The sequence below is a fragment of the Tamaricihabitans halophyticus genome (assembly GCF_004340875.1).
In the GTDB taxonomy this organism is placed as follows: domain Bacteria; phylum Actinomycetota; class Actinomycetes; order Mycobacteriales; family Pseudonocardiaceae; genus Tamaricihabitans; species Tamaricihabitans halophyticus.
The window spans coordinates 113369-226748 of the sequence record NZ_SLXQ01000002.1; the positions used below are offsets into that span (position 1 = coordinate 113369).

Genomic DNA, 113380 nt, shown 5'->3' on the forward strand with positions numbered 1-113380 from the left:
TGAATACCGGGGCGTTGCTGAGCCAGGCACGGGAAGCGCTCGAGCGCTACCACGAGGTGTACGTGGATGACGACGGCGCGCTGACCTTCCAGCACGGTGAAGTGCCCTGCGCGGTACAGGCCATGCAGCTCGCCGAGGGGCTGGTCGTGCTGAGCCTCACCTGCGTGGTGGCCTGGGATCTGCCGGATGAGCCGGCGATGGCGGTGTCCGCGGCGGAGCGGGCTGGTCAGGGCATGTTCGGCACGCTTGGCGTCGTACACACCGAGCGCGGGATGGATGTGACCTTGCGTTATGCCTTCCCCGCCGAAGGGCTGGCCGCTGAGCCGCTCAGCACCTTGCTGATGTTGGTGGTGTCCACCGCTTCGCAACTAAGGGCGGAACTCGTCGGGGACTAAGAGCACGGATCAGTTCCGGCTCTGGCACACTTCGTGCAGTGACAATCGTTTCCAAGAACTCCGCCGAGTCGGCGGCGGACGAGCGCCCGCGTCGGCGAATCACCTCGCTCGAGGTGCTTTGCGTGCTGGTGCTGCTCGCCGTGCTGGGGCAGGACTGGCTGCAGCGGATCTTGGACGCCCCCGCGGTGCGGACCGGCGCAACCATCTTTGTCGCGGTCTGCGTGCAGGCGTTGCCGTTCCTGGTGCTCGGTGTGTTGATCAGCGGCGCGATCGCCGCCTTCGTACCGGCGCGGGTGCTGCGCAAGGTCCTCCCGCGCAACGAGGCACTCGCGGTGCCCACGGCCGGCGCGGCCGGGATCGCGCTCGCCGGTTGCGAATGTGCCTCGGTGCCGGTCGCCAGGCGACTGATCGGCCAGGGCGTACTGCCCTCGGTCGCGTTCACCTTCATGCTCGCCGCGCCCGCGGTGAACCCGGTCGTGCTGGTGGCTACCGCCGTCGCCTTCCCCGGTGAGCCCGGCATGGTGCTCGCCAGGTTCCTCGGCTCGATGGGCACTGCGGTGTTCATGGGCTGGCTGTGGGCGAAGCTCGGCAAGGCCGAATGGATCGCCGAGCGGGTGTTACGCAGGATGCCGGAACACCCGGGCAACCGGCGGTGGGTGACCTTCGCCGAGACAGCGCGGCACGACCTCGTCGAGGCCGGTGGCTACCTGGTGCTCGGTGGGTTGGTCTCGGCCGTGCTCACGGTGGCGGTGCCGCAGGATTGGCTGGCCACGCTCGGTGGGCAGGTGGTGCTCGGCGTGCTGGTAATGGCGGTGCTCGCGGTGGTGCTCTCGCTGTGCAGCGAGGCGGACGCGTTCGTCGCGGCCTCGCTGGCGCCGCTGCCGCTGCTGCCGAAGCTGGTGTTCATGGTCGTTGGCCCCGCCGTCGACCTGAAGCTGTTCGCCCTGCAGACCGGGACCTTCGGCAAGGCCTTCGCGCTGCGCTTCGCGCCCGCGACCTTCGTGGTGGCGATCGCCTGCGCGCTCGGCGCCGGGCTGCTGGTGCTCGGGGGTGTGCGATGAGAAGGGAAACGCAGAACATCCTGCTGGTGCTGACCGGCGGCGCGCTGCTGAAGATCGCGTTCGGGGACACCTATCTGCGCTACGTGAAGCCGTCCCAGCAGCCGCTGCTGATCATCGCTGGTGTGGTGATCCTGGCGCTTGCCGCGGTGGCGATCGTGCGGGACATCAAGGCGCGGCAACCAAAGACGAGTCAACCCAGGGCGCGGGCAGCCGGCCACGACCATGCCCGTAGCGCCTGGTTGCTGACACTGCCGGTGTTGGCGATCTTCGTGGTCGCGCCGCCGGCGCTCGGGGCCGATTCGGTGGATCGGGACTCCTCGCGCGCGACCGCGGGCGCCACGGATTCGGCGTTCCCGCCGCTGCCGCGCGGTGCGGTAGTGGATCTTTCCGTGACCGAGTTCGTCACCAGGGCGGGCTGGGATACAGCGAACTCGCTGGACGACCGGACCGTCGAGCTGACCGGGTTCGTGGTTCGGGATGGCGAGTCGCTGCGCTTGGCCAGGATGGTGGTCACCTGCTGTGCCGCCGACGCCGCGCCGCTTTCGGTCCGGCTGCACGATGCGCCGGCGACCGGGTTGCGCTCGGATGACTGGATCACGGTGACCGGCCAGCTGGTGCCGGGCACGGCGACCGAGGCGAGCGACTACCAGCCGGTGCTACGCGTGGATTCACTCCGCGAAGTCTCCGCCCCACGTAATCCCTACGAGTAACCCCAATAACCGCGCTAACCCTAAAGAACGCGGTCACGGAACGTGCCGTGGCTGCACTTAGTGACCGCAAGATCCCTAAAGAACGCGGTCACGGAGCGTGCTCGGCGAGTTCAGCGCCGAATGCAGTCCGCGCAGCTGCCGAAGATCTCCACGGTGTGGCTGACCTGCGAGAAGCCGTGCTCGCTCGCTACCCGATCGGTCCATTTCTCCACCGCGGGACCCTCGACTTCCACGGTGTGCCCGCAGTGCCGGCAGACCAGGTGGTGGTGATGATGCGCGGAGCAGCGTCGGTAAATCGCCTCACCGGTATCGGTGCGCAACACGTCGATCTCGCCGGCGTCGGAGAGCGACTGCAAGGTGCGGTACACCGTGGTCAGTCCGATCCCCTCACCACGTTTGCGCAGCTCATCGTGTAACTCCTGGGCGGATTTGAAATCGTCCAGTTGCTCGAGCAGGTTGGCCACTGCGGCGCGCTGTTTGGTCGAACGTCGACCGGGAACAGGGGGTGCTGCACGGTTCATCGTGGTCATTGTCGCTCCACACGTTCCGCGACGGGTTGGGGTGGGTGTTCTTCCTGCGCGTGCGCCACCGCATCCAGCACGATATGCGCGAGATGGTCGTCCACCAGCTGGTAGACGACCTCTCGTCCGCGCCGGTCGCCGTGCACGACGCCGGCCGCCTTCAGGATCCGCAGGTGCTGGCTGATCAGTGGCTGGGTCACCCCGAGCGCGTCAACCAGTTCGTGTACGCAGCGACCGGCGTCCCGTAGTTGCAGGACGATCGCGATCCGAACCGGGGCGGCGAGGGCGCGAAGCAGGTCACCGGCGGCCGTGAGCGTGCCTGCCTCCGGCACCGGGCCGGAAGCCGTGCCGTCATGCGACACGTGCTGCTCGGCATCGTGGTTTTCGACGATCTCCGAGCTCACCGACGACATCGCCATCTCCTCGAGTTAAGGGGTAACGATAGTCATTCTACGTTTTCCGCGGCCGGTGCGGCTGGATCGTGGACTAACTGAGTTGCGCGATCGCGATGCCGGCGAGGATGCCGACGACAAGCAGCCGGACCAGCCGGTCCGCGGTGCCGAGTACCCGCCAGGTCGCGCTGAGTAGTACGAGCAGCCCAGCGGCGAGCGCACCGAGTAGGAGCGCGCCGACCATCCCGCTGACCAGCACGCCGGTAATGAAAACGGCAAGCACGACGAGGAACACCAGCGGCGCGGGTACCTTGGACAGCGGTCCGTTGCCGGCGAGCAGCGGTGCGCGGGTGGGGCGAGGTGTGCGCACGGGCCCTCCGTCCGTCGGCGCGAAACGATTCTGGTGTCGCACCATATCTGGTTGGGAAGTGAGGCACGTCATGCTGTTGGTCTGCCGGTTCGCGGTGTCCGAGGCCGAAGTGGCCGAGTTCACCGAGCGCGTCGCCGGCGCGCTCGAACTACTCACCGCTCAGCCGGGGTGCGCCCGAGGTGTGCTCGGCCGGTCCATGGAGCAACCGGAGCGCTGGGTGCTCAGCGTGGAGTTCGACTCGGTGGTCGCCTACCGCAAGGCGCTCGGCCCGTTCGAGGTCCGCGAGCGGGTGGTGCCGTTGCTCGCCGAGGCGCTGCTGGACGAACCGGCGGACTACGAGGTGCTTGTGCATGCCGAGGGCGGCGCGTCCGGCCGTCAGGTGAGTGTGCTCGCCGCGGACGCGGGCACGGTGCGCATCGGCGAGGCGTCCGGACCGGCAAGTCCGCGTTCCGCGGGCTGACCGTGCTTCGCGACGAGTGGGTAATCCGTTCGTGGCGCCGCGAAGCGGCGGGATAGGCTGGTTGTTCACCAGGTAGTCGTTATCCACCTATGGAGCATGCGTGCCAGCCGATCGCATTGAGACCGTTGTCAGCTTGTGCAAACGTCGTGGTTTCGTCTTCCCCTGCGGGGAGATCTACGGCGGCACCCGGTCGGCGTGGGACTACGGGCCGCTCGGGGTGGAGCTGAAGGACAACATCAAGCGCCAGTGGTGGAAGTACATGGTGCAGGGCCGCGACGATGTGGTCGGCCTCGATTCCTCGGTGATCCTGCCGACGCAGACCTGGGTTGCTTCCGGCCACGTGGGCGCCTTCCACGACCCGCTGGTGGAATGCACCGAATGCCACCGTCGGTTCCGGGCGGACCAACTCGCGGAGGAGTACGCCGAGCGCACCGGCAAGGCGGTGGCCGAGGACGATCTGTCCGATGTGCCCTGTCCGAACTGTGGCGTGCGCGGGCAGTATACCGAGCCGCGCGAGTTCAACATGATGCTCAAAACGCATCTTGGTCCGGTGGAGTCCGAAGAGGGACTGCACTATCTGCGACCGGAGACCGCGCAGGGCATTTTCGTCAACTTCCTGAACGTGTTGACGACCTCGCGCAAGAAGCCGCCCTTCGGTATCGGCCAGATCGGCAAGTCGTTCCGCAACGAGATCACTCCGGGAAACTTCATCTTCCGCACCCGTGAGTTCGAGCAGATGGAGATGGAGTACTTCGTCGAGCCAGGCGAGGACGAGCAGTGGCACCAGTACTGGATTGACCAGCGCACCCAGTGGTACACCGAACTCGGGATCAACCCGGACAACCTTCGGCATTTCGAACACCCGAAGGAAAAGTTGTCGCACTACGCCAAGCGAACCGTTGACATCGAGTACCGCTTCCAGTTCTCCGCGGGGCAGGAATGGGGCGAGTTGGAAGGTATCGCCAACCGCACCGATTTCGACCTCACCACGCACTCCAACCATTCCGGTGTGGACCTGTCCTATTTCGACCAGACCACCGGTTCGCGATACCGGCCGTTCGTGATCGAACCGGCCGCGGGTGTCGGCCGTCCGCTGATGGCGTTCCTGCTCGATGCCTACACCGAGGACGAAGCCCCGAACGCCAAGGGCGGTGTGGACAAGCGCGTCGTGTTGAAGCTGGACCGCCGGTTGGCGCCGATCAAGGCGGCGGTGCTGCCGCTGTCCCGCAACGCCGAGCTCTCGCCGAAGGCGCGGGACGTGGCGGCGACTCTGCGGCAGAACTGGAACGTCGATTTCGATGACGCGGGGGCGATCGGTCGCCGGTACCGCCGGCACGACGAGATCGGCACGCCGTTCTGCATCACCGTGGACTTCGACTCGTTGAACGATCACGCCGTGACCGTCCGCGAGCGGGACACGATGGAGCAGGAGCGGGTGTCGATCGACAAACTGTCGGGTTACCTGGCCGCGCGCCTGATTGGCTGCTGACTGTCTCGGCTCCTGGGCGTGGCCGATGCCACGATTCCCCGGTGACGGTGCGAGGATGGACGAGTGGGTGAACGAGGGCCGGACGGCCCATCGATCGGTCGGTTCGTGCGCAGGTTTGCGCTCGGCGTCGTATTGATCGTGCTGCTCGTCGTTGGCGGCACGGGCTTTCGGGTATGGCAGGTCGCTCGCCAGGACGATCGCGGGCCGGCGGATATGGTCGTCGTGCTCGGCGCGGCGCAGTACGCGGGTAAACCGTCGCCGTTGCTCGAAGCACGATTGCAACACGCGAAGGATCTGCTGGACGCGGGCGTGGCCGAGCGGATCGTCACCTCCGGCGGGCGAGGCAACGGGGACACCTACACCGAGGCCGATGTGGGTGCCGGGTGGCTGATCGAAAACGGAGTGCCACAGAACCAGGTGGTCGCGGTCGGTGAGGGACGCGACACGCTCGGCACGTTGCGGGCGGTGTCCGCGGAAGCCGAAGGGCGCGGCTGGAACTCCGCGGTGATCGTCAGTGATCCGTGGCATACGCTGCGGGCGCGCACGATGGCCAACGACCTTGGTATCGACGCGGAGGCCTCGCCCACGCACAGCGGTCCGGTCGTGCAGACAAGGGAAACGCAGGTCTGGTACATCATCAGGGAGACCGGCGCGTTGCTGTACTACCGGCTGTCCAAGGAACCGGTGGAGAACTTCGCGGACAGCGGGCTCAGCTAGCCAGCCAGCCGCTCGCGGTGACTGTGTGTGATCGCGTTCTTCAACGTTAGCGAGGTGGCGTTGCGGCTGTGCGAGCCGCGGGCGTGGTGGGGCGTCGGTGTCTGGCACTAGGCTTGCCGCAGTGGACAGCGGGTACAGCGAATGGGACTCCGCGCGGCGGCACTCGGAGCCGGCCAAGCGCGGCGGGTTGACCGGCGCGACCGAATCCCGCAGCCCGTTCGCCCGCGACCGCGCCAGGGTGTTGCACTCCGCCGCGCTACGCAGGCTGGCCGGAAAAACGCAGGTGGTCGGGCCGGGGGAAGGCGCGGAGGTCAGCGGTGTGCCGCGCACCCGCCTCACCCATTCCCTCGAGGTCGCGCAGATCGGCCGGGGTATCGCCGCCGATCTGGGCTGCGACGAAGACATCGTGGACACCGCGGGCTTGGCGCACGACATCGGGCACCCGCCGTTCGGGCACAACGGGGAACGCGCGCTGGCCGAACTCACCGCGGAGATCGGTGGTTTCGAAGGCAACGCGCAGACGTTGCGCATCCTGACCAAGCTCGAGCCTAAGGTCGATGGCGGTAACCAGCACGGCTACGGGCTCAATCTCACCCGTGCGACCCTGGACGCCGCGACCAAGTACCCGTGGCCACGTCGAGCGGGAGACGCGAAGTTCGGCGTGTACCCGGACGATCTGGACGCCTTCGACTGGGTTCGCGACCGGGCGCCGGACACCCGGACCTGTCTGGAAGCGCAGATCATGGACTGGGCGGACGATGTCGCCTACTCGGTACACGATGTCGAGGACGGGGTACTCGCCGGGCGCATCGCGTTGAGCCTGTTCCGAGACAGCGCGGAACGCGCCTCGATCGCCGAACTGGCGGCCAAGCACTACTCGGCCGAGCCAGTGTCCACACTGGAAGCCGTCGCCGCCGAACTGCTCGACCTGCCCGCGCTCGGCGAGCTGGCCACGAGCGACTACGACGGCACCATCCGCGCGCAGGTCGCGCTGAAGCGGCTGACCAGCGAGCTGGTTGGCCGCTTCGCCACGGCCGCGGTCATCGATACCCGGCGCGAGTTCGGTGCCGGCCGGCTGCACAGGTATACCGCGCGACTACGGGTGCCACAGCGGGTGGCCGCGGAGGTCGCGTTGCTCAAGGCGCTGGCCACCCGTGAGGTGATGAGCGATGCGCGGCGCCTTCGGCAGCAGGCCGGCGAGCGGGAACTGCTCGCCGAGTTGGTCGCCGAGCTGCGGGAGCGCGCGCCGGAGTCGCTGGATCCGGCGCTGCGAGGCGCCTGGACCCTGGCGAACGACGACGCGGGACGGCTGCGCGTCGTGGTAGATCAGGTGGCCACCCTCACCGACGCGCAGGCGCGGGCGTGGCACCGCGCGTTGACGAGAAAGGGGCGTTAGTCGGATGTCCACCGCACGGCTGTCCTTCGCGCTCGACCTGCATCGCGAGCTCAGCGCCGACCCCGGGCACAACTCCTGCTACTCGCCGTACTCCGTGGCCAGTGCGCTCGGAATGGTCAGCCAAGCCGCCAGCGGCGACACCCGCGCCGAGCTGTTGGACCTGCTGCTCGGCGACCGCGAAGGCGAATTCGGCAAACGCGCCGAGCTCCTTGCCTCGGCCGCCATTCTGGACCCGCCGCGCGCCGGAGCACCCGAGGTGCCCACGTTGGCGGTGGCGAACGGCCTGTGGGCGGCCGAGGACCTGCCGATCAATCCGGATTTCCTGGTCGATCTCGCCGGTTGGCCCGGCGCGAAGCTGGCCACCGCGCCGTTTCGGGCCGATCCCGAGGCCGCTCGCGGGAGGATCAACGCGGATGTCGCGGAGACGACCCGGCAACTGATCCCGGAACTGATACCGGCTGGACAGCTCGGCCCAGCCACGGTGGCCGCACTGGTCAACGCGGTGTATCTGCGGGTTGCCTGGCGCGCTCGATTTGCCGCGCGGCAGACCGAGCCGGACACCTTCCACGCACCCGATCGCGATTATCCGGTGTCGATGATGCGGCAGACCGAACAGCTCGGTTACGCCGCGGGGGATGGCTGGCAGGTGGTCCGGCTACCAGCCGAAGGCGGGGTGGAGGCGGTCGTCCTGCTGCCCGACGGCGAACTTGGGGCCGCAGAGGCCGCATTGGACGGGCCACGGCTGGGTGCGCTACTCGACGCTCCGCGCCAGACGAGGGTGCGACTGTCGCTGCCGCGCTTCGAGGTACGCGCCGCTGCCGAGTTGAGCAGCGCGCTTGGCACGCTCGGGGTGCGCAGGCTGTTCGGTTCGGGCGCCGAACTCACCGGGCTGTCGTCGGACACCCGGCTGGCCGTCTCCGCCGCGCTGCACGAAGCTGTGCTGCGGGTCGACGAGGAAGGTTTGGAAGGTGCCGCGGCGACCGCCGTCCTGGTGCGGATGGTCGCGATGCCACGCGACGAACCAGTTGAGGTAACGGTCGATCGGCCGTTCCTGTTTCTGGTCCGGCACGCGGCAACCGGCGAGATCTACTTCTTCGCGCGGATCGCACACCCCTAACAGGCACGATCGCCGGGCGCGCCGGAGACCGCATCCAGCCACCGCAAGATCCCTAAAGAATGCGGTCAGGGGTGCAACGAAAGGCCCTTACACGCCTTGTCCACGCCGTTGCGTGGGCCATAGAGCGCAAGGCCGGTGAGGTCGAGCCCATCGGTCGGTACCGCCCTGACCGCCGCCCGGTTGTCCACGTCGTTGCTGGTGCGGAACAGGTCCGCGGTGTAGACGGCGCAGTCGAGTTCGCGGCGCGTGGCCCGTTCATGGACACCGCGTAGCTGGTCGATGGTGGCCACATACACCAGAACCGGTTGCGCGAACATCGGGAGATAGCGCTGGCCGCTGCCGTCCTGGTAGTCCTCGCCGACCGTGGCACGCCGGGCAGCGATACCACTTACCAGGAACGCGGTCATGTTCAGTCGCTGCCAGACGGCCGTATCGTCGCGCACCACGACAGCGATCTTGGTGGTACTACTGGTCATCGGCCCAGTATTCGACAGGTTGGCCCGGCCGGTCTTGAACGCTCGTGCGCCCGGCACAATGGCATGGTGACCGGTGCTGGGGACTGGGCCCGCTACTGGCGGGCGGATCGCGGTGTCGAGGTGATGCACGCCCACTTCCGGCGGCACGCCTACGACCGGCATACCCATCCGACCTACTCGTTCGGCCTCACCGAATCCGGTGTCCAGGCTTCCGCTGCCGGGGTGCGGCGCATACCAGCACGGCGGGCATGGTGCTGGCGCTGAACCCGGAGGAGCCACATGACGGGCACGCGGGAAGCGAGCTCGGGTTCACCTACCGGATCATCCATATCGACCCGGAGCTTGTCCGCGAACTGCTCACCGACCAGCAGGAAAGACCAGCTGGCCTGCCGTTGTTCCGCCAGCCGGTACTGCACGATCCAACGCTCGCGGCCGCACTGCGCGACCTCGATGACACGCTGCGCGGCGACAGCAGGCTGGCAAGTGACGAGTCGCTGGCTGTCACGGTACGGGCGTTGGCCGCGCGGCGCGGAGCCGGCGAGCTCGCCATCGGGCAATCGCGGCACTCCGCTATGGGGAACAGGGCTCTGGGGAACAGGGAGCTAAGGCACGTCGTAGAGCTGCTGCACTCGGACTACGCCAGGGCGATCGGGATGGCCGAACTCGCTGAGGTCGCCGGCTGCACGCGTTATGCGCTGCATCGGGCCTTCCTGGTCAACCTCGGCCTCGCACCGAGCGCGTACCAGCGTCAACTGCGGCTGCGTGCGGCGCGGCGGCTACTGGCGAGCGGCAGCGAGATCGCCGAAGCCGCCTCGGCCGTGGGGTTCGCCGATCAGGCACACCTGACCCGGTGGTTTCGCCGCTGCTACGGCATAACCCCAGCTGTCTACCAGCGGGCTCACGCGTGTGGCGCCCGGGTGAGCTTGTCCGGGTTGACCACGTCGTAGATCTCCGCGATCTTGCCGTCGCGCAGCGCGAATGTCTGTACGTGCCGATCGAGCGCGCGGTGCTGACCGTCGCCGGGATGTTCCGGCAGCAGCAGCCCGACCTCGCCGTTGACCAGCAACATTCGCGCCGCCTTGAGCGGTTCGCGGCCGTACATGTCGACAAGCCCGATGAAGAACCTGGCCAGCTTGTCCGCGCCGACCACCTGCCGGCGGGCGGTCCGTGCCTTGCCGTTCGAGTCGCCGGTGAGCACCGCGTCCGGATGCAGCAGTTCCACCACGGTGGCCAGATCACCCGCGGAGATGGCACCGAGCAGGCGTTCGAGTACGGCTTGCTGTTCGTGAATGGCAGCGCGGGGCGGCGGGTCCGCGTCGGCGACCACCTTGCGGGCCCTGGAGGCGTACTGGCGGGCGGCCGCCGCCGTGCAGCCGAGGGTGTCGGCGATCTCATCGAACGGGACGGCGAAGGCATCGTGCAGTACGAAGGCGACCCGCTGCGCTGGCGGCAACTGGTCGAGGACGACCATCGCGGCCATCCGCACCCCGTCATCCCGGACGACCTCGTCCAGTGGATCCGCGCTCGCCGGGCCGAACTGCGTCACCACCGGTTCGGGCAGCCAGGGGCCAAGGTAGCGCTCCCGTTTCGCGGTGGCCGAACGCAACCGGTCCAGGCACAGCCGGCCGATCACGGTGGTGCACCATGCCCGCAGATCGCGAATCTCCGCCTGGTTGGCCGGCGCCAGCGCGGCCAGCCGCAGCCAGGTGTCCTGCACCGCGTCCTCGGCGTCGGCGAGTGTCCCGGTCAACCGGTAGGCCACGCTGATCAGATGGGGGTGCAGGTCGCGGAACTGTTCGGCGAGCATGTCCTCGCTGACGGTCATACCCGCAGTTTGCCGCACCAGGATTCACCTCGGCCACTGTCCCGTGCTTCGGGATGCCACGCGCACATCTAGACTCGGATGCCGTGGCGGGACGTATCCGGGAAAGTGACATAGCGCAGGTGCGTGAACGCAACCGGATCGATGAGGTGATCGGGGAGTACGTCGCACTGCGCAGGGCTGGGGGCAACGCGCTCAAAGGACTGTGCCCGTTCCACGACGAGAAGACGCCATCGTTCAACGTGCGCCCGACACACGGCGCCTTCCACTGCTTCGGCTGCGGCGAGGGCGGCGACGTGATCGCCTTCGTGATGAAGCTCGACCACCTCACGTTCGTGGAAGCGGTAGAGCGGCTTGCCGATCGGATCGGGCTTGCGCTGACCTACACCGGTGGTGGTCCAGCGGTTCAGCGAGACAGGGGGACGCGCACTCGGCTGGTCGAGGCGCACCGTGCCGCGGCCGAGTTCTACGCGGAGCAGCTGCGGCGACCGGAGGCGAGCGCGGCCAGGGAGTTTCTCACCGAGCGCGGGTTCGACGCCAGCTCCGCGGAAACCTTTGGCTGTGGGTTCGCGCCAGCCGGTTGGGACACGCTGACCAAACACCTGCTCGGTCGGGGGTTCGAGCTCGCTGAGTTGTACAAGGCGCAGCTGTCCAGGGAAGGGCGTCAGGGGCCGATCGACCGGTTCCACCGCAGGCTGCTGTGGCCGATCAAGGACCTCAGCGGGGACGTGGTCGGCTTCGGCGCGCGGCGGATCTTCGACGACGATCCGATCCAGGCCAAGTACCTGAACACCAGCGAAAGCCCGATCTATCGCAAATCGCAGGTACTCTTCGGGCTCGATCTGGCCAAGCGGGAGATCGCGCGGCGGCATCAGGTCGTCGTGGTCGAGGGGTACACCGATGTGATGGCGATGCACCTCGCCGGAGTACCGACCGCGGTGGCGTCCTGTGGCACCGCCTTCGGTGCGGATCACATGTCGGTGCTGCGCAGGCTGTTGATGGACGACGATGCGCTACGCGGCGAGATCATCTACACCTTCGATGGCGACGAGGCTGGCCAGAAGGCGGCACTGAAGGCATTCGAGGGCGATCAGCAGTTCGCCGGGCAGACCTATATCGCGATTGCCGCGGAGGGGATGGACCCGTGTGAGCTCCGCCAGGACAAGGGCGATGTCGCGGTTCGCGATCTGATCGCGCGCCGGCAGCCGCTGTTCGAGTTCGCTATCCGCAGCTTGCTTGGCCAGTACGATCTGGACTCGGTGGACGGCCAGGTGGCCGCGCTGCAGCGCACCGTGCCCGTGGTCGCACGGATCAAGGATGTATCCAAACGGGACGGATATGCGGTGAAACTGGCCTTCTGGACCGGTTGGCAGGACGAAGCCATGGTCGTCCGGCGGGTCCGGGAGACCGCTGGCGCGCCGGATTCGGCCAAGGGCGGGCGTAAACCGGCGGAAAAGCCGGCTGCCACGCAATCGAGCGTCGAGGAGGTTCCGCGGCCGGACCCTGCGGATCCGCGACTTCGCCGGCAGCGCGAGGCGCTGAAGGCAGGGCTGCAATCGCCGGAGATCGCTGGACCGCTTTACGACTCGTTACCAGAGGATGCCTTTACGCATCCGGCTTATCTCGCGGTGCACCGCGCGGTACTTGCCGCGGGGGGAGCCGCTGCGGGGTTGTCCGGGCCAGGTCTGCTGGACGCCGCGACGCAGCACTGTCCAGAAGGGATGCTGCGTTCGCTGCTCAGTGAGCTGGCCGTGGAACCCATGCAGTCCAAGGCGGAGCAGGATGAGCGCTACGTGCACAGCGTGCTGACCGCCCTGCAGGAGAGTCTGGTCGGGCGGCAGATCGCCGAGGTGAAGTCGAAACTACAGCGACTGTCGCCATTACAGGACGCGGAGGAGTACCGCGCGCTGTTCGGCGATCTCGTGGCACTCGAGCAGTACCGGAAAGCGTTGCGGGACCAGGTGGTTGGTGATCTGTCGTGATCGGTCGGATGTGGCGCAAGCTCAGTGGTCAGGACGTGCCGGCTGGCTTTACCGGTGAGCTGGACGAGGCCGAGCACGTGGTCGCCAGCACGACGAGCGCGGAGGGCGCGGTGCTGGTAGCGACCTCAGCGGGGCTGTGGGTGCCACATGGCGAGGACAGTCGCCGGATTGGCTGGCATGTGATCAGCAAGGCCAGCTGGACCGGTGAGGAACTGGAGATCATCGAGGCAGAGCAGAGCGGCACGGCTGGTGCGGCGGTGCTGCTGGTGGACCGGCCAGCGCGGCGCTTCGGGCTGTCGAAGCCGGGCAAGCTGCCGCGGGTGGTACAGGCGAGGGTGACGGCGAGCGTGAAATCCAGCCATCGCCGTGAGCTTGGCGGTGGTGGCGCGGTATTCGTGCAGCGCAAGGTGCCGGGTAAAGCGGGGGTGGTGTTGCAGGTGCGCTGCGACCCCGGAACCGATGAGCGGGTGGTGGCGGAAGTCGCCGCGCAGGTGGCGCAGACACTGCCCAAGCCAGCGGATCCCGGCTGAACACTTCCAACAGTACGCTTGTACTGCTAGCGTGCGGGTATGTGGGATCCTGGCACTTATCTTGCCTATGCCGATCTGCGCGGGCGCCCGTTCTTCGATCTCACCGCGCGCATCGGGGCCGAGTCGCCGCGCCGCGTGGTTGACCTTGGTTGCGGTCCGGGCAATCTGACCCTGCGGTTAACCGAACGGTGGCCTGCCGCCAGGGTCGAGGCACTGGACGGTTCGGCGGAGATGGTCGCGGCAGCACAGGAGGCGGGGCTGACCGCGCGGGTGGCCGACGTGCGCGAATGGTCGCCCGAACCGGAGACCGATGTGGTGGTCTGCAATGCGGTGCTGCACTGGGTGCCGGAGCATGTGGAGTTGCTTGACCGGTGGGTGACCGAACTGCCGTCCGGGGCGTGGCTGGCGGTGCAGATGCCAGGCAACTTCCGCGCGCCGTCGCATCGGGCCGTTCGGGAGCTGCTGGCCAGCGCCGAATGGGCGGACCTGCTTGGTGGGGTGTCGTTGCCAGGGGAGGACGCGGTTCGCGAGCCGGTGGCGTACGCGGAGCAGCTTGCCGCGCGCGGGTGTTTCGTGGAGGCCTGGGAGACGACCTACGCGCAGCGCCTTTCGGGGCAGCGGCCGGTGCTCGACTGGGTCAGCGGTAGCACACTGCGGCCGGTCAGGGCCGCGCTTGCCGAGGCGGACTGGGCGCGGTTTCAGGAGCAGCTGGCGGCGCGGTTGGCAACCGCGTACCCGGTGAGTGCGGATGGCAGTACCTGGTTCCCGTTCCGCAGGGTGTTCGTGGTGGCGCGGACGCCGTGAGGTTCACTCGGCCGGTCCGCCGTGCCGGGCGTGGCCGTTGCGGTGGCCGAAGCCGAACTTCTCGGTGATCTTGGCTTGTGCGATCCCCGCCACGCCCTGCACGGCCGGATGGTCCGCGACCTTGCGATAGGTGCGGACCAGTTGGTCGTAGCGAGCGCGGCCGGCACGGCTACCGAGCACGTAGCCGACGGCAGCGCCGAGTAGGAACCCCTTCATCGCGTGCCGCCCTTCCGAGTCGTGGTGCGCCGATTACCGTTCACTGTTCATCCTGCCCCAAGCGGGGCGCTGATCACTCGACGTTAACCGATGGGGCACCCGGTCGGGCGTCATGGGCCATGCGTTACAGTGTGAACGCACCGCAAGGAAGCGATGCAGCGGTCCTCCATAGCTCAATTGGCAGAGCATTCGGCTGTTAACCGAAGGGTTGCTGGTTCGAGTCCAGCTGGAGGAGCATTATCCCAGGTCATAGGCCTGGGAGGGCGAAGATTGGGACCGTCAGAGGGTCAGAATGCAAGTAAATGGAAAGTTTATTCATTGGGCCCTCCTCAGCGACTCCAACGCGTTGGCCGATTCATGGTTGGCCAGTCGTGGCTGACGGTAGTGGCGTTCGGCCACCGCACGGGTGTTGCCCAGCTGGTCCGCGATCGCCGTAGTCGGCAGTCCGGCGGCGTCGATCGTGGTCCCCACGGTCTTGCGGAACACGTGCGAGGTGACCCATCCGTAGCCGATGGCGCCGTAGGCTTCCTTGATCGCGTGCATCACGTTGGATGGGTCCAGCCAGTCGTCCTTGTAACTCGGGAACAGGGGGCCAGTCCCGGCCGCCTGCACACGACGACGCCACATGGGCAGTGACCACTCGGGAACCTTGAGGAGTAATCCGGCGCCATTTCCTTTGCGTAGTGGTTTGCGCGCCAAGCCTTTACCAGTGATCCGCACGATGTGGTGTCGCACGTGGATGGTCGCCGCGTCGGCGTCGAAATCATTCCCGTCTAGCGCGAGGGTTTCACTGATCCTCGTGCCCGTGGCGCAAGTGAGGTCTCGGCGAAGCTGGCTGTTCGATATTCTCGACACATGTCCCCGGCCCAGTTCGTACGCCGAGTGCGGTTGCCTGCCGTGGCTAGCACTGGTGGGTATCCGTTCACCCTGCCGGCGGTGGCGTGGCTGGCTGCGGTGACCGATGCGGGGTTGGAGTTGCCGGCTGGTGTCACCTTCCTGGTTGGCGAGAATGGCACGGGCAAGTCCACCCTGGTCGAAGCCATCGCGGTGGCGGCGGGGTTCAACCCCGAGGGCGGCAGTCAGAACTTCCGGTTCGCTACCCGCGCCACTGAGTCCTCGCTGGGCGATTCGCTGGTGCTGAGCTGGGGCACACGTAAGCCGCGCACCGGGTTCTTCTTGCGTGCCGAGTCTTACTACAACGTCGCTTCGGAGATCGAACGCCTCGACCGTGAGCCCGGTCCACGACTTTTGCCGTCCTACGGCGGCGTTTCCCCGCACGAGCGCTCGCATGGAGAGTCGTTTGTGGACCTCGTGACGCACCGGTTCGGCCCGCGAGGCTTGTATCTGCTGGATGAGCCGGAGGCGGCGTTGTCGCCGCGCGGGTGTATGGCTGTGCTGTCCCGGCTGGCCGAGCTGGCTGGGCAGGGTTGCCAGATCGTGGTGGCCACGCACTCGCCGATCCTGCTCGCCTTGCCTGGTGCCACGATTTATGAGATCGCCGAGACCGGCGAGATCGAGCGCGTGGGTTTTGACGAGGCTCTGCCGGTGCGCATCACGCGCGATTTCCTGGCCGAGCCCCAGCGGTACTTGCGGCACCTACTCACCGAGTGAGCGCGTCGATGACCCGGTTAGCGTTGTGGTGCAACGGAATCGTGAGGTCGGGGTAGTCGCCGGAGTTGATGCGCAGCAGCATCCGTCCGGTGACATACAGCTGCGCGAGCAGCCCGTCGCGGGCGGTAAGCAGGTCGGCGAATTCGCGCAGGACATCCCCGGTCATCTCCGGCACCAGCAGCGAGTGCAGGTACAGGGTGGCGGCGTCGAAACCGGCCGGTGCCAGACCCCAGCCTTCCCAGTCCACCAGTGCGGCCTCGGGCGCCATCAGGTTCGCCCAGTGTAGGTCGGTGTGTGCCGCGACCCACGAGGTGACGGTGGGGTCGTCGACCCGATCGCCGAAGAACACGCGGATGCGATGGGCGAGATCTGCCTGAGTCAGGTGCACCCGCTCGGTGCTGGTCCGTGCCAGGGCCTCTAGTGAGGCGTGTAGCGCTGGCCACCAGGACTCTGGCAGCGGCAGCGGTTCGCGCAGCTCGGGAGTGGCCGAGCAGTGCCGGCCGGGGAGCAGTGTCATCAGCTCGGCCCGCAGTCGGTACTCGCCGTCGTCGAATTCCCAGCAGCGCAGCACGTCTGGCTTGACCACCCCCGTCACTGCGGCAGTGGCGTCGGTGTTGCCGGTCCAGAAGTCCCCGCCGGCGTACTGCTGGTGCTCGGAGACCACCCGCAGCCACCGGCGCCCCTCGGTGGTGGTGACGCGGGCGCTGATGGTGCGTTCCCGCCACCCGAACACCGGCTCGTCGGTGATCGTGGCGTTAGCTTCGGCGGCGGCCTTGGCCAGCGTCTCGACCAGCCACGTCTGGTGACCGTCCTCCGGGTGGAAGTCCAACTGCGCGGACATGCTGCTCACGCTACGCGCGTTCTCATCAGCTGCGGTACTTTGGCCAGCACGAGTTCGGGCGGCACGAGGTCGGGTTGCAGGTCGGGCTGCATCTGGGTGCGCAGGTCGGCTGACAGGCGGGGTTGCAGTCCGGGTAGCACGGGTCGGGGCTGCACTTAGACACTGCTGGCTGGGGTCTCGCGGCGAACGCCTCGGCCAACTCGGCACGCACCCGATCCGCGTACGGGCTGGCCAGGATGGTGGCGAGTTCAGCCTCCAGGACACTGCCGATCGGCAACCAGCGCGAGAACACACAGGGCCACACCGCCCCGTCCGGCGAGATCGCCGCCACCCCGTCGCCGCACTGGCCGCACAACTGCTCCACGCTGGCTTCCTCCGCGCGCACGCCGCGTCCGACCTGCCGTAGCCGGTCGTAGCCGATCGAGGGCACCCCGAGGTTGACCAGCTCATTCTGTGCCTGCTCGGTGCGCTGCGCGTCACTCAGGTCGATCACCCCGGCCCGGAGCGGAATACTCCTGCGAAGGGCTTCGGCTATGTTGGCCTTGGTGTCGGCATAGCTACCGCGGCGCTGCGTGATTGCCTCATGCTCGCTCGCGTCGTCGGAGTAGTAGCTGGTCGCCAGCGATACGCCCGGTCGGGAGAACACCTCCCACAACTCGGTCGTGACGTGCGCGAGGTGGGAGAACACCTCCACCGCCAACCCTCTACCTAATGCGTGATCGACCAGTGCTGCTAGCCCGGGATGCATCGTGGGTTCGCCACCAATGAACTGAACCATCTCCACGCCCAGCGCAGCGGCATCATCGATGACCCGCCGCCAGTCGCTGACGGTCATCGTCCCGTGCGAGCCGCCCGGAGAGCTGTCCGCGTAGCAGTGCACGCACCGATGCGAGCAGCGGCCAGTGATCTCCAACCATAGAAACGACATCTGGTCCACGAAAACCTCCCAGAAGATGCAGTGGTCAAATCGGTGCCACAGACGTGGTGAAGCACTTCTCGCACCGGGTCCGAGGCGCGGGTTTGGCCAGGATCGGCGGGACGCAGACCGCGCCGCAATCGGCGAGGCCGAGTCGGCCGCCTGAGTGGTGAATGCGGTGTTCGTTGCCGGTCGACACGCGGTGCAATGTGTGGTGGCCGAACCATCCCGGCCACCCCGGATCAGTCATGTCTCCGGCGAGTCGACGACCGCCCGCGCGAATGGCAGCCCATCCAGTTCACCAGCCCTGGCGAGCAAATCGACGCCGAGTTGACGCATGTGCTCACCGAGGTCCCGCAACTGTTCGGCCGGCAGCTCGTCGTTGTCCTGATGATGCTCGAACAGGTGCATCGTTGCTCGACCGAGCTGGGTGTTGAAACGCATGACCCTGCCCAGCAGTATCCGATCCTGCTCGATCATCGCCGCCCCCAACAGGTGACCGGCTCCGGGTCGATCGGCAGCTGCACCCTAGTGACCGGTGGCCACCCGTGGGCTTCATCCATGACGATGCGGCGCCGACGTTTCCGTTTCGATCGGGCCAAGCGTTGCCAACAGATCACGACCCCACCTCCCTGTGAGCGTTCAGTTGCTGCGCGTTCTAGGATGTGAACATCAGAACATCTACATCATCAGATGAGAAAGTTCATCTGATGAATATCACCTGATTGGGGCAGTCATGGCTCGTCCTTCGTTGCGGCGACGACGGCTCGCGGGCGCATTGCGCGGCCTGCGAGAAGCGGCAAAGTTGGACACTCGGCAGGCCGCGGAGCGGGCCGGCTGGTCGCAAGGGAAAGTGCACACCATCGAAACCATGAAGGTGGGCATCAACGGCGATGACACCCATGTTTTGTGCAAGGTCTACGGTGCCGATCAACCGACGATCGATGCTTTGGTTCGCCTCGCGCGCGAGGCTCGCCGCAAGGGTTGGTGGCATGTTTACGATGACGAAGTTCTTGATCAGTTCGCAGACTTCATCGAGCTGGAGGAAGATGCTCGGCGAGTGTGCGAGTTCGAGGCCGATGTGATCCCAGGTGCGCTACAAACCGAGGGATATGCATCTGCGGTTATCGGACGGGTATCGCCTGCGATCGACGGTGAAACCATCGCTCAACGCGTGGCTGTCAGAATGCAGCGACAGGAGCGAATACTCGCGAGCGATACGGAGCTACAGGTTGTGATCGACGAGGCCGCGATTCTGCGGCCTGTGGGCGGCCGGGTCGTGATGGCTGAGCAGCTGGACCACCTGATCTCGGTTGCGGCGCGTCCGCGAGTATCCGTGCAGGTACTCCCGCTCGACGTCAAGGGTCACGCGGCGATGGGGTTGCCGTTCACCTTAATTTCGCTTCGGGACGGCGCCGAGTATGTCTATCGGGACTCCGCCCGGGGAGGGTCGTACTCAGAGGAGCCGCAGGATATCGAGGCGTACCGGCGTTTGTGGGCTGGCGTGCAGGTCATGGCACTCGACCTCGACCGGAGCAGTACCATCTTGGAGAGAACAGCCGACCAACATCGGAGCGCTACCAATGATGACCACCCTTGACGCGGCGGTCTGGCGAAAGGCCAGCTACAGCAGCAACGCAGGCAACTGCGTGGAGATTGCTGTGGCAGATGATCACGTAGGCGTGCGGGACACCAAGAACCGAGTCGCCGGGCACCTCGTCCTCAACCGTGCATCTTTCGCGGCATTCCTGTCCGCGATGAAGTGACGTGACTATCGAGCGGCCCCGGGCATGGGCTCCCAGGGCCGCTCGCTCACTCAGCTTTCGCGGAACACTGGCCTTCGGTGTCCTTATCTAGGAACAGTTCGCCGTCCTTGATCCAGCAGCGATGCCAGAACACGCCGCCCGTGACTTGCAGGCGGACCGTGGTCCCCTTCGGGACGGTCACGGTTTCCTCCCAATATCCGCCTTCGTCGGCTTGGTGTACGCAGGGTTCGCCGGAGCCGCAGGTGTAAACAACGCGCATCCCGCCGCTTCCCGTACTGACGCCCAGTTCCAGATTAGTCTTCTCAATCTTTGGCCCCTCCGCTTCAGCACCTGTGCACGCTGCGGCGAAGAACAGTACGAGGAGAGGCAGGATCGCCTTCATGGCGTACCCCTAGTTGTCCGGGGCGCCGGTCTAGTCGGCGCGGTTGTCTCATGGGTCGATTTGATCTTCGCTTTCGTTACGGTCGGTCAGTTCCTCAAGGAGGATCTGGTCAAGTTGGTCATTGGCGTCTCGGAGGGCGACCACGACGGCAACGGCGATCGCAACACAGATGATGACGATCGTTTGGTCCACCGCTGGTTGCAGTGGATGCAAGCGGATTCCGGCTCTGCGTCCCTGTTCGCCTTGAGGAGGATGCAGTGCCGGCAGTCTGCCGGTCCGCATTCGGGGACGAGCCCGAGTGCGATCACCTCGTTCTCTCCGATCACCGCGGTTGCACAGTCGCGGCATCTCGGCGCGCCCCCGTCGCAGTGGGGTTCCCAGGCGTGTGTCGCGGCGGCCCCGGTGGCGATCTCGGCGAGTCGGGCACGCTCTCGGTCGAGATCGATGACTAGCTTGTCGCGGATTTCCTGAAGGTTGCGGATGGCGTTCACCACGCTGGACCTGGTTCTCGCCACCGCGCTGGGGTCGAGGTTCGCGACTTCTAGCTTCAAGGGTTCGGATGTGCGCGCGCAAATCGATCAAGGCATCTCGAACGTTGCTTAGAGTGTTCATAGGGTATCTGTCCTTTTTGGATGATCAAGTCAATTAAATGGCAACTAAATCAAGGGATATCCGGGGCCATTCGGGGACAGTCAGGGCGTTCCCGATCACGAACCGTGAAGCTCAAGGGTGCTCAGAGAAGGTCAAGGAAGATCGTCCAGTTAACCTTCGGATTGCTGGTTTGAGTCCAGGTATCTAGCACGCTGATCGTCAGGAACGCGGTTACGGGGCGGGCTTCTTCGGCGCAAGATCCCTTGAGAATGCGGTCAGTCGGCGAGTGCGGCGATCCCATCGAGCAGCCGTTGCAGGCCGAACTCGAAATGCTCATCGAGGTCGATGACGAATCCCGGCGATGCGGGGTCAAAATCCACCAGCCGGCCCAGTTCATCGGCCTCGACGCCGGTATCCGGAAACTGGGCCGCCAGCCATTCCCCGCCGGTCAACCCGGTCCGCTGATTCATCTCGGCCTGGACGTCAAGATTCGTGGCCGTCCCACGCACGTAATTGGCGACCAGAAAATGCACGTTCGCGGCCGTCTGTCGATCGGCGGTCAACCTGGCCAATCCGCGTAGCGTCCACACCCCGTAGCGTGCCAGGTTCGGCTGCAAGCTCGGATGGGTAAGCGAAACCACCGAGGGAAGCCACGGATGCCGGCGGCACAGGCGCCAGTGCAAGCGGGCGGCCGTCGTCAGCCAGCTGCGCCAGTCCGGCGGTGCCGACGCCGGATACTCGATCTCCCCGAAAGCCCGGTCCGCCATCAGATCGACCAGCTCGTCCTTACTTCGTACATACCGGTACAAGGACATCGTCGGCAGCCCAAGCGCATGGGCCACCCCGCGCATCGACACGTTCGCCAGCCCATCCCGGTCGGCTATCCGCATCGCCGCCTGGGCGATCCCAGCCGGATCAGGCTCGGCACCGTTACCGTGCTTGTCTCCAGCAGCCTCGGTGACCACCGCGCCAACTCGCGGTGTAGTCGTTACCAGACCATCCTGGCGCAGCGCCTCGAGCACCTTATGGGCGGTCGCCTTGGCGACTCCCCATTCCCGGGAGATTTGCCGGATGGACGGTGCCTTATCGCCGGGGCGCAGCTCGCCGGCCGCGATCCGAGCCCGGATCTCCTGTGTCACTCGAAGATACGGCGGGTCGGTGCCTTGGGTGTCGGGCACGAACTCCCTTTCGTCGTGACCTAGCCCAGGTCAGCTTCCGGCGCTGGTTGGCTGCAACGAGTAGCCAGCGACAACTGGGCTATCCTGACGTTTCACTCGCGCGACCATCCAAAGGCTGTTCTAGCCCAGATTATCAGCTATATGGGCGTTTATCCTAGCCATCTGGATATCTAGGTCAGATCTGTACGGTGTACGACACCAGTTGGTGGCAAAGGAGAGCCTGTCAATGACTGCCGATAACCCCTACCTACACGGCCACTTCGCGCCAGTACACGACGAAACCACGGCTTACGACCTGCCGGTGGTTGGCCGTATCCCGTCCGAACTCGACGGTCGCTATCTCCGCATTGGACCGAATCCACTTGGGATAGACGATCCGGCGACGCATATCTGGGCTGCCGCGGAGGGCATGGTGCACGGCGTTCGGATCAGAGACGGTAAGGCGGAGTGGTACCGCAACCGCTGGGTGCGCTCCTCGAGCGTGCTCGACGCGCTTGGTGAACCACGGCGGGCGAACTCCCTCGACCCCGCTCGGGACTTCGCGCCGAACGTGCATGTCATCGGACATGCCGGCAAAACGTTCGCGCTGGTTGAAGCAGGCGCCTGTCCCTACGAACTGGACCATGAGCTCGGCACGGTCGGCCCGAGTGATCTCGGCGCGACACCGGACGGGTTCGTGGCCAACGCGCACGCCAAACTCGACCACGCGACAGGAGAGCTGCATTCGCTCGCCTACATTCCCGGTTTGGCCTTCGCACAGCACATCGTCAGCGACGTGAACGGCGAGCTGTGCCATGTCACGACTATTCCCACCGCGGCGGACACCCCGTATATGCACGATTTCGCGCTGACCGAATCACATGTGATCGTCTACGATACCCCGCTCGTTTACCGTGCCGAGCTGCTCGCGCAGGGCATCACCCCGGGGGCGACGCTCGGCTGGAAAACCGAGCATCCCGGCAGGGTGGGTGTACTGAGTCGCTCGGGCGGCCCGGTTCGGTGGTTCGAAACTGCTCCCACGCATATCAGCCATACGCTCAACGCCTATGACGAAGGGAACCGGATCATCGTCGACGTGATCCGCTCGGATGAGCCCGTTGATCCGGTCGATCCGGGTGCGGTGTCACCGATACTCGATCGCTGGGAGATCGACCTCGCCGCCGGAAAGGTCACCAGCGCGCCGATCGACGAGCGGCCACAGGACTTCCCGCGACTGAACGAATCCTTCGTGGCGCGGCGACACCGGTACGGCTACTCGGCGGCGTCCGAGCTCTATGGACTGCCCTTCCCCGTTGGCGACGAAAGTCCGGCCGAAGCCAGCACCAATGCACTGGTCAAACACGACTTGGAGCAGGGAACCGTTGAGGTGCACCGGTTCCCGCGCGGCGTCGCGGTCGGTGAAGCCGCCTTCGCGGCCAATCCGTACGGTCACGCGGAAGACGATGGTTATCTGATGACCTACATCAACGATCCGGAACGCGGTGCATCGGATCTGCTCATCCTTGCCGCGCAGGACTTCTCCGGCACGCCGGTAGCTCGGATCCAACTCCCGGTACGGGTGCCGCTTGGCCTACACGGCAGCTGGATTCCAGACAGCTGAGGCCCTGACCGGCCTGACCCTGGGAGAAACCGTGCCGAGCGAGGCTGCGCTCAGTGGCCGGACGATCTCTGAAGATCGCTGTCAGGTGAACCGCGATAAGCACGCTAAGCTTAAAGAACGCGAACACGGGACGTCACCACCTTCGCCGCGCTCGGTGATCGCAAGACCCCGCAGGAATGCGGTCAGTCGGCAAGTGCGGCACTCCCACCGCTTTTGCGGCCAATGACCGGCCGGACGGTTACAGCCAGCCGCGCTCGCGCGCTATCCGCGCGGCCTCGGTTCGGTTGCGTGCCCCCAACTTCGCCAAGGCCGTCGACAGGTAGTTGCGCACCGTTCCTTCCGCCAGCCGTAGCTCGCGCGCGATGTCCGCATTGGACGCACCTTCGGCGACCTCGCGCAGCAGTTCCCGCTCCCGGTCGGTGAGCGGATCCCGCGCGCCCCAGGCGGCAACGGCCAACTCCGGCGCGATCACCCGTTCCCCCGCGTGCACCCGGCGAAGCGCGCGGGTCAACTCCTCGATCGGCGCGTCCTTGAGCACATAACCAGCGACACCAGCCTCGAGCGCGCGGCGCAGGTAACCGCCGCGCGCGAAGGTCGTCACGATCAGCACCCTGGTCGGGCTTTCCAGCCGGAGTAACTCATCGGCCACGTCCAGTCCGCTCATCCCGGGCATCTCGATATCACTGAGCAGCACGTCCGGCCGGTGTTCGACCACCGCGGCCAGTGCCGCCGTCCCATCCGCAACCGAGGCCAACACCGTGATATCCGGTTGCATGCCAAGCAGTTCGGCGAAGGCGCTGAGCACCATCCCCTGGTCCTCGGCGAGCACCACGCTGATCTCGCTCACCCCGTCGCCACCTCCAGTGGCACCATAATGGTGACCGTCGTCCCGCTCGCACCGGACAGGTGCACCAACCCGCCGAGCGCGGTGATCCGCTCACGCAACCCAGTCAGCCCGTTGCCCTCGCGCAACTGTCCGCCCCGACCGTCATCGGCGACGCTGAGCACCAACTCGCCATCCCGCGCCCCGAGATCCACCCGGCAGTGCGCGGCCCCCGCATGCCTGACGACGTTGGTCACCGTTTCCCGTACGGCAAGCGCCAACTCGTGCTCGGTGGACGGCACCAAACGCAGCTCGCTGTCCTGGTGCACGGCAAAGGCCACCCCGGCACTGTCCATTGTTTGCCGCGCCGAATCAAACTCGGCGTCCAGGCTGCTCTGCCGCCAGCCGGTCACCGTCGCGCGCACTTCACCAAGCGCTTCCCGCGCGGTTTGCTCGATCCGCCCAGCCGTCTCCCTGGCCCGTTCGGGGTCCTTGCCGACCAACTGCCGCACCAACTGCGCGTGCATGATCATCGCGGTCAGCGAGTGGCCGAGCAGATCGTGTAGTTCACGGGCGATCCGTTCGCGCTCGGCGACCGTCGCCAGATGCTCGATCCGGGCATTGCGCAGCCGCAGCTCGACGGTGGCCCGCGCCCGTTCGGCGTTCTCGATCTGGGTCAGCCCGATGATCCAGATGAACAGCAGCGGCGGCACGAAAGCCCACAGCCGGGCAGGAGTCGCGATGGTGGAAACCGACGCGAATCCGATCACCAGCACCGTCAGACCGACGAACCAGCGCAGCGCGTCCCGCCGCCGCTCGGAGATCCCAGCGACGGCAGCCGCATAGACGAACAACACCGAGGCGCCCGCGTTCAGCGGCACCGTGAGCACCCCGAGTACCACCGTCGGCACCGTCGACCACCAGCGCGCACGATCCGTTCGCACCCAGCCGATGACGTACAGCGGCAGATACAGCACGATGATGGCCGCGACGAGCACCCAGTCCCACGGCCCGGCGGCCGGATCGAACGCCGGCTGGAAGACCGGCATGCCGAGATAGATCAGATGTATCCACTGCACCCGCCGCCACCAGGTGGTCGGTCGTCCTTCAGCGCAACTTACCGGTTCGCGTGATGTCATGGTCGAGCATGACGATAGGACAGTGCCGCCGCCGCGGCCAGCGCGGCCGTACTGCCAAGCATCACCAGCGCATGTCCAAGCACCGGCCCGCCGTCCAGCTGGGCGATGGCCAGCTGGGAAAGGTGATACGTGGGCAGGAACTGGGCGATATGGCCGAAGAAGTCCGGCAGGATCTCCAGCGGCATCCATAGCCCGGATACCACGGCGCTGGGCATCAGCACCGCGTTGAGTATCGCGGCGGTCGCGTTGCTACCCGCCTGTAGCCCGATGGCGATCCCGAGCAGCGCGAACGGTGCCGCGCCGAGCAGTAGGACCACCGCGAGCCGCAGTAGCTGTCCCGCCGTCGCCTCCAGGCTGCCGGTCAGTCCTGCCGTCACGGCCATCGCCACCAGCATCGCGATCGCGTAGCAGAGCGCGGCCACCACTTTGCAGAGCAGCGTGATCAGCACCGGAACAGCGGATACGCGTTTGGCCCGCAACCAACCGATTTCCCGGTCCTGGGCGATCCCGATACCCGGGTTGAGCATGGTCGCCGCGAGCACCCCGAACGTGCCGAACGTCGCGACCATCCGGGTACCCGCGGGCATCGTGCCGTCCGTGAGATCACCGAAGATCGACACGAACAGCGCGAAGAAACCGACCGGCATCAGGATCGAAAAGAACAACGCGGTGGGCTCGCGTACGATCCCGCGCAGTTCATCGGCGATTTCCGCGCGGAGCACCCGTCCCAGCGAAACCCGCTGTAGCACTGCCGTACTCATGCCCGCACCTCCGCGTTCGGCCGTGCGCTCCCGCCGGTGAAGGCGAGCACCGCTTCGGCTAGTCCAGTCCCTTCCACCCGCAGCCCGCTCAGCGCGGGGTCCTCGGCGAGCAGTACCCGAAGCAGCTCCTCGGGTTCCCTGGTTGCCAGCCGCACCAGAGCGTCCTCACGGCGTACCGAAAGGACTCCGGGCAGCTCCGCGAGCCGGCGTTCCGGCACCGCGGTCCTGGCGAGCACCGTCCGGTCCGGAAACCGTGCGACGAGCTCGGTCGGGCTGCCGCTGGTGACAACCCGCCCGTGATTGAGCACTACCACGCGATCGGCAACCGCCGCCGTCTCCTCGATCAAGTGCGTGGTGACCAGTACGCCGACGCCGGCCGCCCGGCGCCTCGCGATGATCTCCCAGAACTTGCGCCTAGCCGGCATATCCAGGCCGACGGTCGGCTCGTCCAAGATCAGCAGGCGCGGTTCGGCGACCAGCGCCATGGCCAGCTGCACCCGCTGTTGCTGACCACCGGAGAGCTTGCGCGCACGCCGGTCAGCCAGCTTGGTGAGGTCCAACTCGGCCATGATCGGCGCGGCGCTCGAACGCGGTTTGCCGCCGCGCACCGCGGCACCGGTGATCAGTTCGCGCACGGTCAGCACCTTGGGAAAGCCGAGGGTCTGCTGCACGACGCCAAGCTGGCGCCGGGTACTCGCCCAGCGCGGATCCGCGCCGCCAACAAGCACGGTGCCCCGCTGCCGGACCAGCATGCCGACCGCAAGGTTCACCAGCGTCGTCTTGCCGGCCCCGTTCGGTCCAAGTAGCGCTACGCATTCGCCGGCAGCCACGTCCAGGGCAAGGTCGTCCAGCGCGACCGTGTCCCCGAACCGGTGCTCGACCCCCGCAACTTCCAGCACTTTCGTCATGACCATTCCTCCCGTGTGGTAACCACTGACGATCGCTGGTGAGCTGGTTCGCGGGTAGTGCGCTGGCGTCACCAACCGTGCATGACGAATGTCAACCGCGGCTTTATGTGGTTCGTAACCATTGTTCGCGGACCATGAACTGGGTCACAGTTGTCCGTCGTGACCAACCTGGCTGCGCTGAGCTTCTTCGCGTTCTGTCCGATCCTGGTGATCGGAGTCCTGCTCGTCGGCCTGCGCTGGCCGGCCAAATACGCCATGCCACTCGGTTTCGGCACCGTCGTGCTCGTCGCGGTGTATGTATGGGATGTGTCGCTGGCGGCGGTCGCCGCGTCGGCGGTCCAGGGGTTGCTGCTCGCCGCGACCTTGCTGCTGATCGTCTTCGGTGCGCTGTTGCTGCTCGACACATTGACCCAGGGCGGCGCGATGGCCACGATCAAGGCCACCTTCGTGCACATCAGCCCGGACCGCAGGGTGCAGGCGGTGATCATCGGCTGGCTGTTCGGCAGCTTCATCGAAGGCGCTTCGGGGTTTGGTACCCCGGCCGCGGTGGTCGCGCCGCTGCTGCTCGCGCTCGGCTTCCCCGCCATGGCCGCCGTACTGGTCGGCCTGGTCATCCAGAGCACCCCGGTGAGCTTCGGCGCGGTAGGCACCCCGATCCTGGTTGGCGTATCCGACGGGCTCGCCGGTGACCCGGAAGTGACGCGGCGGGTGTCGATGCTCGGCATCGAGTTCCCCGATTACCTGGCGCGCATCGGGGTCGATGCCGCGATATCCCACGCCATCATCGGCACCCTGATTCCGATACTGCTGGCCTGCCTACTCACCGGCTTCTTTGGCAAGCGACGATCCTTCGGCGAAGGGCTCGGGATCTGGAAGTTCGCGCTGTTCTCGGCGTTCGCGATGACCGTGCCCTACCTGCTCGTCGCGATCCTGCTCGGCCCCGAGTTCCCCGCGCTGTTTGGCGGCCTTGTCGGGCTCGTCCTGGTGGTGAGCGTGGCACGCCGAGGCTGGCTGCTGCCCAGGCGGACCTGGGAGTTCCCGCCTCGGCAAGACTGGAACCCGCGCTGGCTCGGCACCCTCGAACCAGCCCCGGAACAGGTGCGCCGGCGGATGAGCGTGTTGTGGGCCGGTACTCCGTACCTGTTGCTGGTGGCCTTGCTCGTGCTGACCCGCGCGGTCGAGCCGGTGCAACGGCTGCTTACCGAGGTCCTGGTGTTCGACGTGGCCGATATTTTCGGTACCACCATTACCGAGACGATGCAGCCGCTGTACCTGCCGGGTGCGCTGCTGATCATCGTGAGCCTGCTGACCTACCTGCTGCACCGGATGAATCGCCAGCAGATCGTCGCGTCCTGGCGCACGGCGGGAAAGCAGCTCGCAGGGGCGGCGGGGGCCTTGCTGTTCGCCGTGCCGATGGTGCGGGTATTCATCAACTCTGGCACCGAATTCAACGATTCCGGGATGGCCAGCATGCCGTTGACCCTTGCCGAGGGCGCGGCCACGGTCGCCGGGGAGTCCTGGCCGATCCTGGCGCCGTGGATCGGCGCGCTCGGCGCCTTCGCCGCCGGCAGCAACACGGTGAGCAACCTGATGTTCTCGCTGTTCCAGTTCTCCACGGCGGATCAGCTCGGCGTGCCGCCGGAACCCGTGGTCGGTGCGCAGGCGGTCGGTGGTGCGGCCGGCAATATGGTCACCGTGCACAACGTCGTCGCGGCATCGGCCACGGTGGGCATGCTCGGCAAGGAGGGCGACGTGTTGCGCAAATCCGTGCTGCCGATGATCTACTACTGCCTGTTCGCCGGCGGCCTGTGCTTCGTGTTCGTGTACGGGCTCGGCATCAACCTCGGCACCGGGCTCCTGGTTCTGCTGGCCGCCCTGCTCGCTTTCCTCGCCTACACCGCCCGCCGGCGGGCGGTGTAGGCGAGGGGTGAGGCGGTCTCAGCGTAGATCCGCCAGCTCCGGAAAGGCCGCGCGGTAGCCGTCCAGCGCGCTTTCGGCAGCCGCGACCGAATCCACGAGTGGATGCTCGGCAAGCGCGCGCAGCGCGGTGCGCCGGCTGCGGCTGACCGCGGCTTCGATAGTGGTTCGCTCCACCGCCTTGACCTGCTGGACCAGTCCGGCGGTGGCGCCGTCGAGACCACCGGTCGCGATCGGCCGTGGCCCGTTGCCATCCACCAGGCAGGGCAGTTCCACGATCGCGTTCGGGTCCAGAGTGGATACAGCCGATCGGTTGCGCACATTGAGAATCAGCGTGCTTGGCCGGTTCGCCACGATCGCGCTCATCAGGTCATAGGCAACGCGTTCGTAGCCACCGCCGTCCACATCGCACGCCGTGCGCTCCCCGGCGCCGGCGATCTCCCGCGCCTCGGCAAGGTAGGTGTGCTCTCGCTCGGCGCGGGTACGCTGCCACTGCGCCAGTGCCTCCGCTGGCTGCTCGGTCGCCCGCGCGTAGAAGTCCGCCTGCTGCCGGTGCAGGAACTCGCCCCTGGTGTCTTGCTGATTTTCCAACTGTGCCACGGATTCCCGCGCGAAATAGTAGTAGTGCAGGTACTCGTTGGGGATCGCGCCAAGAGTGCGCAGCCAGCTGGCGCCAAAGAGTCGACCCTCTTCGAAACTGGCCAGCGCCACGTCATCGGTGAGTAGATCGGGCAGCCGGTCCTTGCCGTGTACCAGCGCGCCACGCAACCAGCCAAGATGGTTCAACCCAACATAGTCGAACCAGGTCTGCTCGTAGGGCACCTCCAGCGCGGCGGCCACGCGCCGGCAGAGTCCAACGGGGGAGTCGCAGATGCCCACGACACGATCACCAAGTACGGCGGATACCGCTTCGGTCACCATGCCGGCCGGATTGGTGAAGTTGATCAGCCAGGCGTCCGGTGCGAGCCGGCGGATGCGCTCAGCGATGTCCAGTGCGATCGGGATCGTCCGCAGCCCATAGCAGATTCCGCCCACACCAACGGTTTCCTGCCCGAGCAGGCCATGTTCAAGTGCCACCCGCTCATCCCGCGTGCGCCCGGCGAGACCGCCGACGCGGATCGCGGAGAACACGATGTCCGCGCCACCGAGCGCGGTATCCAGATCCGTGCTCACCCGCAGCTTCGGTCGCCATGCCCGGCCAGCTGCCTGGCCGTCGAGTACCGCGACGATCGCCTGGAGCCGACTCTCGTCCACATCGTGCAGCACGAGTTCGTCGACGAGGCGATCTGGATCATCGAGCAGGCTCGCATGGATCAACGGGACACGGAAACCGCCGCCACCGAGTACGACCAGCTTCATACGGTAATGACCTCCACGCCAGCCTCCCGCATCGCCGCGAGCGTGCGCGGGCAGGCGTCCTCGTTGGTGATGAGCACATCGATTTCTTCCGGGCCGCATACCCTCGCCAGCCCGATGCCGGGAAACTTTCCCGAATCCGCCAGCAGCACGACCTGGTCGGCCGCGGCGAGCATGGCGCGTTTCAGCGGTACCTCCACCATGGTGTCGTCCAGCACCGAGCCATCGGCGCGAACCCCACACGTGCTCAGGAACAGTCGGTCGGCGCGCAGTTGTCGCAATGCCGCCTCGGTGAGAAACCCGACCATCGAGCGATAGTTCCGGCGGACGACGCCACCGAGTAACACGAGCTCGACCACCGGATCGTCGACGAGTTCGTCATAGACGGCGAGGTTGCTGGTGAGCACCGTGACCTCGGAGCCGTGCAGCTGGCTGGCCAAGCGGTACACCGTCGTGCCGATGTCCAGCACCAGCGAATCTCCTGGATTGACCAGTGCTGCCGCTGCCGAAGCGATGGTGTCCTTACCAGCCAGCTCTTCGGCGGCCACCCGTTCGAACGGGACTTCGGACGCGGACTCCAGCATCGCGCCGCCGCGCACCCTGGTGAGTACCCCGTCGCGTTCCAACACGATGAGGTCGCGTCGAATCGTCGCCTGACTGGTCGCCAGCCGTTCCGCCAGTGCGGTGACCGAAACGGGACCTTCCCGGGTCAGGCAACGCACGATCTCCGCGTGACGCCGCTGTGGAAGCACGTTTCGCACATTATCAATCATTTCTGTGCACGTCAGTGCGTAATGGCGAAAAATTCCGATCAGATCTTGTCATTTCTCTGCAGATAGAGGCAGACTGCGCAAATCGAGTTGGTGCGTAGCCATAGGGAGCGGACTGTGTCGCGGGAAACGCCGGAGGACCGGCATACCGAGCTTGCCATCGACCTCGACCAGGGGTCGAAACTGTCCGGCGAGCGGCCGATGTTCGACGTGTTGCTGTCCGGGACGGTGTTTCTCGACATCATCTTTACCGGGCTGCCCCGGCTTCCCGAAGCGGGTACTGAGGTGTGGTCATCGGGTCTGGGGTCCAGTCCCGGCGGGATCGCCAATCTTGCCGTCGCGCTGAGCCGGCTGCAGCTGCGTACCGGTCTGGCCGCGGCGTTCGGGGAGGACGCCTACGGCGATTTCTGCTGGGATGTGTTGGCCAACCAGGAAAGTGTGGATCTGAGTCATTCCCGCCGGTTCTATGGCTGGCATTCGCCGCTGACCGTGTCGATGGCGGTGAACCGGGACCGGAGCATGGTGACGCACGGCCACGAATCGCCGATCAGCGCGGACGAGCTGTTCGATCCGCCGCCCAACGCGCGAGCCTGCTTCGTACATGTGGATATGCAGAGCCAGCAGTGGGTGCGCAAGGCGCGGGAGCAGGGCGCGTTGCTGTTTGCCGACGTCGGCTGGGATCCGACGGAACGCTGGGAACCGTCGATGCTGCGCGAACTGCTCACCGGTTACGACGTCTTCCTGCCCAATTCGGTGGAAGCCACCAGGTATACCCGCACCGACGATGTGCGGCGGGCCGCGGCCGAACTCGCCGAGATCGTCCCGACCGTCGTGGTGACCAGGGGCGGGAACGGTGCCTACGCGATCGATTCCAGCACTGGCGAGGAAGCCGAAGTTGGCGGGCTGAACGTGGCCGCGCTCGATCCGACCGGTGCGGGCGATGTGTTCGGCGCGGGATTCCTGCTCGCCACGCTCGCCGGCTGGACGCTCAGTGAGCGGGTACATTTCGCGAACCTGTGCGCCGCGCTGTCCGTACAGCACTTCGGTGGTTCGCAGTCCGCGCCCGGGTGGTGCGAGATCAACGCCTGGTGGCGACACCTTGGTAGGCGGCAAGATGATGCGTTGTCGGGGTACCGGTTCCTGGACGAGCTGTTGCCCAAGCATGGTTGCGCGACCATGCGGCGGGCGAGCGCCACCATTGGCCTGCGGGCCGTGCCGTGAGGAGAACACATGCGCAACCGCTCCATCGCCGCCTTCGCGGCACTGGCCTTATTCGTGATCCCCGCCTGCGCGCCGGGGTCGGATTCGGCGAGCGATCGCCCGGAAGAGAAACCGGCCAGTGAGGTACAGACCGACCCCGCCGAGTTGGGCGATGTCACGCTCACCGTGTGGGACCAGGAAGTGCGGGGCGGTCAGGAAGAACAGATCACCAAACTGAACAAGGCCTTTGAGCGCGAGTATCCGAATATCGAGATCAACAGGGTGCCGCGCTCGTTCGACGACCTCCGGAACACCTCCAAGTTGGGGCTCACCGGGAACGAGGCGCCGGACGTGCTGCAGGTGAACAACGGCAAGCAGGACATGGGTTCGTTTGTCGAAGCCGGACTGCTGCAGCCGTTGGACAGCTACGCCGAGGCGTACGGCTGGGGCGAGCGCTTCAGCGATTCGGTACTGCGGCTGTCCAAGTATCCGGATTCGGGTGACCAGATCGGCGAGGGCAAGCTGTACGGACTGCCGCAGACCGCGGAGCTGGTAGGGATCTTCTACAACAAGGAGAAACTCGCCGAGCTTGATCTTGAGCCGCCGAAGACGTGGCGGGAATTCGATGCCGCGCTGGAGAAGGCGCGGTCGGCAGGCGAGTTGCCGATCCAGTTCGGCAACCTGGAGAAGACCCCTGGCATCTTCCTGTTCTCGTTCGCGATGCACCGGTTTGGCGACCCGCAGACCGAATCGGAGCTCGCGCTCGGCGCGCCCGGCGCGACCTGGGACACCGATGCGAACCGCAAGGCCGCCCGCCAGTTGCTTGACTGGGCCGACGCGAACTACCTGACTCGGGGATTCTCCGGGGTCACCGAGGACGACGCATGGGAGAAGTTCGCCAGTGGCACCGGGGTGTTTCATGTCAGCGGCACCTGGTTGACCGCGGATCTGCAGGAGGCGATGGGGGAGAACGTCGGTTTCCTGTTGCCGCCGCCGAACAACGATCAGTCCAGCGTCACCGGAGGTACCGGGCTACCGTTCGCGATCAGCGCGAAGAGCCAGAACCAGGACGCCGCGGCCGCGTATATCGAGTTCATCACCTCGGCGGAGGCGATGAAGGTACTCGCGGAAACCGGGAACCTTCCGGTGAACGAAGCCGGTTCACAAGGGGCGAAGGGGCTACAACGCCAGGTGTTCGACGCGTGGCAGCAAACCACCGGATCGGAGAGCCTGGTGCCGTATCTGGATTATGCGACGGGCAGCGCGTTCGAGACGATCACCGGTGGGGTTGAGCAGTTGCTTTCCAAGCAACTGGAAGTGCCCGCGTTCCTCGAGAAGCTGCAGAAGGACCTGGATTCCGGTAGTGGTGGCAATTGAGTCGGACACTCACGACGAGCACCACCTCGAGTACCGCGACGCGGCGGAACAAGGCGGCACCAAGCACGACGCCCCCGGGTGAGCCGCGTCGGGTCGGCTATCTCTACCTGCTGCCGGCGCTGCTCGTCTACGGCGTATTCCTGTTGTTTCCGCTGTTGCACAGCGGATGGCTGTCCCTGTACGAGTGGGACGGCCTCAGCGTCGGAACCTGGGCGGGGCTGGACAACTACGTAGGGATCTTCACCGAGGAAGGCGCGCTGGCGTCCTTCGGGCATGTCGGCGTCCTCGTGGTGTTCTTCGCGGTCATCCCGGTGTGCATCGGGTTGGTGCTGGCGACCGCGTTGCACCGGATCCGGGTGCGCGGCCTACCGTTCTTTCGCACCTCGCTGTTCCTGCCGCAGGTGATCGCGATGGTCGTGGTCGCCGTGGCATGGCAACAGATCTACGCGCCGGACGGCGCGCTCAACGAGGCACTCCGGTTCATCGGGCTGGATGGCATCACCCGCACCTGGCTCGGTGACTCGGGTACCGCGCTGTTCGCGGTCGGCGCGGTAGGAACCTGGGTGCAGACCGGTCTGGTCGTGGTGCTGATGCTCGGCGGTATCGGCAAGATCTCGGACGAACTCTTCGATGCCGCGCGATTGGATGGCGCCGGCGTGGTCTGGGAGTTCCGGGCCGTCATCCTGCCGGCGCTGCGCAAGGAAATCGGTGTGGCACTGACCTTGACGGTGATCGCCGCGCTGCGGACGTTCGACTTGGTGTACATGATGACTCCGCAGGGCGGCCCGGGCGGTTCCACCACCGTGCCGTCCTATGAGGTCTACTATCAGGCTTTCCGCGCCGGTGAGGTCGGCTCCGCCGCGGCGATCGGTGTGGTGATTACCCTGCTCGCGTTCGGCATCACGTTCCTGATCACCCGGATCACCGGTAGGGAGCGGTGATGGCGGCCAAGGTTTCGCGGGGTGAGCGGCTCGGCACCTACACGGTTCTGGCGATCTTCACCGCATTCGCGCTGTATCCGATGCTCGCCATCTTCGGTACCGCCCTACGGTCCGAAGTGGCCGGAGAAGGCGGCGTGCATTGGGACAACTTCGCGAAAGCATGGACGGTCGGCCGGTTCGGTAGCTATCTGGGTAACAGCCTCGTCGTGAGCGTGTCCGTAGTAGTGCTGGCGACGGTGTTTTCCGTGCTGGCCGGGTATGCGTTCGGCACCATGCGGTTCCGGGGTCGCGAGATCCTGTTCTACCTCATGCTGCTCGGTCTCACCGTGCCAACGGAGGCGGTAGTGGTGCCGCTGTACTACAACATGCGCGATGTCGGTCTCACCGATACCTATGCGGCGCTGATCCTTCCGCAGGTCGCACAGTCTGTCGCGTTTGGCACCTTCTGGATGCGCGCGTTCTTCTCATCCACCTCGCGTGGGCTGGTTGAGGCGGCGCGGTTGGACGGTGCGAATCACTGGCAGACGTTATGGCGGGTGCTGTTGCCGATCGCTCGGCCGGCCATGGTCACGCTGATCGTACTGGTGTTCATGTGGACCTGGAACGAGTTCATGCTGGCGCTGGTCATGGTGACGGACGAAAGCCTGCGAACCGCACCACTTGGTCTGCGATTCTTTTCCGACAGGGCAACGACCAGCGTGCCGCTACTCGCGGCCGGCTCGGTCCTGGTTGCCCTGCCCGTGGTGCTCGTTTACCTGTTCCTGCAACGACATTTCATTCGCGGCATGCTGGAGGGTTCGGTCAAGGGATAACCACTCCGCCACCGCGCGGACATCGAAGGCACAGTGTGGTGCCGGACGGCCACTGGCCGGCACTCGACGTACTACTTCACTGCTCGTAGACAAGCGCAAGCGCACGAGGCAAGGAGGAAAGTCGATGGTCGTTGCGCGATGGTGTTCCTCGATAGCCGTGGTCGGGTTCGCGGCCGCCGCTATCGGGATGGCGCCACCGGCATCCGGAGCGCAGGAACCGGAAGGAGCCAAACCGGAAGCCGGCCAGCTCGATGTGCTGTTCGTAGGCGCGCATCCGGACGACGAAGCGGGCACGTTGTCCACGTTGGGACAGTGGAACTCCGATCACGACATTCGCTCCGGCGTTGTCACGGTGACCAGGGGCGAGGGCGGCGGCAACGCCGTGGGCACCGAGGAAGGTCCCGAGCTCGGCGAGCTTCGCGAGGCGGAGGAACGCAGCGCCGTGGGCAGGGCCGGGGTTACCGAGGTGTTGAACCTGGACAAGGCGGACTTCTACTACACGGTGAGCGCGCCGCTCACCGAGCAGGCGTGGGGCCACGAGGATTCGCTCGGCAAGCTGGTACGGCTGGTGCGGATGACCCAGCCGAAGGTCGTGATCACCATGGATCCCGCGCCAACGCCTGGCAACCATGGGCACCACCAGTACGCTGCCAGGCTGGCCACCGAGGCGTATCAGGCGGCCGCCGACCCCTCGGCGTTTCCTGGACAACTCACCGAGGAGGGCCTGTCCACTTGGTCGGTCGACCGGCTGTTCAGTACCGCGGCCAAAGGCAGCGCCGACCCGGGACCCGGCTGTGAGGAAGGCATTCGGCCGGAGGATCCCGTTGACCGGATATGGGGGATCTGGGCAGGTCGAACCGGGCCGGACGGCAAGACCTGGGCGCAGGTCGAGCAGGAGGCGAAAAGGGACTACGTGAGCCAGGGTTGGGGCGGTTTTCCGGATGCGCCAAGTGACCCGGCCGAGATCACCTGCGATCAGTTCGTCCAGCTGGACAGTCGGGTGCCGTATCGCGCCGATGCGAAGGGCAGCGAAGGAATGCTGGGTGGTGCGCTACTGGACGGCGGTAGCGGGTTGCCGCGCGGCACCGGGTTGACCGCCGAGGCGGAGCGCGCCAAGATCACCGCCGGTACACCGACCACCGTGACCGTGGCTGCCACGGCACCGCAGCGGCAGCCACTGCGGAACGCGCACGTCGACCTGGCCGTTGGAGAAGGCTGGCAGGTACGCGGGGACGGCCGGCTCGGGACGGTCGCGCCGGGTAAGACGGCGAGCGCCGAGTTCGTCGTGACCGCGCCGGAAGCCGCGGAGGCGCAAAGCTTCCAGCTGCCCGCCACGTTGTCGACAAAGGACGCTTCGGGCGGCACGGAGGTGCTGCTGAAGGTGGTCGCTCCGCTGGTCGCCGAGCAGGAGCCGCTGCCGCAGGTCGCCGAGTTCGATTCCTGGGCACAGCGAGTGGGGTACCCGGAACTGGCCGATCGGGTAGCCAGGGTGCTGACGTTGCCGTCCGGTGGGAGTAGGAAGATCGACGTACCGGTCCGAAACCACAGTACCGAACCGGTTTCCGGGCAGCTGCGGGTTGACCTGCCGGAAGGTTTCGATACCAGTACCCCCACGGTTGCGATCCCGGAGGTCCCCGCTGGTGAGCAAACGAGCGTCGCGTTCGAGGTCACGAACACCGATGCGGGCCTGGAAACCGGGATGCAGGGTGGCGCCTACGGCTACGAGTTGACGGTGGAGCCGGACGCCGGAAACAGTTCGAGTACTTCGGCTGGTCTGGAACTGGTGCCGCGCACCGAGATCCCGCAAGCCGCGCAGCAGCCCAATGTGGATGGTCAGGCTACCGATGGCGAGTACCCCGGACCGGAACTGGATCTTTCCGGGTACTGGGAAGGCGAGGAATGCGCCTCGGCTCAGGATTGCTCGGCAACCGCACAGCTTTCCTGGCATTCGGATACGTTGTATGCGTTGGTCAACGTCGTCGATGACAAACCGGGGAACCGGTTGCCCGAAGCCGATTGCAAGCGACACTGGCGAAGTGACTCGGTCGAACTGACCATCGATCCGGCTGGTGATTCGGAGAACACTTCGAGCACGATGAAGCTCGCCGCGTTCCCCGCCACCGCGGACGGCGGGCCGTGCTACTTCCGGGACGCGGACAATCACCAAGGTGGACCAGACACCGCGCCGGGTGTCGAGATCGCCTCGGAGGTGAGCGAACCATACGAGGGGTACACCGTGGAGCTCGCGGTGCCGCTGGATGAGGTACCAGGACCGATCGATCCGGAGGCGCTTGGCCTGAACCTGCTCGTGTATGACTCGGACACGCAGGACAATGTCGGCAAGACCCGGATTGGCTGGTCCACGTGGGGCGGGGTGCAAGGTGACCCGTACCGCTGGGGTCAGGCAAGCCTCGCGGACTATCAGCCGGCGCCGGACCAGCCGGAAACTCCGGAACCTGAGCTGCCACTGGATGCGTTGTCCTCATTGGACTCGCCGCAGTCGATCGAACAGTCGGTGCGCACCGGGCTACCGTTGGGCGGTGTCGCGGCCGCGCCGAAGCGGGACTCCGCGTGGTTGTCCGGGGCAACCGGGGCGGATGGAGCGGTCAGCGCCGAGCTCACCGCGACTGGCGCTGGTAGCGCGCACCTGCACGTGCTGGACGCCGATGGAGCGGTGCTCGGTCGCGAAGTGCTCGATGTGGACGGACCGGGGAAGTTGACGGCACGCATACCGGTGGACGGTGGTGCACCGGCGAGGGTAGTCGCCGGTTTCCAGAACGCCTCCGGCGCCGTGGCCGCGTCCGCGGCCGAGGTGGCGGGTTAGATGAGGCGCGATGACGAGCGGCCGGCCCTTGCGATAGGCTGGCCGCGCCGCTCGTCGTCGCGCGTTCGAGTAGGTGAACAGGGCCGGTAGCTCAGCTGGTTAGAGCAGTGGACTCATAATCCATTGGCCGCGGGTTCGAGCCCCGCCCGGCCCACCACCAGGCAAAACGAAGGGATTCTGTCCCGCACACAGCTCGAAAGCCAAGGGATTCGAACGTCGGGACGTTGGTCTACGCCACCTCCGCGATCACGGCGAACTCCCCGACGAAGGCTGGGAAGACCACGGCAGACCCCCTAAACTGAGCTGCCGAACAACGCCGCAGTCCGTAAGAAACGTCCCGTGCGTGCTCGGGGATGAGCCGACTGCGCGCGGGCCTCGTCGCGGGGGATACCAGGCGATCCGCGATCTTGACCTCTACATAACTTGAAGTATTAGCGTTCTACCTATGACCGCACTCCACGATTGACCTCTCCTTGTCTGGAAGCACGAGGTTCGGCGAGTTGATCTGTCTAGGAAAAGGAGCGTTATGCAAGCCGTAGTAGTGACAAGGTTTGGTGGCCCGGAAGTACTCCAGGTCCAGGAAGTCCCAGAGCCGGTGCCAGGTCCGGGACAGGTGCTGGTCCGCGTTGCCGCCGCGGACGTGATATCGCTCGACACCTATCTGCGGGGTGGTTTCGGCAGTGAGTACTTCGGTATGCAGCCGCCGTATGTCCCAGGTGACGGCGTTTCCGGGACGGTGGTCGCGATCGGCGATCAGGTGGATCCGGCCTGGATGGAGCGCGAGGTCGTGGCAACCACGGGCGTACAGGGTGGTTACGCTGAGTTCGCCGTGGTCTCCACGGACGAAATGATCGCCGTTCCCGAGGGGCTCACGTCAGCTGGGGCGGCGGCACTGGTGCACGACGGGCGAACCGCGCTGGCCCTTGCCGATGCCGCACGCATCACCGCGGACACAGCTGTGCTGGTCCTGGCCGCGGGAAGCGGGCTTGGTCTGCTGTTGGTGCAGCTTGCCCGTGCCGCCGGAGCCCGCGTGGTCGCGGCGGCGGGCGGCGGTGACAAACTGCGGCGCGCGGTCGCTGCGGGTGCCGAGACCGCGATCGACTACACCCGGCTGGACTGGGTGGCCGCTGCCCGCGAGGCGATCGGCACGCACGGAGCCGCCGTCGTCTTCGACGGTGTCGGTGGCCAGATCGGCCGCGACGCCATTGACCTGGCGGCGCGCGGCGGAAGATTCCTCGCATACGGAAGTGCCGGCGGAGACCACACGGAGATCGTGCCCGCGGAAGCTGAACGCCGCGACATCGTTGTGCTGGGCGCTGAAGTGGCGCATGTCGGCGGCACGGATGCCGCGCGTACCTTCGCCGGTCAAGCCCTCGACTTGGCGGCAGCTGGTCGGATCGCCCCGGTCGTCGAGCACACCTTCCCGTTGGAGCAGGCCGCGCAGGCGCACGCTGCCATGGAGAACCGCGCCGTCACCGGGCGTCCAGTCCTGCTCACCAAGGCGGGAACCGTCACCGCGAACAGCGCCGGTTGATCTGAGTTCCCCGACCGTTCGGTGCTGGCCGTCCTGAGGAATTCCGCTTGGTTGGGCCGAGCTTGCCGCTGTGCGGCCGGCTGGGTGTGCCTTGGTGCGGAAATGCTTGACAGGCGCTGTCGCAACAAGGCCGCCCCAGTCGAAACATCAACTCGATCTGGACACCACCAGTGCTGGCTCATCGACGGGCCAAAAGGCCGCGGGAAGACGGAGACGGCTGTTCAACTGGCGAGAAGCTCGCTCTGGCGCGACCGTGGCCGAGATCGCGGCGCGGCTGTACCTCGCGGAAGTCGTCGAGGCGCTACGGGTGACCGACGAATGCGACTGACTGTAGGTCACAGAACAGACCGGACAACTCTTCCGAGAGGTGTGTATAGTGTGCACATGGCCAGGTTGAACGTGTATGTGCCTGATGAGTTGGCCGAAAAGGCGAGGGCTGCTGAGTTGAATATTTCCGCGCTTGCTCAGGCTGCCATCGCTGACGAGTTGCAACGCCGGGCCACGAACTCGTGGTTGGACACGCTACCTGTCCCGCGCGGCACGGTGTCGCATCGCGCGGCACTGGTGGCTCTAGACGGTGCGCGCGAGGAGCTGGCTGGTACGAATGACTGAGGCGCCGGCCGAGCTCGTGATCATCGACGCGTCGACACTTGTCGATCTACTCGCGGGCACCGATTACGCGGTGGCGGTCAAGAAACGGCTTGTCGGTACCGTCCTGCATGCGCCGGCGCACCTGGACGCCGAGGTGCTATCCGCGCTGGGTCGGCTACAGCGCGCTGGAGACCTGATTACGGCTGATGTTGACGCCGCTCTGTCAGCCCTGGTCACGATCCCAGTCACGCGTCACCCGGTCGCCGAACTGGCGCAGGGCGCGTGGGCGCGCCGAGCGGACCTTCGGTTGGCAGATGCGCTCTATATTGAACTCGCGGCCCGTCTCGGCGCGTCGGTCCTCACTACGGACCACCGCCTTGGGCGGGCGAGCTCGCTCGCCGAGAGCATTCAGAATGAAGCCTGAGTCCCAGCCATAAACTTTGCTCTTGCGCTAAGTATTGCTCGAGGTTAATACTTAGCCTCGTGGCTCAGTATTCGACGGTGCTTGATGAGGTCTTCGTCGCGCTCGCGGATCCGACGCGGCGGGCGGTGATTCACCGGCTCGGCGGTGGTCCGGCCAGCGTTGGCGAGTTGGCGCGGGATATGCCGATGACGCTGCCGTCGTTCATGAAACACGTGCGGCTCCTCGAATCAGCCGAGCTGATCCATACGCGGAAATCGGGCCGCGTGCGCACCTGCGAGCTGAACCGCGAACGACTGTCGCTAGTGGACGACTGGTTGGCGGAACAGCGACGGATCTGGATCGGCCGGACCGATCGACTTGAGCGCTTTCTCGCCGAGCAATCCGACAGCACACAACAAGATATGGAGTAGTCATGAACCCCGAGCTCGACCTGGGTATCGAGCGCGTGTTTCGCGCGCCACGCAAGGATGTCTGGCAAGCGTGGACCGACCCGGACAAGCTTGCGCAATGGTGGATTCCGGCCCCTATGCGGTGTCAGGTGCAGCACCTCGAGGTGCGCCCCGGCGGCGCGTTCGTCACGCGGATGAGCGAAGACGGCGACACCTTTGTCCCGCACCTCGACGCCTGCTTCCTTGTGGCGGAGGAATTCGAGCGCATCGTGTTCACCAACGCCATCGACAGCGGCTGGCGGCCGGCGAATCCAGCGCCCGTGGCGATCACCGCCGAGTTCACCTTCCAGGACCATCCGGACGGGACCGATTACCGGATTGTCGTCCGGCACGGTGATCCCGATGCGCGTGCTCGACATGCCGAGCTCGGCTTTGCCGAAGGGTGGGGCAGCGTAGCCGATCAACTCGCCCGGATTGTCGAACGGTAGCGCTGAGGCTTACCGCTCGACACTCAGCAGATCATGATCCCTGATCTACTGATCAGGGATCATGATAGTCGACAGGATTCTCCTTGTACGGTCTGATGTAGACTCGTTGGCGGCGAATCGGTCGAGAAGTTCTTGGAACTCGGCGGCGAACTCTACGAGTTCGTCATCGGATAGCCATATCGCGTTCTGTCGAAACGCGACACCATCGCGCGCCGGATCCAGTCGTGGGCGCTCCAGGTAGCGATCAAGATCGCCGGCGAGTCCGGCAACGAAGACCGTGAACATCGTGCGCAGCCGATCAGGGTCGACCGTGTCGTTGTCCGCGTCAGCGGCGCCAGTATTCAGTTCGTACCTGCGCTCGACTGTGCCACGGACTTGCCGAGCTTCCGCCACCCGCAACACGTCCGCCTTCGCCAGCGTTGAAACATGGCGATACAGGGTCGTGGCCGGCACATCTGGCAACAGTTCGGCCAGTTCGGCCGTCGTCAACGCGCGGTTGATCAGCGTTTGCAGGATGCGCCATCGGACCGGATGGTGCAGCAGGTCAACAAGTGAGGGTGGCTGAGGCACCTGGACCACCATTCCCAGATATGGTAATAATGTACATGTTGGAATCATGATAAGGGGTGGTGGGCTATGGCTACCGTCGAAGTCGATCGGCGCGCGGTACGTGTCCTGCTGAAGCCTTGGGAGCGCCCATTCGCCGGTGGGCGGGCACGACTTGTCCTGGCTCGCGAGGTGATTACCAAGGTTCAGCGGGTCAACCGACCCACCCGAGCAGCCGCCGCGCCCGGTGGACGAGCTGGCTTGCTGGTTACCGGAGTGCTCAAGTTGGGTCGCTGGGGCATCGGTACCGGGACCAGTCGGTTCGTCAGCGTGCGCCGCTGGATGCCGGCGATACGGCTGGTAGTGGATCGCGAGACTGCCGGGGAACTGGGCTATGACGAACTGTTGATCAGTACCAAGGACGTGGATGAGCTCATCGCCGCGCTCGGCTCGGCATCGGTGCCCGAAAGCGGCTAGTACGCATCGGCGACGGCTTCGCGTAGGCGCTGATAGGTTGGCGCCAGTTCCCGCAGGATTCCAGCGGCACCGAGGACATCCTCCGTCGCGAGTGGATACTGCAAGGCGCCGACCAAGCGGGCTTGCTCTCGCGTGACCGCCGCGGCCGTGGGCAAATCCGCCTGGGCCAACCAGAAAGCGGCATCGGCAAGACGGCGGGTACCGACCCTGATCGCGAAATGAACCAGGTTCTCGCGGATCTCGTCATCGGGGCGGTGCTCGAGCCGGTCGGCGAGAGCGAGCGCGGCCTCGGCATTCGCTAGGGTTCCCGCCGGAGCGGTGCGTTCCGCTGGATTGACCCAGGACAGGGCAGTTCGGACGGCGACTGAAGGAGGAATCGAAGCACGCACTTGCACGTCGGTGCGCATCGTGTACTGCTCACCGTAGTCCACCGTGTCCGCCTGCCAGGCGCGCAGGAAATCCGGTACCGGCAATCGCGCGTACGGGTATCCCTGTGGATCATGGATGATAAGCCAATCCGCCTCCATCGCGAGCACCACGGCGTAATGGTCAGCGCCGATCGGCCCGGTCATACTCGGCTGATACCGCAGGTGGCCCATCTCCAGTGGGCCGACCAGCACTGGTCCGTCCACAAGCGAACTACGGAGACGGTCGAGTGCGGCAGCGGCCGTGCCACCGGATGTCGTCCGCGCGGTCCAGCCGAGCGCGGTCAACGCGCTGTCGATTCCCAATTCCGGCGTCCAGCCGTACGGGTCAAAAAACGGCATCTTCCCGTACAGCAAATTCATTCCGAACGGGCTGCCAGTGCACACTTCGACAAGCGAGGCATCCGGAGCCGAGTTGCCCATCAACATGACGAGCGAGTTCGCGTAACAGTACGGGCCGCTGCCCTGGTAAGGAATATCCGTCATGCGGCAACACTGGCATTTTTCCGACAAAAATGCCAAAAAAGCATCGCTGATTCTCGCCGGCATTTAGTTGAGATTTCAGGGTAACCCCGGAAATCTCCCTGAGTTGGCCGGGCCGGTTTGGTTGCGCCACTTGTGGTGCGGCATGCTGTGCCACCGTGTTGATGCTTCGGAAACGAGCCGCCGCGCTCGTGGTACTTGTTGTGGCCGGCCTGATCACTGGCGCCGCGCCGGCTGGCGGGAACCAGCCGGCAGAACCGGAATGGCGCGCATGCCCGGGTGCGCCGGAGGGTCATCCCGTCCAATGCGCGACCGTCGATGTGCCCAGGAACTGGGAAACCGGTGAGGGCAAAGTTGGCCTGCAAGTCTCCCGCCTTTCGGCTGCCGACCCGGACAAACGCATCGGCGTTCTGATGTTCAATCCGGGTGGGCCGGGCACCGGCGCGGCCGGTTACCTTGCTAGCCCGCAGATCGCCGAACAGTACTTCGGCCAAGAGATTCTCGAACGGTTCGACGTAGTCGGCGTTGACCCGCGCGGCGTTGCCGGCAGTGAAGCCATCGACTGCGCCAAACCCGCCTACGACCCGGCGATCAACCGGTTCCCCGCTGATGCCGCGGAGGTGACCGCGCTGACCGAAGCCAACGCCGAGTTCGCCGAATCCTGTGTGGAGCGTAGCGGGGAACTCGTTGCGAACCTGGACACCGAAAGCGTCGCACGGGATCTGGATGCGGTCCGGGAAGCGTTGGGCGAGCAGCAGATCAGCTTCCTGGGTATCTCTTACGGATCGATGCTCGGCCGTTCCTACGCGGAACTTTTCCCGTATCGACTCAGGGCGCTCGCCCTCGACGCGGTCGTTGACCGAGCGCTCCCGGCGAGCCAACTGGCACTCGACGGAGCTCGCGCGGTACAAGACGGCATCGAGCATTTCGCGCGGTGGTGTGCCGACAACGATTCCTGCGAGCTGGATGCGCGAGCGAGTATCGATGAGGTACAGACCCTGGCCGAACGCGGTGAACTACCCGCCGGCGACCGGAAGCTCACGATTCGTGACGTCCAACTCGGCGTCAACGGTTTTCTGCAGAGCCCGACCGCGTACCCGGACTTCACCAAGGCACTCAAGGCGGCGCGGGACGGTGACGGAACCGCGCTCAGCGAGATGGGGATGCACACCGACCCTGCCGCGTATCGGATGTACCGATCGATTATCTGCCAGGACGTGAACGCTTCGAACCTGGCGGGCGGCCTGCCCGCACTGGGACACGCCGCGCAGCGCGTTGGCCCCACGCTCCGGGGCTTTTCCGAGTTCTGGGATATCGCGTCCGGCTGCGTTGGCTGGCCACAGGAGGCCAGCTGGCAGCCGACCCCATGGCAGCGTGCTGGCGAGCTACCGCCGACCCTGCTGGTATCCGGCGCGCACGATGTCGCGACCCCGCGATCCTGGGCCGAGCAGGTCGATCGCCAGTTGCCTAACAGTGCGCTGGTGCGCTGGGATGGCGCCGGCCATGCCGGGTGGCAATTGCACAGTGAATGCGCGACCGAAGCAACTGTCGACTACCTCATCACCCGCGAACTGCCGGACGAGGAAACCACCTGCACGACAGTTTGAATGTAAAGACCTTCAATTACATGTAGACTCCTCTCAGGTGGCTCGACGAGAGGGGAGTCGGACGGTCGATGAGCGGTACGGCGACGGATCGAGTGGTGGATGGCGTCTACGCGCGACTCCGCGAGAAGATCTTCACTGGCGAACTCGCGCCGGGGACGAAGCTGAGTGTTCCCGCGCTCGCTGAACTGCTCGAGGTAAGCCGTAGTCCGGTCCGTGACGCGGTGCTTCGGTTGGTGCAGGATCGGCTCGCTACCGAAGAACCGCGACGCGGCGCCGTGGTGGCCAGCGTTGGCGCGGCTGAGCTGGTGACGATCTACGAAGTGCGCGAGGTTCTGGAAGGCCTCGCCGCCCGGCTCGCGGTGGAAAACGCTGGACGCCGCTTGGTGCGCGCGTTACGGGAGGCGCTGGACGATCATCAGCATGCGGTCGATGTCTCCGATCTAGCGGCCACGACCGAGGCTGACATGCGGTTTCACGCGCTGGTTCGGGAAGCCTCCGGCAACCATGAAGTGATCCGGTTGCTTGACGAGATCCAAACGCAGGTGCGGTTGGCTATGCGTACCACGACGGTCACGGCGGGCCCTCGGCACGCGCTGGACGACCACCGGGCGATTCTGACGGCCATCGAATCGGGCGACCCGAACGCGGCCGAACAGGTGGCCCGCGCGCATATCTTCCGGTTGCGCGCGGCACTGCGCGAGCAGGCGGGGCAGCGGCGGTGAGCCGGGTGATCAGCGCGCGCCTACGGGTGCTGCGGGCACCGGTGAGCAGTCGCATCGCCATGTCGTTCGGCGCGCTGCGGTACCGCTCCATGGTGCTTGTCGAGGTGCACACCGATGATGGGCTGATCGGTCGAGGGGAAAGTTGGCTCAACTACCCGCCGTGGGCGGCTCAGGAGCGGGTCGCGACACTGCGCGAGGGCGTGTTTCCGTTGCTGCTCGGCAAAGACGCCCGGCGCATCACGGAGATACACCAGCTGCTGTGTACCGAGTTGGATCCGCTCGGTCGGCAATGGGGCGCGCCCGGTCCGATCCGGCAGGCGATCAGCGCGGTGGATATGGCGCTGTGGGACCTGGCTGGCATCCGGAACCGAACAGCGATCAGTTGGCTGTACGGCGGTCGTTGCCGGGAGCGGATACCGGTCTACGCCAGCAGTCTCGGTCCCGCTGACGTGCCGGAGCAGGCGGGCGAGTGCCTAGCCAGCGGGCATACCGCGGTCAAGGTGAAACTCGGTTTCGGACGTAGCGCCGATGAGCGGATACTGGCCGAGGCAAGAGACGTGCTCGGCGCGGAAACGCGGCTCTACGCCGATGCGAACCAGGCATGGGATCTAGCCGATGCGATCAGCGCCGCGCCGTTGCTCCGCGAGTTCGATGTCGCCTGGCTGGAAGAACCGTTGCGGGGAAACGTGTTGACCGAACTCGAGGAGCTGCACCGGCGTACCGATCTGCGGCTCGCGACCGGCGAGAACATCTACGGTCTACGCCAGTTCCGCGAGTTCGCTGCCTCGCCAGCCATCGCCATCCTGCAGCCGGATATCGCGAAGACCGGCGGAATCACCGAAGCGGTGACCATCTGCCAGCTGGCCGCCGCGTATGACAAAAAGGTACTCCCGCATCTGTACGGCGGCGCATTGGCCTTCGCGGCGACGTTGCAGCTTGCCGCGCTCGCCACCCCGGTTGCGGGTATCGAGTACGACGTGCGGGAGAACCCGCTGCGTGATCCCTTGCTGCGCAACGGCCCAGTGCCTGCCGGTGGACTGATTGAACTTCCGGACGAGCCAGGGCTTGGCGTGCACGTAGACGCGGAAGCCATTGCGGCCTTTACGGAACTGGATACCGAACTCACCGTCGACTAGCGAGGACCCGCGTCCGGCTAGCTGGCATGCCTGGTTGACATCTACATGTAAATTAATCTAATTTCATGTCAGCATCGCAGAGTGCATGCAAAGTGGTCAGGCAATGTTGCGGAGCAATCTGGTGAACCCATCCGAAACATCCGAGGCCGAGCGGCGTAGCGCCGCCTGGTTTGGCCTTACCGGCAAGCTAGGTTTCGTGCATCGCTCGAAGATGTACAACCAGGGCTACTCGTCATCCATATTCGACGGTCGTCCGGTCATCGGGATCTGCAACAGCTGGTCCGAACTGGCACCCTGCAACGCGCATCTGCGCCAGGTTGCCGAAGCGGTGAAACGCGGCGTGCTGATGGCCGGCGGGGCACCATTCGAGTTTCCCACGATCTCGCTTGGCGAAACGCTGATGCGCCCTTCGGCGATGTTGTTCCGCAACCTGATGGCCATGGACGTCGAAGAGACGCTACGTGCCAACCCGTTGGATGGCGTGGTGTTGCTTGGCGGCTGCGACAAGACCGTACCCGCGCAGCTGATGGGCGCGCTGAGCGTTGACCTGCCAACGATCATGGTCACCGGCGGTCCGATGCTGAATGGCAAGTTTCGTGGCCAGGACGCTGGCTCAGGAACCCATGTATGGCAGTTCAGCGAGGAGGTACGTGCCGGCAGGATGAGCCAGGCGGACTTCGCCGCCGCTGAAGCTTGCCTTTCCCGGAGCGCGGGCCACTGCACCACCATGGGTACGGCGTCCACAATGGCCTGTATTACCGAAGCTCTTGGACTGTCCCTGCCGGGAAGCGCCGCGATTCCGGCCGTAGACGCACGGCGGCACAACATCGCCGAGCAGGCTGGTTCGCGGATCGTCGAGATGGTCAACGAGCAGCTGTCCCCATCAACGATCCTCGATCGGCGGTCATTCGAGAACGCGATCCGGGTGAACGCGGCCCTCGGCGGTTCCACGAATGCGGTGGTACACCTACTCGCGATCGCCGGTCGCGCGGAGGTTCCGTTGGAACTGGCCGATTTCGACTCACTCGCCGCCGAGGTGCCGCTGCTGGTCAACCTGCTGCCCTCGGGCAGCTATCTGATGGAAGACTTCGCCTACGCCGGTGGTGTTCCGGCGGTGCTCCGGGAGCTCGGCACGATCCTGCACACCGAGGCGCGCACGGTCACCGGCGGCTCACTTGGCGACAACACCGCAACGGCTGAGAACTGGAACCCGGACGTTGTTCGGCCGCTCGCCAACCCGCTGGGCGCACCGGGCAGCAACACCGCGGTACTGCACGGAAATCTGGCGCCGGACGGCGCGGTCCTCAAGATATCGGCCGCCGCACCGGAGCTGCTGCGGCATACCGGAACCGCGCTCGTCTTCGACACCATCGAGGAATACCACGAGCGGGCGGATGCACCGGACCTGCCGGTGGACGCGAGCACCGTGCTCGTGGTGCGCAACGCTGGTCCTTCCGGGTATCCGGGGATGCCGGAGATCGGCAACCTGGCGATACCGAAGAAGCTGCTCGATGCGGGAATCAGGGATATGGTCCGGATTACCGACGGGCGGATGAGCGGTACCTCGTACGGCACGGTCGTGCTGCACGTGGCGCCGGAATCCGCGATTGGCGGTCCACTCGCGCTGCTGCGCTCCGGTGACCAGGTGACGCTGGACGTCCCGGCCCGCCGGATCGATATGGACGTATCGGACGAGGAACTCGCCCGTCGAGCCGAAGAGGGTTCGACGCCCGCCATGGCCGGACCAGATGGTGGGTACACCTGGCTCTACCGGCAGCACGTCCGCCAGGCCGATACCGGCGCCGACTTCGACTTCCTTGTGGGACGACGTGGTCATCCGGTTCCGCGTCGGCATCTTTAGCATCCGGGACGTACCGGCAATGTCGCCGAGCGGAAAGGAACTCTGTCATGTCCACCCAAGACGCGACATCACCGGTGCCCGCGGAGCCCGCTGAGCAAGATGCCTACCGGCTGCGCGCGGAGGATGTCCGCGAGGCGCCGACTACCTTCGTTGGCAGATTGCGTTACCTCGGGCCAGGAATCGTGCTCACCGCGGCGGTCGTCGGCTCGGGCGAGCTGATCGTCACGACCTCACTCGGAGCGCAGGCCGGATTTGCCTTGCTCTGGATGGTGATCGTCGGTGCGACGGTCAAAGTGTGGGTACAGATGGAACTCGCCCGATGGGCGATCCTGAATGGCAAGACGGCACTGGCGGGATACAGCACCGTACCACCAAGGATCGGCCGGATGGGCTGGATCAACTGGTTGTGGATCGGCCTGGACTTCGCGAAAACCTTCCAGCGCGGTGGGGTGATCGGCGGTACGGCGGCGGCCTGTTCGATCCTCTGGCCGATCATGGGAGACCCGCTGAGCGGTTCCTCGCTGACGATGTGGACGGTCATCATCACCGTGGTGACGGTGGCTCTGCTGCGAAGCAGCAAGTACAGCGTCGTGGAGCGGATCACTACCTGCTCGGTCGCCATCTTTACGCTGTGCACGATCACCATCGTGGTGCTGCTTCCGTGGACGCCGTTCGCCTACAGCGCCGGGGATCTGGGCACCGGGCTGAGCTTCATGATTCCGGCGGGCACGGTCGGTCTCGCCGTCGCTATGTTCGGCTCCACCGGCGTCGGCGCGGATGATATGACCAACTACACCTACTGGTGCCTCGAAAAGGGCTACGCGCGCTGGACGGGGCCGGACGACGGCAGCGAAGCGCGCGCCAAGCGAGCCGAAGGTTGGCTCAAAGTGATGCGCCTTGACGTGTTCGTGTCCTGGCTGATCTGCACGGTGTCTACTTTGGCTTTCTACCTGATGGGTGCCAGCGTGCTGCACCCACAGAATCTGGTGCCCGAAGGCAATGACATCATCACCACGCTGTCCAGGATCTACACCGATATCCTCGGCCCGTGGGCGGAGTACCTGTTCCTGTTCGGTGCCATCGCCGTGCTGTTCTCGACGAACGTGACCTCCTGCGCGGCCGTCCCTCGACTGTGGACGAACACGCTAGGACTGCTTGGCGTGCTGGACTGGCATGACCCGAAGGCACGGGCGCGCGGCATCCGGATCTTCACCTACTGCTTGCCCGTGCTGTGGGCGGCGATGTTCCTGTTCGTGCAGTCGCCGCTCGTGATGTTCCAGATTGGTGCCATCGCGACGGGAATCTTCCTGCTTGCGGTGCTTTTCGCGGTATGGCGATTGCGCAGCACCGAGGTCGAGGACCGGTTCAAGGAGAACCCCTTGCTGACCTTGGCGCTGGTGCTGGCAAGTATCGGGATCACCGTACTCGGGATCTACACGATCCTCGAGGTATTCGGCTTCTCAATCCAAGGCTGACAGGTGGACGGAGTAGCGGCGATCGGCAAGAAAGGGCAGCCGCTCGCGTACCGTGTCGACCTCGCCGACGTCGATGTTCGCGGACAGGATGGTGCCATCCGTGCCGGCCTCGGCGCGAACTTCCCCGTCCGGCGCGATGATCGCGGAATGCCCGCCAAGGAGAACCCCCGCGTCCACACCCGCCGCGTTGCACGCTACGACCCAAACCTGATTCTCCACGGCACGGGCACGGAGCAGGGTCCGCCAGTGCTCGATCCGGGGGATCGGCCACGCGGATACGACGGCCAGCATCTCGGCGCCCTGACCGACCAGATCCCGTGCGATTTCCGGGAAACGCAGGTCGTAGCAGGTCATGATCCCGAGCCTGCCCCAGGGCAGTGGCGCGGTAGCGACCTGCTCGCCGGGTACCAGCAGATCGGACTCCGCGGAGTCGAGTCCATACAAGTGGACCTTGCGATAGGTATGCCTCACCCGGCCATCCGGATCGATCAGCACGGCCGTGTTGTGGTTTCCCCGAACGCCCTTCTCGAGGAAACTGCCGCCGAGTACCCAGGCACCCGCCGACCGTGCCGCGCGCTGCATCTCTCGTACGACCGGACCGGACAGCGATTGGGCGAGCTCCGCGTAGTCATCGAAATGGAAGAAGCCCACCGGCCACAGTTCGGGTAGCACGATCAGCGTGGGGTCCGACTCGCTTCCCCGAGTGGACGCGACAGCGCTGTTGATCGCGGCGATCGCGCCGTCGATTCTGGCGCTTTCGGTGGCGTCCGCACCGTCTAGTTGCGCGCAGGCGATGGCCAGCCGGCCTTGGCTCATCTGGATTCTCCGTGGGTACTCGGGGGCATCTCGGTGCGGTCCTCGATATCGGCGACGCGGATATCGGTGAGGAACATATGCCCTGGCGCGTGGGTGATCGCAAACGGTGGCTTTGCCGTCCGCAACAGGCTTTGCGGGGTCACCCCGCAGGCCCAGAAGACCGGCGTTTCGTCCGGTTGTAACGCGATTCGCTCACCCCAGTCCGGTGCGTCGAGATCGGCGATCCCCAGCTCCGCTGGATCGCCGATATGTACCGGACCGCCGTGCGCGAGCGGCAGTCGTTCGGTGGTCTCGCGTGCGAGCTCGAGCTGGCTGTTGGCGATCGGGCGCATGGACACCACTATTGGTCCAGCGAACGGCCCGGAAGGGGAGCACTCCACATTGGTGAGATACATCGGAACGCCCTGGCCGAGCTCCAGATGTCGTAGCCGGACACCAGCCGCATGTAAGGCTTCCTCGGCACTGAAACTGCAACCGAGTAGGAATCCAACGAGATCGTCCCGCCATACCTCGGTGATCTCGGCGAGTTCGGTTACCCGCTGACCATCGCGGTGCACATGATAGCCCGAAAGGTCGGTGCGCAGGTCGGCGCCGGGCGCGCTGCGCAAGGCATCCGGAGCACCCGGTTCGGTCCTTTCCAGCAGGGGCAGCGCCTGCGGGTTCAGCCGGCATACCTGATGGAAGTCCTCGGCGAGCGTGGCTGGCACGATAGCGAGATTTGCCTGCATCCATCCCGCGCATGCGCCCGTGGTGGTACCCGTCCACCTGCCGTCGCGGATCATGGCTCGGATCTCGGCCGGTGTGGCCGCGGCATAGTCGGTTCCGGCGAGTTCGGTCATGAGCGCATCACCATGTCGTTATCGTTGTCGTCGCTCGCGCCGAAGAACTGTCGCCGTACGGCCGAGCTCATCTCTGGTTTAGTCAGCAGCGTGCCGATAAGCAAGAGGGCGAGCGAGATACCGAAGCCGTAGAAGATCGGATGCCCGGGTAGTGCTACGCCGCCGAATTCCACCAGCGAGAGCGTCACGAAGTAGCCCACGAACCCGCCCGCACTGCTGGCTATCGCTCCGGTGCGGGTGGCCCTGCGCCAGAACAACGTGGCATACATCGGAATCAGCAGTGCTGAGGACAGCGTGCCCAACCAGATATTGAGCAACGTGACGATGAACTCGCCACCGCTGACGACGAAATACACCGCGCCGGCAAGGCAGATGACGCCAAGTACGGTGGTCACCGTGCGCGCGGTGCGTAGCCGGGTTCGGTCGTTCATTCCTGGCCGCAGTTGGCCGACGATGTCTTCCGTGGTGTACACGCCAGCGAGGTGCAAGGCGGAGTCGACCGTGGACTGTACCGCGCAGATCAGGCCGATCAGCAGTAGCGAGCCCAGTAGTCCACCCTCGCTCATGCCGAAGTGCAGTACCGCCGAGTCGCCCAGCTGTTCACTCGACAGCAGCTTCGGTAGGCCCAGCCCGACCAATAGCACGGCCAGGTAGGCGACCGTGGCGAAAACCGCGCCTACCCCGATCATCTGGCGCGCGGTTGCCGTGTCTTTCGTGGCGAAGAAGCGGTGCAGGTAGTACGGCTGGGCGGCGACTCCGCCCCAGGCGATCAGGATGAACGCGAAAATGTCCACATTCGACGCTATTGAACCGGCATGCAACCCGGTTTGCTCCGGCCGCAGCGTGAGGATGTCCCCGCCAAGCTGGCTGACCACGATGACCGCGGCGGCGACCACCGCGAGCAGAATCAGCCCGCCCTGCAGGAAATCCGTGCGAACCACCGAGACCAGCCCGCCGAGCACGGTGTAGATCGTGAGCACGATGCCAAGCAGCAGCAGCCCGGTGACCTGGGGAATACCCACGACGACCTCAAGCACCAGGCTCCCGGCGACCAGCTGGGTCATCACGCTGAAGGCGAACGCGACGATGATGACCACCGCGGACAGGATGCGCAGCGCTTTCCCGCCATAGCGGGCTTCGAACAGTGCCGGGACGCTACGCAACCGCAGCCGGCGCAACCGGGCGCCGACCAGCGTCAGGGTGATCCAGCCAAGGGCGAAACCCCAGAAGTAGGTCGGGAAGATCGCCGCGCCGTTGAGCGTGGTGTAGCCGACGAAACCGATCACCGTAGCCGAGGAAATATAGGTGGCGAAGAAGCTGCCAACGGAAAGCGGCAACCCCAACTTGTGATCGGCGACCGCGTAGGCGGAATAGCTTTCCCGCCGGAATCCCCAGATACCGATGATGACGACAATGACCAGATAGGCGATGAAGATCGCCAGATAGCCAGGATTCAGTTCCATGTCGACTCCTCGGCTCGCCCAGCGCTACGTCGATCGCGGCGATTCAGCAGGGTAGCCACGGCCAGTGGCGTGAACCCGAGTGCGACGAAGCCAATCGTCGCCAGCCAGAACGTCACCATTGAACAGGTCCTTGTCGCTCGGTGCTGCGGATCGAACGGTTACTTCAGGCGCCAGGGCCGCGGAAACGGAGCGTAGCTCGTTCGCGGCGCGCTTCACCGTATTGAGTCGTCCGACGATCTGGCAACCCTTGCGAGGGACAAATGGTCGACTTTCATAAGACCGTCACAATTACCTGTGGTCCGTACACGCGGAGCAACTGGCTGTAAGTGCTGTTTTGGGCGCAAAACCGGATCGAAACGAGCTGTGGATAGCGCGGGAGCTTCGGCTAATGTGGCACATTATCGTCAGACGATCGTTACCTGGATTTACCCCGCGCTCCTTCGCCGTCGGGTCTGGCTTCGACCAGGTCGGGCATCCCGGCAGGGGAGCCGGCGGGTAGCCAGCGGGCGAAATGCCGAGGCGCGAAGAGCTCGTCGATGACCATGTACGCGGCGCCGATCAGGCCGCTTTCGTCGCCGAGTCGCGCGATCTTGATGCGAATATCCCGAGTGGACAATGGCAAGGACCGGCGGTAGACGGTTTCCCTGATCGCGGCGAGGAAGAGATCGCCAGCGCCGGAGACGCGTCCGCCGATCAGGATGGTGGACGGGTTGTAGAAGTTGACCACGGTCGCCAGCATCGCGCCGATCCGCGAGCCGGCGCGGGTCAGCAGCTGTACCGCCTGGTGATCTCCCGAGCGTGCGGCCACGTTGACGTCCGCGGCGGTGATCGTGCCGTTCTCGGCCAGTGTCCTGCCGAGGATCGGGCTGCTGCCGTCCCGTGCCAGTTGCTCGCCGTCCCGTGCCAGTGCGGCACCGCCGGCGAGTGCCTCGAGGCAGCCGACCTTGCCGCAGCGGCAGATAACCGTGGCGTCGTCGGATACCGCCGCATGCCCGATATCGCCGGCGCAGCCCTGTGCTCCCCGGTGCAGCTGTCCCGCCGTGCTGATCCCCGCGCCGATTCCGGTGCCGACCTTGATATAGACCAGATCACCGTCAAGACCAAGGCCAGGGGTGCGCAGTTCGCCGAGGCAGAGCAGGTTGACCTCGTTATCGACCCAGACGGATGCCGAGTATTTCGCCGCGAGCCGGTCGCGGACCGGGTAGTTGTGCCAGCCGGGCATGATCGGCGGTTCGGAAGGTCGTCCGGTGGCGAACTCGACCGGTCCGGGTAGCCCGACACCGACGCCCCACACATCGTGTCCAGGGATATCGAGCTCTTCGAGAAGTTTGTCCAGTACCGATTCGACCTCGGTCAGCACCGCGTCCGGGCCACTCGCGATGTCGAAATCGCGGTGCTGGCTGGTCAGCACCCCGCCGAGTAGGTCGGTGATGCCGACCGTGAAGCCGGTCGCGCCGAGTTCGGCGGTGAGGATCCGGCCGGCGTCTCGGCGGAATCGCAGCGCGCGAGCCTGCCGGCCGCCGGTGGATGGGTTGAGTTCGCCTTCTTCGAGAAGACCGACGTCCAGCAGCGTGGTGATCCGCTGGGTGATCGCCGTGCGGCCGAGCCCGGTGTGCTCGCTCAGCAGCGGACGAGTGTCGGCCATTCCGGAGCGGACGAGTTCCAGCAGCTCGGCGTAGCTACGTAGCAACTCGGGACCGGGCGTGTCGTTGGCCGTTCGCTGCTCCACCTGGCCCTCCTTTCGATTATATCAAGTCAACCATAACCCGCCCTGACCACTACTTCAGTTCATCATCAACCGAAGAAGTGATTGGCGTGGTGAAAGTTCACGACGTTCGGGTGAGCGCTCTCAGCGGCCTCGCTAACCTTAAAGAACGCGAACACGGAACGTGGCCAACACCGCAAAGATCGCCAATGAGCGCGATCCCTAGGTGGGTCTCCTACTTGAGGGCGGAAATACTCCGACCAGTTGTCCGATTCGGACAGGTGCGGTTCTCGAGAGAATGCGGTGGTCAATCCGGCATCAGTATGTCCGGACCCCGCAAGCTTGTGAGGAAATCTCGTGTTCTCTTGTGGACGATCCATGCGAGTCGGGTTGCTCGCTGTGATCCCCGCTCTGGTTCTCGGCGTCGCTTGTGCCGATGCTGTGCCAGCATATCGACCATCGGTGACCGGCTCGGCGACCCAGGTTCAGTTGGCCGCCAAGACTTCCGCGCTGGACTGGAAACCATGCGCGGACACTCCGGATGATGAACGGCTCGCCTGCGCGCGGCTCACCGTGCCGGTCGACTGGGCGGACCCCGCTGGAGACACCATGGAGCTCGCCGTTGTCCGCCGGGTCCCAAAAGACGCTGGCGCGAGCAAGGGCGCGTTGGTCTACCTGCCGGCGGGGCCGGGAAGCTCGGGCGTGGACACGCTGGCCAGCGACGGGCTGATCAACAAGATGTTCTCCCAGGCCGTACAGGAGAACTTCGAACTGATTTCGATCGACCCGCGCGGGACCCAGCGCAGTTCGGGCGTGACCTGTTCCGCGCGACTCGCGGGCGAACTGGACACTCCGGACAGCGCCAAGAGGTTCGACGACATGCTTGCCGCGAACGCGGAACTCGGCGCGGATTGCCGCAACCGCACCGGGCCCGTGTTTGACCACCTGGACAGCACCAATACCGCACGGGATATCGAACTGCTACGCACCGAGCTCGACGAGGACAAGCTGAGCTTCTACGGGTTGTCCTACGGCACGGTGTACGGCCAGATGTATGCCGAACTGTTCGGCAGCCGGATCCGGGCGATGGTGTTGGACGCGAATGTCGATCACAGCGTTTCGGCTGAGCAGGCGACGGTCAGCGCGGTCCGTGCCGGCCAGCGGAGTTTCGACGAGTTCGTTGCCTGGTGCGCCGAGGACAAGACCTGTGCGCTGCGCGGCGACGACGTGCGCGAAACGGTTGCCCAGCTGTTCGACCGCGCCGAAAGGGGCGAGCTGGCCGATCCGGACGATCCGACGCGACGGTTGACCGAGAACGACGTGGCGAGCGCGATCATCGCACCGCTCACGAAACCCGCGGTCCAGGAAACCGCGGACGCGATCGCCAGGCTCGCCGGCCGTTCGGCCAAACCTCGTGGCGAAACCGGTGCGGTCGACGGAGGCGCGTCCGAACCGGGTGTGCCCGAAACGGTGCCCGTGCCGATCGCCATCTACTGCGCGGATTTCGCCATGGATGTGCCGAGCTATGCGGACTACGCGCGGATTCACGCGCGGGCCGCGGCAACCGCGCCGGATACGCGGGTTTCGCCGCATACGCCACCGTGGCTCTGTCTGAACTGGCCCGCGGAGACGACGAACCCGCAGCACCGGCTGGACGCGCCGGACGCGCCACCGATCGTGGTACTGAACTCGCGATTCGACGCTTCCACGCCGCACGAAGGGGCGGCGAACGTGGCCGAACAGTTGGCCAGTGGGGTCCTGGTGACCTACGAGGGGATGGGCCACGGTGCGGCGAACCGGACCGTGTGTGTGACCAATGTGCTCGACGAGTACTACCTGAACCTGGCCGCGCCACGGGATGGCACCAGCTGCCCAGCGGCGAAGCTCGGCTAGGCCCGGGACATCAGTAGCCGGGTTCTGCCTCGTTACCCCTCGGCGAACGAGGCAGAACCCGGACGTGTGGTTATGGTGTGGGTACCGGCTCGGTGTAGTGGTCCGCGACAACCTTGGCCATCGCGTCGGCCGCATTCGTGCGCAATGAGGTGGCGCTGAAGTACACGTCTCCGCTCACCTGTGGGTAGTCCTGGTTGAAGGTGAGGTGTTCGGTCAACGTGTTGTTGTCGTAGCCGTCCTCCTCGCCGATCCGGTATGCTGGTTGTCCAATGTAGAGCTTCACGTCGGTGCCGTCGACCACGTCGGACCACCACGGCACGAGCTTGGCGTAGTCCGCCGCGCTGTTCCCGATGTACCAGTACACCTGCGGATTGATGTAGGTGACGTAGCCTTCCTTGACCCATTTGCGAGTGTCCGCGTAGAGCTGGTCGTAGGACTCGAGTCCGTTGGTGTCCGAACCATTCGGGTCGGTGCCGGCGTTTCGCCAGATGCCAAACGGGCTGATACCGAACTCGACATCGGGCTTGGCGGCCTCGATCTTCTCGCCCATTTCCTTGACAAGCAGATCGACGTTGTTCCGGCGCCAGTCGGCGATATTGTCGAAATCGCCGCCGTGCTCGGCGAAGGTGTCTTCGTCCGGGATGCTCTTGCCATCCACCGGATAGGGGTAGAAGTAGTCGTCGAAGTGCACGCCGTCGATGTCGTAGTTGTTGACCGCGTCCATCATCGCCTTCTGCACGAACTCGCGCGCTTCCGGCACGCCGGGGTTGTAGTACAGCTTGCCGTCATAACTGAACGTCCAATCCGGATTCTTTCGTGCCGGGTGCTCAGCGTCCAGTTTGCTCGGGTCGTCGTGCATCGCGATCCGGTAGGGATTGAACCAACCGTGGAACTCCAGTCCCCGGTCGTGCGCTTCCTGCACGGCGAAGGCAAGCGGGTCGTAGCCGGGGTCCTCGCCCTGGGTTCCGGTAAGCCAATGTGACCACGGTTCGTGCGGCGACGGCCAGAAGGCATCCGCCGTTGGTCGTACCTGGACCATGACGGCGTTGAGGTTGTTGTCCACCGCCTCGTCGTAGAGCTTGGTGAGCTCGGCTTTCTGCTCGTCAACGCTGAGGCCAGGGCTGCTCGGCCAGTCGATGTTCTCCACGCTGGCGATCCATACCCCGCGCAGCTGTGGATCCTGCTTGCTGGATTCGGCGGTCGGCGCTGTCGAGTCCTGTTGGGCCGTCGCGGTCTGGGCGGCGCTGAGTCCGCCGAGCAGCGCGGCGGCGGTCAGCACACCGAGTGCGGAACGTAGAAGCTTTCGGCTGTTCACGTGTCTCCCTCCCGAAGGCTGGCGAATGCAGGCTAATCGCGTGGTGCATCGGCAGCACTTTGGGTGAGAATTTTCCTAATCGGTGTCCGTTTCGCAAGACCCTTTCGGGGAGTGTGCGGTTTGTTGGTCGCACACTCCCCATCCGTATGGGATTTCGTTGGGTCCCGTTACGCGGAGTTCTCCTCGGCGCCCAGCCGGGGAAACGGCCGGGTCGAGAAGATCACCTCAACCGATACCTCGAAATGTTCGGCGATCCGCAGCGCCAGGTAGAGGCTCGGGCTGTACTCGCCGCGTTCCAGATAACCAACCGTCTGGTAGTGGATCCCCAGCGCGTCCGCGAGCTGGCGGCGCGAGATGCCACGTTCGGCCCGCAGCATGGCAATACGGTTGTGGATCGTCTCGCTCATCGTCTCGTCATCCGCTGGTGGCGCGTTGCATGGTCAGGTTCTGGCGTCGTTCCAGTGCCGAACCGGACTCGCGGCGGGCTGCCCTGCGCAGGATAGTCGGCGCGAGCAGCAGCCCGAGTATCGCCCATGCGCCCAGTACGCCGATGGTCTCCAGCTGCCGCCAGGATTCGCCGATCTCCGCGGCCATCGCGCTGTCCGGCAGCAACGCCGAGCGCATACCGATACCGATCCAGTAGATCGGGAACACCTGGGCGATCACCTGTAGCCAGTCCGGTATCGCCGAGATCGGGTAGAAGATCCCGGAGATCGCGGTGAGGCCCATGACCGGCAGCATGGTGAACCCGAAGGTGGACTGCATGGTCTTGGTCAGCGAGCTGATGATCGCCCCCCACGGCAGGGTGGCGAGCAAGCCGAGCGCGAAGATCCACAGCATCGTGAGCCATCCGGTGATCCCGGCGTTGACCAACTCGTTGACCAGAAACACGCCAGGGATGAGGATGACCAGCAGACTGAGCAGGGTGTCCAGGATTACCTGGACGATACGGGCGACAAGGAAGCCGACCATTCCGCCCGGCACCGTTTTCGCCCGTAGCAGGCTGCCGTCCTCCTTGCTGGTGGACAGTTGGCTGGACACGCCCACGAGCCCGCCAAGGGCAACCATCATCCCGAGCATGCTCGGAAGCGTGACGCTGGCCAGGGAGAACGAGGTTCCGTCGACGGTGGCGTCGCGTTGGAAGATGAGTACGGTGAGAAAGATCAGCGCCATGATGACGTTGAACCACTGATCGGAGCTGGCTACGCCCTGCCGGAACTCGTGCAGGCCACGGGATACGCCGAGGCGGGCCGCGTACAGGGTGTGGTTCACAGGGAAAGCACCTCCTGGTCCGGGCGCTGCCCGCGCTCGTGTTGCTGCACGATGGCCAGGTAGGCGTCCTCCAGGCTGGAGCGCTGCACTTCGAGGTCAGCGATCTGCTCGCCGTGCTGGGCGAACAGGTTCCGCACGTAATCGGTGGCATCTTCGGTGGCATGCACGAAGCGCTCGTCCCCCTGCCGCCAGCGCACCTCGGACTTGCCGGCGACCTGGCGGGACAGCGCGGCTGGACTGCCGTTCGCGATGATCCTGCCGCCAGCAAGGATGAGGATCCGTTCGGCCAGCTTCTCCGCCTCGGCGAGATCGTGCGTGGTCAGCAGGATCGTCATATCCTCCAGATCGGCGAGCCGGTGCACCAGATCGTGGAAATCCCGCCGCGCATGCGGGTCGAACCCCGCGGTCGGTTCGTCGAGGAACAGCAGCTCGGGTCGGCCGATGATGCCGATCGCCACGTCCAGTCGGCGGCGTTGCCCGCCAGAGAGCGTCTTCACCTGTCGATGTGCGAACTCGTGTAGCGCCACCGTGTGGATCAGCTCGTCGGTGTTCATCGGGCGGTCCCGGTCCGGTGTGGCATACGGCCGGTAGTACTGGCCGAGGTGGTCCAGCAGCTCCCATACCTTCCATCTCCCGTGATCGCGCCAGGTCTGTAGGACCACGCCCAGCTTCGCGCGCCATGCTTCGCCGCCCTGCACTGGGTCGACCCCGAGCACCTTCACCTCGCCGGCCGAGCGGGAACGGAAACCCTCGAGTATCTCGATGGTCGTGGTCTTACCGGCGCCGTTCGGGCCAAGTAGCGCGATCACCTCGCCGCGCCGCACGGTGAGGTCGATGCCCCGCAGCACATCGTTGGTGCCATAGCGCATCCGGAGGTCCCGCAACTCGATCGCGGGGTTTTCTGGCGATTCGGGGCGTGAACGATCCCCGGGCAGCGCCCGCACTGCCGTCATGGACATATCCCTCCTTGTTTAGCTAGTGCGATCGAATGTAGCACACATACTACATTACGTATGAGGGTAAATATTCAATAACATGGTTCCGGTGAACTACCGAGGCGGCACATCGCCGAAACGTCGGCGACTGCGGATTCCGATGCCGGATGGCACCACGCAGCTGGCCGAGGAGTACCTGCCGGCCACCTCCAGGGCTACGCCAGTGGTGCTGATGCGGACGCCCTACGGCAGGCGAGGCGCGGCCGCCCGGCTAGCCGGGAAAGCGCTTGCCGAGCGGGGGATGCGGCTCGTGGTGCAGAGCGTGCGCGGAACATCCGGTTCGGGCGGTCAGTTCCGGCCGTTTCGCCAGGAACGCGCGGACGGGTTGGCAACCGTCGACTGGTTGCGCGCGCAGCCGTGGTGCGACGGTCGGGTGGCGATGATCGGGGCGAGTTACGTGGGGCACACGCAGTGGGCACTCGCGCCGTACGTGCGGCCGCGCCTGGCCGCGATGTGCCCAGGCGCGATCACCTCGGAGCTGAACGAGTCCTTCTACCCTGGCGGCGCCCTGGCGTTGGACAACCTGTTCAGCTGGGCATGCACGCTGCCGGGGCGCGAAGATCCATCCCCGCGCGGCAAGCTGGCGAGCGTGGTCGCATTCCTCCGGTCGCGCCGCTCGATGATGCGGTTGCCGCTTGCCGAGGCGGATCGCGCGGCAACCGGCCGTGCGGTGCCGTTCTGGCAGGAGATACTCGGGCACGCCGACACTCCGGACGACCACTGGGAACCAGCCGAGCAACGCACGGCGATCCGCGCGCTCGACACGCCGGTCAGCATGGTCACCGGCTGGCACGACCCGTTCCTTGTCGGGCAGCTTGCCGACTTCACCGCGCTGACCGCGGCGGGTAACCAGACCCGGATCACCGTCGGGCCGTGGGCGCACCGGGACACCGCGATGTTCCGGGCGACCCTTGCCGACCAACTGTCCTGGCTGTCGACCCAGCTGGGCGAGGCAACCAACGAGCGAGCGCGCCGACCAGTGCGGCTGCACATTCAGCGGGCGAACCAGTGGCGGGAGTTCGACCAGTGGCCACCCGCGCACGGTTTCCCTCGGCGGCTACATCTGCATCGCGGCGAACGGCTGCGCTGGCATCCGCCAGCTGACGGTGGGGTACTTGCCGAGTTCACCTACGACCCGGCCGATCCGACGCCGACGATCGGCGGACCGATGTTGCGCGGCAAGACGCGCCAGCAGAACAACCGCCGGATCGAGGCACGGTCAGATGTGCTCGTGTGTACCAGTGATCCGCTGCGGGACGACCTCGATATCGTCGGCACGCCGTCGACGGAGCTGACGCTGGACACCGTTCCTGGCAACGCGGACGTGTTCGTTCGACTATGCGATGTGGACAGCTGGGGAGTGTCCCGCAACGTGACCGACGGGATCCTGCGGTGCGCGGATCAGGCGCGGGCCAGCACCGTCCGAGTACCGCTTTCCCCGACCGCGTACCGGTTCCGGCGCGGCCATCGGCTGCGGATACAGCTTGCCGGCGGCGCGTTTCCCCGGTTCGCCCGTAACCACGGCACGGGCGAACGGCCCCAGGACGCGGTGCGTGTCGCGGGTATTCACTACCGGGTGGCGGCAGGTTCGTACCTGGAGTTGCCGGTACTGCCCAGCTGATCGTGGCTACGGCTGCGCGTTCACGGTGTTGGAATCCGACTTCTCCGTGCCGCGTTCCTTGTCGCTGTTGGGTTCCTTGCCCGTGCCGGACAGCGTGTCGGTGCTGCTTGGTTGGACGTTCTCGGTCGTGTCGCTGCCCTGCAGTGGCGGCGCGGGCGGCATGGCGGTCGCGCCGCGCTCCTTACGGGCGGCGGAAAGCCGGTCGTAGCCGTTCATCAGGAAGTTGAACGCCGGCTGTTCCACGATCTTGGTAAGTCCCCAGCCGAGCAGGATGCCGGCCGCGATCATGACAAGGGTTTGTAGCGTCGGGCCAACACCGATGTCCTGTAGCCGGCGCGCCAGCATATAGCCGATCATCTGGTGCATCAGGAAAACGCCGTAGGAGATGCTGGCGAACCACTTGATCGGCCGGTGCGTCCACTGCGGGATCACCCGATCCCAGTTGGGTTTGCGCGCGGTGAAGGCCAGCACCAGGATGCCGATCCATACGGCATAGGTGGAACCCCAGTCGCCGACCAGTTCGCCGAGCCCGTTGTACGCGTGGTTGTGCAGGGCGTGCGCGAACATGCACAACCCGCTGAGCGCGACGAAATGCAGATTGCCGATGCGCTTGGTGGACCACATCCACACCGCGACGCCGGCGACGAACAGCTGCCAGCGGTGCACGCCGAGGCCGTCCACGATGATCCGGTACACCTCGGGCGGACCGGAAACCCGAAGCGGCCATTGCGCGACCGAGAAGATCACCGCACCCCAGAGCACCGCCCTGATCCGCCAGCCACGGTTGATACCCGCCCGGAACATCAGCGCTGCCGCCGTGAAACCCATCAGCTGCAACGGGATTGTCCAGTGCGACGGGTCGATGTACGGGAACGTCGCCGAGCCCCACCACTGCTGCAGCATCAGCAGGCTGGCCCCGAAATCGCGGAATCGCGGCGTGTACCAGTCCGCCGGATTGAACAGCCGCAGGATGATGAAGATGATCACGACCGCCGCGAGGAACGCGGGGATGAGCCTGGCCATCCGGCCACACCAGTAGCGCAGGATCGGTCCGCGGCCGATCGTGACGCAGGCGAAGTACGCCGAGATCACCAGCAGCATGCTGGCGCCAACCTGGAACGGGAACTGGAGCTTGCGTTCGATCAGCTCCGGATGTGCCTGAACACCGAGCCAGCTGAAGTGATAAAGCATCACCAGCAGGACGCATCCGCCACGGACGAGATCCCAGCTGATCTGGCGTTTGCTTTTCACCCTTGGTGCGGGTGAAGTTGGTGTTTGGCCGGTCACTTACCGCAGAGTACAGATGGCTACCGGGTGTCCCGAACCCAACCCATGGGTGTTTTGTCCCCAGATCTACGGAATAACACTGTCCGTTTACGGCCGTACGCGGATTGCTCGCGCAAGGTGACGGGCGACCAGGTGTCGGCGAGCGCCGGCGGTGTGCGGGTGGGTGATTCCGGAAGGTGATTGGCGAACCATGGCCCAGGGAGTTGGGGACCTCCGCCAGCCAGTCCTCGACCAGCAGGTAGGCCCAGCCATCCTGTTCGACAACCTCGGCGACCTCGGCGATCTCCGGAGTAGCGACGGATAACCTGCGGTAGACCGCGATGAGTGCGGCATGCGCGCGCCGAGCGCCGTGACGCCCGGACGCAAGGCGGCCTAGTCGCTGGCCACCTCGTCGAAGGCGGCTCCGGTGTCTGCGCCGGGTATGGCATCACACCGGCAGCGTAGGCGCCCGTTCCCAGCGCGGATCGATCGAGGGGAGCTATCCGCGCCAATGCTCGCTACGGTGGGTTCGTACGGCAAGTGGAGGGAGATCCGATGACTGCGCCGAAGCAAGCATCGCCGGACAGCGGTGTGCTCGAGCAGACTCCGGCCATGACCGAACTGGTGGCGGAGTTGCGCGCGATTGTCGCGGAAGAGTTGAGTGCGGCGGATACCGCCGCCAGAGTAGGTGACCGTCTTCGCCCGTTCCTCGAGCGGCACGATCTGCTGCGTGCGGACCAGCGGGAAGGCGATGAGCAGGAGTACCGGCAGCATCTGCTGCACGCCGAGGAAGACGGTAGCTTCTCGGTTGTCTCCCTGGTATGGCTACCGGGGCAACGCACCCCGGTGCATGATCACGTGTCCTGGTGCGTCGTCGGGGTGTATCTCGGCGCCGAGGTGGAGACCCGGTACCGGTTGGTGGACGACGGTGCCACCCAGTTTCTCGTGCCGGAGCAGACGAGCGTGAACCCGTTGCACAGCACCTGTGGTTTCGCGCCGCCGGGTGATATCCACGAGGTGCACAACGACAGTGCGGGCAAGGCCATCTCGATCCACGTGTACGGCGCGGATATCCGCAAGCTGGGCAGCAGCGTGCGGCGGCGCTACGACCTGCCGGTGCGTGCCAGTTAACTGGCACGAGGTATGTCGTGGCGCGGTCGATCGTGCGGTCTGCTCGATTCGTGCGGCAGGAGCATCGCCACCGTGACGAGTACGCCGAACAGGAACAGGCCGAGCACCAGCCCGCCGAGGATGCCGACCAACCAGCGCACCGCGAGGCAGCGCAGGGCTTGCGCGCCGGTGTAGTCGCGGTGCTCGACGGCGCGCAGCCAGCCGGCCACTCTGGCTGGTTCACCGGCGATGCCCGGTGACCGCGTTCCTTGGGAATCTTGCTGTGACTGTGCGTGACCGCGTTCTTTGAGGTAAGCGAGGTCAGCTTCGATCCAATGCTGGCTGGCGACGACCGGTGCGCGGTCGATCACCCGATCCACGGGTTGACATGCGGGTGGAAGATGAAGGCATCTAGGGTAGGCTTGCCTAACTAACCGTCATATGCTGGCGGTTAGCCGTGGATCCGTGCTGTGGAAAGGATAGCGATGGTGGCGACCCAACCGCTCGCTCCGCTCGACGCCCTCGTCGATGCCTGCGCGCCGTTGCCGTTCGCGCCGTTACCGCAGTTGACGGACGAGCCCCCGGCTCGGCACGAAACGCAGGACGGTAGGGCGATCACCTGGTACCGGGCTGACGACTTTCTCGCCGCGGGTGGGGTGCCGGACAGCTATGCGGCCATGGTCCGGCGCGAAGGTGTGTCCTACCGGCCGGCGCTGGCAATGCGATACATGCGCGCGTTGTTTCGGGAGCTCACCTTTCTGCTTGCGGCCGGGTTGTACCTGCGGGACTGCGCGGCCGAACTCAGCGGGGATCGGCTGTGGCTCTCCGTGGACGAGGACGGTTGCCTGCGGACACCTCGACTTGCTCCGGCTAGGGCAGCCGTGCTCGCCGGCGGGCCGGATGACCGAGGCGTGGACGTCGAACGCCCGGAGGTGACGGTGCTCGCGGACCGCGCCGAGCTACACGGCTGGGCCAGCGAGCGGCTGATCGCGTGCGCCGGCCCGCTTATCGACGAGCTGCACCGGCACACCCGGGTCGGCCGTCGGGTGCTGTGGGGCTACGTCTTCGACTGCCTGCACTTCTACATGCTCAACCCGGCACGCTGGCTCGGTGCCGATATGACGTCCGCGTGGCGGCGGGCCGAGGAGTTCGCCGAGGTGCTTGGCGCCAGCGGCGCGCCGACCCGTAAGAAGCCGCGCATGGTCACCTTTGGCGAAGCGGATCGGCCCGGCGTATGGGCGGTTCGTGGCACCTGTTGCTTCGATTACCGCGCTGATCCGGAGCACGGCTACTGCGTCACCTGCCCACTCGAGCGCGATGAGGTACGCGAGCCAAGGCTCGTGACGGCATTTCCCAGCAGCGAGTACGGCATGGCGAGGAGTGATGGGTGAACGCGACGATAGCGCGGCGGCGTGGTTACGGCTTAGACCGCAGACGGTTCCTTGGCGGGTTGGCTGGCGCGGCGGCCACTCTAGGATTGACCGCCTGCGGGGCAGGGGGCGAGCAGCCGGCCGGTTCCGGTGATACCCGACGGATTCAACATCCGCTAGGTAGCACGGAAATCCCGAACGATCCGCGGCGCGTGATCGCGCTGGACCCCGGCCCTGCCCTGCAGGTAGCCCTCGAGCACGGGGTTCCACTGGTGGCATCGGCCACGTTGGGCACCAAGCCGGACGTACCGAAGTACCTACCGAAGTCCAAACAGGACTTCGAGCACCTTGGCTTCGAGCCACCGGATCCCGAATCGCTCGCCGAGCTCAACCCGGATCTGATCGTCGGACACCAAACCTCGTTGGCGGACAACTACGAGGTGCTGTCCCAGCTGAGCAACGTGGTTGCCTACGAGAACACGCGGGATAACGTCGAATGGCAGCAGTCCTGCCTGACCGTCGCGGACTATTACGGGTATCGCAAGCGACAGCAGGAGTTGATCGACCGCTACGCCGAGCGTGCGGCGGAGGTCAAGCGCGCGCATGCCGATGTGCTCGGTAAGACACGGATCGCGTTGCTCCGGTTCACCACCGACGAGCTGCGGATCGTCACGGACTCGGTGATCTTCCCTTCCCGCGTGCTGAGCGACTGCGGGGTGCGGCGTTCGGAATCGAGCGCGGCGGCGGATAAGGGAGATACCTACAATTCCCTTTCGCTCGAGCAGGTCAGCCGGCTCGCCGATGCGGATGCGCTGATCTACTTTGGTGGCGGCGGTGCCTTCGAGGGTGAGCAGGTGAACAGCACGTTCACCAACTACACCGAGGGAACCCTCTGGCAGCGGCTGCCGGCGGTGCGTGCCGGCAAGGTGTTCGAGGTGCCGCAGAACAGTTGGTGGGACGGTTATTCGGCGACCGCGGCGAACAAGATCGTCGACGAACTGACCGAAGTCCTGCGCAAGCTCTGACGGACCGCTCGCCAGGCGCCATGCCTCAGTGCTAGCGGATTCGGGCTCGCCAGCGGCGGCTGAGCAGCACGGTGAGGTAGACGCCACCGATCGCGCCGGTGGCGAGTCCCACTGGAAGGTTCGCCGACTCGAACAACACCTGCACGGCGATATCGCTGATGAGCAACAACACCGCACCCAGTAGCCCAGTGGTGACGAGCCCAGCACCCGCGGTCCGGGTCAGCCGGCGAGCGATATGCGGCGAAGCGAGCGCGACGAACGCGATCGGCCCCGCGGTCGCGGTCGCCGCGGCGACCAGCCCCACACCCGCGGCGATCAGCGCCAGTCTGGTTCGTTCCACCGGAACGCCCAGCGAGTAGGCCAGGTCGTTGCCCATCTCGAGCAGCGTGAGCTGCCTGCTCAACAGCAGCGCGACGGGTAGGCAGAGCACCAGCGCGCCAGCAAGCACGGCAACATGATCCCAGCTGCGCCCGTTCAAACTGCCGGTGAGCCAGATCGCGGCACGATAGGCATCGGACAGCTCCGCGCGCACCAGCAGGTAGTGATTCAGCGACAGCAATACCGCCGAGATGCCGATGCCGACGAGCACCAGCCGGTATCCGGCGACGCCTCGCCGGTACGCGAGCCCGTACACCAGTACGGCGGTTACCGCCCCACCCACCAGCGCACCACCGACCACCGCCATCGGCCCGGCACCGAACAGCAGGATCTGCAACACCGCGCCCGTCGCCGCGCCATTGCTGAACCCGATGAAATCCGGACTCCCCAAGGCATTCCGGGTCAGTCGCTGGAAGATCGCTCCGCTGATCGCCAGCGCCGCGCCAACCAGCACCGCGGCCAGTACCCGGGGCATTCGCAGCGTCCACACGATGTAGTTGGTGCCCGGATTGTCGCCGCCGCCGAACAATGCGGGCAGCACCTCGCCGAGCGAAAGGCTTGCCCTGCCGGTGATCAAGGCGACCGCGATCAACACCCCAAGCAGGGCGAGTAGTACCCCGCCGACCAGCAAGGTGCGCGTAGCCAACCGCAGCCCGACCCGATTACTCGGGCCACGCAGCACCACATGCGCCGTCATAGCTTCGCGATCCTTGCCCTGCGAACCAACAAAACGAAGATCGGCGCGCCAACGAACGCGGCCACGATGCCGACCTGGAGTTCGCCCTCCGGGGCGATCAGCCTGCCAAGCACATCGGCGAGCACCACCAGGATCGCCCCGAACAGCGCGGAGTACGGCAGCTGGTAGCGCTGATCGGGACCGATCAGCAGCCGTGCGAGATGGGGCACCGCGAGCCCGACGAACGCGATCGGTCCGGCGGCCGCGGTCGCCGCGCCGGCCAACAACAACACCGAGATCGCGGCCAGACCTCGGGTACGCGCGATCCGCGTGCCAAGCGCGCGGCCGGTGTCCTCGCCGAGCGCGAGCGCGTTCAGCGCGGGGCCAAGCGAAACCGCGAGGAGCAGTCCAATCGCGATAAACGGCACCAGATAGCCGAGTACGGCGCCGTCTCTACCGGCGAGATCGCCAACCACCCAGAACCGGTATTCCTCGTAAGCCTGCGGATCGAGTAGCACCAGTGTCTGGTTGACGGCGGCAAGGGCGGCGCTGACGGCCGTGCCGGCCAGGGCAAGGCGAACCGGATCCGCCCCACCGACGTCCCGCGAGCCAATCAGGTAGACCAGCACGGTGGCCGCTCCGGCGCCGAGGAAGGCGAACCACACGTAGGAGGTGAACGCGCCGAGCCCGAGGATGGTGCTAGCCACCACGACCCCGGTAGCGGCACCGGCGTTCACCCCGAGAATGCCCGGATCGGCGAGCGGATTGCGGGTGATCGACTGCATGATGGCGCCGGCCATACCGAGCGCGAGGCCCACCGCTACACCGAGCAGCGTGCGTGGCAGGCGCAGTTCATGCACGATCACCGCGGCGTTCGAGCCGTCCGGTTGGAACAGCACGCGAATCGCGTCCGAAATGGCCAGTTGTTCGGAACCGATCGCGATGCTCAGCACCACGCAGCCGAACACCGCGACCGCGCAGCCAACCAGCCAGGCCAGCCGCAAGGGCAAGCGGGTAGCCGGTTCCGGCGCAGCGGCTCGCACACGGCCTCCCAACGACTCCACGGACAAAATCCGAAGTTAGGTTAGCCTAATGATGCAACCCGCTAGCACTCGCTGGTTGGCCCGTCGGCGGTCGTGAATCGTGGGGGATTACCGCCCGGTAGCCAGTTGCGCCGGACGGCCATCATCCGACACGCTTAGTGAACTTGATCACAAGTCGGGGCGGCTCGATGGGGAGGTGCCAGTGGTAGGGGAGCGCCCGGTCGGACGAGCAAGAGCCGTCATTGGTGTGGTGCGGGAATCGGCGCAGGGCGAGCGCAGGGTCGCCATGGTGCCCAAGGTGCTCGAACGGTTGTCCGCCAAGGGAATCGAGGTAGTCGTACAACCGGATGCGGGCGCCGCCGCGTTGATCCCGGACGCACAGTTCGAGCGAGCCGGCGCGAAACTCGCGGACCCGTGGGCGGCCGATATCGTCGTCAAGGTAGCGCCGCCCACCGAGGCGGAGATCGCGCGGCTGCGCTCCGGCAGTGTGCTCATCGGGTTCCTCGAACCGCAGGTTCGGCCGGAGATCACCTCGGCGCTGCGCGCGGCCGGCGTGCACGGGTTCGCGATGGAGGCGATACCGCGAATATCCAGGGCGCAGGCGATGGACGCGTTGTCCTCGCAAGGCAGTATCGCGGGCTATCGGGCGGCCTTGCTTGCGGCCGAGCACCTGACCAGGTTCCTGCCGATGCTGACTACCGCGGCCGGCACGGTGCCGCCGGCCAGTGTGTTGGTACTCGGCGCGGGCGTGGCCGGCTTGCAGGCCCTGGCCACCGCCCGCCGGTTGGGGGCGCGGACGACTGGCTACGACGTGCGCCCCGAAGTGGCCGATCAGGTTCGTTCGGTTGGCGCGCAATGGTTGGAACTCGATATCGCGGCCGTGGGTTCGGGCGGGTACGCGCGTGAGCTCACCGAGGCGGAGCGGGTGGACCAGCAACATCGGCTCACCGACGCGGTGATGGGGTTCGACGCGGTGATCAGTACCGCCCAGGTGCCGGGTCAACCGGCACCGGTACTGGTGACCGCTGAGGCCGTTGCCGGTATGCGTGCCGGCAGCGTGGTCGTGGATCTCGCCGGCGCGGGTGGCGGCAACTGTGCGCTGAGTGAACCGGGCGAAACCGTGGTGCGGGACAACGTCACGGTGTCCGCGCCGCTGAACCTCGCCTCGAGCATGCCGGAACACGCGAGCGAGCTGTACGCGCGCAACGTGCTGGCGCTGCTGGATGAATTGCTTGATGAGCAGGGAGCACTCGCGGTCGACTTCACCGACGAAGTGGTCGCCGCGACGTGCGTGACCGGACAGGACGGGCAGAGCTGATGTTGCTAGCGAATTTCGCCATCCTGGTACTCGCCGGATTCGTGGGCTATCTGGTGATCTCCAAAGTGCCGAACACCTTGCATACGCCGCTGATGTCCGGCACGAACGCGATCCACGGCATCGTGCTGCTCGGCGGGCTGGTCGTACTCGGCAGCGGCGCGGACGGGGTGCTGAACAAGGTGCTGCTGGTTACCGCGATCACCTTCGGGATGATCAATGTCGTCGGCGGTTTCCTGGTCACCGATCGGATGCTCGGCATGTTCAAGAGCAAGCGCGATCCAGCGGAGCGCGAACGGTGAACTGGCTTACCGAACCCAGCCTGCAGGGCTCGCTGTACATTCTGGCCTTCGCGCTGATCATCTACGGCTTGATGGGAATGACCGGGCCACGTACCGCGGTCCGGGGTAACTGGATCGCCGCCGGTGGGATGGGCTTGGCCGTCGTCGCGACCTTGCTGTCCGGAATGGCCGATGCCTGGCTGATCGTGCTTGGTCTGGTGCTCGGCACGGTGATCGGCGTGCCGGCGGCACGGAAGGTCAAGATGACCGCGATGCCGCAGATGGTCGCGTTGTTCAATGGCGTTGGCGGCGGCGCCGTGGCGCTGATCGCCTGGGTCGAGTACCGCCAGTACGACGGCTTCGCCGAGCAGCCGCTGCATGTCTCGCTCGCCACGCTGTTCGCCGCGCTGGTCGGATCGATCTCCTTCTGGGGCTCGTTGGTGGCCTTCGGCAAACTGCAAGAGATCCTGGCCTCCCGCCCGCTCACCCTCGGGCTGGCGCATCGACCGCTGACCGTGCTGGTCTTCCTTGCCGGCCTCGGCTGCGCGGTTGGTAATCCGCTTGGCATCCGGTCGGAACTATTGATCATCGGCGTACTGGTGTTCGCCGCGCTGTTCGCGGTACTGATGGTGTTGCCCATCGGCGGTGCGGATATGCCTGTGGTGATCTCGCTGCTGAATGCCTTCACCGGGCTCAGCGCGGCAGCGATGGGACTCGCACTGGACAACACCGCGCTGATCGTGGCCGGCATGATCGTGGGCGCCTCCGGGTCGATCCTGACGAATCTGATGGCCAAGGCGATGAATCGCTCCGTGCCGGCGATCGTGGCTGGTGGGTTCGGTGGTACCGCGAGCGCCGGCGCGCTCGCGGCGATCGGTGATCAGACGGTGCGCGGCACCAGCGCCGCGGACGCCGCGATCCAGCTCGCCTATGCCAACCAGGTGATCGTGGTTCCCGGCTACGGGATGGCGGTGGCCCAGGCTCAGCACGCCGTACAGGAGATGGCCGAACAACTGGGCAACCACGGGGTGCCGGTGTACTACGCGATCCATCCCGTCGCCGGTCGGATGCCGGGGCATATGAACGTGCTGCTTGCCGAGGCCGATGTGCCCTACGACCAGCTCAAGGAGATGGCCGAGATCAACGGCGAATTCGCGCATACCGATGTCGTGCTGGTGATCGGCGCTAACGACGTGACCAACCCGGCGGCGGAAACCGATCCCAACTCACCGATCTACGGGATGCCGATCCTGCGGGTGAACCAGGCGCATTCGACGATCGTGTTGAAACGTTCAATGAGTCCGGGCTTCGCCGGAATCGACAACACGCTGTACTTCGAGCCAAAGACCAGCATGCTTTTCGGTGATGCCAAGGGATCGGTGCTGGAAATCACCGCCGAACTCAAGGCACTGTAGCTCCCAGCCACCGCAAGATCCCCAAAGATTGCGATAGCGGGGCTGGCTGCTCAGGAACCGGCTACTCGGGGACGGGGAGCTCGCGTGCGTGCTGTACCAGCTCGATCAGTTTCTTGTCGGTGGGACTGGATTCGCCATCCGCCCACACGGCCTGGATCAGGCGAACCCGCGTCTCGCGGACCGAGGTACCGAACGCGGCGCCGTGCAGAATTCGCTCAGCGCCGGTGCGCTCCGGCTCCTTCAGGTCAAGTGCCTTGATTCCGCCACTTCCAGGGACCTGCGCGGTCTGCTTGAACTCCATCGCCTGCTCCGGAGCGCCGAACAGCACGATCGCGATCGAGATCCGCGCGGTCCGGCCATCGACGGCCACCTCGTACTCCGCGCGCAGCAGCCGGGTGCAGTCCTGCCCCTGCAGTTTCGCGGCAAGATCGCCGAAGGCGTGCCCGGCACAGGTAACGTCCTTGCGGGCGGCCGTGCGGGCGAAATCATGACCATCCACCGTGGTACTGACCAGCGAGGGCGATGGTTCGGGCGATTCGACAGGACTGGCTGCCGCGTCGCGGCCGCCGCCGGAGCCGCCGCTGATCAGCGCGACGATGATGCCGATGACCAGCAGCAGTGCGATCAGTGCGATCGCCGCGATCGGTAGCCAGCGCGGTGGCCTCGTCGCGGCCGGCTCGGCTGCTGGCGGTTCGACTGGCTCGCTGACGACCTTCGGGAGTAACCGGGTGTCCGCGTTCGCGACTTCCGGGCTCACCGTGTCGCGGAAACCTTCGGCGCGGAGCGCCTCAGCGCTGAGCGGGGGGCTGTCCGGGGCGAGTTCGGCGAGGATCCGCTGCGCCTGTTCAATCGAGCAGGGCTGGTTGCTTCTGCTGAGCCCGGTAGCCAGGTCGAGCAGATTGCTCACCGACGGGTAGACGACGTGTAATCCGCGCTCCAGATCCGCTGCTGGTTGGCTCACGGTTTCCACATATGGCCCGACCGCGACCACCGTTCTGGTCGGAATCCCACCGAGCCCCGCCGCGTGCAGCTTGGCCAGGATGGCGTTAACCGGCTGGAGTGATTCGACGGCCGGATTCACCGCGCCGTCCGGTCGGCCGATCGGCCAGCCGTCGGACTTCCAGGCGGCGGCGAGCGGAGCTTCCAGCCGGATGGCCGGGTCGGGTAATTCGACGCCGACGATCAGCAGTATGCCTTGCGGGAGTACCGCGATCGCATCGAGTTGACCAGGGCAGTTCGGCGGTTGCGCGCCAATCAACGCGAGCCCGCCGGCCACTTCGCTCTGCCTGCCGAGCGCGGTCAACGCCACCCGGACATCCGCGCCGACCTGCGAGGTGTCCTCTCCGATGCGCACCAATCGCACGGTGTTCCTCCGGTATCCGGCGTTCCTACGGCTCGACCCTGGCTGGCCGGTCGGCGACACTTCCGGCGGTTACGTTAATGCGTCGGGCCCCTGGTGCGGCGCAACCCGCAACGCGGCCGAGAAAATACTACACACGGTTCAACAGCTCCCCGGTAAGTGTGTCACTCGATCGTGCTGACTCCCTGGTCAGGTGCTAGGTTGTTTGCCGAGGGTAGGCACTTTTGTTGGCTGACTGCTCGGTTCCGGGTCAGCATGTTTCGCAGATTACTATCCCTCTTGTGGGTGAGCCTGTGGTGTATACGGGACTCGTGTGGCTAAATGGCATGATTGCAGTGCAGAATGAATACGGGTTGTCCATGGGTACCAGCCGCGGACCGACCGCCTGACGAGGTCGTAGGGGAAGACGCCCCTCGTCGAACAGCGGAGGTCAGCAGTGAGCACTCGTGGCAGCACCAGTGGTGTGGTGTACGTCCACTCGTCGCCGTCTGCGGTATGTCCGCACGTCGAGTGGGCGATCTCGGGGACGCTTGGTACCCGAGTGGAGCTGAAGTGGACGGCCCAGCCGGCCGCGCCAGGTCAGCTACGCGCGGAATGCGCGTGGCGGGCCGATCAGGGCATGGGTGCCAAACTCGTGTCCGCGTTGAAGGCATGGCCGATGCTTCGGTTCGAGGTCACCGAAGACCCCAGTAGTGGCACGGACGGTGAACGATACTGTTTCGCGCCCGGACTGGGGCTCTGGCGCGCGCGCACCAGCGCGAACGGGGACATCGTGGTAGGTGAGGACCAGCTGCGCGCGCTCGCGTCGAGCGCGCGGGGCGGGGAGGCGTTGGCGCATAAGCTCGACGAGCTCCTCGGCAGTAGCTGGGACGAAGCACTCGAACCGTATCGGCGGGCTGGTGACGGCGCGCCGGTTACCTGGTTGCACCAGGTCGGGTAGCCCACCTCGGCAGACAAGGCGGATGGATTACCGGGCGCCGTTCGGTAATCCATCACCCCTTACCCTCTCGACATGTCTCGTGTGCGTCCTCGGCGCTGGTGGCTCGCTCCCGTGCTCGTCCTCGTGCTCGGGTTGACCGCGGCCGGAGCCTACTTCGCGCGCGATTGGTACGGCGCCGCGGAAGAGGAGACCGGGGGACCGGCGGGGGAGACGCTTCCGCTCGCCGAACAGCCCGGCTCGCCGACCGTGGAGCTCAGCCCGGACGCCACCGCGCATCCGCTCGGCGAGAGCGTCCGGCAACTGTTGCAGACCTACTTCGACGCCATCAACGGGCGAAACTTCGACCGGTGGCAGACCACGGTGACCGCTGACCGGGTGGCCGCCACCTCGGAACAGCAATGGCTGAACGACTACGACAGCACCCAGGATGGCAGCATCCTGGTGTACCGCATCGAATCCGCGCCGCGGAACACGCTGCGCGTGCAGGTGGGTTTCACCAGTAAACAGGACATCGCGCAGGCGCCCGCGGACCTGCAGGTCGAGTGCATCAACTGGTACCTGGCGTTACCCGTGACCAAACAGGGCGGTCAGTGGAAGATCGCGGAGGCTGAACCGGGCGGCAAGCAGGTCAACAAGCCCTGCTGACCGCCCCGTTTCGACTGCCCTGCTTGGGGTCGGGCGGAGGGAACTGGTCAGACCGTGGTGAAGCTCAGCGCCACGTTGTGGCCGCCGAACCCGAACGAGTCGTTGACCGCGGCCCGCAAGTCAACCTTGCGAGGTTCGCCTGCGACGACGTCCAACTCGACCTTGGGGTCCAGCTGTTCCAGGTTACTGGTAGCCGGGATGACCCCGTTGTAGAGCGAAAGCACCGTCACGATGCTCTCCACCGCGCCGGCGCCGCCGACCAGGTGGCCAAGCGATCCCTTTGGCGCGGTGACCACCACGTGGTCACCAATCGCCTTGCGTACCGCTGCCGCTTCCCCGACATCGCCGACCACGGTCGACGTGGCGTGCGCGTTCAGATGCCCGATATCCGAAGTGGATAGTTCGCCGGTACGAAGGGCCTTGCTAATCGCGTTGATCTGGCCGATGCCCTCCGGATGGTTTCCGGTGATGTGATAGGCATCCGAGGTGATGCCGACCCCAGCGAGCCGGCCATAGATCCGCGCGCCACGCGCTCGTGCGTGATCCCCGCGTTCCAGCACCAGCGCACCGGCGCCCTCGCCGAGGACGAAGCCGTCCCTGTCCACATCGAACGGCCTGGACGCGCGCGCCGGTTCGTCGTTGCGAGTGGACAGTGTCCTGGACTGGGCGAAGCCAGCCACGGTGATCTGGTGGATACACGCCTCGGCGCCACCAGCGACCACCACATCCGCCTCACCGGAGGCGATCATCCGCCAGCCGGCGGCAAGCCCCTCCGCACCTGAAGCGCAGGCCGAGGCTGGGGAGTGCACCCCGGCACGCGCCTTCAGATCGATACCTACATGTGCCGCCGGGCCGTTCGGCATGAGCATCGGCACGGTGAGTGGGGAGACCTTGCGCAGCCCGGACGTTTCCAGGATGTCGTCCTGGTTCAGCAACGTGACGGGACCGCCAACGCCGGTACCGATGGCGACGCCCAGCCGGTCTGGATCGACCGTATGGGCCTCGTCGGTCGGCATCTCGAATCCCGCGTCGGCCCAGGCTTGCCTGGCAACGATGATCGCGATCTGCTCACACCGGTCCATCCGCCTTGCCTGCACCCTCGGCAGCACCTCGGTTGGCTCCACCGCGAGCGGGGCGGCGATCCGAACCGGCAGGTCGAACCGCTCCGCCCAATCGGCCTCGATGGTCCGCACGCCGCTGCGCCCTTCGAGCAGCGCCGCCCAGGTCGAGTCGACGTCTCCGCCAACCGGCGTCGTGGCACCGAGGCCGGTAATCACGATATCCGTGCTCATCGTGACGTCCTCCCTCTCATGTCGTCGGCTGGTGAGAACGTCCATGCGGCCAGCATGCCCGCCGTCCTCCCCGCTTTCGGTGTTCCTTGCTCAGCGCACTGTCGCTTCCGCGACAGGGCTCAGCCGTTCTTCGAGACGTACTCCACGGCGTCGTTCACCGTCTTCAGGTTGGCCAGCTCGTCGTCCGGGATCTTCACACCGAACTTGTCCTCGGCCTGAACCGCGATCTCGACCATCGACAGCGAGTCGATGTCCAGGTCATCCACGAAGGACTTCTCCAGGCTGACGTCGTCAGCCGCGACACCGGCGACCTCCTCGACAATCTCGCCAAGGCCCTTCAAGATCTCTTCGTTCGACACGTCAGCCACGTTGTTTCCCTTTCATCTTGCGGTTCTTTGTCTGCGACGACAGCATGCGCACGCCGGTCACGGGAGGATCACTACCTGCCCCGCGTAGGACAGGCCGGCGCCGAAGCCGACGAGCAGCGCGACGTCGCCGCGATGCACGCGTCCGGCGGCACGCATGTGGTCGAGTGCCATCGGGATCGAGGCCGATGACGTGTTGCCGGAGTAGATGATGTCGTCGGCGACAACCATATCGGCACGCCCTCCGCTTGCTCGGAGGCGTTTCGCGATTGCCTCCACGATGCGCAGATTCGCCTGGTGGGGGATCAGCACGTCGATATCGGCCGGCTGTAGTCCGGCTGCCTCGATCGCCCGTAGCGCGATCGGCGCGATCTGGGTGGTCGCCCACCGGAAGACCGCCTGCCCTTCCTGGTACAGGTACTTGTGCTCGCGCATGTAGATGGTGTCGACAAGGTCGCCCGCGCTGCCCCAGACAACCGGGCCGATCTCCGGTTGTTCGGCGGGCCCGACCACGGCGGCACCGGCGGCGTCCGCGAAGATGATCGCGGTCGAACGGTCCGTTTTGTCCAGCCAGTCACTCAGCTTCTCGGCGCCGATGACCAGCGTCCGTCCCGCCGAGCCCGCTTTGATCAGGTCGGAGGCGACGCCGAGCGCGTAGCAGAAGCCGGCGCAGGCGGCGTTCAGGTCAAACGCCCCGGAAGCGGCGATGCCAATCCGGTCGGCCACCTGGGCCGCGGCGTTCGGGATCGGTGAGGGCATCGTGCAGTTCGCCACGATCACGCTGTCGATGTCACTCGGCGCGAGCCCCGAATCCGCCAGGGCTTTCGAACCAGCCGTGACGGCCATATCCACGAGCTTCTCGTCTTCGCCAGCGAAACGCCGCTCGATGATCCCGACGCGCTCGCGAATCCACTCGTCGTTGGTGTCCATGGTTTGCGCGAGCTCGTCATTGGTGACGACCCGCTCCGGCCGGACGCTGCCGACGCCGAGAATCCGCGTGGCCGCGACGACCGGGTTGAGTCGGAGCGTGGGACGTGTCGAGGTCATGCGGCCCCTCCCTGGTCGGCGAGTAGACCGGCGACCTTGTCCAGATCGTCCGGCTTCTTGAGGGCGAGCGTGGCCGTGCCCTTCAACTCGCGTTTCACCAGGCCGGTAAGTGCTCCCGCCGGAGTCAGTTCCACCGTCGCGGTCACGCCGAGTTCGCCGAGCTTCGCCATGCAGGCATCCCACCGTACTGGCTTGGTTACCTGCGCGATCAGCCGCTCGAGTAGTTCGCCGCCGGTGTCTACGAGTTCGCCGTCCGCATTGGAAAGCAGCGGTCGCTTCGGATCGGCGACCTCGATGTTCTTCGCGTACTCCCGCAGGGTTTCCTCGGCTGGCGCCATGAACCGGGTGTGGAAGGCGCCGGCCACCTGCAGGGAACGTACCTTGGCGCGCTCCGGCGGCTCGCTGGTCAGTTCGGCGAGTGCGCTGATCGGCCCGGCGGCGACCACCTGACCGGCGCCGTTCACGTTCGCCGCGTCCAGGCCGAGCTCGCCGAGCCGCTGGTGCACCTGCTCGGGATCGCCGCCGAGTACGGCGGACATGCCGGTTGGTTCGGTCGCGCAGGCCGCGGCCATCTGGGAACCGCGGATACCAGCCAGCCGCACGGCGTCCGCCGCGCTCAGCGAGCCGGCTACCGCGGCCGCGGCCAGCTCGCCGACCGAATGCCCGGCAACCGGGACGTCCTCGGCTATCGGATACCGCGCCGCGAGCTCGTCGAATGCGAGTAGGGAGGCGGCGACCACGAGAGGTTGGGTCACCGACGTGTCGGTGATCTCCTCGGCTTCGGCGGTGGTGCCGAGCCGAACCAGGTCCAATCCGGCCGCTTCCGACCAGTGCCGCAGCTTGGCTTCGGCGCCGTCGAGTTCAAGCCACGGGGTGAGCATGCCTGGGGACTGGGATCCCTGTCCGGGAGCGAGCACTGCGAGCACGCGTTAACTACAGCATCGTGTGGCGGTCGGCGCTGGTGTTGATCGCGACGAAGTCCGACCGCAGGGTTTTGGAGGGTTTCTACAAACTATCCCCGTGAAGAGCGGGTCTCACCCGGGCCGGCCTTGTGGACAGCATATGAGCATTTCGTGGCGCCTGTCACGAAGTGGTCGATTACCACAATCCGCGGGAGCGGGCGAGCCGGCCCACGCACAGGCCGATCCGGAGGACTTGGGCATCGCGCGGATCAGTCGGGTTGTGTCCGGTGATATCAGTCACTCGACGTAGCCGGTAGCGCACGGTATTGGTGTGCACGAACAGGGTCTTCGCGCAGCTTTCCAGCACCCCGCCGCATTCCAGGTAGGTCTCCACGGTGCTGAGCATGGTTTCGCCGGCCGCGTCCAACGGTTTGGCGATGTGCTCCACGAGCAGCCATTCGGCCTGCGGATCACCGGCGAGCGCGCGTTCGGGCAACAGCTCGGCCGCCCGCACCGGTCGTGGCGCGTTCGGCCAGCCGACCACCGCGCGCAGCCCGGACAGCGCTTCGGACGCGCTGTAATGCGCCTCGGTGAGGCTGTCCACCGTGGGGCCGGCGACCACCGGCCCATCGCCGAACGCGGCGGACATCTTCCCGAGCAGCTCGGTGTCCTCGACGGATCCGGTGGTGGGCCCGGCAACGACCACGACGAGCCGGGAGCCCTGCACGCTCAGCAGCACCGGCCGGCCGACCCTGGCCGCCCTGCTGCGCACTTCGAACACCACCGCCGGTGGATCGTCCGAGCGTGGGTTGCCGATCAGCACGGTGGCGTTCGCGGCGGGGTCCCAGCCGAGTGCCGCGGCCCTGGAGAGTAGGGACTCCTCCGCGTCGCCACGGACGATCCCGTCCACTACGAGCGCTTCCAGGCGCGCGTCCCAGGCGCCCCGCGCCTCGGCGGCCGCCGCGTAGGAGTTCGCGGCGGCGAAGGCGATCTCCCGGCCGTAGCGCAGGATGCCCTCGGTCAGCGCGGCACGGTCGCGGTTATCCGTCGCGTAAGCGGGCAGCTGTTCCTCGAACACCTCGGTGGCCAGCCGGACGAGCTCGACGGCCTGGCGCAGGCTGACCCACCGGGAGAGCTCGCGCGGCGCGCCGCGAAACGCGTCCGTGGTGAGTTTCAGCGCTTGGTCGGAATCACGCAGCCAGTTGACGAATCCGGCCGCACCGGTCTGCGTGATCAGCAATACGCTGGCGCGCTGATCCGCGGGTAGCCGACCAAACCAGGTCAGCCGCTCCTCCATCGCGGCGACGGTGACCGAAGCGAGGTGTCCGGATGCGCGTTCGAGGTCCCGAAGGGCCCGATCGGACACGCCCTGCCGCTCGCCGCCGCGCTTGGTGCTCATGTCATCAAGAATCGCATGTGGTCAGCGGCCCGGAGATGGCACATCAGCAAGCCAGCCATGAATAATTGGGACCACCCGGCCGCTGGCTCGTCGTCGGCGTCACCGTTACCGTACGACGGCGCGGCCTACGGGTGTCGTGCCGTGGCCGCTTCGTGCCGGGTGGTCCCTTCTCCCCGGTCCCCACCGGTCACTCCACTATGGACGTAGTTGACCTTGGTCGCCATAGCTTTCCCCCTTTCGTGGCGGGGGTTTTCTCACTGGTTGAACACTGTTCACCGAAAAGGACGGTCTTCGGTCCACCCTGGCCGGTCGAAACCGCGCGTGGCGGGTCCAGCGCCGAAGCACGGAAACCCGCCACGCACGACAGGCGTCCCTAGGCGACGCCGGGGTCGGACGTCTGCTCCGGTGCGGCAGCGACATCGTCGATCTGGTACTTGCGTACCGCGGCGACCACGTCCTCGTGCTTCACCTCGCCGCGTTTGGCGAGCGCGGTAAGCGCGCCAACCGCGATCGATTCGGCGTCCACATTGAAGTACCGCCGAGCCGCTGGGCGGGTGTCGGAGAAGCCGAAACCATCGGTGCCAAGGGTGAGCATGTCGGTCGGCACCCACGGCCGGATCAGATCGGGCACCGCGCGCATCCAGTCGGATACCGCGACGACCGGTCCCGCGGCCTCTGCCAGCGCCCTGGTGACATAGGGCACCTGCGGCTCGGCCTCCGGGTTCAGCAGGTTGTGCTTGTCGACCTCGACCGCGTCCTTGCGCAATTCCGACCACGAGGTCGCGGACCACACGTCGGCCCGCACGCCCCACTCCTCGGCGAGGAGCTGCTGGGCACGCAGCGCCTCCGGCATGGTGACCCCGGAGACCAGGATCTGTGCCCGTGGCCCGCTCTCGCCAGCAGCGCGCTGATAGCGGTACAAGCCGCGCAGCAGTCCGTCCACATCCAAACCGTCCGGCTCCGGCGGCTGCTGGTACGGCTCGTTGTACACCGTGAGGTAGTAGTAGATGTCCTCCGGCGCCTCGCCGTACATCCGGCGCAGCCCGTCCCGCACGATATGCGCGATCTCGAACGACCAGGACGGGTCGTAGCTGACCACCGCGGGGTTGGTCGCGGCGAGCAGCAGCGAATGCCCGTCCGCGTGCTGCAGGCCCTCCCCGGTGAGGGTGGTCCTGCCGGCGGTGGCGCCGAGTACGAAACCCCGTGCCATCTGGTCAGCCGCGGCCCAGAGCCCGTCGCCGGTGCGCTGGAAACCGAACATCGAGTAGAAGATGTAGATCGGGATCATCGGTTCGCCGTGCGTGGCATACGAGGTACCCACGGCCGTGAACGAGGCGACCGAGCCCGCTTCGTTGATGCCCTCGTGCAGCAGCTGACCCGCTTCGCTTTCCTTGTAGGCCAACATCAGTTCCGCGTCCACGGAGGTGTAGAGCTGGCCCTTCGGGTTGTAGATCTTCTGCGTGGGGAACATCGAGTCCATCCCGAACGTACGTGCTTCGTCCGGGATGATCGGAACGATGCGGGCGCCGATCTCCTTGTCCTTGGCGAGGTCGCGGACCAGCCGGACGAACGCCATCGTCGTGGCGACCTCCTGCTTGCCGGAGCCCTTCCGGATGATGTCGTAGACCTTGTCGCCAGGCAGCACGAGATTGGTGGCTTTGCTTCGCCGCTCCGGCAGGTACCCGCCGAGCTGTTCGCGCCGGTGCCGCAGGTACTCGATATCCGAGGAGCTCTGCCCTGGGTGGTAGTACGGCGGCAGGTACGGGTCGGCCTCGAGTTCCTTGTCCGAGATGGGAATGTGCATCTCGTCGCGGAAGAGCTTGAGGTCCTGCAGGGTCATCTTCTTCATCTGGTGCGTGGCGTTGCGACCGGCGAAATGCGGTCCAAGCCCGTAGCCCTTGATCGTCTTGGCCAGGATGACCGTGGGCTGCCTCGGCTGCTCCATCGCCGCCTGGTATGCGGCGTAGACCTTCCGATAGTCGTGCCCACCGCGCTTCAGATTCCAGATCTCCGCGTCCGAGAGGTCCTTGACCATCTCCTTGGTGCGTGGATCGCGACCGAAGAAGTGTTCCCGGACAAAGGCGCCGTCATTGGCCTTGTAGGTCTGGTAGTCACCATCCAGCGTGGTGTTCATCAGGTTGACCAGCGCGCCGTCCTTGTCCCCGTACAGCAGGGAGTCCCACTCGCGGCCCCAGATAACCTTGATCACATTCCAGCCGGCGCCGTGGAAGAACGACTCCAGCTCCTGAACGATCTTGCCGTTGCCGCGAACGGGACCGTCCAACCGCTGCAGGTTGCAGTTGATCACGAACGTGAGGTTGTCCAGGCCCTCCCAGGCGGCGGTGTGTACCAGCCCGCGCGATTCGGCCTCGTCCATCTCGCCATCGCCGAGGAACGCCCATACGTGCTGGTCCGAGGTGTCCTTGATGCCCCGGTCGCGCAGGTACCGGTTGAACCGCGCCTGGTAGATCGCGTTCATCGGACCGATACCCATGGACACCGTGGGGAACTCCCAGAAGTCCGGCATCAGCCTTGGGTGCGGGTAGGACGGCAGCCCGCCGCCCGCGCCGGCGTGCGAGTGTTCCTGGCGGAAGCCGTCCAGCTGGTGCGGGCTCAACCGCCCCTCGAGGAAGGCGCGCGCGTAGACGCCGGGTGAGGCATGTCCCTGGATGAAGATCTGGTCGCCGCCGCCAGGGTGGTTCTTGCCGCGGAAGAACCAGTTGAAGCCGACCTCGTAAAGCGTCGCCGAGGAGGCGTAGGTGGAGATATGCCCGCCGACGCCAACGCCGGGGCGCTGCGCGCGGTGCACGGTCATCGCGGCGTTCCACCGGATCCAGGCGCGATAACGGCGTTCTACTTCCTCGTCGCCGGGGAACCACGGCTCGCGCTCGGTCGGGATGGTGTTGACGTAGTCCGTGCTGGTCAACGCGGGCACCCGGACGCGCTTCTCCCGAGCGCGCTCCATCAGCCGGAGCATCAGATATCGGGCGCGCTGGGGCCCACCCTCATCCAGCATCGCGTCGAAGGATTCGAGCCATTCGCTGGTCTCATCTGGATCGATATCTGGAAGGTGCGCGGCCAGACCATCGCGGATCACACGGACTCGGGCGGCCGGGCGCTTGACCTGCGCCTCGGGTTGGGAACCGCCGGTGTTCTGCGGGGCCAAGGGATCTCCTCGCCTGTGTTGGGAACGTGCTTAGCCCGGCTCGTTGGCACCGCGCCGGGGGTGCTACCCGCTATCGTCACCCGAAAAGCGGCTAGCGTCATTGCTACTGATCGGTATGTCCAGCGGGTGGGGTACCTGCCTTAGTTGTGGCACGGATCAGGGTATTACCGGTGTGGACGGTTGCGCGGGCGCCGTCCCCGGTGTTCGCTTGCCCCAGGACCGATTTATTGGTAGATCACTTGCGGCGGTCTGCGCCCGGGCATGGAGGCGCCGTGGCCGCACGAGCAATTTGGAGGAGTGAAGGTCGTGGTCGCCGCGGGAGACGCCGACAGCACTGGCGTCGCCGACAGGCTCGGCATCAAGCCGGACATGGTAGTGCAGGAAATCGGCTGGGACGAGGACGTTGATGACAACGTACGGGCCGCCGTCGAAGAGCGGATCGGTGCTGAGCTGCTCGATGAGGACGCCGATGAGGTGATCGACGTCGTGCTGCTGTGGTGGCGGGACGACGACGGAGACCTCGTGGACGATGCGCTGGTGGACGCGATAAGTCCACTGGATGAGAACGGGGTGATCTGGGTACTCACCCCGAAGACCGGGCGCGCGGGGCATGTGGAGCCGAGCGATATCTCCGAGGCCGCGCAGACCGCTGGGCTGGCGCAGACGTCGAATATCAGTGTCGCGGACGATTGGGGCGCGACCAGGTTGGTGCGTCCGCAGTCGGCGAAGGCGAAGCGTTAACCGCTGGGCTTCGGGTTAGCCCAGTTGGAGCTGGGTTCCGGGGTCGGACTAGCCCGAGGGGCGGACTAGCTCGAGCGTTGCACAGGCTCGCTTGGCGACGTGGTTTCCGGCCGGATGTTGGCGTGCCTTAGGGTGGGTTCGCACAGGACGCGAGGGCGCGGCGGGTGAGCGGAGCGAGCTCCGTCAGCGCCAGTGTTCGCGCGGACAGGTCTGAGCAGCAGAAGGATGGGCGATATGTCGGTTGAGGTCGGTTCGCAGGCTCCGGATTTCACGCTGAACGACTACAACAAGGAACAGGTGACCTTGTCGTCCTTCCAGGGGAAGAAGAGCGTTCTCCTGGTCTTCTACCCGTTCGCGTTCAGCGGTATCTGCCAGGGTGAGCTCTGCCAGGTGCGCGATGAGCTGGCCACCTATGACAACGCCGACGTGCAGGTCATCGGGGTGTCCGTGGATACCCCGTTCAGTCTCAAGGCGTGGGCCGAGCAGCAGGGCTACCAGTTCCCGCTGCTTTCCGACTTCTGGCCGCACGGTGAGGTCGCCAAGACCTACGGTGTGTTCAACGACGCGGCCGGCCTGGCCAACCGTGGCACCTTCCTGATCGACGCCAGCGGCGTGGTTCGCTACGCGGAGGTGAACCAGCCAGGTGAGGCGCGGGACCAGGAGGCCTGGAAGAAGGCCGTGGCGGCGCTGTAACAATGGTTTAATGGTGCGGCTCGGGGCGGTCAGCCTCGGAGTCGACCATTCGGGCGCATAGCTCAGCGGAAGAGCACTTGCCTTACAAGCAAGGGGTCGCTGGTTCGAACCCAGCTGCGCCCACCGAAACCCATCAGGTCAGTACCGGTGCACCTCGGGTAGGACCTGCTCGGCGATGGTCCGGATGATGCGGTCACGGTCGGCGTCGCCGCCCGCGATCTGGATCAGCACCGTGCGCACCCCTGCCTCGGCAAACTCGCGCAGCCGCGCGATGACCTGTGCCGGATCACCGAGCAGCAGGTAGTGCTCGAGATCGGTGAAATCCTGCTGGTAACCGCCACTGACCGCGGCAAGACCGGTCCGCCGCGCCCACGCGGCGTCGGGATCGACACACATCCAGGCGCCGAGGGCCGCGTAGACGGCGGTCCGCTCACGCCCCGCCTCCTCGGCGACATCGCGGACGGTGCGCAAACCCTGCTCGACGTGGTGCGGTTCGACGAGATACGGAATCCACACGTCCGCGTATCGGCCGGCCCTGGACAGCGCCCGGGGTTTGCGGCCAGCCAGCCAGATCGGTGGGCCGCCCGGCTGAACCGGCGGCGGTCGCAACGCCAGTCCGTTCAGCCGAGCGAACTCACCGTCCGCTGTCACCGGAGCGCCCCGGAAAAGGCCCCGCAGCAAGGGGAGTCCCTCGTCCAGCCGGCGAAATCGGCTCCGCGGGTCGATCCCGCACGCCGCGAACTCGGCGGGAAACTCGCCCCCTGCTCCGATGCCCAATTCGAGCCGGCCGCCGGAAGCCTCGTCAACGGTCACCGCCATCTTCGCGAGCAGCGCGGCAGGATACAGCGGAAGCAGACTGATCGAGCTGACCAGGCGAACCCGTTCGGTCGCGCCGGCAGCGGCCGCGAGCAGGGTGAGCGCGTTCGTGGGTGCGCCGTGGAAGAACACGTGCTCCCCGGCGGCCACGTAGTCGAAGCCCAGGTGCTCAGCGTGCCGTGCCTGCCTGGCGACCTGTCGAGCACTGTTGACGAGCAGGCCGACCTTCATTCCTAGGCCCCGGAGAACGTGGGCGCGCGCCGCTGCGTGAAGGCGCGCAGTCCCTCCGCGAAATCGGCGCTGCGGGCATACTCCTGGCAGGCGGCCATCTCGACAGCGAGCGCATCCGCCAACGGCGTGTCGATACCCTCGTCGACGACCTGCTTGATCCTGACCAATCCGAGTGGGCTGCGCTGCGCGATCACCTCGGCTAGCTCGCGTACCTGATCGGTGAGCGCCTCAGCCGAGGCGACCTGCGTTACCAGGCCCGCCTCATACATCCTGCTCGCCGTCCAGCTCTCCGCGGTGAACAACAGCTGCTTCGCTCGATTGACACCAATCCGCCGGGGCAGCCGGCTGGCACCACCGGCAGCGGGGAACAAGCCATAGCGAGTATGCCCGTCACTGAACGTCGCCGACGCAGCCGCCACCACGAGGTCACAGGCCAGCACGAGTTCCAACCCGCCAGCGACAACATTTCCCTGTACTGCCGCGATCACCGGCTGGGGATGTCGGGCGACCTGGTCGAACACTTCCGCCGCGCGCCGCAGGAACGGGGTCACTCCGGCACCGTCCAGCGAGCCGAGGACCATCTTCAGGTCCGCACCCGCGCAGAACGCCGGGCCGTTTGCGGCAAGCACGACGGCCCGTATCGACTGATCATCGGCTGCGCGGGTGAACGAGTCCGCGATCCCGTCGAGCACATCGAAGGACAGCGCGTTACGCGCGTCCGGTCGGTTGAGAGTTACCCAGGCTGTTGCGTTTTCGGTGCGATAGTCGACCACGGCAAGGTTCTCGGCCATTACGTGACTCCATCCGTTCCATCAGCGGTTGCTGACAAGTTCGGCAGTTAGCTAGATAAGACTAGCTGGTTAGCTTTGGCTCGGGTTCGTATCGACGGCACGTCGTCGGTATCGATCGGACATGCGGGAGATTCTTGACTACTTGGGTGCAGTATGTCGATAATCACGTCTAATAATTATTAACTGGTTAGTATGGTTTTGAGTGAGGTCATGGGACCACTCGCGGGACTGCGCATCATCGAGATGGCGGGCTTGGGGCCAACCCCGTTCGCCGGCATGCTGCTGTCCGATATGGGTGCCGAGGTGATCCGGCTCGTTCGCCCCAACGACACCAGTATCGGCGCCGGATCGTGGAACCACCTGCACCGTGGACGACCAGCCCTGGAATGCGATATCGGCACGGGCCACGGGCGGGAGCTAGTGTGTCAGCTGGCCGAACGGGCCGATGCCCTGATCGAGGGGTTCCGTCCGGGTGTCATGGAACGACACCTGCTTGGCTCGGAACAGCTCTGTGCCCGGAACCCGCGCCTGGTTTACGGCAGGGCAACCGGTTACGGTCAGGACGGCCCGCTGTCCAGACGCGCCGGGCACGACATCAACTACATCTCGATCGCCGGTGTGCTCGGCTCCATCGCCCGCGCGGGCGAACGGCCGCAGTTCCCGCTGAGCCTGCTTGGCGACTTCGGTGGGGGCGGGATGTTGCTGGCATTCGGAGTGCTGTGCGGCGTGCTCGAGGCGGGACGATCAGGACGTGGCCAGGTGATCGACGCCGCGATGGTCGATGGGACGGCGTTGCTCAGCACCGTCTTCCACGCGCTGCGCAACGCCGGTATGGCCGACGACGAACCCGGAACCAACTCGTTCGACGGCGGAGCGCACTTCTACAACGTCTATGCCACATCGGACGGTGCGTATATCGCCGTCGGTGCCGTCGAAGCGCCGTTCTACGCCCGGCTGCTCGAAGTGCTCGGGTTGGACCCCAGGGAGTTCCCACAGTGGGATCGGGCACGGTGGCCCGAGCTGACCGACCGCTTCGCCGCGGCGTTCCGGCAGAAGACAAGAGCTGCATGGGAAATGATCCTCGAACCGGCCGACGCCTGCGCGACCGCGGTCTACCGGATCGGTGAGGCGCCGCATCATCCGCACAACGTCACACGCGGCACCTTCGTCCATGTTGGACATGATCTGCAGCCAGCTCCGGCGCCCCGATTCAGTCGAACCGTTCCCGAACTTCCCGAGCCGGCACCCGAACCCGGCACGGATCCGGGTGCCGCGCTCGCCGGTTGGGGGCTCACCGAAACCGATATCAACACGCTCACGCGCGCCAGCCAACCCACGGAGGAATGACGATGGATCCGGTAGAAGTCTTGCGTCGTAACGCTGAGCGCAATGGCGACCAGCTCGCGGTGATCTGTGGCGACTGGCGCCAGACTTACCGCGAGCTCTACGCGCGGTCGTGCCGGCTGGCCAACGCGATGCGCGCGGCCGGTATCGAGAAGGGAGAGCGAGTCTGCCTGCTAGCCGATAACAGTGCCGAGACCGTTGAGCTGGTGGGCGGTTTGGCGCTGGGCGGGTATGTGCGCTGCCCGCTGTATGCGCACGATTCCGCGGACCGCCATCGCTACCTGCTCGAGCTGACCGGAGCGGTCGCCCTTGTCGTGCAAGCGAAGTACTATTCCGCGATCGCGCCAGCGGTCGCCACCTGCGAAACGGTGCGGGCGGTGATCGTTATCGGCGAGCAGCCCGACGCCGAGGTGCTGAACTACGAGTCGCTGCTGGCCAACGCCTCTCCGGAGCAACCGCCGGTCACCGTGGGTCCAGACGACCCGCACCAGATCCGGTTCTCGGCAGGCACGACCGGTCTACCCAAGGGCATCATGCATACGGTAGCTGGGTGGATGGCCGTCGGCGACGAGACGGTCGGCTCCGTGCGGCCGCCACTGACCAGTAAGGACCGCTACCTCGCCGCCGGCCCGCTGACACATGCCGCGAACATGCCGCTGTGGCCAATCCTCGACGCGGCCGGCACGGTCGTGGTCATGCCGGCGTTCGACCCGGCCGAATTCCTCAGGCTGGTCGAAACCGAACGTGCCACGCTTACCTTGCTCGTGGCGACCATGGTAAGGATGATCACGCAGCACGATGACGCGCCGGCGCGGGACCTGTCCAGCCTGCGCCTGGTGTACTACGGCGCTTCCCCGATGCCCGAATCCGTGCTGGTTCGCGCGATCGACGTGTGGGGAAACATCATGCACCAGCTGTACGGGCAGAGTGAAGTCGCACCGGTCGCCGAGTTGCTTCCCGGACAGCACATAGTGGACGGTCCGCCGGAGCAGCGACGCAGGCTGCGATCTGCCGGAAAACCCACCACCAACGCGCGAATCCGCGTGGTAGATGAGAAGGACAATGAGCTGCCGGTTGGTGAGATCGGCGAGATCGTGGCGGTGGCACCGAACCGGATGGCGGAGATCTGGAATGACCCGGACGCGAACGCGGCGCGCGTCACGGTAGATGGGTGGGTTCGCACACGCGATATGGGCTACTTCGATGAGGAAGGTTACCTGTACCTCGCCGACCGCAAGGAAGACATGATCATTTCGGGCGGTTTCAACATCTGGCCAGCCGAACTGGAGAACGTGTTGACGGCGCACCCTGGGGTATCCGAGGCCGTCGTGGTTGGCGCCCCGGACGCCAAGTGGGTGGAAACGCCACGTGCCGAAGTCGTGCTGGATCAGCGTTACCCCGGTGAGGTCACCGAGCAGGAACTCATCGAGCTGACCAGGTCGAAGCTCGGGTCCGTCAAGAAGGTCACCGGAGTGCGCTTCGTCGACGAACTGCCGAAGACACCGGTTGGCAAGGTGCTCCGGCGCGTGGTGCGGGAACACTACCGGGAACACTGAGCGCCCTTAGCGCCCTGAAACGCACCGCCACCAGCGCGTTTCAGTGGTTTCGGGAGGGCTTCGGCGCGCACCGAAGCCCTCCCGAAACCCTGGCGGAGCCCATCCGCCCGACGATCGGGATCGACAGCCAGAACCCAGTAGAGGGAGTCGATTCCGATGACTACGACGGTCGCCATCGCCGAGCAGGCCACCATCGACCAGCAGGGCGACCCGGTACGGCTTGCGGTGATCGTGGGCAGTATCCGCACCGACCGGTTCTGCCCGACGCCGGCCAACTGGATCGCCGATCACGCCCGCAAATCCGATGGCATACACGTCGACGTGATCGACCTCGCCGACTATGACCTGCCCATGGTGCTTGGCGGCAACGACCCCGATGCGCCCCAGCCCGAGGCCGTGACCGCGCTGGGCGAGCGGCTCGGCGCGGCTGACGCCTTCATCGTTGTCACCCCGGTCTACAACCGGGCGTATCCAGCTTCACTGAAGAACGCCATCGACTGGTTCTACGACGAGTGGCAGCTCAAACCGGTGGGGTTCGTCTCCTATGGCGGCATGACCGGCGGCCTGCAGGCTATCGACACGCTGCGTGGTGTGTTCACCGAGTTCCACGGCGTTCCGCTGCGCGACTCGATCACTTTTGCCAACTTCTGGGAGGCGTTCGACCACGACGGTCGTCCGGTGGACACCGAACGCGCGAGCAAGCTCGCCGAAGGGTTCCTGAATCAGTTGGCCTGGTGGGCGCGGACGCTACGCGAAGCCCGCACCGCGCGCCCGTACCCATTCGTCGAGTCCGAGTAGGACCGTCCACCTTCCACCGTATCCGCACCACAGGAGCTGATCTCGATGACCACGATGTCCACTTCGGCCGGACCCACCTGGCGGGCGTGGGTCGGTCTGGTGCTACTTGCCTTACCGCTGTTCATGATGGCCACCGACTTCACGGTGATGTTCATGACGATGCCCGCCGTCACGGCCGACCTCGCGCCCTCCACCACCCAGACATTGTGGATCATGCACATCGGTGAGTTCGTCGCCGCTGGCTTTGTCATCACCATGGGTTGGCTGACTGGCCGGATAGGTCCGCGCACGTTGTTGCTCATCGCGATGGGGCTGTACGGCCTTGCCTCGGCGCTGGCGGCGTTCGCGCCCAACGCCGAGGCCCTGTTGACCGCGCGGGTGTTGACCGGTCTCGCCACCGCGGCCGCGTCGCCCGCGGCGATCTCGTTGTTGCGGTCGATCTTCACCAGTACTCGGCATTTCGGGATCGCCTTTGCGGTACTGATGGGAGCGTTCTCGGTCGGCGGTGCGCTCGGTCCGCCCATGGGCGGGGTGCTGCTCGCGCATTTCTGGTGGGGATCGGTGTTCCTGATCAACGTGCCGGTCGCCGCCGTGGTGCTGTTCGGCGGACTTAGCTTGTTCCCTCGGGGTAGCACGTCTAACACCGAACGGATCGACATGATCAGTGTCGTGTTGTCCATCGGCGCGGTGCTGCTGCTCGTCTTTGGTCTCCAGGAGATCGCTGACCGGGGCGTTTCGCTGCCCTACGTGCTGACGATCATGGCGGGTATCGGGCTCGGCATATGGTTTGTCCGGCGGCAACGGCACTTGACCAACCCGCTGCTGGATCTGCGCCTGTTCTCCATACGTGCGCTGCGGATGGCCGCGATCGCGCTCGCGCTCACCTCGGTGGCCTTCGTTGGCGTGGACTTTCTGTTGGTGCAATACCTGCAGATCGTGTCCGGCGTGCCGACCGGCAGGCTTGGTTTGTTGCTGGCCGCTCCCGGCATCGCGGCCATCATTGGCAGCGCGCTGGCCCCGATCTTGGCGCGCCGGATCGCTCCGGGCCCGCTGACGGCAGCCGGCGTGGGGTTGTCTCTGGTTGGTGCGCTGACCATCATCGCGGCGATTGCCGTGGCACCGCAGCTAACCTGGCTGTTCATCGCCGGAACGACGGCCGTCGCGTTGGGCGTCACCCCACTGATGTTGCTCGGTGCTCAGCTCATCGTCACCTCCGCGCCGAAAGCACGTGCCGGCTCGGCCGTGGCGATCCAGGACGTCAGCGCGGGGCTGGGCGGCGCATTGGGGATGGCCCTTGTCGGCAGTCTTGCCATGGCCGTTTTCGGCCGGGTGTTGACCGCCCGCGCGCCCGCTGGTCTCGGCGCGGCCGAGGTCGAAGCTGCCACCCAGAGCCCCGGTGGCGCGGTCGCCACGGCAACGGATGTCGGGGGCGCCGATGGTCAGGCGTTGCTCACCGCGGCACATGGCGCCCTGTCCTGGGGCACGGCAGCCGCATACGGCGCAGCCGTCGTTGTCGGCGGGGCCACCATCGTCCTCCTGCTGCGTGGACTGCGTGGGATAACGCTGGACCTCGATACTCCGGAGTCGGGCACCGAGGAGCCGGAGCCCGTCAGGGTTGGTTCAGCCACTGTGGACCGCGAGCCGGGTCAGCTCGCGGCCACCCAGCCGAGTGCAGCGCCCTAGGCGAGCATCAGTCCGATCAGTGAGCGACACCGCCCGGAAGCCGTTCACCTACCCGGGCACGGATCCGGTCGATATCGCCCCGTTCTGGCATCGATGGTTCGGCACCGATCCGCGCCCGCAACGCATCGGCCGCGCCGAGCAGTTCCGCGGCGGCTCGGAGGTCTTCGGCATCGGGTCGGGCCGCACGGACGGCGGCAGTCAGCTCCAGCATCCGTGCGGTCGCCGGCGATTCGGGATCCCGCGCGGGCCGTGCGGTCAGGTGCCGGAGGGCGTCCTCGGCTTGGTTCAGGTCGCCTTCCTGGATGGCAAGGAAACCCCGCTCGAACTGCGCGCTGGAGTCGCGTTCGGCTAACCGGCCGTGGTAACTCAGCCAGCGGTCCAACAGGGCTCGGGCGGTAGCGGGATCTCCGGTGCAGCGGGCGATGTTCGCTTCGGCGAAGTCAGCGAACAGCAACCCGTTCTGATCGGCCACATCGGAGGCCAGCGATCTCGCTTGTGCCACTCGCTCGTGTGCGAGTGGCAGATCACCCGAGCGTACCGCCGCGATGGCCGCCGCGCTGAACCAGTAGGAAGCCTCGACCCGCAGATCAAGATCGAAGCAGATGTCCAAGGCACGCGTAGCGGCATCCGCCGCTCGGCGATGATCGCCACGCAGCTCAGCGACCTGGTACTCGACACCGAACACCTGGGACAGGCCGTAGCCATCACCGAGGGCACGCAGCACGGTCTCCGGATCGCGGCCGTCCGGTTGACCGCGCGGCGCGACACCCCAGTTGCTCACCAGGAACCAATCTCGCTGGCTCGCCGCAACCGCGACGTCCCACTCGTGGCCAAGGGCTTGCAGGATCGCGATGGACTCATCCACGTGTTTCTCGCCGGCATCGCGGATACCGATGCCGAGCAACGAGGTCCCAGCGAACCACTGCATTCGGGCTCGGGCGCGGTCATCGCGGAACAACGCCAGCGCTTCGGCGACCAGGTCTGCTTCCCGCCCTGGTCGCCGATGCAGGTTCATGCAGGCCGCCAGAGTAGCCGCGGCGGCATACGTGTCATCCCGTGGTCCCGGCAGCGTGGTCGCGGTGTTCACATCGCGATGCAGATTGGCGTGATGCCCAGCGATCCATTGATACCAGAAGGTTCGCACGGCCATCGCGACCGCGCTGTGCCCGTCCTTCGCGCTGACGGCCGTGTCGAAGGCGTGCCGTAGCTGGTTGCGTTCGGACTCCAGCCTGGTCAGCCAATGTCGTTGCGCTGGACCACGGATGTGTTCGTCAGCTTCGCGCGCGAGGTCGAGATAGTAGTGCAGGTGGCGCTGCGCGAAGGCGGCGCGCTCGCCGGCTTCGTCGAGCTTTTCCTCGGCGTAGGTGCTGATCGACTCCAGCAGGCCGTAGCGCACCCCAGCGGGGGTGTGCACGGTGTTCACCATGCTGCGATCCACCAACCCGATAAGCACGTCAGCCACATCGGACGGCCGGACAACCGGCTGGTCAGTGTCGTAGGTGTCGTCGGCGCAGATCACTTCGGCCGCGGCGAGGCTCAGGGTGCCCGGATGGATGGCGAGCCGGCGCAGCACGGTCTGTTCGGCCTCCTCGAGCAGCGACCAACTCCAGTCGATCATTCCGCGGAGCGTCTGCTGGCGCCGGGGTACTCCACGGCCGGGCCGACGCAGCAGATTCAGCCGATCGCTGAGGCGCGCTAACAGATCATGCACGGAAAGGCCCCGGATGCGCCCCGCGGCCAACTCCAAAGCAAGCGGTAGTCCGTCCAGCCGGCGACACAGTTCGGCAATCGCGGCAGTGGTGTGCGCATCGAGCGCGACGTCCGGATCGCTGGCCTTGGCGCGGGCGATGAACAGTTCCACGGCCGCACTGGTTTCGCCGCTCGCCGTGGACTCCGTGCTGAGCGCGCCAACATCGAACCGCTGTTCTTCGGGCAAACCAAGGGGTTCGCGGCTGGTGGCGAGCACCCGTGCACTGGGAACCTGACGGAGCAGTTCCGCGACGAACACCGCGGCCTCGGCCGCCACATGTTCACAGTTGTCCAGCACCAGCAACGTCGAATGCGCACCCAGTGCTTGGCGTAACCGTCCCATGGATCCAGCGGTCGACAGCTGATCGGACAGCTCCATCGTGGTCACGGCAAGGGCCGCGATGCGTTCCCCCGAACCGAGTTGATCCCCCGTGGTCGTGGTCAGCTCGGTCAGCTCGATAAACCAGGCGCCACGAGTGAAGTGCGCCGCCTGATCGTGGGCCAGTCGCAGGGCGAGGCGAGTCTTGCCCACGCCACCGATTCCGGTCAGGGTGACCAGCCGAGACTCGGCCAGTAGCGCCGTGACCTGTTCGCCCTCGCGTTCGCGTCCGATCAGTGGCGTGGTCTCGGCCGGCAGGTTCGTGCGGCGGGCGTGCACGGCCGTGTCGGGTTTCGGGCCCGGTGTTCGGGTCAGTGCGGGGTCCTGGCGCAGGATCTGGCCGTGCAGTTCACGGATATGTGGGCTCGGATCGATACCGAGGTCTTCGGCGAGCCGGTGACGGAGCGACTCGTACATCGCGAGCGCCTCGTGTTGGCGGCCGACCTGATACAGCGCCAGCATCAGCGCGGTGATCAGCCCCTCCCGCGTGGCGTGTTCGGCAACCAGACCGTCCGCGTAGCTGAGTGCCTTCTCTGGTGCACCCTGCTGGACGAGGCTTTCTACCAAGATTTCCAATGCGTCGCCGCGCAGCTTTCGCAACTGTGCCACAGCGGGAGCAAGCCAGATCTCGTCCGCGATATCGCCGTACGGTTCGCCACGCCAGAGTTCCAGCGCTTCGGTGAGACCGTCGATCTTGCGCTGTCCATCGGTCGCCCCGCGGGCGCGCTCGATCGCGTGCTGGAAGCGGCCGGCATCGACTACATCGGACGGTACGGTGAGCCGATACCCACCGCCGGCGTGCGTGAGGAACTCGCGGGCGCCGGGCTGTGCCTTGTCCAGCACGGCGCGCAGCCGGGAAAGTTTGGCGCGCAACACTTTTTTGGGATTCGCGGGTAGGCTCTCGCCCCATAGCCGGTCGATCAGCGCATCGGTCGATACCGGCTCGCCGTTGGCGGCCACCAGCGCGGCCAACAGCAGTCGCAGGTGACGTTCGGCCACCTCAACTGGGGCTCCCGGCTCGGCGCTGAGCCGAACCGGGCCGAGTACCTCGATCCGCATACTCGCCAGTCTAAGTTGGCCATGCCGCACCTGGTTGCTAACGAGGTCGAGTGGCACGTCGGGCTGGTGTGCGGTGTGTGCCGCCCTGCCGCTCAGGACTCGGCGAGGATTCGTTCGATGATGTCGCCGGCCGCGCTCGCACCGCCGGCGGTGTCCATTTCGGCGCGCATCGTGGTCAGCCGGTCGCGGACATCCACGTCGCCGGCGAGCGCATTGGCCGCCTTCCAGAGCGCATCGGCGTCCACCGTCGCCGGATCGAGCGCGTGGCCAAGTCCGAGCTCGGCGATCCGGTCAGCATTGGCCCGTTGCTCGGCCATCTGCGGGACGGCGACGAGTGGCACTCGCTGGTGGATGGCCTCCATCGTGCTGCCCATTCCGGCATGCGTGACAAAGGCGCGCGCGTGCCGGAGTACGGCCAACTGTGGAACCTGTTCGTGGACCTCGACGTTGTCCGGGATGCGGCCGAGTTCGGCTCGCCGCACCTGATCGCCGGTGGCGAGTACGACATGCCAAGGTTGCTCGGCGGCTGATTCGACGATCATCCGGTAGAAGTCCGGCCGCGCGTTGTAAGCGGTGCCAAGGGAAACCAGGAGCACCGGCAGGTCGTTACCCGGCGGCGTCCAGTCGTCCTGGTAGCCGCGTCCAGTGAGGCAGGGCCCGACGAAATCCCATCCGTGGAAAGTGTCGCCGGCATACTGAAAGGCTCGTGGCAGCGTGACGATCCGCGCGGCCGCCAGCTGCCCCTGAGTGAACTTGGCTACCTCGCGAATGCCCTGGCCACGCAGATAACGGCCGAGCCGGAGCAGCTGCCACAGGAAACGCGGGCTTGCCGGGTTGATCTTGGCATAGTTGGCCATCGACCAGTGCTTGTTGCCCACGAAGTTCGGCCAGGTCTCCACCGCCGGTACGCCCCAGCGATGTGCCAGGATCCGCCCCCACCAGGCGAGCGGGCCGTCATGCAGCACCAGATCCGGCGCCGGAGCGCCGGCCAACCGCGGCACCATCGCTTTGGTCTCGTCCAGCAGCAGCCCCATCGCCCGAACAAGTTCCTTGCCGTGCATCTGTGGCGGCCCGCCAGGAAGCCGTTCCCACAACGAATCGACCGGCTCGAACTTGGCACCAGTCTCGGTGATCCGCTCGGCGAACATGCTCGGTGCCCAATAGGTCACCTGATGCCCACGGCGCACGAGCTCAGCCACGATGCCCAGCGTCGGGTTGACGTGACCAGCGCCAAGCGGTCCGTACCCGGAAATAGTCGCCACGGATCACCAACCTAGCCGAACTCGCAAGGGCTCAGTCCGCAGTTCGTTGTGGACGGTCGCTTGCCAGCATGGCGAAGACCAACGTGTCGGTCCACTCACCCTTGCTCCACCAGTTCTGCCGCAGGTGCGCTTCCCTGCGCATGCCCACCTTGCTGGCAAGCCGCGCGGAAGCGGTGTTTCGCGCATCCATCTGGGCGCTGACCCGGTGTAGACCGTATACCTCGAAACTGGCCTCCAGCACGGCGTGCACCGCTTCCGTGGCGAATCCCTGGCCACCGAACTCCGGATCGAGGACCCAGCCAATCTCGGCCATCCGGTGTTCCTTGTCGGTGAACCAGAGCGCGATATCGCCAATCGTCGCCGAGTCGTACTCGATGACAAGTGCCAGGGCTTCACTCTCGCCGTCCAGATCGGTCCTCGTCAGTCGCTCGTCGACGCGCGCGATCGCGTCCTCGGCTGTCCACGGCTCCTCGAGGAGAAAACGGGCGACGTCCGGACGTGCGTAGATGCGCTGCAGCGGGCTCGTATCCGCTTTCTCGTGCGGCCGCAGCAGTAGTCGGTCAGTTGTCAACGGGAGGGTCAGTTGAGTCATTGCCGTGGAGTCTAGCCGCTTGACAGCTCCATGTTAGTCACTAACATTTACTCCTGTGGGGAGATGGCAGCAGACGCATGAGGCACTGCGCCGCGCGGCTTTGGAGCTGTTCCTGGAGCAGGGCTATGACGCGACGCCTACGGCGCAGATCGCGGACCTCGCCGGAGTGACGGAAATGACCCTGTTCCGGCACTTCGGCACCAAGGAGGCGCTGTTGCTCGAAGATCCTTACGACCCGCTGATGGCCGAAGCGGTACGAACCCGGCCGCCAGGAGAGTCGTCGATGCGCGCACTCGCCGAGGGGATCCGGCAGCAGTGGCATCAGCTCGATCCGGAGTCGACGGCGGCGTTGTGCGCCGTGTTGCGGGTCGTCGCGGAAACCTCGGCCTTGCGCGGCGCGCTGGAACGCGGTAGCGCCACCACCGTCACCGCGCTGGCCGATGCACTGGTGATCCGCGGTGCTGCCGCCGATGAGGCGCGGGTGGCAGCGACGGCCGTCATCGCCGGGCTGAGCACGGCGCTGTTGGAGTGGGCCCAAGCCACCAGAGAACCGGCTGGGCAGGTCAGCCTGACGGATGTGGTGGACCGGGCACTGAGTGTATTGGGCGGTGACTGAGGATGCTCACCTTCGAGCAGGTCAGCCTGAGTTTCGGGGAAGGTATCGGCGTCGCGGAGCTTGACCTTGCCGTCGCCGAAGGCGAGATCGTCGCGCTGGTCGGGCTGAACGGGGCGGGCAAGACCACGCTGATGCGCCTTGCCGTCGGCATGCTTCGTCCGGACAGTGGCACCGTGCGGGTGCTCGGCCATGCCCTTCGCGAGTTGCCTTCGGCGCGCTGGTGCGGTGTTGGGGCGCTCGTCGAGGTGCCGCTGGCCTATCCGGAGTTGACCGTGCGGGAAAACCTCCGCATCGCCTGCCTGTTGCGTGGCAGCGATCCGCGATGCGTCGAGCGCGCGCTCGATGATTGGCGGCTCGGACCGGTCGCGGATCGCCGTTTTCGCCGTCTTTCCCTCGGTAACCGGCAGCGAACCGGGCTAGCCAGCGTGCTCCAGCACGATCCCCAACTGATCGTGCTGGACGAGCCGAGTAACGCGCTCGACCCGAGTTCGGTGCTGGTGCTGCGGGACCAACTCACCAAGCGCGCGGCAGAAGGAGCCGCGGTCGTCGTCAGTAGCCATCACCTGGATGAGGTGGCCCGGATCGCGGACCGCATCGTGTTGCTGAATGCCGGCCGGCTGATTGGCGAACTCGACCCCACTGGGCGCGATCTGGAACGCACCTTCTTCGACCGAATCCACGACGACGACACAAGCCGGGCCGCGGAATGCGAGCAAACGTCATGAATCGGACCAGTGCCATGAACGCGGTGTTTCGGGTCGAAGTCCGGAAGCTCGTTCGCTCGCCGGTCGGTGTGATCGCAAGCGTTGCCCTGGTGGGCGGCACGCTTGTGCTACTCGGCGGGATCACCGCCGCGTTGGCAAGCGGGAACCCCGATCTCGTGGCAAAGCTGGGCCCAGCCGCGACCCGGGACTGGGCGGGGCTGCTTTCCTCGGCCGCGCAGGTCACCGCCGCCGGCGGGTTACTCGGTTGCGGGGTGGTCCTTGCCTGGCTGTTCGGCAGGGAGTTCGCGGACGGCACGATCACGGGACTGTTCGCCTTGCCGGTCAGCAGGGGCCGGATCGCGCTCGGCAAACTCGCGGTGTATGCGGTCTGGGTCGTCGGGCTGAGCCTGCTGCTGACCCTCGGGCTGCTTGGACTCGGCGCTCTGCTTGGCTATGGCGGCCCCACCGGCGGAGCCTGGGCAGCACTTGGCCGGCAACTCCTGCTTGGGGTACTCACCGGGGCGGTCGCGACCCCTATCGCTTGGGTCGCGACGGTGACGCGCTCCCTGCTGGCTGGGGTCGGCTGTGCGATCGGGCTCGTGGTCGTCAGCCAGGTTGCCGTGTTGGCCGGGGCGGGAGCTTGGCTACCGCTTGCTGGTCCCGCGCTCTGGGCGATGAGTCATGGCACGGAGGTGACCGCCTGGCAGCTCGCGCTGGTACCCGCCTTCGCCGTGGCCTTCACCGTTCTTGCCTGCTCGAGCTGGACTCGACTGCGCTTGAACCGCTGACCCGCCGGCCTTCGTTCGTCGTATGTGGACGGGAGCCGCCTCGGCGAGGCTGGCTGGAACGTCCACAGTAGAGCGCTTGAGGCGCCTAGAGCGCCGGGCTGCTGAGCAGATGTGCATACACCGGGGTGCTTCCCACAGGCTGTTACTGCTTGACACGGTTGATCCAGGCGACAACTATGCGCTTAGTCATCGAGTCCGTCGGTGCCGTTCGACGGCGCGCGACCATGGAGAGCCGCCGTGTCCCAACGTTCTGATCTCCCACCCACCGCTTCGTCGAGTACTGGCCGGGATCGGTTGCCGGTACGCACGCTGGTCGCCGCGTCGATTGGCAATGCCATCGAGTGGTACGACTGGACGATCTACGCGACGTTCTCGATCTATTTCGCGACCCAGATCTTCCCGGACGGGAATCCAACCGCCGCGCTGCTGTCCACTCTGGGCACTTACGCGCTGGCCTTCTTCTTCCGGCCACTCGGCGGTTTCCTGCTCGGCCGCTTCGCCGACCTACGTGGCCGGCGCACCGCGATGCTGCTGACGATCCTGCTGATGTCCGGCGGGTCCTTCGTCATCGCGCTTCTGCCGACCTTCGATATGGTCGGCTGGCTCGCCCCTGTCCTGTTGCTGCTCGCGCGGGTCGCACAGGGGATGTCGCTCGGCGGCGAGGTCTCCAACGCCTCGGCCTATCTTGCCGAGATCGCCCCACCCGCGCGCCGGGGACGGTTCTCCTCGTTCTTCTACATTTCCACCGGTACCGCGGTACTGCTCGCATCGTTGCTCGGCGCGCTGCTCGCCGCGACGCTGAGCGAAGACCAGCTTGGCTCATGGGGCTGGCGGTTGCCGTTCCTGCTTGGTGGCGTGCTCGGATTGATCGGGCTGTGGATGCGGCGCAATATGGCCGAGACCGAGCAGTTCGAGCAGAACAAGGCGCGTGCGGCGCGCCTGCGTAACCCGTTCCTGCTCACCGTGCGGGAGCATCCGAAGGCAGTGGCGCAGCTGATCGGGTTCACCCTGTTGAACACCCTCTGCTATTACACCTTCTTCTCCGCCCTGACCCCATACGCGACGAGCTCTGAGGGCGCGGATCCACAAGAGGTCTTCCTCGCGCTATCGATCGCGACCGCGGTGTTTGTCGCGTTGCAGTACCCGATGGGCATGCTCTCCGACCGCATCGGGCGTAAACCGCAGTTGCTGGCCTGGTCAGCGGCAACCGCGATCCTGATCATCCCGCTTTCCTGGCTGATCGGTCCCGGATTCGGCAATATGCTGGTGGTTTTCGGCGTCGGGCTGGCGCTCTACACCGCGATGACGTCGATTGCCCCGGCGATCATGAGCGAGCTGTTCCCGACCGAGTTGCGCGGGCTTGGCATCGGCGCCTGGTACAACCTGACGGTCGCGCTGTTCGGCGGCACGGCACCACTGGTTATTCAAGCGCTGTCCGCGGCGGGGCTGGCGAACCTGTTCTTTGGTTACGTCGCGGTCGGTGCGGCTATCGCCTTCTTCGTGATCCTCACGCTGCCGGAGACGAAGAACTCGGTGCTGCGCTAACCGCATCCAGGCTGGATGCGCTCGGGGCCGGGCCGCCTCAGTGCTGTTCGCGCCGCTGCGCGTCGCGCTCCTTCACCCGAGCGGTTTCCTTGCGAACCTCGGCCTGGGTGGCGCGCTCGCGCTGCAACCAATCCGGGCTTTCGGCTTTCAGTTCATTGATCTGCTCGGTGGTCAGTGGCGTGGTGATACCGCCACGGGCCAACCCGCCGATGGAGACCCCCAGCCGTGCCGCGACCACCTGGCGGGGGTGCGGGCCATTACGGCGCAACTCGCGCAGCCATTCCGGCGGATCGGCCTGCAGTGCGTTGAGCTCGTCGCGGGAGACGACACCCTCCTGGAACTCCGCGGGGGTGGCTTCGAGGTAGATCCCCAGCTTCTTCGCGGCGGTCGCCGGCTTCATCGTCTGGGGTGTCTTGTGCGACGTCATGCCGTCCAGGGTAACGAGGTGCGCGCGACGGCCGATCACGCCCGGTAACCTGGAGGCCGTGACTGGCTCGCAGGCGTCCCCTTCGTTTCGGCTCGGGTACGTCGCCGGGGTGACCCCGGGCAAATGGGCGCGGATCTGGCAGGAGCGTTCGCCGGCCGTGCCGCTCGAGCTCGTCCTGGTGCCCGCGGCCGAAGCCACCGATCGCGTCCGCGACGGTGCCGTGGACGCGGTACTGCAGCGCTCGCCGATCGACCGCGAGGGGCTGCACGCGATCCCGCTCTACACGGAGACCACCGTGGTCGTCGTGCCCAAGGATCATGTGGTCACCGCCGCCGATGAGGTGACAAGCGCGGATCTGGCCGAGGACGTGCTGTTCCATCCCCTCGACGACACCCTTGACTGGGTACAGATGCCCGGCCTACCCGCGGTCGAGCGGCCAGCCACGACCGCGGCGGCCATCCAACTGGTCGCGGCCGGGGTGGGGCTGCTGGTGGTTCCCCAGTCGCTCGCCCGCCTGCATCACCGCAAGGACCTCACCTATCGGCCGGTCGTGGACGCACCCACGTCGTCGGTCGCGTTGTCCTGGTTGGCGAGCGAAACCACCGACCTGATGGAGCAGTTCATCGGGATCGTGCGCGGCCGAACGGTGAACAGCACGCGCGGCCGGCAGCCGGTGGCCGATCAACCAGCGCCCGCGCGGCGCGCACGACAATCCGCCCCGCGTTCGACGACCGCGCGAGATCGGCAGGGTAGCGGGAAACGGGGTAAGCGCGGTCGGCCTCGTCGGCGCTAGCCGAGCTCGACAGCCCTCTTGTGACGGATTTACGGGCTCGCGCCCTTGCGTGCGTATTGCACACTAAAAGGGAGCATCGACCCGTGGAGGCCGTATGGATGCCACCCGCACGGCAGTTCCGGTACAGGCGCTTGGCGCGACCTGGCGTGCAGGCGATTTCACCCTTGAACCCGTTACGGCCGAGATCGGCGGGGGCACACTCGTCGCGATCATCGGACCGAGCGGGGCCGGTAAAAGCACCTTGGTGGAACTCCTTGCCGGCGTGCGAACGCCGACCGAAGGGCGAGTCAATACCCCAACAGAGGTTGGCTTGGTGCCGCAGGACGATATCGTGCACCGCTATCTACCGTTGCGCCGCACCTTGAGCTATGCCGCCAGGTTGCGCGGCCGGACCGATCCCGCCGCCGTTGACCAGGTGCTTGACATGGTCGGTCTTGCGCACCGCGCTTCGGCGATCGTCAGTACGCTGAGCGGTGGCGAGCGTAAACGAGCGAGCATCGCTGTCGAACTACTTGCCCAGCCGGAAGTGCTGTTCCTGGACGAACCGACCAGCGGTCTTGATCCCGCGACCGGGCGGGAGCTGCTGAGGCAGCTGGCCTCGTTGACCGAAGCCGGGCACACGGTCGTGTTCACCACGCACAACCCCGGCGACATTAGTTGGTGCGACGAGATTCTGGTACTCGATCACGGGCGGTTGGCTTTCGCCGGTATGCCGGCGGATGCCCTTGATCATTTCGGGGTCACGAACGCGGAGGACATCTACACTCGGCTGGACGAGCGCCAGTGGACACCCCAGCCGATCCAGCCAACGCCAGTGGAGCCACGGCCACGGCGGCGCGAGGTATCGGCGGTACGGCAATGCTGGCTACTCACCTGCCGCGCGATCGAATTACTGGTACGCAACAGGATCACGCTCGCGATCCTGCTCGGATCGCCCATCATGATCGCGCTCATGTTCCTGATGCTGTTCTCCCCAGGAGCGTTCGACCCGGACGATCCGAGCCCCAACACCACCGTGATGATCCTCTTCTGGATCGCGTTCGGCGGTTTCTTCTTCGGGCTCACCTACGGGCTGGCGCAGATCTGTGACGAGTTCGCGATCCTGCGGCGTGAACGCTTCGCGGGTCTTCGTCTCCTGCCGTACCTGTTGTCCAAAGTGGTGGGACTGCTGCCACTGCTGTTCCTCGTGGACGCGTTACTGCTCGGCCTGCTTTCGGTGACCGATCGGCTGCCCGAGCTGACCTTGCGCGCCAACATGGCGATGTTCGGCACCGTGATCCTTGCTTCGGTCTGCGCGTTGACACTTGGGCTGCTCGCGGCCGCATCGGTACGCAGCCCGTCGCAGGCCGCGCTGACCCTGCCGATGCTGTGCTTTCCGCAGGTGCTCTTCGTCGGCGCGTTCCTGCCGGTTCCGGTAATGGCCGAGGTGGGCCGATGGTTCAGCTACGCGATGAGCAACCGGTGGGCGTTCGAAGCACTCGGCAGGACGGTGGATCTGCCATCACTCTGGCTGGATGGCGGCTCGTCGCTTGGCCCACCGCTACTCGCCTCCTACGGGGACAGTTTTGATCATCCAGTGTGGACGAACTGGCTACTGCTCGCCGGTTTCGCCGTGGCGTTTGCCGGGGCGACACTGCTGGTGCTGCGTAGGAAAATGGGGCCAGCGCGATGAGCGTGATCACCGACCGGTATCCGGAGTACGCGAGTACCAGCAAGCTCGACGAGCTACGGGCGAACGAGTACGGCTACCTTGACGAGCAGGATCACGTCTACCTGGACTACACCGGTTCCGGCCTTGCCGCCCGCGCGCAACATCGTGCGCACCAGGAACGGCTGGCGCGCACGCTGTTCGGGAACCCGCATTCGGTGAACCCGACCAGCGAGGCGGCGACCGAGTTGGTCGAGGCCGCGCGCCACCGGATTCTCACCTACCTCAACGCGGATCCCGTCGACTACACGGTCGTGTTCACCCCGAACGCCACGGGCGCGGCCCGCCTTGTTGGCGAGGCCTACCCGTTCTCCCGACGCAGCAGGTTGGTACTGACCTTCGACAACCACAACTCAGTGAACGGTTTGCGCGAGTTCGCTCGACGCGGGCACGCCCGCACGGCCTACGTATCCGCCAGCGCACCCGAACTTCGGGTCGATCCGGACCGGCTACGCGCCGAGCTGTCGAAGGGCAAGCGCGGACTGTTCGCCTACCCCGCGCAGAGCAATTTCAGCGGAGTGCAACATCCGCTCGAGTGGGTGGGTCTTGCGCGCGAGCTTGGCTACGACGTGCTGCTGGACGCGGCAGCCTACCTTCCGACGAACCGGCTGGACCTCGCCGAGATACAGCCGGACTTCCTACTCGCCAGCTGGTACAAGCTGTTCGGTTATCCGACCGGAGTTGGCTGTTTGGTCGCGCGGCGGGAAGCGTTGGCCAGGCTGGTGCGACCGTGGTTTTCCGGTGGAACCATCCGCGCGGTGAGTGTGGGCCTGCCCTGGCACCTCATGGCGCAGCAGGAAACCGCGTTCGAAGACGGCACGGTGAATTTCCTGGCCATTCCCGATGTGCACTTTGGACTCGACTGGATCGCTGGCGTCGGGGTGGACATCATTGGCACTCGGGTCCGCTGTCTCACCGGACAGTTCCTCGACCAGCTGAGTTCCCTGCGCCATAGTGACGGCAGCCCGCTCGCGCGGATCTACGGCCCGTTGGAGACGGATAGCCGGGGCGGGACCGTGGCATTCAATTTCCTGGACCGCACCGGCAAGGTCGTCGACGAGCGACTCGTTGCCGCGGAAGCCTCGGCAGCCCGGATCTCGTTGCGTACCGGCTGTTTCTGTAATCCAGGGGTAGGGGAGGATGCCTTCGGGCTCGACGTGGCTGCCCTGCGTCCGCTCCGCCGAACGTCCGCGGTGACGCTGGACGAGTACCTGAACGTGCTTGGTCTGCCTTCGGCTGGAGCGATCCGCGTATCCTTTGGCATCGTATCCAATCTCGCGGATGTGGCGCGCTTCCTCGCGTTCGCGGTGGAGACCTATCGCGACCGTGAAACGGATTCGGTTGGCCTTCCGCAACGGGAAAGCTGCTAGCCGGTCGGGCGCGAGTACAGCGACGACAGGAGGGAAAGCCGTGGGTGAACAGCCGGATCGTATGCTGCGTGGAGACTGGTACCTCGACGATGCCGAGCTGAGCGAGCAGCGACGGCACTGCTGGCGGATGCTGGATCGCTTCAACGCCGCCGGTACCGACGATGCGGATGAGCATCGCGCGATCCTGACCGAACTGTTCGGCAAACTCGGCCCTGGCGCCACGGTGCTGCCGCGGTTTCAGTGCAGCTACGGTGCGCAGATCACCGTTGGCGCCAATAGTTTCGTCAACCACGACGCGTTCCTGATGGACGATGCCCCCGTTGCGATCGGTGATGACGTGCGGATCGGCCCGCGCGCGCAGCTGCTTACCGCCCTGCATCCGATGGAGGATCACGAGCGGCGCCGTGCGGGATGGGAGCGAACAGCACCCATCACGATCGGCGACAACGCCTGGCTCGGCGGCGGCGTGATCGTCTGCCCCGGAGTGACCATCGGCGCGAACGCGGTAATCGGCGCCGGTAGCGTGGTGATCCGCGATGTGCCTGATCAGGTGTTCGCCGCGGGTAACCCGGCACGGGTGATCCGGCAGCTGTAGGCGCGGCCGCTCCCGGATACGGATATTGTCGGCCGGGATGGAAACCGGCCGCGAGGCCTGATCCGGAAAGGGGAGCCATGCTGTCCGTATCCGCCGAAGACACCGCTCGTGCCCTGAACTTCGATGCGCTCATTCCCGCGCTGCGGGAGGGATTCGTTCGGGACGCGCATACCCCGAACCGCCATCATCACGCGATCGATGGCAGTAGCGATGCCACCCTGCTGTTGATGCCATCCTGGACCGAGGGCGGCTACCTTGGCGTGAAGCTGGTCAACGTGTTCCCCGCCAACAGCGAAGCCGGCCAACCGGCCCTTTCGTCGGTCTACATCCTCGCCAGCGCGGTGACCGGGGAGCATCTCGCGGTGCTGGACGGGAACGAGCTGACCCGCAGGCGGACTACCGGCACCGCGGCGCTTGGGGCGTCCTACCTGGCTCGTTCGGACAGCGCCGTGTTGCTGATCGTCGGCGCGGGGCATATCGGCAGCGTGGCGGCTGAGGCGTATGCCGCTGTCCGCGATATTCGGACGGTCCTGGTTTACAACAGGACTGCCGCCGTGGCCGAACAGCTCGTCGCCGAGCTCGGCCAGCGTGGGATGCCTGCCAAGCAGGTTACCGATCTTTCCGCCGCGGTCCCGGAAGCCGACATCATCAGCTGCGCCACGCTTGCCACCGAGCCGATCATCTCCGGCGAGTTGCTGCGGCCCGGTACGCATATCGACCTTATCGGCAGCTTCCGCCCTACCATGCGGGAAGTCGATGACGAGTGCATTCGTCGCGCCACCGTGTACATCGATTCGCCGGTCGCGTTCGAGGAGGCCGGCGACATCGCCCAGCCGGTCGCCGCTGGCGTGCTGGATCCCGCCGCCGTTGCCGGCACCTTGCCGGAGCTATGCCGTGGCGAGCTGGCTGGCCGCGAGCATGACGACCAGATCACCGTGTTCAAGACCGTGGGCACCGGGCTGGCCGATCTGGCTGCGGCCACGCTGGTGTATCGGAGCGTGCGATGAAGCCACGATTGCGGGTCACGTCGGTCACGATCGCCGCGGCCAAGCCACGCGAGCTAGCCCAGTTCTACGGTAGGTTGCTCGATCTCGAAGTGACCACTGTGGAGCCTTCACGGCCGGGTTACCCGCAGGAGGACGGCTGGGCACAGATCCGGCCACCAGCCGGGCTCGGCATGCCGACGCTCAACTTCGAGTGGGAATCCGGTTACGTACCACCGAGCTGGCCATCGGTTCCCGGTGAGCAGCAGTTACAGGAGCATCTGGATATCGCGGTCGACGATCTCGATGCCGCGGTGGCCTGGGCCCAGGATGCCGGCGCCACCCTGGCCGATTTCCAGCCACAGGACGGGGTTCGGGTTCTGTTCGACCCCGACGGACATCCTTTCTGCCTCTTTGCCTCGGGGCACTAGCACAGCTCGGCGGCGGATAATTGATTGGTCGCAGGCGAACGCCGCTGGTTAACTTCCGCCGCGTGAGCTATGAGCACCCGCTGGGCTATGTGCTCGGTCTGGAAGGCATTGCCCTGCTGCGTGGGTTTATTGGTGAGTACGGCAAGGAGTTCACCGAAGCGCGGATTGCCGAGGTTCGACGGTTACTCGCGGACGATTCGCTGGCGGATGCGGCCGTCGAGGTGCATCGGACGGATACCGTAGCCGGCTACCGCATCTGGTCCGAAACGTATGACCAGCCTGGCAACGCGGCGTTCGCGATCGATGAGCCCGAGGTGCGACGCATGATCGAGACGTTGCCACCCGGTGTAGCCCTGGATGCGGGATGCGGAACCGGCCGCTACTCGCGGTGGTTGGTGGAGCACGGACACCAGGTGATCGCCGTGGACAGTTCGCCCGAAATGCTCGCGCGTGCTCGGGCCAGCGTGCCGCGGGGCGAGTTTCTGCTCGGCGACCTGCGGAGACTGCCGGTTCTCGAATCCAGCGTGGATCTGGTTGTCTGCGGTTTGTCGCTCACCCACGTACCCGAGCTCGCGCCCGTTATGGCGGAATTCGCCAGGGTGCTGCGACCTGGTGGGCAGCTGGTGATCGCCGATGTGCACCCGGAGGCGGTACTGCGCGGTTCGATTCCTTCGCTGCGTGGACCAGGTGACCGGCCCGAACGCCTCGCCAGCTACCGCCATCAGGTGGGTGATTATTTGCGGGCAGGGTTAATGCACAATCTGTAACCGCTTGATTGCGTGGAGCCGTCGCGACCGATACCGAGCGAAGCACAAGGGGTGGAATTCGCCACATCATCCATCGGCCCGTGGGACACCTGGCCGTGGAGCCTGGTTGGCGTTGTTCCGGAAGCTGCCCGTGCCGCCAATAACGATGCGCCAGCAATGATTATCTGGCGATTCCAGCGAGGCTGAAGCCGCCATTTTCTCCGCCGTGCCGTTGTCCCGTTGGTTAACATACGGCGTTATCAAGATTGACGTGACCTTGCCGTGCCTTGACTTGTCCTGATCCGCCCGATGAGATTCGTGCGGTACCAGACAGGGAAGGTGAGAAAGTGTCCGTCACTGAGACCACGCCTGCGCCAGAATCGGCCGGAGAAGCGCAGCCGCCGGATCGGACTCGGGTCAAACCGCTGGTCTTCGTTGGTTCGGCCGGGATCACCCTGGTGATCTCGATCTGGGCGATCATCACACCGCAGGGCGCGGCCAATGTGATCGGCGCGGCCGTCGGCTGGATCTCGCAGTGGTTCGGTTGGTACTACTTCCTGACCGCGACGTTGATCGTCGTCTTTGTGGTTTTCATCGCGGCATCGCGTTACGGAAAGATCAAACTCGGCCCGCAACACTCCACCCCGGACTATGGGCTGTTCGCGTGGGCCGCGATGTTTTTCGCCGCCGGCATCGGTGTCGATCTCATGTTCTTCTCGATCTCCGGTCCGGTCACGAATTACCTCGACCCGCCGCAGGGGAGCCCGGAAACCATTGAGGCGGCGCGCCAGGCCGTGGTGTGGACGATATTCCATTACGGCATCACCGGCTGGGCGATGTACGCGCTGATGGGTATGGCCCTCGGCTATTTCGCTTTCCGGCGCCGGTTGCCGTTGGCGATCCGATCCGCGCTGTACCCGCTGATCGGCAAACGAATTCACGGACCGGCCGGCGACAGCGTGGATCTCGCGGCGGTCATCGGGGCGATCTTCGGGATCGCTGTTTCGCTGGGTATCGGCGTGGTACAGCTCAGCTACGGGCTGAACGTCATGTTCGACCTGCCCCAGGGGTTGCCGATCCAGATCGCGCTCATCGTCATCGCGGTACTGATTGCCACGCTGTCCGCCGTTTCCGGCGTCGACAAGGGGATCCGGCGAATATCCCAGCTCAACGTGTTGCTCGCGGTAGCGCTCATGATCTACCTTTCGGTCTTCGAGAACCCGATCCAGGTGCTCAATTCCCTCGTGATGAACGTCGGTGACTTCGTCAGCCGGTTCCCGGGGATGACGCTGGACACCTTCGCCTACGAGCAGCCGACCGACTGGCTCAATTCCGGGACGCTGTTCTTCTGGGCCTGGTGGATCGCGTGGGCGCCGTTCGTCGGCATGTTTCTTGCCCGCATCTCGCGCGGCCGCACCATCCGGCAGTTCGTCACGGCGACCCTGGTGATCCCGTTCTTCTTCGCCCTGGCGTTCATCTCGGTGTTCGGCAACGCCGCACTGCGCGCGGTTCGTGGCGGTGATTCCGAGTTCGGCGAGGCCGCGGTGAACGTTCCAGAAGAAGGGTTCTTCGCGCTACTCGCCCAGCATCCGGGTGCCACCTTCAGCATTGGCCTCGCGGTCGTGGCCGGGTTGCTGTTGTATGTGACCTCGGCGGACTCGGGGGCATTGGTGATGGCGAACCTTAGCTCGCATCTGCGTACACCGACGCAGGACGCCGCGCCCTGGTTGCGTATCTTCTGGGCGGCGGCAACCGGGCTGCTCACCCTGGCGATGTTGCTTGTGGACGGTATTGACGCGCTGACCAACGCCACCATCATTATCGGGCTGCCGTTCTCGGTGGTGATGTTCCTGGTCATGTGGGGGCTGTATCGGGCACTACGGGTGGAAGGATTCCGGCGGGACGCACTGGTCGGTATGTTGCCGTCCACGCTGTCCGGACGGGGCGGCGAGTCAGCGAGTTGGCGCCACCGATTGGCCAGGGCACGCAGCTATTCCGACCGGGCCGCGGTCGAGAAGTTCCGTGATGACGTATGCCTGCCCGCCTTGACCGAGGTCGCCGAGGAACTGCGGGCACATGGCGAGGAAGCCACCGTGCAGCAGCGGACCGATGCGAAGACCGGGCTGTTTCAGGTGGAACTGCGGTCACCGGTTGGCGCCGCCGAGGAGTTCGGCTATCTGGTGTGCCCGCGCCCTTCGCGTACTCCCGCGTTCGCGCGCAACGCACGCAACGGCGACGGTTACTTCCGGGTCGAGGTGTTCCTTGCCGACGGCGGGCAGGGCTATGACGTCATGGGCTACCGAAAGGACCAGCTCATCGACGATGTGCTCGATCACTACGAGCGGCATCTCGAGTTCCTGCGGCTGCGGCACGAGGCGGCCGCCGATCCAACGGACTCGGCTACCTGACCGCAGCCCGGCGGCCTTGCCAGCATGCGCTGCGGGCCGGCTATTCGCCGGTCGCGGTCAGCTCGTGGAGTACTCCGGCGAGCGCCGCGACCGTCGGGCGACTCTGCGCGGCCGAGCGTACGATGATCACGATATCTCGTTCGAAGCGTTCGGTGAGGTCGAGCACGCGCAACTGGGAGGGGCGCAGCCGCAGCATCAGGTCGGTGACCGGGGTGGTGCCGACGCCGGCTTCGACCAGTGCCAGCGAGGCCGCCGTGTCCGTGACCTGGTGACGCACGTCGGGTTCGACGCCGGCACGCCGGCATACCGTGCGAATCGCCCGTCCATAGTGGGTGTCCAGATCGGGCAGTATCCAGCCGAGATCGCCGGTATCCGCCACGCTGATCTCCTGCCTGTCGGGCAGCACGCCGGAGGGAACGGCAAGGGCGAACCGCTCGCGAACCAGCCGGACCAGCCGCAGACTGGGTGCCCGCGGGATCGGTACGTCCGGGTAGTCCAGGCCGAGCGCGAGATCGACCGAGCCGGCCGCGACGGCGTCGTACACCTCGTCGACCACCATCTCCCGGCTCTGCACGGCGAGTTCGGGATGTTTCTCCCGCGCTCGGGTGAGCGCGATCGGCAGGATCTCGGCCGCGGCGGTGGCGAACACACCGATGTTCAGTGAACCTGCCACGGTTCGCGTGGTTCGTTCCAGCGCGGCCACCGCATCGGCCTCGATGCTCAACATCCGTTCGGCGTGCCTGGCGAGAGCCCTACCCGCATCGGTGAGTTCGACGCGGCGCCCGACGCGACGCAGTAGCGGCTCCCGGACGCTGCGTTCCAGGGCCGCCAGCTGCTGCGAGACCCCTCCCGGGGTGTACCCGAGCGTCTCGGCTACTGCGGTAATGGTGCCGCGCCTGGTCAGCTCGACCAACGACCGGAGTTGCGAACTCGTCCATTCCATTTAGCGATACTAAAAGATTATTCCGAGAAATCATCAATAGACGTCAATTATCTCGGTTGGCCACCATGGTGGGGATCTGATTCGGCCACCTCAGGGAGGTCACCCGGATGCCCGCGAGTCCACTGCCCGAGCGCGCCGCGGTCGTCATCCTCGGCGGCGGGGTGATCGGCACCAGTATCGCGTTCCACCTGGCCGAAGCGGGCGTCTCCGACGTGCTGCTGCTCGACCGGGGTGAACTCGGCGCCGGTTCGACCTGCCGGGCCGCGGGTGGGGTGCGTGCCCAGTTCTCCGACGAGCTGAACATCGCGCTTGGCGCGCGTAGCCTCGAAGCCTTCCAACGTTTCGGGCAGCGGCCAGGCCAGGAGATCGACCTTCACCAGGTTGGCTACCTGTTCCTGTTGTCTACATCGGAGCAAGTCACGGCGTTCGAGCGGGATGTCGCGTTGCAGAACGAGCTCGGCATCCCGAGCAGGATGCTCGACGTGGCCGAAGCGCGTCGGCTGTCCCCGCTGGCTGATTCGGACGGCCTACTCGCGGCGGCGTATTCGCCGGACGACGGGCACTGCACTCCGGAGTCGGTTGTCCTCGGCTACGCGACCGGCGCGCGTCGCCGCGGCGCCACCCTGCGTACCGGGGTGACCGTGCTCGAGCTGGACTGCGACGCCGAGAGGGTGCGCACGGTGGTGACCGACGGGGGTGTGGTGGCCGCCGACACCGTCATCTGCGCGACCGGCGCATGGTCAGCCGGTATCGGCCAGCTTGCCGGCTTCGACCTGCCCGTGCGGCCGGTACGCCGGCAGGTGATGTTCACCGAGCCGATGCCCCAGTTACCGTCGGCGGTGCCGTTCACGATCGACTTCGCCACCTCGTTCTACTTCCACCGGGAGGGCAGGGGACTGATGCTCGGGATGTCTGATCCGGACCAGGAACCCGGGTTCCACCTGGACTACTCGCCGGACTGGCTACCGCGACTCGGCGCGGCGATCGAACGCAGAGCGCCAGGGCTGCTCGACGTCGGGCTCAAACCTGGCTGGGCTGGGCTGTACGAGGTGACGCCCGACCACAACGCGCTCATCGGCCGTGCCGAGGAGCCATCGAATTTCTTGTACGCCACCGGATTCTCCGGTCACGGATTCCTCCAGGCACCCGCCGTAGGCGAGGTGATCAGGGATCTGTATCTCGATCGCGAACCGGTTGTTGACGTGGGTCCGCTCAGCGCGAGCCGGTTCGCCGCCGGCGCTACCGTTCGTCCAGAGACTCGCATCGTGTGACAACGGTGGCGAGCACCGCTACTGGGAAGGAAATCGTATGACCGACACCGTTCCGCCTGGCACCGACAACGTTCGAGAGCGTGCCTCGGCGGCACTTGACGCCGTGGGCGCCACCCTGCCGGTAGGGCATGGGCTCACCGCCCGCACACCGATCACCGGCGAGGACCTGTTCGAGCTGCACGCCACCACCGAACAGGAGACCGAGGACGCCATTGCCGCTGCCGAGGCCGCCTTCCGCGTCTGGCGCACGACACCCGCGCCGGCGCGAGGTGAACTGGTTCGCCGGCTCGGCGACCTGCTGCGCGCCCATCAGGGTGACCTCGCCGACCTGATCACCATCGAAGCCGGCAAGATCCGTTCCGAAGCGCTTGGCGAAGTCCAGGAGATGATCGATATCTGCGACTTCGCGGTCGGGCTCTCCCGGCAGCTCTACGGTCGATCGATTGCATCCGAACGCCCTGGGCACCGGCTCGCCGAGACCTGGCATCCGCTCGGTGTCGTTGGGGTCATCTCGGCGTTCAACTTTCCCGCCGCCGTCTGGTCCTGGAACACCGCGGTCGCCCTGGTGTGCGGTGATCCCGTGGTGTGGAAGCCATCCGAGGCGACTCCGCTGATCTCGCTCGCCTGTGGCCACCTGGTGGATCGCGCGGTGCGGGAAGTCGGCGCACCACCGGCGGTACACCAGGTCCTCTTCGGCGACCGGCGGGTCGGCGAGCAGCTGGTTGACGATTCCCGGGTGGCGCTGGTGAGTGCGACCGGCTCCACCCGGATGGGACGCGAGGTCGGGCCGAGGGTTGCCGCGCGGTTCGGCCGCTGTCTGCTGGAACTGGGTGGCAACAACGCGTCCGTGGTGGCGCCCTCGGCGGATCTCGATCTCGCCTTGCACGGTGTGGTATTCGCCGCTGCGGGTACCGCGGGGCAGCGGTGCACCACGCTGCGACGGCTGATCGTGCATCGCAGCATCGCGGACGAGTTCGTCGATCGATTGGTGGCCGCCTACCGCAAGCTGCCCGTCGGTGACCCGTTCGCGGAAGGCACGCTGGTCGGCCCGCTGGTTTCGGCCGCCGCGGCCGAGGGCATGCGGCAGGCCCTGGAGAAGGCCGTAGCCGAGGGCG

The 113380-nt window shown here is 65.9% G+C and carries 113 protein-coding genes, 3 tRNA genes and 1 pseudogene (2 of these 117 cut by a window edge); 69 read left to right on the top strand and 48 right to left on the bottom strand.

Going from position 1 to position 113380, the window contains the following annotated elements; genetic code table 11:
- The 3 genes in view from EV191_RS08115 to EV191_RS08125 are tightly spaced (at most 38 nt apart) and all read left to right on the top strand, a layout consistent with a single transcriptional unit that may run on beyond the window.
- Positions 1-395, top strand: partial view of a hypothetical protein gene (locus EV191_RS08115; RefSeq protein WP_132876314.1) — the 3' portion only. The gene continues 40 nt to the left of window position 1, outside the view; 395 of the gene's 435 nt are visible here — the last part of the coding sequence; its start codon lies off the left edge, out of view; the stop codon is at positions 393-395.
- 38 nt (positions 396-433) lie between these two features.
- A complete protein-coding gene (locus EV191_RS08120) occupies positions 434-1456 on the top strand; it encodes a permease (protein WP_424565439.1) in 1023 nt (340 codons plus the stop codon).
- Positions 1453-2166: a TIGR03943 family putative permease subunit gene (locus tag EV191_RS08125; RefSeq protein ID WP_132876316.1), complete on the top strand. Its 714-nt coding sequence runs from the start codon at positions 1453-1455 to the stop codon at positions 2164-2166. The genes EV191_RS08120 and EV191_RS08125 overlap by 4 nt, the downstream gene beginning before the upstream one ends.
- 110 nt (positions 2167-2276) lie before the next feature.
- Here EV191_RS08125 and EV191_RS08130 read toward each other — a convergent pair whose 3' ends face one another.
- From EV191_RS08130 to EV191_RS08140, 3 genes are all read right to left on the bottom strand, one after another.
- Positions 2277-2696 (bottom strand): Fur family transcriptional regulator, encoded by a 420-nt coding sequence (locus EV191_RS08130; RefSeq protein WP_132876317.1) that lies wholly within the window; start codon positions 2694-2696, stop codon positions 2277-2279.
- Positions 2693-3100 carry an ArsR/SmtB family transcription factor gene (locus EV191_RS08135; protein ID WP_132876318.1) on the bottom strand — a complete coding sequence of 136 codons (408 nt, stop codon included), beginning with the start codon at positions 3098-3100 and terminating at the stop codon, positions 2693-2695. Before EV191_RS08135 ends, EV191_RS08130 begins: the two co-directional genes overlap by 4 nt.
- A gap of 73 nt (positions 3101-3173) precedes the next feature.
- Positions 3174-3449, bottom strand: a complete 276-nt coding sequence (locus EV191_RS08140) for a DUF6703 family protein (protein ID WP_132876319.1) — start codon at positions 3447-3449, stop codon at positions 3174-3176.
- A gap of 58 nt (positions 3450-3507) precedes the next feature.
- Between EV191_RS08140 and EV191_RS08145 the strand changes: the two genes are divergently transcribed.
- The 5 genes from EV191_RS08145 (at position 3508) to EV191_RS08165 (ending at position 8628) form a co-directional block, all read left to right on the top strand.
- On the top strand, positions 3508-3909 hold the full coding sequence (locus tag EV191_RS08145) for an antibiotic biosynthesis monooxygenase (protein WP_243658825.1): 402 nt from the start codon (positions 3508-3510) through the stop codon (positions 3907-3909).
- 100 nt (positions 3910-4009) lie between these two features.
- On the top strand, positions 4010-5398 hold the full coding sequence (locus EV191_RS08150; protein ID WP_132876321.1) for a glycine--tRNA ligase: 1389 nt from the start codon (positions 4010-4012) through the stop codon (positions 5396-5398).
- Between the two features lie 63 nt (positions 5399-5461).
- A complete protein-coding gene (locus EV191_RS08155; RefSeq protein WP_243658826.1) occupies positions 5462-6115 on the top strand; it encodes a YdcF family protein in 654 nt (217 codons plus the stop codon).
- A gap of 97 nt (positions 6116-6212) precedes the next feature.
- Positions 6213-7511, top strand: coding sequence for a deoxyguanosinetriphosphate triphosphohydrolase (locus EV191_RS08160; RefSeq protein ID WP_243658827.1), 1299 nt, complete (start codon positions 6213-6215; stop codon positions 7509-7511).
- A gap of 4 nt (positions 7512-7515) precedes the next feature.
- Complete coding sequence (locus EV191_RS08165) at positions 7516-8628, top strand: serpin family protein (protein ID WP_132876322.1); 1113 nt, start codon at positions 7516-7518, stop codon at positions 8626-8628.
- Positions 8629-8693: 65 nt separating this feature from the next.
- On the opposite strand, the gene EV191_RS08170 is transcribed toward EV191_RS08165, so the two are convergent.
- On the bottom strand, positions 8694-9104 hold the full coding sequence (locus EV191_RS08170; protein WP_132876323.1) for a DUF2000 domain-containing protein: 411 nt from the start codon (positions 9102-9104) through the stop codon (positions 8694-8696).
- Positions 9105-9227: 123 nt separating this feature from the next.
- Between EV191_RS08170 and EV191_RS30515 the strand changes: the two are divergent.
- Together EV191_RS30515 and EV191_RS30520 are read left to right on the top strand one after the other, a co-directional pair.
- Positions 9228-9529 (top strand): annotated as a pseudogene (locus EV191_RS30515) (AraC family ligand binding domain-containing protein); the annotation flags it as partial.
- Between the two features lie 228 nt (positions 9530-9757).
- The gene (locus EV191_RS30520; protein WP_243658863.1) at positions 9758-10051 is read left to right on the top strand and encodes a helix-turn-helix domain-containing protein; all 294 of its coding nucleotides are present in this window, start codon (positions 9758-9760) and stop codon (positions 10049-10051) included.
- Here EV191_RS30520 and EV191_RS08180 read toward each other — a convergent pair.
- Positions 10003-10929, bottom strand: coding sequence for a sigma-70 family RNA polymerase sigma factor (locus EV191_RS08180; RefSeq protein ID WP_132876324.1), 927 nt, complete (start codon positions 10927-10929; stop codon positions 10003-10005). The two genes, EV191_RS30520 and EV191_RS08180, sit on opposite strands and share 49 nt — an antisense overlap.
- Before the next feature lie 53 nt (positions 10930-10982).
- On the opposite strand from EV191_RS08180, the gene dnaG reads away from it, so the two are divergent.
- From dnaG to EV191_RS08195, 3 genes are read left to right on the top strand one after another with little or no spacing between them, the layout of a single operon-like run.
- Positions 10983-12908, top strand: coding sequence for a DNA primase (dnaG, locus tag EV191_RS08185; protein WP_132876325.1), 1926 nt, complete (start codon positions 10983-10985; stop codon positions 12906-12908).
- Positions 12905-13438, top strand: coding sequence for a hypothetical protein (locus tag EV191_RS08190; RefSeq protein ID WP_341539600.1), 534 nt, complete (start codon positions 12905-12907; stop codon positions 13436-13438). Before dnaG ends, EV191_RS08190 begins: the two co-directional genes overlap by 4 nt.
- Before the next feature lie 39 nt (positions 13439-13477).
- Positions 13478-14242, top strand: coding sequence for a trans-aconitate 2-methyltransferase (locus EV191_RS08195; protein WP_132876326.1), 765 nt, complete (start codon positions 13478-13480; stop codon positions 14240-14242).
- Between the two features lie 3 nt (positions 14243-14245).
- On the opposite strand, the gene EV191_RS08200 is transcribed toward EV191_RS08195, so the two are convergent.
- The gene (locus EV191_RS08200; RefSeq protein WP_132876327.1) at positions 14246-14458 is read right to left on the bottom strand and encodes a hypothetical protein; all 213 of its coding nucleotides are present in this window, start codon (positions 14456-14458) and stop codon (positions 14246-14248) included.
- Between the two features lie 162 nt (positions 14459-14620).
- On the opposite strand from EV191_RS08200, the gene EV191_RS08205 reads away from it, so the two are divergent.
- Positions 14621-14693: transfer RNA gene (locus EV191_RS08205), tRNA-Asn, on the top strand.
- Between the two features lie 80 nt (positions 14694-14773).
- Here the strand turns inward: EV191_RS08205 and EV191_RS08210 are convergent.
- Positions 14774-15313, bottom strand: coding sequence for a tyrosine-type recombinase/integrase (locus EV191_RS08210; RefSeq protein ID WP_165912876.1), 540 nt, complete (start codon positions 15311-15313; stop codon positions 14774-14776).
- On the opposite strand from EV191_RS08210, the gene EV191_RS08215 reads away from it, so the two are divergent.
- Positions 15314-16069 (top strand): AAA family ATPase, encoded by a 756-nt coding sequence (locus EV191_RS08215; protein WP_132876328.1) that lies wholly within the window; start codon positions 15314-15316, stop codon positions 16067-16069.
- Here the strand turns inward: EV191_RS08215 and EV191_RS08220 are convergent.
- The 3 genes from EV191_RS08220 to EV191_RS08230 form a co-directional block, all read right to left on the bottom strand.
- Positions 16059-16910 (bottom strand): protein kinase family protein, encoded by an 852-nt coding sequence (locus EV191_RS08220; RefSeq protein ID WP_207894457.1) that lies wholly within the window; start codon positions 16908-16910, stop codon positions 16059-16061. The two genes, EV191_RS08215 and EV191_RS08220, sit on opposite strands and share 11 nt — an antisense overlap.
- Before the next feature lie 25 nt (positions 16911-16935).
- Positions 16936-17838, bottom strand: coding sequence for a radical SAM/SPASM domain-containing protein (locus tag EV191_RS08225; RefSeq protein WP_243658865.1), 903 nt, complete (start codon positions 17836-17838; stop codon positions 16936-16938).
- A 234-nt stretch (positions 17839-18072) separates the two neighbouring features.
- Positions 18073-18306 carry a hypothetical protein gene (locus EV191_RS08230; protein WP_132876329.1) on the bottom strand — a complete coding sequence of 78 codons (234 nt, stop codon included), beginning with the start codon at positions 18304-18306 and terminating at the stop codon, positions 18073-18075.
- A gap of 256 nt (positions 18307-18562) precedes the next feature.
- Between EV191_RS08230 and EV191_RS08235 the strand changes: the two genes are divergently transcribed.
- Both EV191_RS08235 and EV191_RS08240 read left to right on the top strand, forming a co-directional pair.
- Positions 18563-19426: a helix-turn-helix domain-containing protein gene (locus EV191_RS08235; RefSeq protein ID WP_132876330.1), complete on the top strand. Its 864-nt coding sequence runs from the start codon at positions 18563-18565 to the stop codon at positions 19424-19426.
- On the top strand, positions 19413-19592 hold the full coding sequence (locus EV191_RS08240) for a DUF397 domain-containing protein (protein WP_132876697.1): 180 nt from the start codon (positions 19413-19415) through the stop codon (positions 19590-19592). Before EV191_RS08235 ends, EV191_RS08240 begins: the two co-directional genes overlap by 14 nt.
- A 46-nt stretch (positions 19593-19638) precedes the next feature.
- On the opposite strand, the gene EV191_RS08245 is transcribed toward EV191_RS08240, so the two are convergent.
- Positions 19639-19974, bottom strand: a complete 336-nt coding sequence (locus EV191_RS08245; protein ID WP_132876331.1) for a hypothetical protein — start codon at positions 19972-19974, stop codon at positions 19639-19641.
- 48 nt (positions 19975-20022) lie between these two features.
- Positions 20023-20166 carry a hypothetical protein gene (locus tag EV191_RS30045; RefSeq protein WP_165912877.1) on the bottom strand — a complete coding sequence of 48 codons (144 nt, stop codon included), beginning with the start codon at positions 20164-20166 and terminating at the stop codon, positions 20023-20025.
- Positions 20167-20454: 288 nt separating this feature from the next.
- On the opposite strand from EV191_RS30045, the gene EV191_RS30815 reads away from it, so the two are divergent.
- Positions 20455-20577, top strand: coding sequence for a hypothetical protein (locus EV191_RS30815; protein ID WP_279388413.1), 123 nt, complete (start codon positions 20455-20457; stop codon positions 20575-20577).
- A gap of 263 nt (positions 20578-20840) precedes the next feature.
- Here the strand turns inward: EV191_RS30815 and EV191_RS08250 are convergent, their stop codons facing one another.
- Positions 20841-21743, bottom strand: coding sequence for a GntR family transcriptional regulator (locus tag EV191_RS08250; protein ID WP_132876332.1), 903 nt, complete (start codon positions 21741-21743; stop codon positions 20841-20843).
- Positions 21744-21969: 226 nt separating this feature from the next.
- On the opposite strand from EV191_RS08250, the gene EV191_RS08255 reads away from it, so the two are divergent.
- Positions 21970-23343 (top strand): carotenoid oxygenase family protein, encoded by a 1374-nt coding sequence (locus EV191_RS08255; RefSeq protein WP_132876333.1) that lies wholly within the window; start codon positions 21970-21972, stop codon positions 23341-23343.
- Positions 23344-23581: 238 nt separating this feature from the next.
- Here EV191_RS08255 and EV191_RS08260 read toward each other — a convergent pair whose 3' ends face one another.
- Genes EV191_RS08260 through EV191_RS08275 form a run of 4 tightly spaced genes read right to left on the bottom strand, consistent with a single transcriptional unit; the run spans position 23582 to position 26974 of the window.
- Positions 23582-24190 carry a response regulator transcription factor gene (locus tag EV191_RS08260; protein WP_279388414.1) on the bottom strand — a complete coding sequence of 203 codons (609 nt, stop codon included), beginning with the start codon at positions 24188-24190 and terminating at the stop codon, positions 23582-23584.
- On the bottom strand, positions 24187-25245 hold the full coding sequence (locus tag EV191_RS08265; RefSeq protein WP_243658828.1) for a sensor histidine kinase: 1059 nt from the start codon (positions 25243-25245) through the stop codon (positions 24187-24189). Before EV191_RS08265 ends, EV191_RS08260 begins: the two co-directional genes overlap by 4 nt.
- A gap of 56 nt (positions 25246-25301) precedes the next feature.
- Positions 25302-26066, bottom strand: coding sequence for an ABC transporter permease (locus EV191_RS08270; RefSeq protein WP_132876335.1), 765 nt, complete (start codon positions 26064-26066; stop codon positions 25302-25304).
- Complete coding sequence (locus tag EV191_RS08275) at positions 26063-26974, bottom strand: ABC transporter ATP-binding protein (RefSeq protein ID WP_132876336.1); 912 nt, start codon at positions 26972-26974, stop codon at positions 26063-26065. Before EV191_RS08275 ends, EV191_RS08270 begins: the two co-directional genes overlap by 4 nt.
- Positions 26975-27133: 159 nt before the next feature.
- Between EV191_RS08275 and EV191_RS08280 the strand changes: the two genes are divergently transcribed.
- Positions 27134-28894 (top strand): L-lactate permease, encoded by a 1761-nt coding sequence (locus tag EV191_RS08280; protein ID WP_132876337.1) that lies wholly within the window; start codon positions 27134-27136, stop codon positions 28892-28894.
- An 18-nt stretch (positions 28895-28912) separates the two neighbouring features.
- Here EV191_RS08280 and EV191_RS08285 read toward each other — a convergent pair whose 3' ends face one another.
- Positions 28913-30250, bottom strand: a complete 1338-nt coding sequence (locus EV191_RS08285) for a 6-phospho-beta-glucosidase (RefSeq protein ID WP_132876338.1) — start codon at positions 30248-30250, stop codon at positions 28913-28915.
- Entirely contained in the window at positions 30247-31008 is a 762-nt protein-coding gene (locus EV191_RS08290) for a DeoR/GlpR family DNA-binding transcription regulator (RefSeq protein ID WP_243658829.1), read from the bottom strand. Before EV191_RS08290 ends, EV191_RS08285 begins: the two co-directional genes overlap by 4 nt.
- A 210-nt stretch (positions 31009-31218) precedes the next feature.
- Between EV191_RS08290 and EV191_RS08295 the strand changes: the two genes are divergently transcribed.
- The 12 genes from EV191_RS08295 (at position 31219) to EV191_RS08345 (ending at position 41597) form a co-directional block, all read left to right on the top strand.
- On the top strand, positions 31219-32238 hold the full coding sequence (locus EV191_RS08295; protein ID WP_132876699.1) for a carbohydrate kinase family protein: 1020 nt from the start codon (positions 31219-31221) through the stop codon (positions 32236-32238).
- A gap of 9 nt (positions 32239-32247) precedes the next feature.
- Positions 32248-33594: an extracellular solute-binding protein gene (locus EV191_RS08300; RefSeq protein ID WP_132876340.1), complete on the top strand. Its 1347-nt coding sequence runs from the start codon at positions 32248-32250 to the stop codon at positions 33592-33594.
- The gene (locus EV191_RS08305) at positions 33591-34535 is read left to right on the top strand and encodes a carbohydrate ABC transporter permease (RefSeq protein ID WP_132876341.1); all 945 of its coding nucleotides are present in this window, start codon (positions 33591-33593) and stop codon (positions 34533-34535) included. Before EV191_RS08300 ends, EV191_RS08305 begins: the two co-directional genes overlap by 4 nt.
- Positions 34535-35347 carry a carbohydrate ABC transporter permease gene (locus EV191_RS08310; RefSeq protein WP_132876342.1) on the top strand — a complete coding sequence of 271 codons (813 nt, stop codon included), beginning with the start codon at positions 34535-34537 and terminating at the stop codon, positions 35345-35347. The genes EV191_RS08305 and EV191_RS08310 overlap by 1 nt, the downstream gene beginning before the upstream one ends.
- Positions 35348-35471: 124 nt before the next feature.
- Positions 35472-38171, top strand: a complete 2700-nt coding sequence (locus EV191_RS08315; protein WP_132876343.1) for a sugar-binding protein — start codon at positions 35472-35474, stop codon at positions 38169-38171.
- An 80-nt stretch (positions 38172-38251) separates the two neighbouring features.
- A tRNA-Ile gene (locus EV191_RS08320) sits at positions 38252-38328 on the top strand.
- 369 nt (positions 38329-38697) lie between these two features.
- Positions 38698-39705, top strand: coding sequence for a zinc-binding dehydrogenase (locus EV191_RS08325; protein ID WP_132876344.1), 1008 nt, complete (start codon positions 38698-38700; stop codon positions 39703-39705).
- A gap of 106 nt (positions 39706-39811) precedes the next feature.
- Positions 39812-40033 (top strand): hypothetical protein, encoded by a 222-nt coding sequence (locus EV191_RS30050; protein WP_165912878.1) that lies wholly within the window; start codon positions 39812-39814, stop codon positions 40031-40033.
- A 56-nt stretch (positions 40034-40089) separates the two neighbouring features.
- Positions 40090-40317, top strand: a complete 228-nt coding sequence (locus EV191_RS08330) for a type II toxin-antitoxin system CcdA family antitoxin (RefSeq protein ID WP_132876700.1) — start codon at positions 40090-40092, stop codon at positions 40315-40317.
- Positions 40310-40720 carry a type II toxin-antitoxin system VapC family toxin gene (locus tag EV191_RS08335; RefSeq protein WP_132876345.1) on the top strand — a complete coding sequence of 137 codons (411 nt, stop codon included), beginning with the start codon at positions 40310-40312 and terminating at the stop codon, positions 40718-40720. The genes EV191_RS08330 and EV191_RS08335 overlap by 8 nt, the downstream gene beginning before the upstream one ends.
- A gap of 59 nt (positions 40721-40779) precedes the next feature.
- On the top strand, positions 40780-41130 hold the full coding sequence (locus EV191_RS08340; protein WP_132876346.1) for an ArsR/SmtB family transcription factor: 351 nt from the start codon (positions 40780-40782) through the stop codon (positions 41128-41130).
- A gap of 2 nt (positions 41131-41132) precedes the next feature.
- Complete coding sequence (locus EV191_RS08345) at positions 41133-41597, top strand: SRPBCC domain-containing protein (RefSeq protein WP_132876347.1); 465 nt, start codon at positions 41133-41135, stop codon at positions 41595-41597.
- A 45-nt stretch (positions 41598-41642) separates the two neighbouring features.
- On the opposite strand, the gene EV191_RS08350 is transcribed toward EV191_RS08345, so the two are convergent.
- Entirely contained in the window at positions 41643-42167 is a 525-nt protein-coding gene (locus tag EV191_RS08350) for a helix-turn-helix domain-containing protein (protein ID WP_243658830.1), read from the bottom strand.
- A gap of 66 nt (positions 42168-42233) precedes the next feature.
- On the opposite strand from EV191_RS08350, the gene EV191_RS08355 reads away from it, so the two are divergent.
- Complete coding sequence (locus EV191_RS08355) at positions 42234-42620, top strand: hypothetical protein (RefSeq protein WP_132876349.1); 387 nt, start codon at positions 42234-42236, stop codon at positions 42618-42620.
- Here the strand turns inward: EV191_RS08355 and EV191_RS08360 are convergent.
- Complete coding sequence (locus EV191_RS08360) at positions 42617-43531, bottom strand: hypothetical protein (RefSeq protein WP_132876350.1); 915 nt, start codon at positions 43529-43531, stop codon at positions 42617-42619. The genes EV191_RS08355 and EV191_RS08360 overlap by 4 nt on opposite strands.
- 161 nt (positions 43532-43692) lie before the next feature.
- Here EV191_RS08360 and EV191_RS08365 point away from each other — a divergent pair, with 161 nt between their 5' ends.
- From EV191_RS08365 to EV191_RS08385, 5 genes are all read left to right on the top strand, one after another.
- Positions 43693-45135 (top strand): alpha/beta hydrolase, encoded by a 1443-nt coding sequence (locus tag EV191_RS08365; RefSeq protein ID WP_243658866.1) that lies wholly within the window; start codon positions 43693-43695, stop codon positions 45133-45135.
- 68 nt (positions 45136-45203) lie between these two features.
- Positions 45204-45857: a GntR family transcriptional regulator gene (locus EV191_RS08370; protein WP_132876352.1), complete on the top strand. Its 654-nt coding sequence runs from the start codon at positions 45204-45206 to the stop codon at positions 45855-45857.
- Between the two features lie 5 nt (positions 45858-45862).
- The gene (locus EV191_RS08375; protein WP_132876353.1) at positions 45863-46993 is read left to right on the top strand and encodes a mandelate racemase/muconate lactonizing enzyme family protein; all 1131 of its coding nucleotides are present in this window, start codon (positions 45863-45865) and stop codon (positions 46991-46993) included.
- Positions 46994-47114: 121 nt separating this feature from the next.
- On the top strand, positions 47115-48854 hold the full coding sequence (locus EV191_RS08380) for an IlvD/Edd family dehydratase (protein WP_243658831.1): 1740 nt from the start codon (positions 47115-47117) through the stop codon (positions 48852-48854).
- 47 nt (positions 48855-48901) lie between these two features.
- Positions 48902-50329 carry an Nramp family divalent metal transporter gene (locus EV191_RS08385; RefSeq protein WP_132876355.1) on the top strand — a complete coding sequence of 476 codons (1428 nt, stop codon included), beginning with the start codon at positions 48902-48904 and terminating at the stop codon, positions 50327-50329.
- Here the strand turns inward: EV191_RS08385 and EV191_RS08390 are convergent.
- The 5 genes from EV191_RS08390 to EV191_RS08405 all read right to left on the bottom strand — a co-directional run bounded on the left by EV191_RS08390 (position 50315) and on the right by EV191_RS08405 (position 55176).
- Positions 50315-51145, bottom strand: a complete 831-nt coding sequence (locus EV191_RS08390; protein ID WP_132876356.1) for a carbon-nitrogen family hydrolase — start codon at positions 51143-51145, stop codon at positions 50315-50317. The two genes, EV191_RS08385 and EV191_RS08390, sit on opposite strands and share 15 nt — an antisense overlap.
- Positions 51142-51984: a putative hydro-lyase gene (locus tag EV191_RS08395; RefSeq protein ID WP_132876357.1), complete on the bottom strand. Its 843-nt coding sequence runs from the start codon at positions 51982-51984 to the stop codon at positions 51142-51144. The genes EV191_RS08390 and EV191_RS08395 overlap by 4 nt, the downstream gene beginning before the upstream one ends.
- Positions 51981-53447 carry a sodium:solute symporter family protein gene (locus tag EV191_RS08400; RefSeq protein ID WP_132876358.1) on the bottom strand — a complete coding sequence of 489 codons (1467 nt, stop codon included), beginning with the start codon at positions 53445-53447 and terminating at the stop codon, positions 51981-51983. The genes EV191_RS08395 and EV191_RS08400 overlap by 4 nt, the downstream gene beginning before the upstream one ends.
- On the bottom strand, positions 53438-53566 hold the full coding sequence (locus EV191_RS30820; RefSeq protein WP_279388415.1) for a hypothetical protein: 129 nt from the start codon (positions 53564-53566) through the stop codon (positions 53438-53440). Before EV191_RS30820 ends, EV191_RS08400 begins: the two co-directional genes overlap by 10 nt.
- A gap of 296 nt (positions 53567-53862) precedes the next feature.
- Positions 53863-55176 (bottom strand): ROK family protein, encoded by a 1314-nt coding sequence (locus EV191_RS08405; RefSeq protein WP_424565440.1) that lies wholly within the window; start codon positions 55174-55176, stop codon positions 53863-53865.
- A gap of 438 nt (positions 55177-55614) precedes the next feature.
- Between EV191_RS08405 and EV191_RS08410 the strand changes: the two genes are divergently transcribed.
- Complete coding sequence (locus EV191_RS08410; RefSeq protein WP_165912879.1) at positions 55615-57045, top strand: alpha/beta hydrolase; 1431 nt, start codon at positions 55615-55617, stop codon at positions 57043-57045.
- Positions 57046-57115: 70 nt separating this feature from the next.
- Here EV191_RS08410 and EV191_RS08415 read toward each other — a convergent pair whose 3' ends face one another.
- The 4 genes from EV191_RS08415 to EV191_RS08430 form a co-directional block, all read right to left on the bottom strand.
- A complete protein-coding gene (locus tag EV191_RS08415) occupies positions 57116-58360 on the bottom strand; it encodes a glycoside hydrolase family 10-like protein (protein ID WP_132876360.1) in 1245 nt (414 codons plus the stop codon).
- Between the two features lie 167 nt (positions 58361-58527).
- A complete protein-coding gene (locus EV191_RS08420) occupies positions 58528-58767 on the bottom strand; it encodes a helix-turn-helix transcriptional regulator (RefSeq protein ID WP_132876361.1) in 240 nt (79 codons plus the stop codon).
- 7 nt (positions 58768-58774) lie between these two features.
- On the bottom strand, positions 58775-59632 hold the full coding sequence (locus EV191_RS08425; protein ID WP_132876362.1) for an ABC transporter permease: 858 nt from the start codon (positions 59630-59632) through the stop codon (positions 58775-58777).
- Positions 59629-60501, bottom strand: coding sequence for an ABC transporter ATP-binding protein (locus EV191_RS08430; protein WP_207894483.1), 873 nt, complete (start codon positions 60499-60501; stop codon positions 59629-59631). The genes EV191_RS08425 and EV191_RS08430 overlap by 4 nt, the downstream gene beginning before the upstream one ends.
- 175 nt (positions 60502-60676) lie before the next feature.
- On the opposite strand from EV191_RS08430, the gene EV191_RS08435 reads away from it, so the two are divergent.
- A complete protein-coding gene (locus tag EV191_RS08435) occupies positions 60677-62248 on the top strand; it encodes a CocE/NonD family hydrolase (protein ID WP_165912880.1) in 1572 nt (523 codons plus the stop codon).
- Between the two features lie 6 nt (positions 62249-62254).
- Here EV191_RS08435 and EV191_RS08440 read toward each other — a convergent pair whose 3' ends face one another.
- Positions 62255-63499 carry an acyltransferase family protein gene (locus EV191_RS08440; RefSeq protein ID WP_243658832.1) on the bottom strand — a complete coding sequence of 415 codons (1245 nt, stop codon included), beginning with the start codon at positions 63497-63499 and terminating at the stop codon, positions 62255-62257.
- Positions 63500-64069: 570 nt separating this feature from the next.
- Here EV191_RS08440 and EV191_RS08445 point away from each other — a divergent pair.
- Positions 64070-64645: a cysteine dioxygenase family protein gene (locus EV191_RS08445; protein WP_132876366.1), complete on the top strand. Its 576-nt coding sequence runs from the start codon at positions 64070-64072 to the stop codon at positions 64643-64645.
- Here the strand turns inward: EV191_RS08445 and EV191_RS08450 are convergent.
- On the bottom strand, positions 64642-64995 hold the full coding sequence (locus EV191_RS08450; RefSeq protein ID WP_132876367.1) for a hypothetical protein: 354 nt from the start codon (positions 64993-64995) through the stop codon (positions 64642-64644). The genes EV191_RS08445 and EV191_RS08450 overlap by 4 nt on opposite strands.
- Before the next feature lie 117 nt (positions 64996-65112).
- On the opposite strand from EV191_RS08450, the gene EV191_RS08455 reads away from it, so the two are divergent.
- The gene (locus tag EV191_RS08455) at positions 65113-66015 is read left to right on the top strand and encodes a (2Fe-2S)-binding protein (protein WP_165912881.1); all 903 of its coding nucleotides are present in this window, start codon (positions 65113-65115) and stop codon (positions 66013-66015) included.
- The gene (locus EV191_RS08460; RefSeq protein WP_132876369.1) at positions 66012-67019 is read left to right on the top strand and encodes an ABC transporter substrate-binding protein; all 1008 of its coding nucleotides are present in this window, start codon (positions 66012-66014) and stop codon (positions 67017-67019) included. The genes EV191_RS08455 and EV191_RS08460 overlap by 4 nt, the downstream gene beginning before the upstream one ends.
- A 31-nt stretch (positions 67020-67050) precedes the next feature.
- Here the strand turns inward: EV191_RS08460 and EV191_RS08465 are convergent, their stop codons facing one another.
- Together EV191_RS08465 and EV191_RS08470 are read right to left on the bottom strand one after the other, a co-directional pair.
- On the bottom strand, positions 67051-68094 hold the full coding sequence (locus EV191_RS08465) for a FecCD family ABC transporter permease (protein ID WP_132876370.1): 1044 nt from the start codon (positions 68092-68094) through the stop codon (positions 67051-67053).
- Positions 68091-69116: a FecCD family ABC transporter permease gene (locus EV191_RS08470; RefSeq protein ID WP_243658833.1), complete on the bottom strand. Its 1026-nt coding sequence runs from the start codon at positions 69114-69116 to the stop codon at positions 68091-68093. Before EV191_RS08470 ends, EV191_RS08465 begins: the two co-directional genes overlap by 4 nt.
- A gap of 202 nt (positions 69117-69318) precedes the next feature.
- Between EV191_RS08470 and EV191_RS08475 the strand changes: the two genes are divergently transcribed.
- Genes EV191_RS08475 through EV191_RS08485 form a run of 3 tightly spaced genes read left to right on the top strand, consistent with a single transcriptional unit; the run spans position 69319 to position 72127 of the window.
- A complete protein-coding gene (locus EV191_RS08475) occupies positions 69319-70434 on the top strand; it encodes an NAD(P) transhydrogenase subunit alpha (RefSeq protein ID WP_243658834.1) in 1116 nt (371 codons plus the stop codon).
- Positions 70434-70733, top strand: coding sequence for an NAD(P) transhydrogenase subunit alpha part 2 (locus tag EV191_RS08480; RefSeq protein WP_132876371.1), 300 nt, complete (start codon positions 70434-70436; stop codon positions 70731-70733). Before EV191_RS08475 ends, EV191_RS08480 begins: the two co-directional genes overlap by 1 nt.
- Positions 70730-72127, top strand: coding sequence for an NAD(P)(+) transhydrogenase (Re/Si-specific) subunit beta (locus tag EV191_RS08485; protein WP_279388416.1), 1398 nt, complete (start codon positions 70730-70732; stop codon positions 72125-72127). The genes EV191_RS08480 and EV191_RS08485 overlap by 4 nt, the downstream gene beginning before the upstream one ends.
- Before the next feature lie 61 nt (positions 72128-72188).
- Here EV191_RS08485 and EV191_RS08490 read toward each other — a convergent pair whose 3' ends face one another.
- Complete coding sequence (locus EV191_RS08490) at positions 72189-73481, bottom strand: hypothetical protein (RefSeq protein ID WP_132876372.1); 1293 nt, start codon at positions 73479-73481, stop codon at positions 72189-72191.
- 442 nt (positions 73482-73923) lie between these two features.
- Between EV191_RS08490 and EV191_RS08495 the strand changes: the two genes are divergently transcribed.
- The gene (locus EV191_RS08495; protein ID WP_132876373.1) at positions 73924-74427 is read left to right on the top strand and encodes a DUF3145 domain-containing protein; all 504 of its coding nucleotides are present in this window, start codon (positions 73924-73926) and stop codon (positions 74425-74427) included.
- Positions 74428-74499: 72 nt separating this feature from the next.
- On the top strand, positions 74500-75072 hold the full coding sequence (locus EV191_RS08500; RefSeq protein ID WP_132876374.1) for a hypothetical protein: 573 nt from the start codon (positions 74500-74502) through the stop codon (positions 75070-75072).
- Between the two features lie 47 nt (positions 75073-75119).
- On the opposite strand, the gene EV191_RS08505 is transcribed toward EV191_RS08500, so the two are convergent.
- The 6 genes from EV191_RS08505 to aceE all read right to left on the bottom strand — a co-directional run bounded on the left by EV191_RS08505 (position 75120) and on the right by aceE (position 83243).
- Positions 75120-76364, bottom strand: a complete 1245-nt coding sequence (locus EV191_RS08505) for a beta-ketoacyl-[acyl-carrier-protein] synthase family protein (protein WP_132876375.1) — start codon at positions 76362-76364, stop codon at positions 75120-75122.
- A 119-nt stretch (positions 76365-76483) separates the two neighbouring features.
- The gene (locus EV191_RS08510) at positions 76484-76723 is read right to left on the bottom strand and encodes an acyl carrier protein (RefSeq protein ID WP_424565446.1); all 240 of its coding nucleotides are present in this window, start codon (positions 76721-76723) and stop codon (positions 76484-76486) included.
- 66 nt (positions 76724-76789) lie between these two features.
- Positions 76790-77776 (bottom strand): beta-ketoacyl-ACP synthase III, encoded by a 987-nt coding sequence (locus EV191_RS08515; RefSeq protein ID WP_132876377.1) that lies wholly within the window; start codon positions 77774-77776, stop codon positions 76790-76792.
- Positions 77773-78702: an ACP S-malonyltransferase gene (locus tag EV191_RS08520; RefSeq protein WP_132876378.1), complete on the bottom strand. Its 930-nt coding sequence runs from the start codon at positions 78700-78702 to the stop codon at positions 77773-77775. Before EV191_RS08520 ends, EV191_RS08515 begins: the two co-directional genes overlap by 4 nt.
- 172 nt (positions 78703-78874) lie before the next feature.
- Positions 78875-80077, bottom strand: a complete 1203-nt coding sequence (locus EV191_RS08525) for a PucR family transcriptional regulator (RefSeq protein WP_132876379.1) — start codon at positions 80075-80077, stop codon at positions 78875-78877.
- 373 nt (positions 80078-80450) lie between these two features.
- Positions 80451-83243 carry a pyruvate dehydrogenase (acetyl-transferring), homodimeric type gene (gene aceE / locus EV191_RS08530; protein ID WP_132876380.1) on the bottom strand — a complete coding sequence of 931 codons (2793 nt, stop codon included), beginning with the start codon at positions 83241-83243 and terminating at the stop codon, positions 80451-80453.
- 306 nt (positions 83244-83549) lie between these two features.
- On the opposite strand from aceE, the gene EV191_RS08535 reads away from it, so the two are divergent.
- From EV191_RS08535 to EV191_RS08545, 3 genes are all read left to right on the top strand, one after another.
- Complete coding sequence (locus EV191_RS08535) at positions 83550-83984, top strand: DUF3052 domain-containing protein (protein ID WP_132876381.1); 435 nt, start codon at positions 83550-83552, stop codon at positions 83982-83984.
- Between the two features lie 234 nt (positions 83985-84218).
- Complete coding sequence (locus tag EV191_RS08540) at positions 84219-84677, top strand: peroxiredoxin (RefSeq protein WP_132876382.1); 459 nt, start codon at positions 84219-84221, stop codon at positions 84675-84677.
- 51 nt (positions 84678-84728) lie between these two features.
- Positions 84729-84800: transfer RNA gene (locus tag EV191_RS08545), tRNA-Val, on the top strand.
- A 15-nt stretch (positions 84801-84815) separates the two neighbouring features.
- Here EV191_RS08545 and EV191_RS08550 read toward each other — a convergent pair.
- Positions 84816-85724 carry an LLM class flavin-dependent oxidoreductase gene (locus EV191_RS08550; protein WP_132876383.1) on the bottom strand — a complete coding sequence of 303 codons (909 nt, stop codon included), beginning with the start codon at positions 85722-85724 and terminating at the stop codon, positions 84816-84818.
- A 2-nt stretch (positions 85725-85726) separates the two neighbouring features.
- The gene (locus tag EV191_RS08555; protein ID WP_132876384.1) at positions 85727-86515 is read right to left on the bottom strand and encodes an enoyl-CoA hydratase/isomerase family protein; all 789 of its coding nucleotides are present in this window, start codon (positions 86513-86515) and stop codon (positions 85727-85729) included.
- A gap of 210 nt (positions 86516-86725) precedes the next feature.
- Here EV191_RS08555 and EV191_RS08560 point away from each other — a divergent pair, with 210 nt between their 5' ends.
- The 4 genes from EV191_RS08560 to EV191_RS08575 all read left to right on the top strand — a co-directional run bounded on the left by EV191_RS08560 (position 86726) and on the right by EV191_RS08575 (position 91896).
- Complete coding sequence (locus EV191_RS08560; RefSeq protein ID WP_243658835.1) at positions 86726-87862, top strand: CaiB/BaiF CoA transferase family protein; 1137 nt, start codon at positions 86726-86728, stop codon at positions 87860-87862.
- A gap of 2 nt (positions 87863-87864) precedes the next feature.
- The gene (locus tag EV191_RS08565; protein ID WP_165912882.1) at positions 87865-89415 is read left to right on the top strand and encodes an AMP-binding protein; all 1551 of its coding nucleotides are present in this window, start codon (positions 87865-87867) and stop codon (positions 89413-89415) included.
- A 156-nt stretch (positions 89416-89571) separates the two neighbouring features.
- Entirely contained in the window at positions 89572-90213 is a 642-nt protein-coding gene (locus EV191_RS08570; RefSeq protein WP_132876387.1) for an NADPH-dependent FMN reductase, read from the top strand.
- A gap of 45 nt (positions 90214-90258) precedes the next feature.
- Entirely contained in the window at positions 90259-91896 is a 1638-nt protein-coding gene (locus EV191_RS08575) for an MFS transporter (RefSeq protein ID WP_132876388.1), read from the top strand.
- A gap of 16 nt (positions 91897-91912) precedes the next feature.
- Here EV191_RS08575 and EV191_RS08580 read toward each other — a convergent pair whose 3' ends face one another.
- The 3 genes from EV191_RS08580 to EV191_RS08590 form a co-directional block, all read right to left on the bottom strand.
- On the bottom strand, positions 91913-95083 hold the full coding sequence (locus tag EV191_RS08580) for an AfsR/SARP family transcriptional regulator (protein WP_132876389.1): 3171 nt from the start codon (positions 95081-95083) through the stop codon (positions 91913-91915).
- Positions 95084-95175: 92 nt separating this feature from the next.
- Complete coding sequence (locus EV191_RS08585) at positions 95176-96345, bottom strand: macrolide family glycosyltransferase (protein WP_132876390.1); 1170 nt, start codon at positions 96343-96345, stop codon at positions 95176-95178.
- A gap of 31 nt (positions 96346-96376) precedes the next feature.
- Complete coding sequence (locus EV191_RS08590; RefSeq protein WP_132876391.1) at positions 96377-96937, bottom strand: GNAT family N-acetyltransferase; 561 nt, start codon at positions 96935-96937, stop codon at positions 96377-96379.
- Between the two features lie 55 nt (positions 96938-96992).
- On the opposite strand from EV191_RS08590, the gene EV191_RS08595 reads away from it, so the two are divergent.
- The 4 genes from EV191_RS08595 to EV191_RS08610 all read left to right on the top strand — a co-directional run bounded on the left by EV191_RS08595 (position 96993) and on the right by EV191_RS08610 (position 100590).
- Entirely contained in the window at positions 96993-97553 is a 561-nt protein-coding gene (locus EV191_RS08595) for a TetR/AcrR family transcriptional regulator (RefSeq protein ID WP_132876392.1), read from the top strand.
- Between the two features lie 2 nt (positions 97554-97555).
- Positions 97556-98278: an ABC transporter ATP-binding protein gene (locus tag EV191_RS08600; protein WP_132876393.1), complete on the top strand. Its 723-nt coding sequence runs from the start codon at positions 97556-97558 to the stop codon at positions 98276-98278.
- Complete coding sequence (locus EV191_RS08605; protein WP_165912883.1) at positions 98275-99045, top strand: ABC transporter permease; 771 nt, start codon at positions 98275-98277, stop codon at positions 99043-99045. The genes EV191_RS08600 and EV191_RS08605 overlap by 4 nt, the downstream gene beginning before the upstream one ends.
- Before the next feature lie 237 nt (positions 99046-99282).
- Complete coding sequence (locus EV191_RS08610; protein ID WP_132876395.1) at positions 99283-100590, top strand: MFS transporter; 1308 nt, start codon at positions 99283-99285, stop codon at positions 100588-100590.
- Between the two features lie 37 nt (positions 100591-100627).
- On the opposite strand, the gene EV191_RS08615 is transcribed toward EV191_RS08610, so the two are convergent.
- Positions 100628-101017, bottom strand: a complete 390-nt coding sequence (locus EV191_RS08615; RefSeq protein ID WP_132876396.1) for a DUF5997 family protein — start codon at positions 101015-101017, stop codon at positions 100628-100630.
- 58 nt (positions 101018-101075) lie between these two features.
- Here EV191_RS08615 and EV191_RS08620 point away from each other — a divergent pair, with 58 nt between their 5' ends.
- From EV191_RS08620 to betT, 8 genes are all read left to right on the top strand, one after another.
- Positions 101076-101810, top strand: a complete 735-nt coding sequence (locus EV191_RS08620) for a LysR substrate-binding domain-containing protein (RefSeq protein ID WP_243658836.1) — start codon at positions 101076-101078, stop codon at positions 101808-101810.
- A 94-nt stretch (positions 101811-101904) separates the two neighbouring features.
- Positions 101905-103482 carry an ATP-binding cassette domain-containing protein gene (locus EV191_RS08625; protein ID WP_132876398.1) on the top strand — a complete coding sequence of 526 codons (1578 nt, stop codon included), beginning with the start codon at positions 101905-101907 and terminating at the stop codon, positions 103480-103482.
- Entirely contained in the window at positions 103479-104888 is a 1410-nt protein-coding gene (locus EV191_RS08630; RefSeq protein ID WP_132876399.1) for an aminotransferase class V-fold PLP-dependent enzyme, read from the top strand. The genes EV191_RS08625 and EV191_RS08630 overlap by 4 nt, the downstream gene beginning before the upstream one ends.
- Before the next feature lie 40 nt (positions 104889-104928).
- Positions 104929-105483: a sugar O-acetyltransferase gene (locus tag EV191_RS08635; RefSeq protein ID WP_132876400.1), complete on the top strand. Its 555-nt coding sequence runs from the start codon at positions 104929-104931 to the stop codon at positions 105481-105483.
- A gap of 77 nt (positions 105484-105560) precedes the next feature.
- Positions 105561-106490 (top strand): bifunctional Delta(1)-pyrroline-2-carboxylate/Delta(1)-piperideine-2-carboxylate reductase, encoded by a 930-nt coding sequence (gene lhpI, locus EV191_RS08640; protein ID WP_132876401.1) that lies wholly within the window; start codon positions 105561-105563, stop codon positions 106488-106490.
- Positions 106487-106897 carry a VOC family protein gene (locus tag EV191_RS08645; RefSeq protein ID WP_132876402.1) on the top strand — a complete coding sequence of 137 codons (411 nt, stop codon included), beginning with the start codon at positions 106487-106489 and terminating at the stop codon, positions 106895-106897. The genes lhpI and EV191_RS08645 overlap by 4 nt, the downstream gene beginning before the upstream one ends.
- 62 nt (positions 106898-106959) lie before the next feature.
- A complete protein-coding gene (locus tag EV191_RS08650; RefSeq protein ID WP_243658837.1) occupies positions 106960-107664 on the top strand; it encodes a class I SAM-dependent methyltransferase in 705 nt (234 codons plus the stop codon).
- A gap of 326 nt (positions 107665-107990) precedes the next feature.
- A complete protein-coding gene (gene betT, locus EV191_RS08655; protein ID WP_132876403.1) occupies positions 107991-110051 on the top strand; it encodes a choline BCCT transporter BetT in 2061 nt (686 codons plus the stop codon).
- Positions 110052-110091: 40 nt separating this feature from the next.
- Here the strand turns inward: betT and EV191_RS08660 are convergent, their stop codons facing one another.
- Positions 110092-110994, bottom strand: coding sequence for a LysR family transcriptional regulator (locus EV191_RS08660; RefSeq protein WP_132876404.1), 903 nt, complete (start codon positions 110992-110994; stop codon positions 110092-110094).
- A 107-nt stretch (positions 110995-111101) separates the two neighbouring features.
- On the opposite strand from EV191_RS08660, the gene EV191_RS08665 reads away from it, so the two are divergent.
- Entirely contained in the window at positions 111102-112265 is a 1164-nt protein-coding gene (locus tag EV191_RS08665) for an NAD(P)/FAD-dependent oxidoreductase (RefSeq protein WP_207894460.1), read from the top strand.
- Between the two features lie 37 nt (positions 112266-112302).
- A protein-coding gene (gene amaB, locus EV191_RS08670) for an L-piperidine-6-carboxylate dehydrogenase (protein ID WP_132876405.1) crosses the window boundary here: on the top strand, positions 112303-113380 show its 5' portion. 452 nt of this gene lie beyond the right edge of the window; 1078 of the gene's 1530 nt are visible here — the first part of the coding sequence; it begins with the start codon at positions 112303-112305; its stop codon lies off the right edge, out of view.

Excerpts from the sequence above, each read along its gene's own strand:
- EV191_RS08240 (WP_132876697.1), top strand. The coding sequence starts at position 19,413 with ATGACCACCCTTGACGCGGCGGTCTGGCGAAAGGCCAGCTACAGCAGC.
- EV191_RS08285 (WP_132876338.1), bottom strand. The coding sequence starts at position 30,250 with ATGAAGCTGGTCGTACTCGGTGGCGGCGGTTTCCGTGTCCCGTTGATC.
- EV191_RS08165 (WP_132876322.1), top strand. The coding sequence starts at position 7,516 with ATGTCCACCGCACGGCTGTCCTTCGCGCTCGACCTGCATCGCGAGCTC.
- EV191_RS08385 (WP_132876355.1), top strand. The coding sequence starts at position 48,902 with ATGTCCACCCAAGACGCGACATCACCGGTGCCCGCGGAGCCCGCTGAG.
- EV191_RS08360 (WP_132876350.1), bottom strand. The coding sequence starts at position 43,531 with ATGACGGATATTCCTTACCAGGGCAGCGGCCCGTACTGTTACGCGAAC.
- EV191_RS30520 (WP_243658863.1), top strand. The coding sequence starts at position 9,758 with ATGGCCGAACTCGCTGAGGTCGCCGGCTGCACGCGTTATGCGCTGCAT.
- EV191_RS08555 (WP_132876384.1), bottom strand. The coding sequence starts at position 86,515 with ATGGCCGAGAACCTTGCCGTGGTCGACTATCGCACCGAAAACGCAACA.
- EV191_RS08230 (WP_132876329.1), bottom strand. The coding sequence starts at position 18,306 with ATGATCGAGCAGGATCGGATACTGCTGGGCAGGGTCATGCGTTTCAAC.
- EV191_RS08130 (WP_132876317.1), bottom strand. The coding sequence starts at position 2,696 with ATGACCACGATGAACCGTGCAGCACCCCCTGTTCCCGGTCGACGTTCG.
- EV191_RS08180 (WP_132876324.1), bottom strand. The coding sequence starts at position 10,929 with ATGACCGTCAGCGAGGACATGCTCGCCGAACAGTTCCGCGACCTGCAC.
- EV191_RS08135 (WP_132876318.1), bottom strand. The coding sequence starts at position 3,100 with ATGTCGTCGGTGAGCTCGGAGATCGTCGAAAACCACGATGCCGAGCAG.
- EV191_RS08270 (WP_132876335.1), bottom strand. The coding sequence starts at position 26,066 with ATGAGTACGGCAGTGCTACAGCGGGTTTCGCTGGGACGGGTGCTCCGC.
- EV191_RS08505 (WP_132876375.1), bottom strand. The coding sequence starts at position 76,364 with ATGAGCACGGATATCGTGATTACCGGCCTCGGTGCCACGACGCCGGTT.
- EV191_RS08390 (WP_132876356.1), bottom strand. The coding sequence starts at position 51,145 with ATGAGCCAAGGCCGGCTGGCCATCGCCTGCGCGCAACTAGACGGTGCG.
- EV191_RS08295 (WP_132876699.1), top strand. The coding sequence starts at position 31,219 with ATGTTCGACGTGTTGCTGTCCGGGACGGTGTTTCTCGACATCATCTTT.
- lhpI (WP_132876401.1), top strand. The coding sequence starts at position 105,561 with ATGCTGTCCGTATCCGCCGAAGACACCGCTCGTGCCCTGAACTTCGAT.
- EV191_RS08540 (WP_132876382.1), top strand. The coding sequence starts at position 84,219 with ATGTCGGTTGAGGTCGGTTCGCAGGCTCCGGATTTCACGCTGAACGAC.
- EV191_RS08500 (WP_132876374.1), top strand. The coding sequence starts at position 74,500 with ATGTCTCGTGTGCGTCCTCGGCGCTGGTGGCTCGCTCCCGTGCTCGTC.
- EV191_RS08365 (WP_243658866.1), top strand. The coding sequence starts at position 43,693 with ATGCTTCGGAAACGAGCCGCCGCGCTCGTGGTACTTGTTGTGGCCGGC.
- EV191_RS08200 (WP_132876327.1), bottom strand. The coding sequence starts at position 14,458 with ATGAAGGGGTTCCTACTCGGCGCTGCCGTCGGCTACGTGCTCGGTAGC.
- EV191_RS08335 (WP_132876345.1), top strand. The coding sequence starts at position 40,310 with ATGACTGAGGCGCCGGCCGAGCTCGTGATCATCGACGCGTCGACACTT.
- EV191_RS08660 (WP_132876404.1), bottom strand. The coding sequence starts at position 110,994 with ATGGAATGGACGAGTTCGCAACTCCGGTCGTTGGTCGAGCTGACCAGG.
- dnaG (WP_132876325.1), top strand. The coding sequence starts at position 10,983 with ATGCCACGCGCACATCTAGACTCGGATGCCGTGGCGGGACGTATCCGG.
- EV191_RS08560 (WP_243658835.1), top strand. The coding sequence starts at position 86,726 with ATGGGACCACTCGCGGGACTGCGCATCATCGAGATGGCGGGCTTGGGG.
- EV191_RS08345 (WP_132876347.1), top strand. The coding sequence starts at position 41,133 with ATGAACCCCGAGCTCGACCTGGGTATCGAGCGCGTGTTTCGCGCGCCA.
- EV191_RS08600 (WP_132876393.1), top strand. The coding sequence starts at position 97,556 with ATGCTCACCTTCGAGCAGGTCAGCCTGAGTTTCGGGGAAGGTATCGGC.
- EV191_RS08550 (WP_132876383.1), bottom strand. The coding sequence starts at position 85,724 with ATGAAGGTCGGCCTGCTCGTCAACAGTGCTCGACAGGTCGCCAGGCAG.
- EV191_RS08275 (WP_132876336.1), bottom strand. The coding sequence starts at position 26,974 with ATGACGAAAGTGCTGGAAGTTGCGGGGGTCGAGCACCGGTTCGGGGAC.
- EV191_RS08480 (WP_132876371.1), top strand. The coding sequence starts at position 70,434 with ATGTTGCTAGCGAATTTCGCCATCCTGGTACTCGCCGGATTCGTGGGC.
- EV191_RS08325 (WP_132876344.1), top strand. The coding sequence starts at position 38,698 with ATGCAAGCCGTAGTAGTGACAAGGTTTGGTGGCCCGGAAGTACTCCAG.
- EV191_RS08225 (WP_243658865.1), bottom strand. The coding sequence starts at position 17,838 with ATGTCGTTTCTATGGTTGGAGATCACTGGCCGCTGCTCGCATCGGTGC.
- EV191_RS08565 (WP_165912882.1), top strand. The coding sequence starts at position 87,865 with ATGGATCCGGTAGAAGTCTTGCGTCGTAACGCTGAGCGCAATGGCGAC.
- EV191_RS08630 (WP_132876399.1), top strand. The coding sequence starts at position 103,479 with ATGAGCGTGATCACCGACCGGTATCCGGAGTACGCGAGTACCAGCAAG.
- EV191_RS08445 (WP_132876366.1), top strand. The coding sequence starts at position 64,070 with ATGACTGCGCCGAAGCAAGCATCGCCGGACAGCGGTGTGCTCGAGCAG.
- EV191_RS08615 (WP_132876396.1), bottom strand. The coding sequence starts at position 101,017 with ATGACGTCGCACAAGACACCCCAGACGATGAAGCCGGCGACCGCCGCG.
- EV191_RS08310 (WP_132876342.1), top strand. The coding sequence starts at position 34,535 with ATGGCGGCCAAGGTTTCGCGGGGTGAGCGGCTCGGCACCTACACGGTT.
- EV191_RS08220 (WP_207894457.1), bottom strand. The coding sequence starts at position 16,910 with ATGTCCGCGCAGTTGGACTTCCACCCGGAGGACGGTCACCAGACGTGG.
- EV191_RS08195 (WP_132876326.1), top strand. The coding sequence starts at position 13,478 with ATGTGGGATCCTGGCACTTATCTTGCCTATGCCGATCTGCGCGGGCGC.
- EV191_RS08315 (WP_132876343.1), top strand. The coding sequence starts at position 35,472 with ATGGTCGTTGCGCGATGGTGTTCCTCGATAGCCGTGGTCGGGTTCGCG.
- EV191_RS08355 (WP_132876349.1), top strand. The coding sequence starts at position 42,234 with ATGGCTACCGTCGAAGTCGATCGGCGCGCGGTACGTGTCCTGCTGAAG.
- EV191_RS08370 (WP_132876352.1), top strand. The coding sequence starts at position 45,204 with ATGAGCGGTACGGCGACGGATCGAGTGGTGGATGGCGTCTACGCGCGA.
- EV191_RS08420 (WP_132876361.1), bottom strand. The coding sequence starts at position 58,767 with ATGAGCGAGACGATCCACAACCGTATTGCCATGCTGCGGGCCGAACGT.
- EV191_RS08330 (WP_132876700.1), top strand. The coding sequence starts at position 40,090 with ATGGCCAGGTTGAACGTGTATGTGCCTGATGAGTTGGCCGAAAAGGCG.
- EV191_RS08170 (WP_132876323.1), bottom strand. The coding sequence starts at position 9,104 with ATGACCAGTAGTACCACCAAGATCGCTGTCGTGGTGCGCGACGATACG.
- EV191_RS08215 (WP_132876328.1), top strand. The coding sequence starts at position 15,314 with ATGTCCCCGGCCCAGTTCGTACGCCGAGTGCGGTTGCCTGCCGTGGCT.
- EV191_RS08245 (WP_132876331.1), bottom strand. The coding sequence starts at position 19,974 with ATGAAGGCGATCCTGCCTCTCCTCGTACTGTTCTTCGCCGCAGCGTGC.
- EV191_RS08300 (WP_132876340.1), top strand. The coding sequence starts at position 32,248 with ATGCGCAACCGCTCCATCGCCGCCTTCGCGGCACTGGCCTTATTCGTG.
- EV191_RS08665 (WP_207894460.1), top strand. The coding sequence starts at position 111,102 with ATGCCCGCGAGTCCACTGCCCGAGCGCGCCGCGGTCGTCATCCTCGGC.
- EV191_RS08580 (WP_132876389.1), bottom strand. The coding sequence starts at position 95,083 with ATGCGGATCGAGGTACTCGGCCCGGTTCGGCTCAGCGCCGAGCCGGGA.
- EV191_RS08515 (WP_132876377.1), bottom strand. The coding sequence starts at position 77,776 with ATGACCTCGACACGTCCCACGCTCCGACTCAACCCGGTCGTCGCGGCC.
- EV191_RS08605 (WP_165912883.1), top strand. The coding sequence starts at position 98,275 with ATGAATCGGACCAGTGCCATGAACGCGGTGTTTCGGGTCGAAGTCCGG.
- EV191_RS08575 (WP_132876388.1), top strand. The coding sequence starts at position 90,259 with ATGACCACGATGTCCACTTCGGCCGGACCCACCTGGCGGGCGTGGGTC.
- EV191_RS08465 (WP_132876370.1), bottom strand. The coding sequence starts at position 68,094 with ATGACGGCGCATGTGGTGCTGCGTGGCCCGAGTAATCGGGTCGGGCTG.
- EV191_RS08625 (WP_132876398.1), top strand. The coding sequence starts at position 101,905 with ATGGATGCCACCCGCACGGCAGTTCCGGTACAGGCGCTTGGCGCGACC.
- EV191_RS08570 (WP_132876387.1), top strand. The coding sequence starts at position 89,572 with ATGACTACGACGGTCGCCATCGCCGAGCAGGCCACCATCGACCAGCAG.
- EV191_RS08430 (WP_207894483.1), bottom strand. The coding sequence starts at position 60,501 with ATGCGCTATGGCACCAACGATGTGCTGCGGGGCATCGACCTCACCGTG.
- EV191_RS30820 (WP_279388415.1), bottom strand. The coding sequence starts at position 53,566 with ATGGTGACGTTCTGGCTGGCGACGATTGGCTTCGTCGCACTCGGGTTC.
- EV191_RS08400 (WP_132876358.1), bottom strand. The coding sequence starts at position 53,447 with ATGGAACTGAATCCTGGCTATCTGGCGATCTTCATCGCCTATCTGGTC.
- EV191_RS08235 (WP_132876330.1), top strand. The coding sequence starts at position 18,563 with ATGGCTCGTCCTTCGTTGCGGCGACGACGGCTCGCGGGCGCATTGCGC.
- EV191_RS08125 (WP_132876316.1), top strand. The coding sequence starts at position 1,453 with ATGAGAAGGGAAACGCAGAACATCCTGCTGGTGCTGACCGGCGGCGCG.
- EV191_RS08395 (WP_132876357.1), bottom strand. The coding sequence starts at position 51,984 with ATGACCGAACTCGCCGGAACCGACTATGCCGCGGCCACACCGGCCGAG.
- EV191_RS30815 (WP_279388413.1), top strand. The coding sequence starts at position 20,455 with ATGGCGTTCACCACGCTGGACCTGGTTCTCGCCACCGCGCTGGGGTCG.
- EV191_RS08525 (WP_132876379.1), bottom strand. The coding sequence starts at position 80,077 with ATGAGCACCAAGCGCGGCGGCGAGCGGCAGGGCGTGTCCGATCGGGCC.
- EV191_RS08255 (WP_132876333.1), top strand. The coding sequence starts at position 21,970 with ATGACTGCCGATAACCCCTACCTACACGGCCACTTCGCGCCAGTACAC.
- EV191_RS08590 (WP_132876391.1), bottom strand. The coding sequence starts at position 96,937 with ATGACTCAACTGACCCTCCCGTTGACAACTGACCGACTACTGCTGCGG.
- EV191_RS08645 (WP_132876402.1), top strand. The coding sequence starts at position 106,487 with ATGAAGCCACGATTGCGGGTCACGTCGGTCACGATCGCCGCGGCCAAG.